The sequence below is a fragment of the Sphingomonas sp. BT-65 genome (assembly GCF_026107375.2).
In the GTDB taxonomy this organism is placed as follows: Bacteria; Pseudomonadota; Alphaproteobacteria; order Sphingomonadales; family Sphingomonadaceae; genus Sphingomonas.
On record NZ_JAPCIA010000001.1, the window covers coordinates 281,397 to 391,201 of the forward strand.

The following is a 109,805-nucleotide window of genomic DNA, read 5'->3' on the forward strand; positions in this document are numbered from 1 at the left end:
CGGCGCACAGGTGATCTACGATCCCGTCGGCGGCGACTATGCCGAGCCCGCCTTGCGCTCGATCGGCTGGGAGGGGCGCTATCTCGTCGTCGGCTTCCCCGCGGGAATCCCGAAGCTCCCGCTCAACCTCACCTTGCTCAAGAGCTGCGACGTGTGCGGCGTGTTCTGGGGCGCCTTCGCCGCGCGCGACCCCAAGGCCAACGCCGCGCATGTCGAGCATCTCTTCCGCCTGTGGGAAGCGGGCAGGATCAACCCGCATGTCAGCGAGACCTTCGCCTTCGAGGACGGCGGCAAGGCGATCGCGAAGCTCGCCGGCCGCGGCGCGATCGGCAAACTGGTGGTGAAGGTCGCGGATTGAGCGCGCAGCGTGCTTCAAACAGGCTTGAAATGTTGGATTTCAGCTGCTCGGATCAATTTCGCTCTTTGAAATGTCGATCCGGACATAGTTGACATCTTCGCGATCGAATCGCTCAACATTGTCAACTTCGCGCTGTCCGCCCTCGTGCCGCACCAGCGACACCAGCACGAACGAGATGATCATCAGCAGGTACCAGGCGCCGAGCTTGCCGGGGTGGACCATCGCCCAGCCATTCTCCTGCCCGGGATAAAGCCAGGCGCGCGAGAAGGTGCCGATATTCTCCGCGAACCAGATGAACAGCGCGACCAGCAGCCAGCCGGCCAGCAGCGGCATCCAGCGTTCGGTGCGGAACGGCGTGAACCAGATCTTCGTCCGCCAGAACAGCAACCCGGTCGCCGCGAACAGCGCGAGGCGGATGTCGGGCAGCCAATGATGCGCGAAGAAGTTGGTATAGATCGCCGCGGCCAACGCCCAGGTCGTCCAGCGCGGCGGGTAATGTTCGAAGCGGAAGTGGAAGATGCGCCAGACGCGCGCGATATAGCTGCCCACCGCCGCGTACATGAATCCCGAGAACAGGGGCACCTCGCCGATCCGCAACAGGCTCGGCTCGGGATAGAGCCACGAGCCATGCGCGGTCTTGAACAGCTCCATCACCGTGCCGACGATGTGGAAGGCGAGGATCACCTTGGCCTCGTTCCAACTCTCCAGCCGGAAGCCCAGCATGCCGAGCTGGATCGCCACCGCCCCGATCGTCAGGAAATCATAGCGCGCGAGCGGCGCATCGGCGGGGTAGAACAGATGCGTCGCCAGCAGCAGGGCGAGCATCAGCGCCCCGAACAGGCACGCCCAGCCCTGCTTGAAGCCGAACAGCAGGAATTCGTAGAGCGCCCCCCGCCACCCCGAGACCGGCTGCGCCGCCTCCAGCCGTGCACGGATCCGGGCGAAGCGCGTGGCGCCGGCGGTCGCTTCGTATTCAGGCAACGGGCGGGATCTGTGCGGGATACTGTGGAAGCTGTGGGTCCAGGCACGCCCATTCGGGTGCCGCGCTGGTCCAGATCACCGCCTCGGGCGCACGCAGATTCGGATCGTCGAGCGCGCCCGCGCGGATGAAGGTGAGGTGCGGGCGGCTCTCGGCCAGGCTGAAGATCGGCGTGCCGCAGGTGGGGCAGAAGCCGCGGCGCATGCGGTTGCCGCTGTCCGCGATGCTCTCGTGCCAGCGGATCTCGCCGGTCGTGGTCACCGCTTCGCTCGGGAAGCAGACGTTCACCGTCGCGGTGCCGCCCCCCAGATACTGGCACAGCCGGCACCAGCATTGCCGCGCGGCAAGCGGTTCGCCCTCGATCGCGATGCGGACCTGGCCGCACAGGCATCCCGCGCTATGGGTCACTTCGCCTGCCTTCTTGCCATGAACGCCAGCCGCTCGAACAGCATCACGTCCTGCTCGTTCTTGAGCAGCGCGCCGTGCAGCGGGGGGATCGCCTTGCTCGGGTCGCGCGACTGGAGGACGTCGAGCGGCATGTCCTCATGCAGCAGCAGCTTGAGCCAGTCGAGCAGCTCGCTGGTGCTCGGCTTCTTCTTGAGCCCCGGCACCTCGCGGATGTCGTAGAAGATGTCCATCGCCTTGCTCACCAGCAGCTTCTGGATGCCGGGGAAGTGGACGTCGATGATCGCCTGCATCGTCTCGCGGTCAGGGAATTTGATGTAGTGGAAGAAGCAGCGGCGCAGGAACGCGTCGGGCAGTTCCTTCTCATTGTTGGAGGTGATCACCACGATCGGCCGCTCGGCGGCGCGCACCGTCTCGCCGGTCTCGTAGACATGGAATTCCATGCGATCGAGTTCCTGGAGCAGGTCGTTGGGGAATTCGATATCGGCCTTGTCGATCTCGTCGATCAGCAGCACGGGCAGGGTGGGGGAGGTGAACGCCTCCCACAATTTGCCCTTGCGGATGTAGTTGGAGATGTCGTGGACGCGTTCCTCGCCGAGTTGCCCGTCACGCAGCCGCGCCACCGCGTCATATTCATACAGGCCCTGATGCGCCTTGGTCGTCGACTTGACGTTCCACTCGATCAGCGGCGCGCTCACCGCCTTGGCGATCTCGTACGCCAGCACGGTCTTGCCCGTCCCCGGCTCGCCCTTGACCAGCAGGGGGCGACGCAGTGTGACCGCGGCGTTGACCGCGACCTTGAGGTCTTCGGTCGCGACGTAACTTTGCGTGCCTTCGAAGCGCATTCCAGTCTCCGCCGGATTGGAAGATCGGGTATGCGGGTAGCGGGATTGCGCCCGGCGACGCAAGCGGTTTGCCTGTCACCTTCCGCTTTCATACAGTCCGCGTGCGGTTTCGACTCGACGCCGCGCATGCAGAGAGAGGAACGTTCGATGCCGAAACTGTCTACCGGATCCCTGCTTCTCAGTGCCCCTCTGATGGGCCTCGCGCTTCTCGCCGGATGCGGCCAGCAGCCCGCAACCCCAGCCAACGGGACGACCGAAAACACGACGGCCGTCAACGAGACCGCGGCGGCGCCGACTGCCGCCGCACCGCAGACCGTGGCCTATGACTGCATGCCCGCGCTGCTGCTCAGTGCGACCTATGACAACGCCACCACGCCTGCCAAGGCGCGGCTGACGATCGGCGACCAGAGCTACGACCTGACCGGCGTGCAGGCGGCGAGCGGCGCCAAATACGCCACCGACCAGGGTCGCTCGGCCGGCAAGACGCTGGTGTGGTGGACCAAGGGCGAGGAAGGCACGCTGTTCGAGGGCAAGGTCGGCGGCACCGAGGCCGACGAGAAGAAGGTCTCGAGCTGCAGTCCGCGTCGCGGCTGATGTAGGGACGGCGGGGTGCGGCGATCGCGCCCCGCCTTTCCGACGTATCGCCTACTGCGCGTCGCGGGCCGAAGCGCGCGCTTCGAGCACGTCCCACAGGCCGCGATGCTGGGCCAGCATCTGCTGCGCGCCGAACAGCATCGCGCGCTCCACCGGCAGGGTCGCGGCGAGCGCGTCGATCACCGTCGCGGTTTCGAACGGCGGGGGCAGGGCGGAGGCGGGCGGATCGATCCCCAGCCGCTCCCCGGCGATGTCGAGCAGCGCGCGGATCGCGGGCCAGTCGAGCACCAGCGCGAGCACGGTGCCGTCGGCGCAGCCCGTGCGGTCGGACTGGGCGAGCATGTCGAGCGCATGACGCTGCGCGGCGATCGCCGCTTCGGACTGGGCCTGGCCCGGCGTGCTCGGCAGCGGGCCTGCCGCGGCGACGAGGCGGACGATATAGGCGCGCTCGGCGGCGAAGCCAGCGGATGCCTCGGCGATCCATGCGGCGGTCGCGCCTTCGTTTGAATGGCCGAGTGCCTGTTCGATCACGTCGGGGTGGCGGGCGTGGAGCAGGCAGAACTGGTGCACAGCGTCGGCAAGGTCACGCATCGGGGCGATGCCGGTGGTGAGGCGCGCGAGGAAGCGATGGCTCGCGCTGCCGTCGGCGGCAACCAGTGCCGTCAACGTGCCCGAAGCTCCGCCAAGTCCCGCCGTCTGCACCGACTCCACCGCCATAGGTCCCCACGCTCCTTGCGCGCCGGCCGCTCCGGCGCGTGTGAATCCCCTGTGGTCCACAGGTCTATACCGAAGCACGTAAAGACGTGGTTGATGCGCGGTTTACCGCGTCGAAGGGTGTGGAAAAGTCGATGGACGCACCACCGGGTCGAGTTGACGAGAAGCGCGCCTGCGGCGCCACTAGCTGAGCCAACCGCTTGGTCGATATGGCTTTTACGCCGGAATTCAGCCTGTGTTCGCGTTGCGGAAGCGGGGCAGAGCAGCGGTTAAGGGGGCACAAAACGATGTGGCCTCGGCGTCGGCGAATATGGGCGATGGCCGAAAGACGGGCGTTTTTGAAGGAAGAGTAACCACGTAAGGGCTTTTCAATAACTGACGCGTCAGTTATTTATTCGCCATGCCCCGCCGCACGCCGCCCGATCGCCGCGAGTCGATTCTCACCGCCGCGCGGACCGAATTCGCCGCGCGCGGCTATGCCGGGACGCGGATGGAGGATGTCGCCGCGCGGGTCGGCATCTCCAAGGCCGCACTTTACCTGCAGTTCGCGGACAAGGCGGCGCTGTTCCGCGAGCTGGTCGACTGGATGCTCGAGACGCGGCTTCCCTCGGCGCTTCCACCCGCGATGGAGTCGGCGCCGCCCGCTGCGCAGCTCGAGGCGCTGGTGCGCTTCGGGGCGAGCCAGCTCGGTCAGCCCGAGATCGCCTTCTTGCCCCGCCTCGTGATCGGCGAGGGGGGCAACTTCCCGGAAATGGCACGCACCTATCACGATCGTGCCGTCAACCGGATCCTGACCCTGGTCGAGACGATCATCGCGCGCGGCGTCGCGTCCGGGGAATTCCGGGCAGTCGATCCACATCTCGCGGCGCGCAGCGTGGCAGGTGCGCTGCTGCTCGGCGCGTTGTGGAAGACGGTGTTCGAGCCGGTCGGCGCCGAGCCGGTGGCGATGGAGGAGCTCGCCGCCTCGCACCTCGATATCGTGCTGAACGGGCTTCTTGCGGGAGTGCGCGGATGAAACGGATACTGCCCCTCGTCGTGATCGGGATTGCCGTGCTCGCCGGCCTGATCTGGTTCGCCTTCGGGCGCGATGACGGGCCCGAACCGTGGCTCGGCTATGTCGAGGGCGAGGCGATCGAGGTCGCGGCGCCGGTTTCGGGACAGCTCGCGTCGCTCAACGTCCAGCGCGGCGGGCAGGTGACGGCGGGGCAGGCACTGTTCGCGCTCAACCCGGAGACGACCGCGGCGGAGTTGCGCCGGCTCGAAGCCCAGCTCGCCACCGCGCGCGCCCAGCGCGACGATCTGACCAAGGCGCGCCAGCGGCCCGCCGAACTCGATATCGCCCGCGCCCAGCAGGCGGCGGCGCGCGCCGAGGTCACCCGCACCGCGCGCGACTATCAGCGCATCGCGACGCTCGCCCAGCGGGGTTTCGCGACCAAGGTGCAGCTCGACGCAGCGCGTGCAGCCGCCGAAAGTGCGCGCGCTGCGCTCAGCCAGGCACAGGCGAGCGAGGCCTCGGGCGAGCTTGCCGGCCGCACCGACCAGATCGCCGCCGCCGACGCCCAGATCACAGCGGCCGAGGCGGCGATCGCGGCGCAGCAGCGGCGCGGCGCGGAGATCGCCCCGGCGGCGCCCATCGCCGCACTGGTCGAGCAGACCTATTTCAACCCCGGCGAATGGGTGCCCGCCAACACACCAGTGGTGCGGCTGCTGCCCCCCGGCCGCGTCAAGATCCGCTTCTATGCGCCGCAGGACGCGATCTCCGGCCTCAAGCCGGGGTCGAAGGTGCGCGTCAGCTGCGACGGATGTGGCGATCCGGTCGCCGCGACCGTCCGCTATGTCGCGCCCCAGGCCGAGTTCACGCCACCGGTGATCTATTCGGAGCGCGCGCGCGCAAAATTGGTCTTCCTGGTCGAGGCCTATCCCGATGCCGGGGTCGAGCGGCTGCGTCCCGGCCTCCCGGTCGAGGTCCACCCGCAATGAGCGACGCGCCCGCGATCGACGTCAACGGGCTGACCAAGAGGTTCGGCAATCGCACCGTGGTCGACAAGTTCAGCCTCGAGGTCGCGCGCGGCCGCATCTGCGGCTTCCTCGGCCCCAACGGCTCGGGCAAGACCACCACGTTGCGCATGATCTGCGGCCTGCTCATCCCCGATGGCGGCGAGGGCACAGTGCTCGGTCTCAACCTGCGCACCCAGCGCGAGCTGATCAAGCTCAAGATCGGCTACATGACCCAGCGCTTCGGCCTGTTCGAGGACCTGACGATCCGCGAGAACCTCGCCTTCGTCGCCGACGCCTATGGTCTCGACGCCAAGACGCAGCGGGTGACCGCCGCGCTCGAACGTCTCGGGCTCGAAACGCGCGCCGATCAGCTCGCCGGCACGCTCTCGGGCGGGTGGAAACAGCGGCTCGCGCTCGCCGCCTGCGTATTGCACGATCCCGAGATATTGCTGCTCGACGAGCCCACCGCGGGCGTCGACCCGCTCGCCCGGCGCGAATTCTGGGACCAGGTCCATATGCTCTCGGCGGAGGGTACCACCGTGCTCGTTTCGACCCATTATATGGACGAGGCCGAGCGCTGCCACGACATCGCCTATATCGCCTATGGCGTGCTGCTCGCGCGCGGCACAGCAGAGGAGATCGTCGCCGGCTCGGGCCTCGTCGCGCTGGCGGGGGAGGGACCGGGCGCCGACCGCCTCGCCCCGCAGCTCGAGAACAAGCCCGGCGTCGACATGGCCGCCGCCTTCGGCCCCACATTGCACGTCTGCGGCCGCGACATGGCCGCGCTGCGCGCCGCGGTCGCCGATGTCGCACCCGGGATCAACTGGCGCGAGACCGAACCGACGCTGGAGGACGTGTTCATCCATCTGATGCGCGGCGCGACCGACAACAGCACCGGGCCGGCCGAATGACCCAGGGTCTCATCCTCGCCTGGCGCCGCATCTGGGCGGTCCTCGTCAAGGAGGTCCACCAGCTCCGCCGCGACCCGCTCACCTTCGGCATGGTCGTCGGCCTGCCGCTGGTCCAGCTCATCCTGTTCGGCTTCGCGATCAACAACGATCCCCGCCACCTGCGCGCCGCGCTCGAGATGAACGACCATTCGTCGATCACTCGCACGGTCGAGAATTCGCTGCGCGCCAGTTCCTATTTCGAGCTGGTACCGGTGACGAAGCCGGGGGAAGGCGAGGCGATGCTGCGCCGTGGCTCGGTCCAGTTCCTGATCGTCGTGCCGAGTGACTTCACCCGCGATCTCGTCCGCGGCGAGCGCCCCCAGCTCCTCGTCCTCGCCGACGCGACCGATCCCGCCGCGACCGGCAATGCCACCTTCGCGGTCGAGCAGGCGGTGCTCTCAGGCCTGCGCCACGACCTGATCGGACCGCTCTCGGCGCGTGCGGGCACCCCGTCTCCAGTCGATGTGGTCATCCAGCGCCGCTACAATCCCGAGGGAATCACCAGCCACAACATCGTCCCCGGCCTGCTCGCCGTCGTCCTCTCGATGACGATGGTGATGATGACGTCGATCGCCGTCGCGCGCGAGCGCGAGCGCGGCACGATGGAGAACCTTCTCGCCATGCCGCTGCGCCCGATGGAGGTGATGGCGGGCAAGATCCTGCCCTATGTGCTGATCGGCGCGGCACAGACGGTGATCATCGTCGTCCTCGCCGGCCTGATCTTCTCCGTGCCCTTCGCCGGCGCCGCCTGGCTGCTCGCGCTCGCCACCTTGGTCTTCATCACCGTCAGCCTGTTGCTCGGCTTCACGCTCTCGACCTTCGCCAAGACGCAGATGCAGGCGATGCAGATGAGCTTCTTCTACATCCTGCCCTCGATCCTGCTCTCGGGCTTCGCCTTCCCCTATGCCGGCATGCCGCGCTGGGCGCAGTGGCTGGGCGAGTTGCTTCCGGTCACCCACTATCTCCGCGTGGTGCGCGGGGTAATGCTCAAGGGCTGGGTGGCGAGCGAGGCGCTCACCCAGCTTCTCATCCTCGCCGTGCTGGGCGGGGTGTTCGCGGTGATCGCGATCCGCCGTTACGGGGATACGCTGGAGTAGAGCGCGGCTCTCGAAGAAAGTCCTGTCTGACAGGTTGCGTGGAGCGGTGGCTGGAACTACCACCGTCGTGCACCCGGAAGAATCACGACAGACGGAGAGAGAATATGCTCGGAAGGGCCCTCATATCGGGCATGGCGGCGCTTCTGGCGCTGCCCGCGGCGGCGCAGGATTACGGGCTCGACCGGCGCGACGACAATTTCCGCGAACGGCTGGTGCTGACCGAGGAGGCTCAGGCACCGGTGGTCGGCCCGGATCATCCGGGACTCGCGGGCAACAAGTCCGGGTTCGAGAACGGCTTCACGCTGAAGCTTGGCGGCATCTATCACATGTTCATCTCGGAGATGTTCGAGCGGCCGCACCTCGACCTGCGCATCGCGCACTGGACGAGCAGCGACGCGATCCACTGGACCCGCAAGGGCACGATCATGGAGAGCAAGCCCGGCCGGTCGCCGGAAAACCCCTTGTCCGAAGTGTGGATGCAGACGGTGATTTTCGACAAGAAGACCGACCGCTGGACCCTGTTCTACATCGCCTATCGCGGCGGCAACAGCAGCCGGGGCGAAGCGCTCAACATGGACCATGAAGGCGTCGCGCGCCGCGCCGTCTCGCAGACGGCGGGGATCGACGGGGTCGGCGGGCCCTACAAGGACGCCGGGGTGGCGATGGCGCCCGGCGGCAAGGACGCGGCGCTGTGGGAAGGACAGCAGGGGCTCGATTCCTTCTTCCCCTATCCGGTGGGCGACAAATGGGTGGCGCTGCACGGCAGCCACAACCACTTCCCGGTCTCGCCCTGGCAGGTCGGCGTCGCAACCGCCAAGAGCATGGACGCGAGCGTCTGGACCCGCGTGCCGAGCGAGCAGCCCTCGCCGATCGAGGGCCTGTTCATCGAGAACCCGATCGTGACCCGGCTGCGCAATGGCCATTACATCGCGGTCTACGACAACAACCATTTCGCGCCGAACCAGCCGGACATCGCGGCCAAGCCATTTAACTCAGTGGGCTACAGCATCTCGACGGACGGCATCCGCTGGCACCAGGGGCGCTCGCTGGTGGTGCAGGCGTCGCCAGCGAGCAACTGGGCGTCCGACCTGCGCACCCCGCTGGGGCTGGTCCCTGAGGAGGATGGCACGTTCACCTTGCTCTACACCGCGCGCATGAAAGACCGCCCATTCTGGGCGATCGGGCGTGTGCGGGTGAAACTGACGGAGGCGCAGGGCGGCACTGAATGAAAAAGGGCGGGAGTGAACCCCGCCCTTTTTGTTTGTCCGTAGTTCCCGGCCTTACTGATCGAGGAACGAGCGCATCTTGCGCGACCGGCTCGGGTGCTTGAGCTTGCGCAGCGCCTTCGCCTCGATCTGACGGATGCGCTCGCGGGTCACGCTGAACTGCTGGCCGACTTCCTCGAGTGTATGGTCGGTGTTCATGCCGATGCCGAAGCGCATGCGCAGCACGCGCTCCTCGCGCGGGGTGAGGCTGGCGAGGACGCGGGTGACCGTTTCCTTGAGGTTCGCCTGGATAGCGGCATCCACCGGGATGATCGCGTTCTTGTCCTCGATGAAGTCGCCGAGGTGGCTGTCTTCCTCGTCGCCGATCGGCGTTTCGAGGCTGATCGGCTCCTTGGCGATCTTCATCACCTTGCGCACCTTCTCGAGCGGCATGCTCAGGCGCTCGGCCATTTCCTCGGGCGTGGGTTCGCGGCCCTGCTCGTGGAGGAACTGGCGGCTGGTGCGGACCAGCTTGTTGATCGTCTCGATCATATGGACCGGGATGCGGATGGTGCGCGCCTGGTCGGCGATCGAGCGGGTGATCGCCTGGCGGATCCACCACGTCGCATAGGTCGAGAACTTGTAGCCGCGGCGATACTCGAACTTGTCCACCGCCTTCATCAGGCCGATGTTTCCTTCCTGGATCAGGTCCAGGAACTGCAGCCCGCGGTTGGTGTATTTCTTGGCGATCGAGATCACGAGGCGCAGGTTTGCCTCGACCATCTCCTTCTTGGCGATGCGCGCCTCACGCTCGCCCTTCTGCACCATGTTGACGATGCGGCGGAACTCGGTGAGCGCCATGCCGGTCTGCTGACTGATCTCGCTCACCTCGACGCGGATGCGGTCGACCGCCGCGGCCTCGTTCGTGGCGAAAGCTGCCCACTTCTTGTCCAGTCCGCCGACCGCGCCGAGCCACTGCTCGTCGAGCTCATGGCCCATATAGCGGTCGAGAAAGTCCTTGCGGTTGACCTTGTGCCGCTCGGCGAGGCGCAGCATCTGGCCGCCCAGCGCGGTGAGGCGACGGTTGAAGCTGTAGAGCTGGTCGACGAGATATTCGATCTTCGCCTGGTGGAACTGGACGCTCTCGACCTCGGCGGTGAGGTCCTCGCGCAGCTTCTGGTACTTCTTCTCGTCCGCGGCCGACAGCTCGCCACCCGCTGCCATCGCGTCGAGCCGCTGCTGCTGGACCTTGCTGAACTTCTTGTAGATCGCGGTGATGCTCGCGAACCGCTCCAGCGCCTGCGGCTTGAGCGTCTCCTCCATCTGCGCGAGGCTGAGGGTGTTGTCCTCCTCGTCGTCGTCGGAGGGACGCGGCGCGCGGCGCTCGGTAAGCTCGTCGTCCTCGTCGTCGGCGGGAGCCTCCTCGGGCTCCTCCTCTTCCTTGAACGAGGCGCCGGCGGTCTTCTCGCTGATCTCGCCCGAATCGTCGTCCTCAGCGCCCTCGACCTGCTCGGCCGACGGCCCCTTGGAGAGCATCGCGTCGAGATCGAGGATCTCGCGCAGCTGCATCGTGCCCTCGTTGAGGGCGTCCGACCAGCCGATGATCGCGTTGAAGGTGATCGGGGACTCGCAAAGCCCCAGGATCATCGTGTCGCGGCCGGCCTCGATACGCTTGGCGATCGCGATCTCGCCCTCGCGGCTGAGCAGCTCGACGGCGCCCATCTCGCGCAGGTACATGCGCACCGGATCGTCGGTGCGATCGACGGTTTCCTTCTTCTTCGCCGTTTCGAACGCAGGGGCGCTATCGTCCTGCCCGTCGCCGCCATCGATCTCGTCGGGCGTGTCGTCCTCGGGCTGCTCGTCCTCGCCGACATCTTCATTCTCGACGACGTTGACGCCCATGTCGCTGAGCGCGGACATCACGTCCTCGATCTGGTCGGTCGTGAACTGATCCTGCGGGAGCATTTCGTTGAGCTGGTCAACGGTGATGTAGCCGCGCTTCTTGGCGCGGGCGACGAGCTTCTTGATGGAGCCTTCGTTGAGATCGATCAGCGGCGCATCGCCGGTCTCGGTCGTATCCCCGTCGTCTGCCATGATTGCCTTTGCCATCGAGTGCCTTTGTATCGGATGGCGGCTATTATACGCCGCCCTATTCGCTGAATTAGTCTTCGTCCGCAAGCATCAGATTCGCGAGCCGCGCCTCGAGCTCCGCCTTGCGCCGCACGAGCGCCACCTGACGCTCGAACGCCTCGTCGCTGAAACGCGCCTGAACCGCCGCCGTTGCCTCGGCCAGGGCGGCATCGACCTGCGGCCTCGCCACGAGCACCGCGATCGCTTCACCCAGATCGAGCGCAGCCCGCCCCACGTCCCAGCCTTTCTGCGTGAAAGTGAAGGGAAGCGTGTCGGCGCGCAGCAGCTCGGCTGCTTGTCTGTCGAAACCGGACGACGCCAATATGGTACGCAAGCGATCGGTATCAAGCGCCTGATCTTCCAGCGCGACATCGACCACGGCCTCGAACAGCCGGCCGAGCGCGCCGTCGGCGAGACGCAGGCTGGACAGCGTCTCCATGTGGCGGGCGATCTCGGCCGGGTGGCGGATCAGTCCGGCCAGCACTGCCTTGGCGAGGACGCGATCGATGCCCGTCGCGCCGAGCGCCTGGACCGTGGGGCTGGGCGGCGGCTCGGGCGGCTGCCAGCGCTGGCCGGGGCGGCCCGGCATGCGGTTGGGCGCCCGCGGCGTGAAGCTGCGCGGTGCTGGTGCGAAATGCGCGTCGCAGCGGTTGCGGAACTCGGTGACATATTCGTGGCGGACATTGCCGTCCTGGATCGTCGCGGCGAGATCGGACAGGCGGCGCTTGAGGCTGGCGCGCCCCTCGGGCGTCTCCAGCGGTTCGGCGGCGAGCTCGTGATGCCAGATGCGGTCGGCGAGCGGCTGCGCGGCTTGAAGCAGCGCCTCGAACGCGTGCGGGCCGGCGGACCGGACGAGATCATCGGGATCCTGCCCGTTGGGCAGCGTGACGAAAGCGAGGCTGCGGCCCGGACCGAGATGGGGCAGGGCGCGGTGCGCGGCGCGGATCGCTGCCTTCTGCCCTGCAGCGTCGCCGTCGAAGGCGAGCAGCGGGATATCGGCCATCCGCCACAGCCGCTCGAGCTGATGCTCGGTCAGCGCGGTGCCGAGCGGCGCGACCGCCTCGCCGAACCCGGCCTGGGCGAGCGCGATCACGTCCATATACCCCTCGACCGCGATCACGCGGCCGGTCTTGCGCGAGGCGGCCTGGGCGCGATCGAGATTGTAGAGCGTGCGGCCCTTGTCGAAGAGCGGGGTCTCGGGGGAGTTGAGGTACTTCGGCTCGCCCTCGCCGATGATGCGCCCGCCGAACGCGATCACGCGGCCCCGCGCATCCTTGATCGGGATCATCAGGCGACCGCGGAAGCGATCGTAAGGCTCCTTGTTCTCGACCTGGATCAGCATCCCGGCCTCGACCAGCATCGGATCGCCATAGGATTTGAGCGTCTCGCGCAGCTTGGTGCGTGAGTCCGGCGCGAACCCCATGCCGAAGGCGCGCGCCGTGTCAGTGGTGATGCGGCGGCGTTCGAGCAGCGCGCGGGCCTCCGCGCCGGCGAGCCCGTGGAGCTGATCGACGTAGAATTTGGCGGCGTCGGCCATCGCCTCGTGCAGCCCCTTGGCCTTCTCCGCCTTCTCGGCGGCGCGCGGATCGGCCTGCGGCACATCCATTCCCGCCGCCGCGGCAAGTTCCTTCACCGCGTCCATGAAGGGCAAACCCTGCTGGTCGGTGAGCCAGCGGATCGCATCGCCATGCGCACCGCAACCGAAGCAATGGTAGAAGCCCTTGTCGTCGTTGATCGTGAACGACGGCGTCTTCTCGTTATGGAACGGGCAGCACGCCTTCCACTCGCGCCCCGCACGCGTGATCTTCACGCTGCGACCGATCAGGGCGGAAAGTGTCGTCCGCGCGCGCAGTTCGTCGAGGAAGGCGGGCGTCAGCGCCACTTACGAGAGAGCCGCCTTCACCAGCCCCGACGCCTTGCTCATGTCGAGCTGGCTCGCGTGGCGCGCCTTGAGCTCGGCCATTACCCGGCCCATGTCCTTCATGCCGCTGGTGCCCAGCTCGGCCTTGATCGCCTCGATCGCCGCCGTCGTCTCGGCTTCGCTCATCTGTGCAGGGAGGAAGCGTTCGATCACCGCCACCTCGGCCTTCTCGGCATCGGCGAGCTCCTGGCGGTTGCCCTTCTCGTACATCTCGATCGATTCGCGGCGCTGCTTGACCATCTTCTGCAGCACTTCCACCACCAGCGCGTCGTCGTCGGCGACCGGTGCCTGGGTCCGTGCCTCGATGTCGCGGTTCTTGATCGCGCTCTGGATCAGGCGGATGGCGGCGGTCCCTTCCTTGTCGCCGCCCTTCATGGCGGTGACGAGAGCGGCCTTGATGTCGTCGCGGATCATGTTGTTCTACCCACAGGTGAATCGGAAATAACCGCCATTAGACCCCCCGCGCGCCCGATGCGAGGGTTGACGGGAGGGGGGGAGGGGGTTAGCGGGCGGGCCTTAGCACACATTGCCGGAAACCCTGTAGGAGCGCCCTCTCATAATGGCCGACGCGACGCCTTTTGCCATGCCTGACGGAGCTACAGGTGTTCTTGTTCTTGCGACGGGCGAAGTGATCTGGGGGCGTGGTTTCGGCGCGGAGGGAAATGCGGCGGGCGAGGTGTGCTTCCACACCGCGATGACCGGCTATCAGGAGATCATGACCGACCCGTCCTTCGCGGGCCAGATGATCTGTTTCACCTTCCCGCATATCGGCAATGTCGGCGCCAACCCCGACGATGTCGAGGCCGACGCCCCTCACGCGCTCGGCATGATCGTGCGCGAGGACGTGACCGAGCCCTCCAACTTCCGCAGCGTCGAGCGGCTCGACGACTGGATGAAGAAGCATGAGCGGATCGGCCTTGCCGGGATCGACACCCGCGCGCTGACCCGCCGTATCCGCGGGCAGGGTGCGCCCAACGGCGTGATCGCGCATTCGGCGGAGGGCAAGTTCGACATTCCCTGGCTGCTGGAGCGCGCGAAGGCGTGGCCGGGGCTGGAGGGTATGGACCTTGCCATCACCGTTACCACCGAGACGCATTTCGGCTGGGAAGGCGGCGTATGGCGGCTTGGCTTCGGCTATGGCACCGAGGGTGCAGAGGATGGCCGCCCGCATGTCGTGGCGATCGATTACGGCTCGAAGCACAATATCTTCCGCAATCTGGTGAAGGCCGGCGCCAAGGTGACGGTGCTGCCCGCCACGGCGACTGCCGAACAGGTGCTGAGCTTCGATCCCGACGGTATCTTCCTGTCGAACGGCCCGGGCGATCCGGCGGCGACGGGTGAATATGCGGTGCCGGTGATCCGCGAGCTGCTGGAGACCAGGAAGCCCCTGTTCGGCATCTGCCTCGGCCATCAGCTGCTCGGCCTCGCGGTGGGCGCGCAGACCACCAAGATGTTCCAGGGGCATCGCGGCGCCAACCACCCGGTCAAGCGGCTGAGCGACGGCGCGGTCGAGATCACGTCGATGAACCACGGCTTCGCGGTGGATCGCGATACGCTGCCCGCAGGCGTGACCGAGACGCATGTGTCGCTGTTCGACGGCAGCAACTGCGGGATCGAGATCGACGGCGGCCGCGCGTTCAGCGTGCAGTATCACCCCGAGGCGTCGCCTGGGCCGCAGGACAGCTTCTATCTGTTCGAGCGGTTTGTGGGGATGCTGACTTGAACAGGATCTTCGCCGTGACGTTAGCCGCGGCGACTCTTAGTTTTTCAGGCTGCGGAGACGCAGCAGCACCGGTGGAGAATTCGCACATGGCCGGGCAACCATATGAAGAGTGTATCCGAAAAGTCGTTCAGCCCAGTTTCGCGATCATGGATCGGATGAAGGCCAACGGTCTCGATATCGAAAAGCCGCGACCGGTCACACATCTATTAGTGGGCGCTGACGAGAATGTTGAAAAGGCAGCGAGTTACGCGCGCGAGAAGGGGTTTTCGGTCCTTGAAGCGGGGAACGGTCGCCTTCTGATCGGCGAGGACGCACCAATCATCGAAGATTGGCTGAAGCATACACTTCCAATGTTCTGCTCGTTCGCGAGTGAGTTCGGCCTGACCTACGACGGTTGGGACGTAGATATTTCAAAAGATGGCTTGAAGCGGAAATAATGCCCAAACGCACCGACATCTCCTCCATCCTCGTCATCGGCGCCGGTCCCATCGTGATCGGTCAGGCGTGCGAGTTCGACTATTCGGGCACGCAGGCGATCAAGGCGCTCAAGGAAGAGGGCTATCGCATCGTCCTGGTCAATTCGAACCCGGCGACGATCATGACCGATCCCGAGCTGGCCGACGCCACCTATGTCGAGCCGATCACCCCCGCGATCGTCGCCAAGATCATCGAGAAGGAGCGGCCCGACGCCGTCCTGCCGACCATGGGCGGACAGACTGCGCTCAATACCGCGCTGGCGCTGGCGCAGGACGGCACGCTGGAGAAGTTCGGCTGCATCATGATCGGCGCCGATGCCGAGGCGATCGACAAGGCCGAGGACCGGCTCAAGTTCCGCGAGGCGATGGACAGGATCGGCCTCGACAGCGCGCGCTCGGCGATCGCGCATAGCGAGGCCGAGGCGCTCGAAGGGCTGGCGAAGGTCGGCTTGCCCGCGATCATCCGCCCGAGCTTCACGCTGGGCGGCACCGGCGGCGGCATCGCTTACAACAAGGAAGAGTTCGTCGAGATCGTCCGCAAGGGCCTTGATGCGTCGCCGACCACCGAGGTGCTGATCGAGGAATCGCTGCTCGGCTGGAAGGAATATGAGATGGAGGTCGTGCGGGACCGCAACGACAACGCCATCATCATCTGCTCGATCGAGAATGTCGATGCGATGGGGACGCATACGGGCGATTCCATCACGGTCGCGCCCGCGCTGACGCTGACCGACAAGGAATATCAGATCATGCGCAACGCCAGCATCGCGGTGCTGCGCGAGATCGGCGTCGAGACCGGCGGGTCGAACGTGCAGTTCGCGGTCAATCCCAAGGACGGCCGCCTGATCGTGATCGAGATGAACCCGCGCGTGTCACGTTCGTCGGCGTTGGCGTCGAAGGCGACCGGCTTCCCGATCGCCAAGGTCGCCGCCAAGCTGGCGGTCGGCTACACGCTCGACGAGATCGAGAACGACATCACCGGCGCGACCCCGGCGAGCTTCGAGCCGACGATCGACTATGTCGTGACCAAGATCCCGCGCTTCGCGTTCGAGAAATTCAAGGGCGCCGAGGCGGTGCTGGGCACGGCGATGAAGTCGGTCGGCGAGGTGATGGCGATCGGCCGCAACATCCATGAATCGATGCAGAAGGCGCTGCGCGGGCTCGAAACGGGCCTCAGCGGCTTCAACAATGTCGAACATCTGCAGGGCGCGCCGCGCGATGTGATCGAGGCGGCGCTGGCCGTCCGCTCGCCCGACCGGCTGCTGATCGCGGCGCAGGCGCTGCGGGAGGGTTTTACTGTCGCCGAGGTGCATACGCTCGCGCAGTACGACCCGTGGTTCCTCGAGCGGATCGCGGAGATCCTGCGCGCAGAGGCCGGGGTCGTGGCGAACGGCCTGCCGCGTGACGTAGCGGGGATGCGCAAGCTCAAGTCGATGGGCTTTTCCGACAAAAGGCTCGCTTGGCTGGCGCTGCAGTCGGCCAATCTGCGCGAGGGCGCGGGGCCGATGGCGCGCTCGTCGGGGCTGATCGGCGAGGTCGTCAAGGCGATGACCGGCGGCGTGACCGAGGCCGATGTGCGCGCGCTGCGCCACAAGCTCGGCGTGCGCCCGGTGTTCAAGCGGATCGACACCTGCGCTGCCGAGTTCGACGCGAAGACGCCGTATATGTACTCGACCTATGAGGCGCCGAGCTTCGGCGAGCCCGAGTGCGAGAGCCAGCCTTCCGAGCGCCGCAAGATCGTGATCCTGGGCGGTGGTCCCAACCGCATCGGGCAGGGGATCGAGTTCGATTATTGCTGCTGCCACGCCTGTTTCGCGCTGGCGGATGCGGGCTTCGAGACGATCATGATCAACTGCAACCCGGAGACGGTGAGCACCGACTATGACACCTCCGACCGCCTCTATTTCGAGCCGCTGACCGCCGAGGACGTTCTGGAAATCCTCGAGGTCGAAAAGTCGAAAGGCGAACTTGTCGGCGTCATTGTCCAGTTTGGCGGGCAGACCCCGCTCAATCTGGCGCGCGCGTTGGAGAGTGCGGGGATTCCCATCCTCGGCACCTCGCCCGACGCGATCGACCTGGCCGAGGATCGCGAGCAGTTTGCCGATCTGGTCGCGCGGCTCGGCCTCAAGCAGCCCGCCAACGGCATCGCGCGCAGCCGCGAGGAGGCGATCGCGGTGGCGGAGCGCATCGGCTATCCGGTGCTCACGCGGCCGTCCTTCGTGCTCGGCGGGCGGGCGATGGAGATCGTCGACACGCCCGAGCAGCTCGATCACTATATCCAGACCGCGGTCCAGGTCTCGGGCGACGCGCCGGTGCTGATCGACCAGTATCTGCGCGACGCGGTCGAGGTCGACGTGGACGCGATCGCCGATGGCGACGATGTCGTGGTCGCGGGCGTGCTCCAGCATATCGAGGAAGCCGGCGTCCATTCGGGCGACAGCGCCTGCTCGATCCCGCCCTATAGCCTCCCCGCCGAGGTGATCGCCGAGATCGAGCGCCAGACCGACGCGCTGGCGCGGGCGCTCAAGGTCAAGGGCCTGATGAACATCCAGTTCGCGGTCAAGGACGGCGCGGTCTATCTGATCGAAGTGAATCCGCGCGCCTCGCGCACCGTGCCGTTCGTCGCAAAGGCGATCGGCATCCCGATCGCCAAGATCGCGAGCCGGGTGATGGCGGGCGAGAAGCTCAAGGACCTGCCCAGGATCGATCGCGACATCGACTATATCGCGGTCAAGGAAGCGGTGTTCCCGTTCAACCGCTTCCCGGGCGTCGATCCAGTGCTGTCACCGGAAATGAAGTCAACCGGAGAAGTCATGGGAATCGATAATGATTTTCCCATCGCTTTCGCCAAGTCGCAGCTTGGCGCCGGCATGACTTTGCCCTCGGAAGGCCGTGTCTTTGTGAGCGTCAAGGACAGCGACAAGCCGGTGGTGCTGCCCGGCGTGCAGATCCTTGTCGAGCAGGGTTTCAGCATCGTCGCGACCGGGGGCACGGCGGACTATCTGGAAGCCAATGGCGTACCGGTCGAGCGCGTCAACAAGGTGGCGCAGGGCCGGCCGCACATCGTCGACCGCATCCGCGACGGCGATATCGCGCTAATCTTCAACACCACCGAGGGCTGGCAGTCCTTGAAGGATTCCGAATCGATCCGCGCCTCGGCATTGTCGCTCAAGATACCGTCTTTCACGACCGCTCCGGCGAGCGTGGCGGCGGCGCGGGCGATCGCGGCGTTGGCAGGCCAGTCTCTTGAAGTCCGTCCCCTGCAGTCCTACTATTCGCATTCGCACAATTGATCCCCACAGCATGAGGTAGGTGTGCGGGCGGTCTGGGAGGGCCGCTTGGGGAAGGGGTTTTGACGAAGGACGAATACGATGGCGACGGTCGAAAAGATGCCGATGCTGGCAGAGGGCTATGAGAAGCTCAACGCGCAGCTCAAGGCGCTGAAAGCCGAGCGTCCGCTGATCGTAGACGCGATCGAGGAAGCGCGCGCGCATGGCGATCTTTCGGAAAATGCCGAATATCATGCCGCCAAGGAGCGCCAGGGCCAGATCGAGGCGTCGATCGCCGATATCGAAGACAAGCTGTCGCGCGCGCAGATCATCGATCCGCGCGAGCTGTCGGGCGACCGCATCGTGTTCGGCGCGACCGTCACGCTGCTCGACGAGGACAGCAAGTCGGTGAAGTACCAGATCGTCGGCCAGGCCGAGGCGGACGCCAAGACCGGCCGGATCAGCTACAATTCGCCGCTCGGCCGCGCGCTGATCGGCAAGAGCAAGGGCGATGAGGTCGAGGTGACCGTGCCGGCGGGCGACCGCTGGTACGAGGTCAACAAGATCGAATTTATCTGAGGATTTCGGCGGCTGCGCCCGCATTCTTGACCGTCATCTCGGCCTTGTGCCGGGATCCACGGTGCCGCGCGGATTGCGCTTGAGCCTTCAAGACATTGTTCGCCGCTCGGTGGACCCCGGCACGAGGCCGGGGTGACGGCGTAACAGGCTTTAAGCGTTACGCCTCCAGGTCCGGCTCGAGCAGCCGGTGGAGGTGGACCACCACATATTTCATCTCGGCATCGTCGACGGTGCGCTGCGCTGCGCCGCGCCATGCCTTCTCGGCGCTGGCATAGTCCGCGAAGATGCCGACCACGTCGAGTTGGGTCGGATCCTGGAATTCGAGCGTCATCGGGTCCTTCACGCGGCCGCCGAAGACGAGGTGCAGCTTGCTCATGGAAACTCCTGGGGATGAGGTATCCCCGCCGCCTTAGCGCGCGCGCTGCATCGCGCTCAAGATAAGATCAGGCAGGACCGCAAGCTCAGGCGTCGGTCTTGGGGCGGCTCGCGTCCTTGGCCGCGGTGAAGGCGGTGCCGATGATCTTGCTGATCTGCTCCTTGGCGGCGTCGCGCTGGGGCAGGATCGCGTCGATCTCGGCCTTGCCGGCATCGCGCGCCGCAGCTGCGGCGGCGCCGGCGCCCTCGGCGATGCGCTTGCCGACCGGGGCGAGCAGTTCCTTCTCCTTGGCGAGGCGCGGCAGCAGCGCGCCGATCACCACGCCCAGCGCCACCCCGCCCGCGACCAGCGCCAGCGGGTTGTTCTCGATCGACGCGCTCGCCCGCTCGCGGCGGCTGCGGGTCCCGTTGGTCTCGGTCATTTGCTCGATCCTTTCTTCGAATGCTTCAAACTCTTGGTCCCCGCCGCGGTTGCATGCTTCGCGCCGCGCCACAGAAGTTTGGCGAGCGGCTTGCGCGCCAGGAACAGCACGGCGAGCCCCGCCGCCGCCGCGATGGCCTTGGGCCGCTTACGGATGGTCTCGACCCCATCGCGCACCAGGCCGCTCGCCACCGTCTCGACCGCGTCCTGCGCGAGCGTCACTGGGTTGAGCCGCGTCTGCATCTCGTCGAGCGTGCCGAACAACCGCTGGCGGGCGCTCTGGGACCGCGCGCGCGCGTCGAGGAGGGGTACGGGAAGCTGGTCGTCGCTCATGGCGCATCCTTGGGGCGTGTCGCACGGCGAAAGCGGCGCAGTGCCGCGCGCGCGAACAGTGCAGCGGCGACAGCCGCGACCAGCACGACGATCAGCGTTGCGAAGCCGGGGCCGACATAGGGGGTGAGGATCATCACCAGCCCGACGATCAGCGCGATCGCCGCGGCCTGGGCGAGCAGCAGCACGACGATCCCCAGCACCGCGGCCGCGCGCGCATCAGCGAGCCGGTCGAGCGCCAGCGCGCGCCAGTAGGCGATCTCCGCCTCGGCATAGGCGCGGCTGTCTGCGACGGCGCGCCCGATCAGCGTGCCGATGCCTTCTTCGTCGTCCGGCTCGTGGCGTTCGTCCACCTGATCCCCCCGAAGCGGCGGTTACGCCCTGGGCTTGCCGTCGCCGGCCCCTTTGTCGGCAAGATCGCCGGCGGCGTCCAATCCCGACTTGAGCAGCCGCGCCAGCACGAACCCGACGCCGGCGGCAATGCCCACCGCGACGGCGGGGCTCTTGCGCACGAAATCGCGCGCATCGTCGATCAGGTCGTCGACCTGCTTGCCGCGCAGCGATTCGGCGAAGCCCGAAAGCTGGTCGGCGGCGGAGCGCGCATATTGGCCATATTGCTCGCCAAGCCGCTCGTCGACCGAGCCCGCGGCGTCGCGCATCATGTTCGAGAATTCGTCGAGCGCGCCGGTCGCCTTCTCCTTGCCGGTGTCGGCAAAGGCGCGGGCCTTGTCGCCGGCCTGGCTGGCGATCTTGCCGGCCTCGGTGCGCACCTTCTCGGCCGCGCCGCGCTTGCCTTCCTCGCCGGCGGCGCCGGTGGTCTTGAGGGGATCGGCGGCGACCAGCGCGTCACCGGCCTCGTTCATGCTCTCGTCCTTGGGGAACGTTTCGTCAGCCATCGCTCTGAACCTCTTCCAGCCTTTCCCGGAACAACCACGGCGCGCGGGGAGGGTTCCCTTTACGTCACGAATTGCCCGGCGGCGGCGAACGGGATAGAGGCCCGCGCGACACCGTTGCGCCCAAGGTAGGGAGACCATTTCGTGACCGCAATCATCGACATCCATGCGCGCCAGATTCTCGACAGCCGCGGCAACCCGACGGTGGAGGTCGATGTGCTGCTGGAGGACGGCAGCTTCGGCCGCGCCGCGGTGCCTTCGGGTGCCTCGACCGGCGCGCACGAGGCGGTCGAGAAGCGCGACGGCGACAAGAGCGTCTATCTCGGCAAGGGCGTGCTCGAGGCGGTCGAGGGCGTCAACGGCGAGATCGCCGAGGAGATCGTCGGCCTCGACGCCGAGGACCAGGCCGACATCGATCATGCGATGATCGAGCTCGACGGGACCGAGAACAAAGGCCGCCTCGGTGCCAATGCGATCCTCGGCGTGTCGCTCGCGGTGGCGAAGGCGGCGGCGGATGCGCGCGGGCTGCCGCTCTACCGCTATGTCGGCGGCGTCTCGGCGCATGTGCTCCCGGTGCCGATGATGAACATCATCAACGGTGGCGAGCATGCCGACAACCCGATCGACTTCCAGGAATTCATGATTGTGCCGGTCGGCGCCGAGAGCCTGGCCGAGGCGGTGCGCTGCGGCGCCGAGATCTTCCACACGCTCAAGAAGAAGCTGCACGACAAGGGGCTGGCGACCGGCGTAGGCGACGAGGGCGGCTTCGCGCCCAACATCGCGAGCACGACCGAAGCGCTCGACTTCATCGTCGCGAGCATCGAGGCGGCGGGCTACAAGCCAGGCGAGAACGTGATGCTGGCGCTCGATTGCGCCGCGACCGAATATTATCGCGACGGCGCGTACAAGATGGTGGGCGAGGGCAAGACCTTCTCGTCGGCCGAGAATGCCGATTTCCTCGGCGGCCTGTGCGCCAGCTACCCGATCTTCTCGATCGAGGATGGCATGGCCGAGGACGATTGGGACGGCTGGAAGCTGCTGACTGAGAAGCTGGGCGGAAAGGTTCAGCTGGTGGGCGACGATCTGTTCGTGACCAATCCAGTTCGCCTGAAGCGCGGCATCGACGGGGGCTATGCCAACTCGCTGCTGGTCAAGGTCAACCAGATCGGCACGCTGACCGAGACGCTGGAAGCGGTCAGCTTGGCGCAGCGCTCGTCCTACACCGCGGTGATGTCACACCGTTCGGGCGAGACCGAGGACGCGACGATCGCCGACCTCGCGGTGGCGACCAATTGCGGGCAGATCAAGACCGGCAGCCTCGCGCGCTCTGACCGGCTCGCCAAGTACAACCAGCTGATCCGCATCGAGGAAGAGCTGGGCGACGCGGCGGTCTATGCCGGGCGATCGATTCTTCGGGCCTGATCGGGCCTTCGGGCTTGATCGGCGATTCGAGATGGGCGACAATTAACCATGGCACGTGCGACCCCGTTCAAGGCGATCCTCACCCGCGCAGGGCTTCCTGCCGTGGCGATCATCTTCATGGGCTTCTTCGCCTATTCGGCGGTGCTGGGCCCCAACGGGATGCTCACCTATGGCGACTATAAGCGCCAGCTCGCCGTGAAGCATGCCGAACTCGCCAAGCTCGAGAAGGCGCGGGCGGAGTTGCGCAATCGAGTCAAGCTGCTCGACCAGAAGGGCGCCGATCCCGACATGGTCGACGAGCTGACGCGCAAGAAACTCAACGTCGTCCACCCCGACGAGGTGATCGTTCCGCTCGATTGAGGCCGGGCGGCAACCGCCTCCGTGCCTTACGCGCGCGTCATCATTGCGCCTGGGCCGCGAACCGGCCTATAGGGCCGCTTCCATCTCTCCCAGGATGAGGGTCATCGTGGCAAAAGCGCCGGCAAAGAGCCGTAAAGTAGAACCAGCTGTAACTAATCGCGAACGTCCAAACGAACCGGAGCGGTACAAAGCCTCGAAAGAGCAATTGCTGGAATTCTACCGCCAGATGCTGCTCATCCGCCGGTTCGAGGAGAAGGCGGGACAGCTCTACGGCCTCGGCTTCATCGGCGGTTTCTGCCACCTCTATATCGGCCAGGAAGCGGTCGCGGTCGGCCTGCAGTCGGCGCTCGACGGCGACAAGGACTCGGTGATCACCGGCTATCGCGACCATGGCCACATGCTCGCCTATGGCATCGATCCCAAGGAGATCATGGCCGAGCTGACCGGCCGTGCCGCCGGCATTTCGCGCGGCAAGGGCGGGTCGATGCACATGTTCTCGACCGAGAAGAAGTTCTACGGCGGCCACGGCATCGTCGGCGCGCAGGTCTCGCTCGGCACCGGCCTCGCCTTCGCGCACAAGTATAACGAGGATGGCGGCGTCGCGATGGCCTATTTCGGCGACGGCGCGGCCAACCAGGGCCAGGTGTACGAGAGCTTCAACATGGCCGAGCTGTGGAAGCTCCCGATCATCTATGTGATCGAGAACAACCAGTACGCCATGGGCACCAGCGTCAACCGATCCTCGGCGGAGGATCAGCTGTTCAAGCGCGGCGAGAGCTTCCGCATTCCGGGCATCCAGGTCGACGGCATGGACGTGCTCGCCTGCCGCGGCGCGGCCGAGGAGGCACTGGAGTGGGTGCGCGCGGGCAAGGGGCCGATCATCCTCGAGATGAAGACCTATCGCTATCGCGGCCACTCGATGTCGGATCCCGCCAAATACCGTTCGCGCGACGAGGTGCAGGCGGTGCGTGACAACAGCGACCCGATCGAGGGCGTGAAGAAGGAGCTCGAAGCCGCTGGCGTCAAGGAAGACGAGCTCAAGGCGATCGAGGCCGAGATCCGCAAGGCGGTGAACGAAGCCGCCGATTTCGCCGAGCAGACGCCGGAGCCCGATCCGGCAGAACTTTATACCGACGTGCTGGTGGGGACCTACTGAGATGGCGATTGAGCTCAAGATGCCGGCGCTGTCGCCCACGATGGAAGAGGGCACCCTCGCCAAGTGGCTGGTCAAGGAAGGCGACACCGTGAAGTCCGGCGACATCCTCGCCGAGATCGAGACCGACAAGGCGACGATGGAGTTCGAAGCGGTCGACGAAGGCACAATCGCGTCGATCCTGGTCGCCGAGGGCACCGATGGGGTGAAGGTCGGCACCGTGATCGCGACGATCGCCGGTGAGGGTGAGGACGCCTCGCCCCCGGCGCCTGCGCCTGTCGCCAAAGCCGAAGCGCCTGCCGCCGAGCAGAAGGCCGCGGAATCCGAGGCCGGCGAGGATGGCGGCCCCAAGAAGGCCGACAGCGGCACCAAGCAGCTCGCCAGCGACAAGGCGGCGACCGTGGCCGACCCCGAAGTGCCGGCGGGCACCGAGATGGTGAAGACCACCGTCCGCGACGCGCTGCGCGACGCGATGGCCGAGGAGATGCGCGCCGACGCCCGCGTGTTCGTGATGGGCGAGGAAGTCGCCGAGTATCAGGGCGCCTACAAGGTGACCCAGGGCCTGCTCGACGAGTTCGGCGCCAAGCGCGTGATCGACACGCCGATCACCGAATATGGCTTTGCCGGCGTCGGCACTGGCGCGGCGATGGGCGGCCTCAAGCCGGTCATCGAGTTCATGACGTTCAACTTCGCGATGCAGGCGATCGATCACATCGTGAACTCGGCCGCCAAGACCAACTATATGTCCGGCGGCCAGATGCGCTGCCCGGTGGTGTTTCGCGGTCCCAACGGCGCGGCGAGCCGCGTCGCGGCGCAACACTCGCAGAATTACGGCCCCTGGTATGCCAGCGTGCCGGGCCTGATCGTGATCGCGCCCTATGACGCGGCAGATGCCAAAGGCCTGCTCAAGGCGGCGATCCGCAGCGAGGACCCCGTCGTATTCCTCGAGAACGAACTGATGTACGGCCGCACCTTCGAGGTGCCCAAGCTCGACGACTGGGTGCTGCCGATCGGCAAGGCGCGCATCGTGCGGCCGGGCAAGGACGTGACGATCGTCAGCTATTCGATCGGCGTCGGCGTCGCGCTCGAAGCCGCCGAGGCGTTGGCGGGCGAGGGGATCGACGCCGAGGTGATCGATCTGCGCACGCTGCGCCCGCTCGACAAGGCGACGGTGCTGGAGAGCCTCAAGAAGACCAACCGCATGGTCGTGGTCGAGGAAGGCTGGCCGGTCTGCTCGATCTCGTCGGAGATCGTGGCGATCGCGATGGAAGAGGGCTTCGACGATCTCGATGCGCCGGTAATCCGCGTGACCAACGAGGATGTGCCGCTGCCCTATGCCGCGAACCTCGAGAAGCTGGCGCTGATCACTGCGGACAAGGTCATCGCGGGCGTGAAGAAGGTGACCTACCGTTTTTCGAGATAGTTCTGCTCCTGACCCGCACATAGCGATGGCGCTACCCCCGCAACCTTGTTGATGCCGCGCGGATGGGTAGCGCTTGCGCCGCTGGTACTGTCGTCGCTGGTATTGCGGGAATCGCGGACCATCATCGACGCGATCTCATTGATTTCGCTCGATGGTGAGAGCGACGTCTTGACCAGGGGCTGATACCGGTAGCGGACCTCGACGAACATCGTAACGCCGTTCGTTGGCGCTATGACCTGGCGGCCGGTCGGACCGACACCCGTGACGCCCGCGCCGATGACGGTCGCGCTGTCGGTCTGTGAGCCGAAGGTGGAGGTCAGGTTTGTCTGGCTGCCTTTGCACCGCTGCCAGCGGATACGATAGCGGCCGGCCGTGGTCGCATGCGGCTCGACGCTTGAGATCGTGATATAGCCGTTGGCCAGCAGCGCCAGCTCGCCCGATTGCAGGTTCGCGCCGGTGAGCAGGTCGTTGATGTCGCTTTCGTAGATCTTCTTGGATTCGAGCTGGCTGCCCGAGCCCATCCGCGCCGCGTTGTCGGCCAGCTGCAACGCGATCTGGCTGACGCGCATCTTGGTGATGATGTAATTGGTGAGTTCGGCACCCGTGAGGCTCATCACCAGCACGACGGGCAGGCCAAAGGCGAACTCGAGCAGCGCCAGTCCGCTCGTGTCGCGGCCGAGTCGGCGCCCGCAATTTCCGATGAGGGACAGGAGCTGCTTCACGGGCAATTCCTCACGGTCGCCACGCCCTGGTCGCCATAAGGCTGGTTGCGCAGGATCGTCGATGCGGTGACCTTGGTCGTGTTCGAGCCCCCGATCACATTGTAGACAGGGAAGAAACGGGGATAGCTGACCGTCGCCGTGTATAGCACGGCGTCTTTCGCGCCGCCTTGGCTGAGATTGCCGCCGGTGGCGTCCCAGCGATTGTTGCCGTTGGTGTCCTCATAGGGCTCGCCCGGCGTGCCGCCCTGCGGGCCATCGCAGGTTCCGTTGCTGTTGGTGTCGGTCCACGGCTCGAACTGCGATGCCGCCGCATGTTCGTACCTGCGGTACCATTGCCGCGAAATCGTCACCGTGCCGTTGTTGGCCAGCGCCTTCACCTGTTTCCGCACCTTTTCGTCGAGCAGATCCTGCGTCGCGGTGACGAGTCCGGATTCGAGCGTCAGATCGCGTGCCGCCTTCTGCACCACGCCCTGTAGCGCGGCCCGCACGTACAGCGTGTGCGCCACGTCGAATGCGGCGAGCAGCATGAAACCCAACACCGGCGCCACGATCGCGAACTCGACGAGCGTGGCGCCGCGTTCGTGGCGGGCGAGCAGGCGAAGCCGGTGCGCGCCCTGGCTCACTTGGTAAGCCTCAGCTGCGAGATCTGGTCGGCGATCGACTTGAACGTCGTCTGGAGCGCACTGCCATCAGAGGCCGAGAAATAGCGGCCTTCCGAGGCGCATGCCTCGAGCCGATCCTGCGTTTCCTGGCTCTGCCCTTCGCCGAAGTTGATCACCCACAAGGTGATGTTCTTGTTCCGCACCCACTGGCAGATCGCGAGGAAGCGCAGGTTCACCTGCTCCTGCAGTTGCGCCTTGGTGGGGTTCTCAGGGGTCTGGCGGTGATCGAAGAAGGGCAGGCCATAAGCGGCGTAATCATAGGTATTTGCGTTGGTGTCACCGTCGGTCATGAAGATCATGTGCCGCTCGATCTCGCCGCCGTTCGGCGTGGCGAGGTTCTCGCTGCCGAAGATGCCGGTCGGCGACATCAGGCGTGCACCCCAGATGATGCCGATGTCGTGATAGGTATTGCCGTCCGGATCGAGCGAGTTGACATAGCCCTGGAACGTCGTCGGGTCGGTCCAGCTCTGGAGCTTGCGCGCCTCGGTGGGGCAGAAGAAGGTCGAGCGGTTGCCGTAGTCCGCGGTTGACGGCGAGATCGGGTCGACGGACCAGCCGCTGATATCCCCCTGCCCCCAACCATCCCAGCTAGTGGCGTCGTAGTTGGCGCCGTTGGTGTTGCCGCGCGTGAAGATCAGACGCGGCAGCGCGGGTTTCCAGCGCGATTCGTCGCTGTTGGGCACCATGTCGATGTCGAGGTCGATAGCCTCCGACGGAATCGGGTCGTAATCGGTGGTGGGAGTCGTCTCGCGCTCCTCGATGCACCCGGCCCAGGTGATCGTCGCCGCCGGAATATCTTTGCCACCCATGCCGGTCACCGGGTCGGCGATCGAAGTCGTATTAAGATCAGTCAACGAGCTTGGCATGGTGAAGCTGTTGTTCCAGCTGCTGCCACCGGCCTTAAGTCCTCTGACGTCGATTTCGAACTGGCCATAGTCCCAGGACGCGAACTTTTCTTCATAATAGGTGGTGGTGGTCGTCTTCTTGCGGCGGCAGCTCTTCCTGTCGTCGCCGCCGCCGGTCGACCGGTCGGGCGCGTTGCCCCAGCTCTCGGTCGAGTTCGATCCCCGCGACCAGCCCCATTCACCGTGGTCGCCACCATTGGTGGCGGTGCCGTCGCTCGGGAAGCTCGCCTCGACCGTAGGCGCAGGGACGGGACCGCCCGAACTGGCTGGCGTGGGGGTGAAGGAACCGAAGGCCTGGTTGTTCATGAACAGGAGGCAGTCGCTCTGGGTAAGCGAGCCGCCGCCATAGCTTTCCCAGCGTGTCTCGGTCTTCTGGGGCGGTACGGCCATGTCGGGCCTGCGCGTCTGATACGTCCACCGGTCCACCAGATAGTCGTTGGGCAGGAGCTTGCCCACGTTCACGGTGGTCGAATAGGGTACGAAACCGAACCGGATTTGCACCTGGCTGCCCGTGCCGCCGCTGGGTTCGTCGCCGTCGCAATCGGCATCCGGCACGTCGAGCCGCGCCACGATCTGATAGAAGCACTTCACCGCCTTGCGCAGCGCGGCGATGCGCGAATTCGCGTTGCCGTTGCAGCTCGTGTCGCCGTTCGGGCAAAAATCCATCGATCCGGTGGTATCGAGCACGAACATCACGTCGGTGTTCGGCAACCGCATCTCGGCGTCGCAGGTGACGGTGAGCGTTTCGTCGGCCCGGCCGAAAATGCGCATCAGCGTCATCGGCACTACCGCACGGGCATTCCCGGTCACCTTGCCTGCGGTCTCCGTGAAGCTGCGCCGCGTCGCCGGTTCCTCGAGCCTGGTCCCGTACGCATTGGCATTGAAATTCGCGTCGAAGAAACGTTCGGCCTCGCCGCGCGCGGCATAGGTGTTCGCGGACCAGCTGCCGCCGCCCATCATCTTGCGGCCCGCGAGCGCGCCGGCGTCGCAGGCATGTTGCAGGCGCGTCTTGACGATGTACATGCGGCTGATGTCCACGCCGCCGCCCACCATGCCCGCCAGCGGAATGATCGACGCCGCGATGATCGCGAGCGTGTTGCCGCGCGTGTCGCGGGCAAGTGATGTCAGCCAGGTTTGTGCGCTTCCCGCCGCTGCGCGCATGTTCATCGGTCCACCATCCCCCGTTCAATCGCGCGCTATGGAGCGGGTGCGGCTAACGCGCGCTGAAAGCGCATGGTTAACGCCGCGTCTACGCTGGCTCCGTTATGGAGAAGGCCGGTGATTTCCGATCCGGAACGGAGGATGATCCTCTCCTATGCGCCGACCGCTACGGCGCGCGGCGGGCTGGCCGCGCTGCTCGCGCTGGACGACAAGCTGGCGGAGACGGTGCGCACCACCAGCGAGCCGGCGCTGGGGCAGATCCGGCTGCAATGGTGGCATGACGCCCTGCTCGCGCTCGACACCGCGCCGGCGCCGCCCGAGCCGGTGCTGCAGGGGGTCGCGCGCGACGTGCTGCGGATGGGGCTGGCGGGGGCGATGGTGGCGGGGATCGCGCAGGCTTGGCAGGCGCTGATGCAGGCGGAGCTCGATGACCTCGCGCTGCGCACCTATGGCGCGCGGGGCCGGCGGATTTTCGAGCTGGCGGGCATATTGGCGGGCGCGTCGCCGGCCGATCCGCTGACGCTGGCCGGGGAGGGCTGGGCGCTGGCCGATCTGGCGACCGGGCTGAGCGATCCCGGCGAGGCGGCGGCGGCGCGGGCGATCGCCGAGAGCTCGCTGGCGCAGGCGACGGCGGCGCGCTGGAGCCGGAACGGGCGGGCGATGGGGGCGATGGCGCACCTGGCGCGGCTTGACCTGGAGGGCGTGGCCCAGGGATCGCCACGGCGCACGGCGCGCGCGCTATGGCATCGCATGACCGGCAAGTGACGTCTTGCTGCCGCCTGTGGAGACGCTAGCTTGCTGCCGTCCTGAGGGGGAGAGTCGGGCATGTGGCGCTATTTCGTGGGCGGTATCGCGGCGTTGCTGATGGCGGGGGCCGGGATTTTCCTGTTCAAGGGGAGCGCGACTCCCGAACCGGTGCCGCCGGCGCCCAAGGCCGCGCAGACCGCGGCAGCCGAAAGCGAAACGCAACCCGTGGCGGAGGTGCCGCGGGCGGATCGCAGCCGCGAGGAGAAGCGCTTCGATCGCGGCGACAAGGACCGGAACGGCACGATCACGCTCGCTGAGCTGCAGCAGCCGCGGCGCAAGGCCTTCGCCAAGCTCGACAAGGACGGCGACGGCAAGCTGTCGTTCGAGGAATGGACCGTGCGCACCACGACCAAATTCGCCGAGGCCGACAAGGACAAATCGGGCGGGCTGACCCGCGCCGAATTCGCCACCACCGCGCCCAAGCGGCGCCCCTCGGGTCCGCGCTGCGACTGCCGCGCCGAGGTGGCCAAGGCGCTGGCCGACGCGGCGGACGAGTAGGTCACGCTGCCTTGAGCCACGCGTCGAACGCGGCGCGGGCGCGGGCGGTGTACATGAGCTTGCGATCGGCCTTCTTGGTGCGGCCCTCGATCGGCGGCATCAGGCCGAAATTGACGTTCATCGGCTGGTAGGTCTCGACCTCCGCGCCGCCGGTGATGTGGCCGAGCAGCGCGCCGAGCGCGGTCTCAACCGGGGGCGGTGCGAGCGTATGGCCGAGGATCTCGGCCGCGGCGAAGCGGCCCGCGAGCAGGCCGATGGCCGAGCTTTCGACATAGCCCTCGCACCCCGTGACCTGGCCGGCGAAGCGGATATGCGGGCGCGATTTCAGGCGCAGCGTCGGATCGAGCAGTTCGGGCGAGCGGATAAAGGTGTTGCGGTGGAGGCCGCCGAGGCGCGCGAACTCGGCATTTTCGAGTCCCGGGATCGTCCGGAACAGCTCGACCTGCGCGCCATGCTTGAGCTTGGTCTGGAAGCCGACCATGTTCCACAACGTGCCGGTCGCGTTATCCTGGCGCAGCTGCACGCAGGCATAGGGCCAGCGGCCGGTGCTCGGTTGATCGAGTCCGACGCCCTTCATCGGGCCGTAGCGCAGCGTATCGACGCCGCGCTCGGCCATCACCTCGATCGGCATGCAGCCTTCGAAATAGGGAACATTCTCCCATTGCTTGAACTCGGACTTCTCGCCGTCGAGCAGGCCCTGGTGGAAGGCGAGATATTGCTCCTTCGTCATCGGGCAGTTGATGTAATCCTTGCCCGTGCCGCCGGGGCCGACCTTGTTCCAGCGTGACTGGAACCAGGCGACGTCCATGTCGATGCTGTCGCGATGGACGATCGGGGCGATGGCGTCGAAGAAGGCCAGGCTGTCCTTGCCGGTCGCCGCGCCGATGCTCTCGGCAAGGCCGGGCGCGGTGAGCGGGCCGGTGGCGACGATAGTGAGGCCCTCGCCAGGGAGCTGGTCCACCCGCTCGCGCACGATGGTGATGTTGGGATGCGCTTCGAGTGCCGCGGTGACGCCGTTCGAGAAATGGTCGCGATCGACCGCCAGCGCCGAGCCGGCGGGCACCTTGTGGACGTCGCCCTGCGCCATGATGATCGAGCCAAGGTCGCGCATCTCCTGATGCAGCAGGCCGACGGCGTTGCGCTCGGCATCGTCGGAGCGGAAGCTGTTCGAGCAGACCAGCTCGGCGAGGCCGTCGGTCTGGTGCGCGGGCGTCGTGCCGCCGCCGCCGCGCATTTCGGACAGCTTCACGCGGATGCCGGCATTGGCGAGCTGCCAGGCGGCTTCGGACCCGGCGAGGCCGCCGCCGATGATGTGGACCTGATGACTAGCGCTGGACACGGCTTGGTTGACACGCCTCTCTGGGCAAGTTGACAGAATCGAAGGGTGTCATGCGCGAACTTGACACGTGTCAGGCAGTGCCGGACGCCCCTGTCCAAGCCCTTACGCCAGGGTGGGGGTTGTAGGAAAAGGGAAAGTGCATGCGGGGGCTGTTCTGGATCGCGGTGCTGGCGGGGGCGAGTTACTCGCTGACCGCATGGGGCATGGTCGACGCGGGCGCGTGGCAGGCGGCGTGGAAGACGAGCGGCGTGGCGCTGCTCGCGGCCTGGGCGGCGAGCCGGGCGCGGAGCACCGATGGCTGGCTGATCGCGGGCGTGTTGGCGCTCGGTGCGCTGGGCGACCTGCTGCTCGAGATCGTCGACGGCTTCACTGCGGGCGGCGCGGCGTTCGCGGCGGGGCATGCGGTGGCGATCGCGCTCTATTTGCGCAACCGGCGGGCCAACCCTTCATCGAGCCAGAAGCTGCTGGGCTATGTAATCGCGCCGGCGACGGTGGGGATTTCCGCACTGCTCGCCGCACCGGCGGGGCAGGCGCTGCCGGTGGGCGCCTATGCCGCGTTCCTCGGCGTCATGGCGGCAACCGCGTGGACGAGCCGCTTTCCGCGTTATCGCGTCGGGATCGGCGCGGTGCTGTTCGTGGTGTCGGACCTGCTGATCTTCTCGCGGTTCGGGCTGCTCGAGGATTCGTTCGTGCCGAGCCTGCTGATCTGGCCGGCCTATTTCGCGGCGCAGGCGCTGATCGCGTGGGGTGTGGTTCAGACGCTGTCGTCGGACCAGCGGGTGCCGTAGCGGACGATCAGGGCGCAGGCGGAGCCAACGAAGAAGAAGAGGGCGATTATCTGCCATCCGCTATCCAGGTGCAGTAGGACAGGCATTGGCAACGCCATCAAGCCGCCGGCGATCGCCCAGAACAACGGGTGGCGGCTAGCCGGCCATTGGGCACCCAGGTTTCCCATGACGAAACCGCCGAGCAATATCGGGATAGCTCCAAGGATCACTCCGAACGGGATCGCGATTATTGCAGCTGGAATTATTCCGAGCAGTATTCCAACGACTTCGCCATCCTGTGGTCCGATGACGACCATCGCAATCAGCAGCGTCGTCAAAAAGATTGGGCCGGCGCTTAGCAGGGCGATTGCGGACCCGCGGGCATAACGGAAAGTCTTCATCCGAATTATCCTTCTGTCAGCTACGCGGGAGGGGCACCACCATCCGCATCCGCGCCGCCAGTTTGGGCGCGGCAGCATCCAGCCGGGCGGCGAGGCGGGGGAGGCGGCTGACGGGCACCGCGGGGTAGAGGTGGTGCTCGAGATGGAAGAACATGTTGTAGCTGACGAGGTTGAGCAGCCGTCCGCGCTGGGTGCGGGCGATGAGGCCGTCCTCGCAGCCATGATGCGTGATCCACACCGCGAAGAAGGCGGTGAAGCACTGCGCCGCCAGCATCGCGGCGATATGGTAGAGCAGCGGCGTCCACTGGCTGGCGAGCGCGGCGCCGATCACGAGGGCGTTGAGCGCGAGGTCGATCGCCATGCGCCGGCGCAGCTGCGGGCCACCGTGCCGCCAGCCATAGAGATGGGTCTCGACCGGGAAGCGCGGGCCGTAGAGCAATACCTGCCACAGCTTCATGTCGCCGCACTTGCCCTCGATATCGTCGGCGGTGCCGATCTTCGCATGGTGGTGGAGATGGTTGAATGCGACCGAGCTGTTGGAGCCGAGCATCAGCGCGCTGAGCCCATGCAGCACGCGGCGGTGGCCGCGCGGGCCGAAGCCGAGATTGTGGTGGATCGCCTCATGGTTGAGCCGCAGCGCGGTGAGGAAGAACATGAAGGTGGCGGGGACGGCGAGCAGCCAGAGGCCGAATTGCGCGAGGGTCAGCGACAGCGCCAGCCAGGGCAGGGGATGAAGGCACTCGACCACCCCGTCGCGCGGGCGCATCGTCACCAGATCGCGCCACGCGACACGGCGGAGCGCGGGATCGGCGGCGGCGGGATGATGTCGAGCCATCTTGTTTCTCCATTACTGGTATTTCTGTAGTTTCAGAAATTGATTGGCATGCGAGATGGGCCGTCGAGACGGGCGTGCGGGATCAGTCCTTGTTGCGGGAAGCGGGGATGAAGCGGGCGACCTTGCCGCCGAGCTTCATCAGCGTGACGAGCGTGGGCTTGGGCAGCACGCGGACCTGATCGTACCAGCCGCCGAGCGTGCCGATGAACTCATGCATCCGGCCGACGCGCTCGCGCACCTGGGGCGGGGCGGTCTCGTCGGCGGCCAGACGCGCGGCGAGCTCGCCGAGCAGCTGGATGGTGGGATCGACCTCGCGCCGCTTGCGCTCGGCGACGATGCGCATGAGCATCTCCCACAGGTCGGTCTCGGCGACGAAATGGTCGCGGCGGTCGCCCTCGACATGGACGCGGCGGACGATGCCGTAGCCCTGAAGCTCCTTGAGCGCAGTCGAGACGTTGGAGCGGGCGAGGCCGAGCGCCTCGACGATCTCCTCGGCATGGAGCGGGCGGTCGGCGAGATAGAGCAGCGCATGCACCTGTGCGACGGAGCGATTGACGCCCCATTGCGTTCCCATCTCACCCCAGTGGAGGATGAACGCCTTGGCGTCGGGATGTTCGGCGAAGCGGGTCATGTTGGTAATTTCTGTAATTTCAGAAATTGAAGGAGTCAACCATGATCGATCATCTCGGGATTCCAGTGGGCGATATCGCGGCGTCGCGGCGCTTCTACGAGGCGGCATTGGCGCCGCTCGGTTACAAGGTGATGGGCGAGGAGACCAACGGGCTCGGCAACAATGTCGTGCTGATGGGCGTGGACGAGGTGGATTTCGTGATCGCCGATGGCGAGCCGGTGAGCGACGGGGTGCATCATGCCTTTCGCGCGGAGAGCCGGGCGGCGGTGGATGCGTTCCACGCGGCGGCGCTGGCGACAGGGGGGCGGGACAATGGTGCGCCGGGGATACGCGAAGACTATCATCCGAATTACTATGCGGCGTTCGCGATCGATCCCGACGGGATGAACGTCGAGGCGGTGTGCCACAAAGCGGAGTGAGGGATGAAGGTCTTCACCATCGGCTATGAGGGCGCGACGATGGACTCGTTCCTCGCCGCGCTGGAGGGGGCGGGGGTGCGCCAGGTGATCGACGTGCGGCAATTGCCGCTGTCGCGCCGGCCGGGCTTCTCCAAGGCACCGCTCACCGCCGCGCTGAAGGAGCGCGGGATCGGCTATGTGCATCTGAAGGCGCTGGGCACGCCCAAGCCGGGGCGCGATGCCGCCAAGAAGGGCGACCGGGCGACGCTGAGGACGGTCTATGCCGGGCAGCTCGAATTGCCCGAGGCGCAGGCGCAGGCGGCGAAGATGCGCGAGCTGATCGCCGAGACGCCGAGCGCGCTGCTGTGCTTCGAGCGCGATCCGGGGATGTGTCACCGCACGCTGCTGATCGCCGCCGAAGGCCAGGGGATCGAGGTGGAAGACCTGTTCGCCGATGCGTGAGGTCTGCGGCATCCATGGCCTCGGCGCGCCGCTCGAGGATTTCGGGGTGCCGGGCGAGGTGCGGGTGCGGATCGGGGTGCGGGCGCCATCGGCCCCGCGTGACGGCGGAGGCTGAGATGGACCGGTTCACTGGCGGATGCCTGTGCGGCGACGTTCGCCTCGTGGCGACGGAGCGTCCCTATCGTGTCGGGATTTGCCACTGCCTCGACTGCCGCAAGCATCACGGGGCACTGTTCGAGGCGTCTGCGATCTTCCCGCGGGACGCGGTGACGATCGAGGGCGAAACGCGCGACTATGCCGGCCGCTTCTTCTGTCCCCGCTGCGGCTCATCGGTGTTTGGGCGTAGCGGCGACGAAGTGGAAGTGTCGCTGGGCGCGCTGGATGCGCCCGATCAGTTGACGCCGACCTACGAAAGCTGGGTCGTTCGCCGCGAGACCTGGCTCCCGCCATTTCCGCTCAGCCGGCACTATCAGCGGGATCGCGAGGGAACGGAGCGCTTCGAGGACTAGCCGGTCACCGGCAATTTGACCGCGCCGTCCGCGTCGCGTTCCAGCGGCGAGTAGGCGATCACGGCGTCGAGCGGGAGCGCGGCGTAGAGGTGCGGGAACTCGGCGCCGCCGCGCGAGACCTCCCACTTCACCGCCTCGCCCAGCGCGTCGAGGTCGACCGCGGCGACCCACAAATCCTCCTGTCCGGCGAAATGCTTGTCCACCGTCTCAGTGAGCTGGGCGTGCGCGGACATGTGGATATAGCCGTCGGCAAGGTCGACCGGCGCGCCGGCGAAGCTGCCGTCATGCTCGAGCGCATGCATCTGCGCGGCGGTCAGCACCTTGTAGGCGGTGGTCGGCTTCATTCGCCTCCTTCAGGCCCCTCGGCCAGGTCCTCGCCGGGCGTCGCGTCGGGCGTCGGCTCTCCAACGTCCGGACCGTCGGCGAGGTTCACTTCCGCCTCGTCCTCGGTCTCCTCGATCCGCGCGGCGGAGACGACATGCTCGTCGTCGGCGACGTTGAACAGGCGGACGCCGGCCGAGCCGCGGCCGATCACGCGCAGGTCGCCCAAGGACATGCGGATCATCTTGGCCTGATCGGTGACCAGCATCAGCTGGTGCCCCTTGGTCGCCGGGAAGCTCGCGACGACCAGGCCGTTGCGGGCGATGTTGTCGATGTTGGTGATGCCCTGGCCGCCGCGGCCGGTGCGGCGATACTCATAGGCCGACGAGAGCTTGCCATAGCCATTGGCGCAGACGGTGAGGATGAACTGCTCGCGGTCCTTGAGCTCTTCATAGCGCGCGTCGTCCATCCGCCGTGGCTGGCGGGTGCCCTCGGTATCCTCGCCCTTCCACGGCGCGTGGCGGAGGTAGTCCTCGCGCTCGTCCTGGTCGGTGATGCCGGCGCGGTGGAGGATCGAGAGCGAGATGACCTCATCGTCCTTTCCGAGGCGCATGCCGCGCACGCCGGTGGAGTTGCGGCTCTGGAATTCGCGCACATCGTCGCCCGGGAAGCGGATCGCCTTGCCCTGGCGCGTGGCGAGCAGCACGTCGTCGGCCTCGTCGAGCAGCGCCACGCCGATCAGCCGGTCGTCCTCGTCCTCGCCTTCGAACTTCATCGCGATCTTGCCGTTCGAGGGGACGTTGGTGAACGCATCCATCGAGTTGCGGCGCACCGAGCCTCTGGCGGTCGCGAACATGACGTGGAGCTTGCCCCATTCCGCCTCGTCCTCGGGCAGCGGGAGCACGGTCGAGATCGTCTCGCCCGCGGCGAGCGGGAGCAGGTTGATCATCGGGCGGCCGCGGGTGTTGGCGCCGCCCTCGGGCAGGCGCCACACCTTCATGCGATAGACCTTGCCCAGCGTCGAGAAGAACAGCACCGGCGTGTGGGTCGAGGTCACGAACAGCTCGGTGACCGCATCCTCGTCCTTGGTCGCCATGCCGGCGCGGCCCTTGCCGCCGCGGCCCTGCGCGCGGAAGGTGTCGAGGCTGGTGCGTTTGATATAGCCCTGGACCGTGACGGTCACGACCATGTCCTCGCGCTCGATCAGGTCTTCGTCCTCGATCCCGTCGGCGGCGGCGGCGATCTCGGTGCGGCGCGGGGTGGCGTATTGGTCGCGGACGGCGACCAGCTCCTCGCGCAGCACTTCGTAGAGCTTGGCGCGGTTGGCGAGGATCTCGAGCAGATCGGCGATCGAATCGGCCAGCTCGCGCAGCTCGTCGCCGATCTCGTCGCGGCCGAGCGCGGTGAGGCGGTGCAGGCGCAGGTCGAGGATCGCGCGGACCTGGAGGTCGGAGAGGCGATAGCTGTCGCCCGACACCTCGGTCTCGACCGCTTCGACGAGGCGGATGTACGGCGCAATCTCGGCGATCGGCCATTCGCGCATGAGGAGCGCCTCGCGCGCCGCCACCGGGCTCGACGAGCTGCGGATGATGCGCACCACCTCGTCGAGGTTGGTCACCGCGATGACCAGGCCGAGCAAGATGTGCGCACGGTCGCGCGCCTTGGCGAGCTCGAACTTCGAGCGGCGGGTGATGACCTGTTCGCGGAACTTGACGAACGCCTCGACGATGTCGCGCAGGTTGAGCAGCTCGGGGCGGCCGCCGCGGATCGCGAGCATGTTGGCGGGGAAGCTCGACTGCGCCGGGGTGTTGCGCCAGATCTGGTTGAGCACGACCTCAGGGGTTGCGTCGCGCTTCAGGTCGATGACGATGCGCACGCCCTCGCGGCTCGACTCGTCGCGGATGTCACTGACGCCGTCGACTCGCTTCTCCTTGGCGGCTTCGGCGATCTTCTCGACCAGCGCGTTCTTGCCCTGCTGATAGGGAATCTCGGTGAGCACGATCGAGCGGCGCTCGCCACGCTGCTCGAAGCTGTGGCGGCTGCGCACGATGATCGAGCCGCGCCCGGTCTGATAGGCGCTGCGGCAGCCCGAACGGCCGAGAATCAGCGCGCCGGTGGGGAAATCCGGCCCCGGCACGATCTCCATCAGCTCCTCGACCGTGACCGCGCCATTGTCCATGTACGCGAGACATGCGTCGATCACTTCGCCGAGATTGTGCGGCGGGATGTTGGTCGCCATGCCGACCGCGATGCCGCCGGCGCCGTTGACCAGCAAATTGGGGTAGCGCGCGGGGAGGACGGTGGGCTCGCTCTCGGAGCCGTCGTAATTGTCCTGGAAGTCGACCGTGTCCTTGTCGATGTCGTCGAGCAGCGACATCGCGACCTTGGCGAGGCGCGCCTCGGTATAGCGCATCGCCGCGGGCGGATCGGGATCCATCGAACCGAAATTGCCTTGGCCGTCGATCAGCGGCACCCGCATCGCCCAATCCTGGGCCATGCGCGCCATCGCGTCATAGATCGAGCTGTCGCCGTGCGGGTGATATTTACCCATCACGTCACCGACCAGGCGGGCCGACTTGCGATAGGCGCGGCCGGGAAGATAGCCGCCCTCCTGCGCCGCATAGAGGATTCGGCGGTGAACCGGCTTCAGGCCGTCGCGGACGTCGGGCAGGGCGCGCGCCACGATCACGCTCATCGCGTAATCGAGGTACGAGGTCTTCATCTCGTCGACGATCGAGATGGGGGTGATATCGGAAGGGTCCGCGAGGACGGTCTCGTCGGTCAAGTGCTGGTGCTTTCGAAGGGTTGTTTCAGAGTTGTGACCGCTCTAGCGGGGCGGGGACCACCTGCCAACCCCGCGCGCATGCACACGCGCGTACGCGTGCGCGCGTGGGTGGCGTGACGTGCTCCGATGGAGCCAAGACGTTCAATATGCGTTCAGCGAGCCGATGCGAGGGGCAAAACGACGCACTGCGCCTTGACCCGGCGAGGCGGATTACTAGAGCGGTTGCGCCCCTTTTTGCTACGCTGACCCCCTGCGTAAGGAGAGTCCTGAATGAAGTCTGTCTCGAAAGTCGCGCTGTCCGCGGCGATCGTTCTCGGCATGCCCGTCCTCTTCGCCACCGCCCCGGCCGCGGCGCAGAAGAAGGAAAAGGAAGAAGCCGCGCAGCTCAAGATGAGCGCCAACTACCGCAAGGCCGCGGTCGAGGCACAGGAGGCCGCCAAAGGCACCGACCTGGCGCTTGAGGAAACGAAGCTCGCCGCGCTCGAGGCGCTCGCCGTCAATCCTGACGAGAAATTCCTCGCGGCGCGGATGCGCTACGATCTCGAAACCAAGAAGAAGAGCAACACCGGCCGCGGCGCCGCGCTCGACACGCTGATCGCGAGCGGCAAGATCGCCGGCCCGGACCTCGGCAACCTCCACTTCCTGCGCGGCCAGCTGCTGGCGCAGGACAAGAAATATGCCGAGGCGCTGCCGCACTATGCCAAGGCGCGCGAACTCGGCTCCAACCAGCCCGATCTGCCGCTGCAGCGTGCGGTGGCGCAGCTCCAGACCAAGGATGTGAACGGCGGCGTCGCCTCGCTCGACGAAGCGATCAAGGCGCGCGAAGCGGCCGGCCAGAAGGCGCCGGAGAACTGGTACAAGATTGCGGTGTCCGAGCTCTACCGCTCGGGCAACAAGGATGCCGCTGCGCTCTGGATCAACAAGCAGATCGCCGCCTATCCCGGCCCCGACGCTTGGCGCTCGTCGCTGCTCATCTATCTCGAGCAGATCCAGGCCAAGGGCGTCACGCTCGATCCCGACCAGCGGCTCGACGTGCTGCGCCTGATGCGCGCGGCCAAGGCGATGGGCGGTGAGAACGATTATCTCCAGTACGCCGATGTCGCGCAGCGCCGCGGGCTGCCGGGCGAGGTCAAGTCGGTGATCGAGGAGGGTCGCGCGAGCGGCAAGGTCACCAAGACCAACACCCAGATCAACCAGCTCTATACGACCGCAGACAAGCAGGAAAAGGCGGAAGTCTCGCTGGCCGGCGAGGAGAAGAAGGCAGCGGCTGCGGCCAACGGCAGCGTCGCGATGCAGACGGCCGACGCGTATCTCGGCCAGCGCAACTATCCCAAGGCGATCGAGCTGTACCGGCTGGCGCTGCAGAAGGGCAGCGTGGACGCCAATGTGGTGAACACGCGCCTCGGCATCGCGCTGGCGCTGTCGGGCCAGAAGGCCGAGGCGAAGACGGCATTCGGCGCCGTCACCGGCACCCCGCGCGCCGACATCGCGCGCTTCTGGTCGACCTGGATGGATCTGCCCGCGGCCTGAGACCTGGCCGCGCGGAAACGAAGAGGGGCGGCCGGCGCGCCGCCCCTTTTTGCGTCAGGGCTCGACCGGGACCCCGGGGAGCGACTTGGACGAGCGGATCGTGAGCGAGGTGCGGACGTGCGCCACGTTGGGCGCGGTCGTCAGCCGCGTCGTCAGGAACTGCTGGAAGCTGGAGAGATCCCTGGCGACGATCTTGAGGATGAAGTCGATGTCGCCGTTGAGCATATAGCATTCGCGGATCTCGGGGATCTCGGCGACATGCGCCTCGAACGCCTCGAGGTCGGTCTCGGCCTGGCTCTTGAGACTGACCATTGCGAAGACGGTGATGGTGTAGCCCAGCCACACCGGATCGAGATCGGCGTGATACCCGCGAATCGCGCCCTTCTCCTCGAGCGTGCGGACGCGGCGCAGGCAGGGCGGCGCGGTCAGGCCGACCCGGTCGGCCAGATCGACGTTGGTCATCCGGCCATCGGCCTGTAGATGCGCCATGATCTGCCGGTCGATCTCGTCAAACGCCATTCGTCTTCCCCTTTTGCACGACAGCAATTGATCGCATTGTGTCTCGTATACATAAGATAATTACGCGCAAGCGCAATTGTCCCACAATGCGACGGCGCAAAATCGGCAGTTTCCTGCCGGGATTTCACCAGTTAAGGCTTTCTTACCGCGCGGCTTCTCGGCGGGTGGGACGACAGATCGGTGCGGTTCGACGATACCCTGGAAACGGTGCTGGCAGCGGACGTCTCGACGGCGTTCGGCAAGGCCTCGGCCTGGCGCCAGCTCATCGACCTGATCGGCCGCCGCCGCATTCCCGACGATTTCCGCGCGATCGCGCTGCTCGAATCGATTCGCGGTGAAGTGCCGCGCGCGGTGCGAATCACCAGCGCCCGCGCGCTCGAGCTGGCCGAGCCGCCCGCAGCGCTGGTCCAACTATGCGCGGTGGACGAGATCGCTGTCGCCGCGCCGATCCTGCGCACTGCCCAGCTGAGCGCGGATGAGTGGATCGAACTGCTGCCACGGCTCTCGCCGGCCGGCCGCGGCGTGCTGCGCGGACGCCGCGACCTGCCGCCGGGCGTGAATGAGGCGCTGGACGGCTATCGCGCCGCGGATTTCGTGATCCCGGCGGACGCCGCGGCGATCGAATCGGCCCAGGCGGATGCGCAGGAGCCGGTCGCGCAAGTTGTGGCAGGATCCTCGACCTTCGTGCCCGTGGGTGTCGCGGCGCTGGGTATTCCGGTCGTCGCGGCGGCGCTTCAATCGACGCAAAGCGGGACGCCTCAAAACGGAACGGGCGAAGAACCGACCGTCGCAACACCGGTTGCCACGGAGTCCGCCGAAGCGCAGACCCAGCCCATGCCGAGCGAAGACGCGATCGCTGCAAGGCCGCAGGACGATGTCGGCGGGCCGTTCGAGATCGCCGATGTCGTCGCGCGGATCGACGCCTTCTACACCCGCCAGCCAGACCAGCCGGTAGCGCCGAGCATGCCGGCGCCCGCCGCGGGCTTCCGGTTCGAGACCGATGCGCAGGGGATCATCACCTGGGTCGCCGGGGTGTCGCGCGCGCCGCTGATCGGGCTGTCGCTTGAGATTACCGCGCCGGGCGGCGGATCGCGCGTCGATGGCGTGGTGGCTGGCGCGTTCCGCCATCGCGCGAGTTTTGCCGGCGCGCGATTGTTCGTCGCGGGGGAGAGCGATGCGGCGGGCGACTGGCGGATCTCCGGTAGCGCCGCCTTCGACCCGGCGACCGGGCGCTTTTCGGGCTATCGCGGCACCGCCCGGCGTCCGCGCCGCGACGAGACCGCCGCCGCTGCGGGAAGCGGGAGCAGGAAGGCCGATTCGCTGCGCCAATTGATGCACGAGCTGCGCACTCCGACCAACGCCATCGCGGGCTTTGCCGAGCTGATCGAGCGCGAGATTCTGGGCGAGGCGCCGCTGGTCTATCGCGAACGGGCGCGCACGATCCGCGACCACGCGCGCGCGCTGCTCGCGGCGATCGACGATCTCGACATCGCGGCGCGGATCGACGCCCTGGCGCTGCGCCTCTATCCGGGCGAGGTCGCGCTGCAGCCGCTGCTCGCGCGGATCGGCGAGGAGCTGGCGGGGCTTGCCGCGCTGCGCGGTGCTTTGCTGGCGCTGCCCGATGGCGATCCGGTGGTGCGCGGGGATGCGCGGGCGATCGAGCGATTGCTCTCACGTATGCTCGCGACGTTGCTCTCGGCTGCCGGAGAGGGCGAGGGGATCGGCGTCGCCTTTGCCGAAACCGGCGATTCGGTCGCGATCGCCTTCGATCGTCCGCGCGCGTTCGCGGCCTATCCCGGCGAGGCGATCTTCACGATCGACGACGAGGGGGACGAGGCGGCGCTGCTCGGCACCGGCTTCGCGCTGCGCCTGATCCGCAACCTCGCGCGCGAGCTGTCGGGCGCACTGATCGTCGAGGCGGAGACGCTGACGATCCGGCTACCTGCGGCGGTAACCAAGTCTTTGGAGCAAGTGCGCTAGGCCATTCCGATGGGGATGGAACAACAGATCATGCCGCCGGTGGGATATCGCCTGCCCGCGCCCGCGCGCGAGGCCGAGATCGCGTGGCCCGAGGACTTCGGCACGCGCTTCACCGTGTTCGTCGATACCGAGGAGGAATTCGACTGGACGCAACCGCTGCGGCGCGAGAATCGCGCGACGCAGGCGATGCGCGCCCTGCCCGAGGTGCACCGGCTGTTCGCAGCGCATGACGTGCCGGCGAGCTATATGGTCGACCACCCGGTCGTGACCTGCCCGATGTCAGTCGACATCCTGCGCGAGCTGCTCGCCGACGGGCGATCGGCGATCGGCACACAGCTCCATCCGTGGGTCAATCCGCCGTTCGAGGAGATCGTGACCCCGCGCAACAGCTTCGTCGGCAATCTGCCGCGCGAGCTGGAGGCGGCGAAGCTCGCGATGCTGACCGGCGCGATCGCGGCAGCATTCGGCCGGCGCCCGGTGATGTTCCGCGCCGGCCGCTACGGGATCGGGCCGAGCTCGCTGTCGCTGCTGGCGGCGGAGGGTTATCGCGTCGATACATCGATGCGCTCGGGCTATGATTATTCGGCCGAGGGCGGGCCGGACTTCACCGCGGTGGGCAATCATGGCTTCTGGACGGGGGAGGGCGGGCTCGCCGAGCTTCCGCTTACCACCGTCTATACCGGCGCGGCGCGGAGCGGCGGCGTCGGGCTGTACGGCGCGCTGGGGCACTTGCCCAAGGGGCGCGGGATCGCGGCGCGGCTCGGGCTGCTCGCGCGCGTGGCTCTGACCCCGGAGGAGATGCCGCTGGAGCTGGCGCTGGAGGCGATCCGTGTGGCGGCGGGGGAGGGGGTGCGGATGCTCCTCTTCTCCTATCACTCGCCCTCGGCCGCGCCGGGCTACACCCCCTATGTCCGCGATGCGGCGGATCTGCGCGCGTTCCACCACTGGTGGGAGGCGGCGTTCGGGCTGCTCGCCAGGCTCGGCATCGCGCCGGCGTCGCATGACGAGATCCTGGCGGCGCTCGATCGCGCGGCGCTTGCCCGGGGCGGCGTTCGCCCCTAATCGCGGGAACCGCTGGGGGCCTGTAGCTCAATTGGTTAGAGCTGGCCGCTCATAACGGCTAGGTTGCGGGTTCAAGTCCTGCCGGGCCCACCAGCGGCGCGCCGGCGCCGCGATAGCGTAGCTATCGCCAGCTTCGGGCGCGCCCGGCCAGCGGCGCGGCGAGCGCCGACTGACGACGCGGTTCTGCCGCGGCGGGGCCTTGTGCAGTGAGGCTGAAACGCCTAACCGCACCCGCGTCGGGGAGTAGCGCAGCCTGGTAGCGCATCTGCTTTGGGAGCAGAGGGTCGCAGGTTCGAATCCTGTCTCCCCGACCATCTTTCGATGCCGGCTTTCGACAAGCGTGCGATGGCGGTCGATCAATGGCATGAAGGCACATGGTTTCTTCAGCAACCATTGCGTTACGGTCTCAAATGCCCAGCGCGAACAATTTACAGTCCGCCCCGTTCACGGTGCCGCCGCGCGTCGCGATGCTGTCGATCCTCGGATTCTGGATCTTCTATTACGTCAGCATCACGCTGCGCTCGTGGATCATGGACTATCCGGGCGCTTGGCACATGCTCGACAACCGGGCCTGGGTGTCGCTGTTCGGCATTGGCTTCACCTATCTGCTCTACCGCGCGCTGCGGCTGCTCTGCCTTCATACGCTGCGCGTCCGCGTCGTGGCCGCATTCCTGTTTTCCGCCATCACCGCGACCGCCTATTCGACGGTCAACTATCTGTCCTTCTATGTCGTCGACCCCAAGCCCGCGGAGATGGAGCGGGCGGCCCGGGAGCAGGAGGATGAAAAGAAACAGGACGGACCCGCGCACCTGATCGCGGAGAATGCGCTCAGCTGGTATTTCTTCTTCCTCTCCTGGTCGGTCTTCTACCTCGCTTTGTCCTATGCCGGGGCGGTACGCGCGTCGGAGCGCGAGGCTGCGCGGCTGCGCGCCGCGACACAGACGGCGGAGATCCGGGCGCTGCGCTACCAGGTCAATCCGCATTTCCTGTTCAACACGCTGAACTCGATCTCCTCGCTGGTCATGTCGGGCAAACGCGAGGACGCCGAAGCGATGATCCTCAACCTCTCCACCTTCTTCCGCACCAGTCTGGCCGCCGAGCCGACCGAGGACGTGCCGCTGGCCGACGAGATCGCGGTGCAGAAACTCTATCTGGAGATCGAGGCGGTGCGCTTTCCCGAGCGCCTGAAGCCGTCGTTCGAGATCGATCCCGCCGCGGCCAATGCCTGTGTGCCTGGCCTGATCCTGCAGCCGCTGATCGAGAATGCGATCAAATATGGCGTGGCGCCCGCGCGGCGGCCGGTGCAGATTTGCGTCTCTGCGAAGGTGGTCGGCGAGATGCTCGAGGTGACGGTCAGCGACGATGGCGACGGCGCGAAGGCGCAGAACGGCACCGGCGTCGGGCTGCGCAACGTGCGCGACCGGCTGACCGCCCGGTTCGGGGAGGCCGCGACGCTGACCGCCGGCAAGCGCCCGGAGGGCGGCTTCGCGGCGACGCTCAGGCTGCCGCTGGTGTACAATGGCTGCTGAGCGGCTGCGTACGCTGATCGTCGACGACGAGCCGCTCGCGGTCGAGCGGATGCAGATTCTGTGCGCGGGCATTCCCGAGATCGACCTGATCGGCACGGCGAGCGACGGCGAGGCGGCGTTGCGCCTGATCGAGGCGCTGAAACCCGATCTGGTGCTGCTCGATATCGCGATGCCGCATCGCGACGGGATCGCCGTGGCCGCCGCGCTCGGCGCCGCCGCGTGCCACCCGGCGGTGATCTTCTGCACCGCGTTCGAGCAGCATGCCGTTGCCGCGTTCGACGTCGCGGCGGTGGACTATGTGCTGAAGCCGGTGAGCGCCGAGCGGCTGGTCCGCGCGGTCGGCCGCGCGCTGGAGGCCGCCGGACGTCCGCGCACCGAGCCGCACGCGGCGAGCTCGCGCTGGATCGAGGAATTCTGGGTGCCGCACCGCTCGGAGATGGTGCGCGTGAGCGCCGACGACATCGAGCGGATCGATGCCGAGCGCGACTATATGCGCCTGAGTGTGGGCGGCCGAAGCTATCTGATCCACCAGACGATCAGCGAGCTCGAGCGGCGGCTGGACCCTGACCGGTTCCTGCGGCTGCATCGTTCGACGATCGTGCGCAAGGACCGCATCGTGAAACTGCGCCACGATGGCCTCGGCGTCTGGCACGCCGAGCTCGGCGACGGCGAACTGGTGCGGATCGGCCGCACCTATCAGGCCGCGGCCAAGGCCATCATGGCGAAATGACCCCGCCCGCCGGTCCCTCCGGCGGGCGGGGCAGTGAGGATGAGCGTCAGGGTGCTACAGTGACACTCATGTCCCGCGCCGCGAGCTGCCGGTTGGCGGCGTTGCGGTGGGCGAGTTCGATGGCGGGAGCGATCGATTCGAGCGTGGCGGTGACGCAGCGGTTGTTGGCGGCGATCCGCACCACCTCCATCTGCGGAGCCGGACCGCACACGCGCTGCGCGGCCTGCTTGAGGCGGCGATCGAACGTGGCCTTGCCGTGCGCGCTGGCAAGATTGAGATCGGCGTAGGAGACCTGGACGGCCTTCTCACCGCCGGCGAATGCCGGGACTGCGGCGAGGAGCGCAGCGGCGATTGCGGCCGCGCGGGCGAGATTGGACAACATGGTTCACTCCGGGGTTGCGGGGTGCGTCGTCTAGCGAACGCACTCTTCCGCTACGCCCCGGCGGCGGCGCCAGCTATCGGCGCTCGACCAGCGCGTTCGCCGCTTCCACCGGAACCGTTCGGCTCGACCAACGACCGATCGTCGACGACGAACGATCGGTCCGGCGCGAGGGAGCGAACATCGCGCCACGAAAAAAGGGCGCCCCGGAGGGACGCCCTTTCGATTCGACCGGACCCGATCGGGTCCAGGAAGAACGGGTCCGATTACTCGGCGATGTTCGCAGCCGCGTTGTCGAGCGTGTCGGCAGCGTTCTCGAGGGCGCCCTCGGCGACTTCGTTGGTCGCGTTGTCGGCGGCCAGCTCGAGGTTGTCGGCGGTGTCTTCGAGCGCCTCGGCGACGTTCTCGGCAGTGTTGTTGGCGGCGGGCGTGCTCTCGCAGGCGGCGAGCGACATCAGGCCGGTCGCGGCAGCGACGATGAGGACCTTCTTCATTCGTTTGCTCCCAAGCAAAATTATTCGGTTCGCCCCGGCCCGATTGCCGTGCGAGTTAGTCGGAATAACGCCCGTTACGCCGCCGTCAATGGGAATTCATCTGACAGCAAGGTTGTCGGCGCACCGAAATGATGCGCCGCGTCATTGCGCCGGACCGATCTCTTCGGGCGCATTTGCCACCTCGGCGAGCATCGCCGTCCACGCCGCAACGTTCTGGCGAAGCTGCGCGGGATCGATCTTGTCGAGCGTGTCATCGGGCGTGTGGTGCAGGTCGAAATAGCGCGTGCCGTCCTGCTGCAGGTCGATTCCGGCAACGCCCGAGGCGATCAGGTCGGACACGTCGGCGCCGCCCGAGGCGCGCTGCTGGCCGCGGCTGACGCCGAGTGGCGCGAGGGCGGCGGCCACGCGGTCGCCGAGCGGCTTGGCGCTGTCGGGAAGCTTGAAGTCGACCCGCCAGATGCGGTCGGCGCCGAAGTCCGATTCGGCGGCGAGCGCGTGCTTCTCGGCCTTGTGCGCCTTGAAATAGGCGCTGCCGCCGAACACGCCGACTTCCTCCGCCCCGGCCCACAGGACGCGGATCGTGCGGCGCGGCCGGCCGGCGTCCATGATTCGCTTGGCAGCGGCGGCAACGATGCCGCAGCCCGCGCCGTCATCGAACGCGCCGGTGCCGAGATCCCAGCTGTCGAGGTGGCAGGCGACGACCACCAGGCCCGCGGCGGGATCGCTGCCGGGCACTTCGGCGATGACATTGCCCGATTCGGTGGTGCCGATCTGGCGCGGGGTGAGGGTGAGCTTGACCTTCACCGGCTGGCCGCGCTTGAGGATGCGCTCGAGCTGCTCGGCGTCGGGGAGCGACAGCGCGGCGGCCGGGATCGCCGCGACTCCCTCGGGGAAGTTGGTGCCGCCAGCGTGCGGATTGCGGTGATAGTCGGTGCCGACCGAGCGGATCAGGATCGCCGCCGCGCCCTTGCGCGACGCGGTGGCCGGGCCCGAGCGGCGCACCGCGCCGAACGCGCCATATTGCGAGCCATCCTGGGTGCGCGTCATGCTGTGGCTGACGAACGCGATCTTGCCCTTGAGGCTGCCGTCGGGTGCGGCCTGCAACGCGGCGAGGGTCGGGAAATAGACGATCTCCGCCTCAAGCCCCTTGGCAGCGGTCGCACCCGAATTGCCCAGCGCGGTGAGGCGCAGCGGTTGCGGGAAGGGCGCGAGGACCTCGAGCGTCTCCTCGCCGCGCACCCAGGTCTTCATCTGGAACGGCTCGTTGCGGACGTTGCTGAAGCCCAGCGCCGCGAGCTTCTTCACCGCCCAGGCGCGTGCGCGCGCTTCGGCCTCGGTGCCGGCGAGGCGCGGGCCGATCTCGGTGGTCAAGCCTTCGGTGATGTCCCAGGCGATGTCGTCCTTGAGCGCGGCGTCGCGGAGAGCGGCGGTGTCGGCCTGGGCGAGGGCGGGGAGGGCGAGGCTGAGGCAGGTGGCCAGGGCAAGGGTCTTCACGCGCATTCACGTCCTCCGCTGAAAGATTGTTGCGGGGAGGCGTAACGGAATGGCGGGGCTCGCGGCAACCCGGCGTTGCGCGCTTTTCGACGAGCGGCATGTTTGCCATTCGCCATGGCCATCGCTACATGCGCGGCCAAACTTCCTGACCTCAAAGCTATCGCAACGGAGACCCGCACGTGGCCGCCCAATACGCCTTCGTGATGAAGGACATGACCAAAACCTTCCCCGGCGCGCCCAAGCCGGTGCTGAGCAACATCAACCTGCAATTCTATCAGGGCGCCAAGATCGGCATCGTCGGCCCCAACGGCGCCGGCAAGTCGACCCTGATCAAGATCATGGCCGGGATCGACAAGGATTTCTCTGGCGAGGCGTGGCCCGGCGAGAACATCACCGTCGGCTATCTCGAGCAGGAGCCGCAGCTCGATCCGACCAAGACGGTTCTGGAGAACGTCAAGGACGGCGCGCGCGAGACTGCCGATCTGGTCGAGCGGTTCAACGCGATCTCGGCCGAAATGGGCGATCCCAAGGACGACACCGACTTCGACGCGCTGATGGAGGAGATGGGCGAGCTCCAGGCCAAGATCGATGCGGTTGACGGCTGGAGCCTCGACAACCAGCTCGAGATCGCGATGGAAGCGCTGCGCTGCCCGCCGGGCGACTGGAGCGTCGACAACCTCTCGGGCGGTGAGAAGCGCCGCGTCGCGCTGACCCGGCTGCTGATCCAGAAGCCGTCGATCCTGCTGCTCGACGAGCCGACCAACCACCTCGACGCCGAGAGCGTCGAATGGCTCGAAAACCACCTCAAGGAATATGCCGGCGCGGTGCTGATGATCACCCACGATCGCTATTTCCTCGATAATGTCGTGGGCTGGATCCTCGAGCTCGATCGGGGGAAGTATTTCCCGTACGAGGGCAACTATTCGACCTATCTCGAGAAGAAGGCCAAGCGCCTCGAGCAGGAGGACCGCGAGGCGACCGGCCGCCAGAAGGCGATCAGGGACGAGCTCGAGTGGATCCGCGCCGGCACCAAGGGCCGCCAGACCAAGTCCAAGGCGCGTATCGCCAAGTTCGACCAGCTCGTCGCCGCGCAGGAGAACCGCACCCCGGGCAAGGCGCAGATCGTGATCCAGGTGCCCGAGCGCCTGGGCGGCAAGGTGATCGAGGTCGACAACATCTCGAAGGCCTATGGCGACAAGCTGCTGTTCGAGAATCTGTCCTTCACGCTGCCGGCCGGCGGCATCGTCGGCGTGATCGGGCCCAACGGCGCGGGTAAGTCGACGCTGTTCAAGCTGATCACCGGGCAGGAAACGCCCGACAGCGGCACGATCGAGATGGGGACGACGGTCCGCCTCGGCTATGTCGACCAGAGCCGCGATCACCTGGACAGCTCGAAGAACGTCTGGGAGGAGATCTCGGACGGGCTCGACTATATGAAGGTCAACGGCCACGACCAGTCGACGCGCGCTTATGTCGGCGCGTTCAACTTCAAGGGCCAGGACCAGCAGAAGAACGTTGGCAAGCTGTCAGGCGGCGAGCGCAACCGCGTCAACATCGCCAAGATGCTCAAGCGCGGCGGCAACGTCCTGCTGCTCGACGAGCCGACCAATGACCTCGATGTCGAGACGCTCGGCGCGCTCGAAGAGGCGATCGAGAATTTCGCGGGCTGCGCCGTAGTGATCAGCCACGATCGCTTCTTCCTCGATCGTTTGGCGACGCACATCCTGGCATTCGAGGGCAACAGCCATGTCGAATGGTTCGAAGGGAATTTCGAGGCCTATGAGGAGGACAAGCGCCGCCGCCTCGGCGATGCGGCGGATCGGCCTACGCGGTTGGCGTACAAGAAGCTGACTCGGTGATCGAAAGAAGGCCCGGCCGGCCAGCCGGGCCCTTTTCGTTTCAGCCCTTCTTCATCGCCTGATCGGCGCTCCACGCGCCACCGCCGGCTGCGGCGAGGTAGAGGAAGATGAAGCAGAACAGCAGGATCGCCTCGCCGCCATTGGCTGCGGGGAAGAAGCCCTTCGACCCGTGGGCGATGAAATAGCCGACCGCGCACATGCCCGATGCGATGAAGGCGACCGGGCGCGTGAACAAGCCGAGCACCAGCAACGCGCCGCCGACGAGCTCGATCGTGCCCGCGGTGATCAGCATCGGGGGCAGCGGACCCTCCATCGGGAAGGGCGGCAGGCCGAAGAATTTCGACGTGCCGTGCTGCAGGAACGAGAGCCCGGCGACGATGCGCAGGACGCTCAGCAGCTTGTCGGACCAGCTTGCAGGGATCGGCATGGTATTTCTCCTCGCGCGGCAAAGGGCTCAGCGCCGTTGCACAAGTGAAACCTTCCACTCCGGCAGTCGAAGATCAATCCCGCCGGTTCGAAACCAATCGTTTCGGTCTAGTCGCCAGTGACCCGCAGCGGGCCGAGGTCGCCAAGGCCGACCGTGCCGCTCGCCATCGCCATCATGCGGTCGAGGCTCTTCTTGGCCTTGAGGCGAATCTCCTCCTCGATCTCGATGCGCGGCTCGAGGTCGCGCAACGCGACGTAGAGCTTCTCGATCGTGTTGAGCGCCATGTACGGGCAGATGTTGCAGTTGCAGTTGCCGTCCGCGCCGGGCGCGCCGATGAAGGTCTTCTCCGGCACCGCCTTTTCCATCTGGTGGATGATGTGCGGCTCGGTCGCGACGATCATGGTGTCGCCGTCGAAATCCTTGGCGAAGGCGAGGATGCCGCTGGTCGAGCCGACATAATCGGCATGGTCGAGCACGTGCGGCGGGCATTCGGGGTGCGCGGCGACCGGTGCGTTCGGGTGCTGCGCCTTGAGCTTGAGGAGCTCGGTCTCGCTGAACGCCTCGTGCACGATGCACACGCCCGGCCACAACAGCATGTCGCGGCCGGTCTTGCGGTTGATATAGCCGCCGAGATGCTTGTCGGGACCGAAGATGATCTTCTGGTCCTTGGGAATCTGGCTCAGGATCTTCTCGGCCGACGAGCTGGTGACGATGATGTCGCTGAGCGCCTTCACCTCGACCGAGCAGTTGATGTAGGTCAGCGCGATGTGATCGGGATGCTGCGCGCGGAACGCGGCGAACTGCTCGGGCGGGCAGCTGTCCTCGAGGCTGCATCCGGCGTTCATGTCGGGCAGCACCACGATCTTCTGCGGCGAAAGGATCTTGGCGGTCTCGGCCATGAAGCGCACGCCACAAAAGGCGATCACCTCGGCGTCTGTCTCCGCTGCCTTGCGCGAGAGCTCGAGGCTGTCACCGACGAAATCGGCGAGGTCCTGGATCTCGGGCTTCTGGTAGTAATGGGCGAGGATCACCGCGTTGCGCTCCTTGCGCAGACGGTCGATCTCGGCGTGGACGTCGACGCCGGACAGGGTGGTCGGTGCGTTCATTGTGTGACCCTCGATCTTTGGCCCCACATGGCCTTCTCAGGGTCCGCGTTCAACCCATTGGCGGCGGTGGAGGCGCGAAATCGAGCGGGGCGACCGCCGCGCCAGGCGAGCCCGCGGTCACCGCCTGGTAGATTGCGGTGCCGAGCGGCGAATAGACGATCAGTTCGGACAGGATCATCCACCCCAGGAACGCGCCCAGGCCCCACCACCAGGCAGGATGCACCCGGCCGTCGCGGCGATAGTCGGCGATCATCCCCGCGGCGATGAATGCGAGGCCGGGCAGGTTGGCGATCTGATACGCCCAGGGCATCATCAACGGCATCGGCAGCAGCCGGCCGAAGCCGGGGCCGAGCAGGGCCACCATCGCGCTCATGTGCAGCCGGCGGTGCCAGTCGGTGCGGCGGCGCATGCTGACCGCGGCCGCTGTGAGTCCCGCGAACACCAGCACGATCAGCGAATTGGCGACAAGGAAATGCTGGGGGAGGAAGAAGAAGGGGGCCTGCCCGGCGCGAATCTTGAGCGCGATGATCGCCAAGCCGGCGATCACCATCGCCACGACCCAGCCGACCGCGACCCAGCCAAGCATGCGGTGCAGCCGGAGCGGACCGCGCGTCGCGAAGACGGTCTGCGCAACGTAGATCGTGACCCAGCCGAAGAAGATCACGGCATGCGCGTGGATATACCAGGGCGCGCCGAAGCTCGAGCGGCCCGCTGCGAGCTGGAGCGAGAAGCCGGCGACCAGCACCAGCGCCATCAGGAACGCGGACCAGAGAAAGAATCCGCCGTCGCGCCGCTCGGCGCCCACCGTGTCCGCAACCGTCGCCATCGTGTCAGCCCCCACGATCATGTCCGGGGCGCGAAGCTACCATCTTTCGGCGGACGGTCGAACTAGTTCTTCTCGCGTACCTCGCGTTCGCGCATCACCTGATCGACCGGCTTGGACATGTCCCAACGCTCGCGGCTCTGCGCGTTGCGTTCGGGCGGGAAGGTGACGACGACGCGCACGTCGCCGAGCCCCGCGGCGGCGAGCGGCTGGGCGAGCAGGCGGGCGACCGCCTTTCGGCCCATCTCGCGCGCCTGCGCCATGCGCTCGGGGCTGGTTGCTTCCTTCTGCGCCACCGCTGCGGCGCGTATCGAGGTGCGCTGGCTGAGCGCCTCGGCCGCGCTGCGCGTGACGAAGATGCCGCTCGTCTCGACCAATGTCCGGCGGCCTTCGTCGGTGTTGGGCGGCGCGGCGGTGACGTCGGCCGCGTCGACGATCAGCGTGCGGCTCTGCGCATCCCATTGCAGGTCGCGGCGCGCGAGCTTCGACAGATCGACGAAATAGCCGACCGAATAGGGCATCTTGACCACCTGGTCGCTGCGCAGCCAGCCGAGGCCGCGAATGTCCGACGCCGTCGCCTGGACGATGCCGGAGAGCTCGGCGACCTTGAGCGTGCCCGTACCGGTCAGCCGCGCGGTGACGATCTGCGTGACCGGCGCGCCGCCCTCCTCAGGCAGCGTCTCCAGCCGCGTCTTGGCATAGCGGTCCCAGGAGAGCCATGCCGCTGCGGCGATCACCACCAGCGCCGCGACCGCGACGAGGATGCGCAGCGGCCGGTCCGTCGTCACGCCAGCCGCCACGCGCCATCCTCTTGCCCTGCAACGATCCCGCGCCGCCGCAGGTCGATCAGGTGCGCGAGCACCGAGCGGCCGGCCGCACCATGAAGCCGCGGATCGAGCCCGACATACATCTGCTCGACCATCGCCGGGATCTCGCCGGCCTCCTGCTTGAGCAGGCGCAGGATCTGGCCCTCGCGCTGCTTGCGGTGGCCCATCATGCCGCGCACCAGCCGCTGCGGCTTGTCCACCGCATCGCCATGCGCCGGGTAGTAGATGCGGTCGTCGCGCGCGAGCAGCTTGTCGAGGCTCGCCATATAGGCGGCCATGTCGCCGTCAGGCGGCGCGACCACGCTGGTCGACCAGCCCATCACGTGATCCCCGGTGAACAGCGCGCCGCTTTCCGCCAGCGCGTAGCAGAGATGGTTGGAGGTATGGCCGGGCGTGGCGACCGCGGTCAGCGTCCAGCCGTCGCCCTTCACCTGCTCGCCATCGGCGAGGACGCGGTCGGGCCGATAGTCGCGGTCGAACGCGGCGTCAGCGCGCGGGCCCTCGTCATCGAGCGCGAGCGGCGCGCAGCCGATGATCGGCGCGCCCGTCGCGGCCTGGACCGCGCGGCTCGCCGGGCTGTGGTCGCGGTGCGTGTGGGTGCACAGGATCGCACGCACCGGGCGCCTGCCGATCGCACGCAGCAGCGCGTCGACATGGCTCGGCAGGTCCGGTCCCGGATCGATCACCGCGAGATCGGTGGTGCCGACCAGATAGGTCTCGGTACCGGTATAGGTGAAAGGCGAGGGATTCGCGGCGAGGATCCGCACCACCAGCGGTTCCAGCTGGATCGCTTCGCCGGTTGCAGGATCGGTCATGTGGCCGAGATGGCGGCTCGCATTGCATGAGGCAAGAGCGCAAACGAAAAGGGCCGGCCGCCATAGGGGTAGCGGCCGGCCCGGTTGGAGCATTCCCCGCGGCGATGGGCATCAGACCGCGGGCCTCCTCCTCCCTCTCGTCAAACGCCGGGCGTCAATCCTCGTCGTCGGCGGTCTTGAGCTCGCGGATCGCCTCGTCGATGCCCTTGAGCGCGGCGGCCTTCTGCTCGGCGCTGAGCGCGTCCTGCGCCTCGATCGAACGGCGCGCCATCTTGAGCCCCATCATCGCCTGGCGCTTGCCCATCTCGGCGCTGGCGATCGCGATGGCCTTGCCACGCTCGGCCCGTGCGCGGGCGATCGCGGCGCGATGGGTCGCTGCATCGACGCGCGCCTCGATCCGGTCTGCGCAGATCACAATCTTGTGCTTGTCGCCGTCCTTGCTCTCGATCTTGATGTCGCCATCCTTGGGCGCCCCGCACTTGATCGAGGAGATGGCGGGGACGCGGGCGAGCTTGTGCATGTCGCCGTTCCACACGAAAGACTTGTCGCCCGACCAGACGAAGGACTTGCCGTCGCCGGGTGCATGGATCACGCGAACCTCGCGCTTCTTGCCGTCCTTGTCCTTTTCGATGATCATCACACGGCGCTCGACCTTCTTGGCCTTGGGTGCCTCCGGGGCATCGGGCGCTTCGACCGCGGCAGGCGCGTCGAGTGCCTCGGGTGCGTCTGGCGCTTCGGGCGCAGTGGGCGCGGCTGGCGCATCCTGCAGATCGACGCCGATCGCGTCGCCGACATCGGCGCGCAGGTTCGCCGCCGCCTGGGTGCCCGATGCGGTGAGCGCCAGGCCGGCCAGCGTCAGCGCCGCCGCGCCCGTCACGCCGGCGGTGATCCGCGCGCGTGACTTCCGGTCATGCTTCGAAAGCATTCTCAACCTCCCTTTGAGTTCATTGATGGTATGCAAGTGGCAAGCTGCCGAGACCGCACCCCCATGCGCGGACTTGACGATGGCGCGGCCGTAAGCGTGGCGCAGCGCCGGGGCGCGGCCTGAGAGCACCAGGGCATCGCAGGCCATCTCCTGGTCGGCACGGAAGGCGCGGAACGCCCGCCATGCGACCGGGTTGAACCAATGGAGCGCGAGCACGACCAGCGCGATCCAGTTGGCAATCAGGTCACCACGCAGATGGTGCCCGAGTTCGTGGGCGAGCGCGAGGTTGCGCTCGAGCGGATCGTAGCGCTCGGAGAAGTCGCGCGGGAAGGCGACGTACTTGCGCCAGATGCCGAAGGCGAGGGGGCCGGTGGCCGCGTCGGTCTCGATCACGTGCACCCGCCCCTCGGCGACGGTGCGCTCGATCCGCGCGCGGCGCAGCAGCCGGGCGCAGAAGCGGTTGTGCGCGATCAGGTGCCAGGCGAGAAACGCGATCGCGCCGGCCACCCAGATGCCGATGATCAGCAGTACGATGCCGGGGCCATCCGGCGTGAGCGTCGGCGGGACTGCCGCGACATTGGCTGGGCCGCTCGCCAGCTCGACATGGGCCTGAAGCACGGCGTTGTCGATGATCGCCTGCGGCGTCTTGTCGGCGTTGAGCACGCCCATCACCACGCCCGGCGATTCCTCGGCGCCGCGCGTGAGCGGCGCGATCAGGTCGGTGAATTGCCACGCGCCGGGCAGAGGCGGCATGAACATCCGCAGCACTGGCAGCGCCCACAGCGCATAGGCGATGTTGGGGCCGAAATGGCGGCCGACCGGCTTGCGGATCACAAGCACCAGCAGCATCAGCAGCGTCGTCGCGACGAACGTCTCGATTACCCAGGCGATCATTGCTTGATCTCCCTCAGCAGTGCTTCGATTTCGGCGATGTCCTGGTCAGTGAGCGCGTCGCGCTCGGCGAGATGGGCAACCAGCGGGGTCAGCTTGCCGCCGAACAGCCGGTCGATCAGGCGACGCGATTCGCCTTCGACATAGTCGCCGCGCTCGACCAGCGGGCGATAGAGATAGCGCCGGCCATCTTCGTCCGCGGCGATGATGTTCTTGGCGAGCAGGCGGCCGAGGAGGGTCTTGACCGTGTTGGCGCTCCAGCCGCGCGCGGGAGCGACTCGCTCGGAGACATCGGTGGCGGTGAGGGGCGACTCGTCCCACAGCACCTCCATCACGGCGTGCTCGGCGTCGCTGATCCGTTCGCTCATCTCACTCCCCTTCGATTACGCCTGTAATCGTTTCGACCACATCTGTAGTCAAGTGGCTGAACGCTGTCTGAACGGCGTCCGGCGAAGAAGGGGTAGGGGAGTGTCGGAAGTTCTTACAGGTCGCCGAGCGCGGCGATTTCATTAACCATGAAAATGGCAGATTTCCGCGGCTTGCGAATTCTGGCACGCGGGCTGCAACCGTTCAGGCACACGACTGTTCACAAGCCGTGTAACGCTTCAGGGGCGGGCAGCATTTACCGGATGCTGCCCGCCCCGCCCGTTTTGGGGCGAGCGACTCGGATCCCCGCCATATCCTGTACGATTCAGCCGGGAAGGGCTCCTGCCTTCGCGGGCCTGACGAAGGTCGGGAACGATTCCTTTCCGGCATTGGTCGCATAGCTCACCGGCGAGCCGTCGCGGCGACGGCGCCTGCGCGATAGCTTCGCGCCATCCTCCTCGAGTCGTTCCGCGGCGCGCGCCAGCGCCTTGGGATAGATCTCGTCGAACAGCCGCTCGAAGGTGCGCTGCCAGCCGAACTTCTCGACCACCATCGCCCGCGCCCGGGCACCGATCAGCTCGGGACCCTGGTTCCACAGCTTGACGACGTTGGCGGCCATCGCCCCGGTATCGTCGACCCGGCCGAGCAGGCCGAGTCCCTCGGGCACGCGATCGGGCATCGCGCCACTCGCGACGCCGACCACGGGCAGGCCGCACGATTGCGCTTCGAGCACCGAGATGCCGAACGTCTCGTCCGCCATCGCCGAGACATAGATGTCCGAGGAGGCAAGGGCGCGGGCGAGCTCGATCCGGTCTTTCTCGAAGCCCGGAAAGGCGATCGGGAGGCCCTGCGCGCGCGCCATCAGCTTCTCGCGCAGCTTGCCGTCACCCATCAGCACCATGGCGGCGCCGAGGTCCGCGGGCAGCTTGCGGAACATCTCGACCAGCTTGTCGGTGCGCTTCTCGTTGTCGATGCGTCCGGCATAGATGAGCAGCGGCCCGTCGCCGGCCAGGCCCAGCGATGCGCGATAGCCGGGATCGCGCTGCGACGGCGCGAACATCGCCGTGTCGACGCCGAGCGGCATCACGTCGGTGCGCGTGATCGTTTTGCGCGCCAGGATGCGCTGTGCGTCCTCGCTCAGCGTGTAGACGCGGTCGAACTCGCGATAGGTGATCTCGGCATAGCCATAAGCGAGCATGCGCATGAACCGCGCCGCCAGCTTGCCCGCCTTCGCCTCGACCACGCGATACACGTGCGCGTTAGGGAAATCGGTGCGGTAGCCCGCGACCAATGCCGTCTCGGGAAAGTCGCGCCGATGCTCGATCGCGGTCCAGGGCAGCACCCAGGGGCAGAGCGATTCGATGATGTCGGGCCGGTAATGCGCCAGCAGGTCGCGCACTACGTCGGTCCGCAGGATGAAGCGGTAATTGGGGCTCCCGCGGACCGGCTCCGCGCCGACCTCGGCGAAGATGTGTCGGCCGTTGATCGTCACCCGGTCCTCGGGCCCGGGCACGATCTGCAGCAGCTGGTGCGGCGTGTGGTTGAGCACATAATCGCGCTTCTCGCGCAGGTAAGTGCTGATGCCGCCGCCTCCGGCCGGCGAATAGCTCTGCGTCAGATCGCAGATCGTCAGGGACGCACTGTCCCTAGCCGCCGCGCCGAGCGCGGCAGCGAGAGGTTGCACGAACATGGTACGCTACCTTTTACAAAACCACGCAAACACCCGCGGTTGTTACGCGGCTGAAACGCCCTTCTCCTCGAGAAGTTGCGCCAGCTCGCCCGACTCGTACATCTCCATCATGATGTCCGAACCGCCGATGAACTCGCCCTTCACGTACAGTTGAGGAATGGTCGGCCAGTCCGAGAATTCCTTGATTCCCTGGCGCACGGCCTGGTCCTGAAGCACGTCGACGCTCTCGAACTCGACGCCGAGATGGTTGAGGATCGAGACCGCGCGGTTGGAGAAGCCGCACTGCGGGAACAGCGGGGTTCCCTTCATGAACAGCAGCACGTTGTTGCTGTCGACGATGCTCTGGATGTGGGCCTGGGTTTCGTCGGTCATGTCACTCGCTCCGGGTCATTCGTTACTGGCTGGCACGGCGGTGGTGAGCTGGAGCGCGTGGAGCACGCCTCCCATGCGCCCGCCGAGCGCGGCATAGACAGCCTGATGCTGCTTGATGCGGGGAATCCCCCGAAACGTCTCGCTCACGACGCGAGCGGCATAGTGATCGCCGTCGCCGGCCAGGTCGGTGATCTCGACCCGGGCATCGGGGATGCCCTGGCGGATCAGCGCCTCGATCTCGTCCGCCGCCATCGCCATCGTTACTTGGCTTCCATGAGCTGGCGGCGCGCCTCGACCATCTGGTCCTCCACCGCCTGGCGGACCGCCGCGTCGTCGATCTCGATGCCCGCAGCGGTGAGGTCGCCGAGCAGCTTGCGGATCACGTCCTCGTCGCCCGATTCCTCGAAATCGGCCTGGACCACCGCCTTGGCATAGGCGTCGGTCTCCTCGGGGGTGAGGTTCATCTTCGCCGCCGCCCAGTGGCCGAGCAGGCGGTTGCGCCGCGCGATCACGCGGAACGCCATGTCCTCGTCCATCGCAAACTTGGCCTCGAACGCGCGTTCGCGATCGTCGAAGGTCGTCATCCTCAATCACCCCATGATTGTTTCGGGTGGGAGATAGGTGGGGGAAGGGGGCATGGCAACGGGTCTGCCGACAATCGCGCGCGGGGCTTCGCGTGGCGGCCCTATCGGCTATAGCCGCCGCACCAGCGTCAGGGGACTTCGCGCATGACCGTATTCCAGCTCGACGGTTTCGATCTCGCGGCGTTCGTCGCCGCCACGCTCGCCGAGGATGTGGGGGCGGGGGACGTCACCTCCGCTGCGGTGATCCCCGCCGACGCGCTGTTCACCGGGGTGATGGACAGCCGCGACGCGATCGTGGCCGCCGGGTTGCCGATCGCCGCCGCCTTTTTCCGCGCGCTCGACCCGGCGGTCGAGATCGAGCTGCTCGCGGAGGAGGGTGTGCGCGTGCCGGCGGGCAGCGACCTCATGCGGCTGCGCGGCAATGCCCGCGCGCTGCTCACCGCCGAGCGCGCCGCGCTCAACACCGTCCAGCACCTTTCCGGCATCGCGACGATGACGCGGTCCTATGTCGACAAGATCGCCGGCACCGGCGCCATCCTGCTCGACACGCGCAAGACCATCCCGGGCCTGCGCCGGCTGGAGAAATACGCCACGCGCATGGGTGGCGCGCAGAATCACCGCATGGGGCTGTGGGATGCCGCGATGATCAAGGACAATCACGTCGCCGTCGCCGGATCGGTGGGCGAGGCAGTGCGCCGCGCGGTCGATGCGGGGATCGAGCGGATCATCGTCGAGGTCGACCGCATCGACCAGATCGAGCAGGCGCTCGCCGCGGGGGCGACGCATCTGCTGCTCGACAATATGGACCCGCCGACGCTGCGCGGCGCGGTGACCCTGGTCGGCGGGCGTGTCCCGACCGAGGCGTCCGGAGGCGTCCGGCTCGACACGATCCGCGCGATCGCGGAGACCGGCGTCAGCTATGTCAGTGTCGGCCGCCTCACTCAGTCGGCGCCGGCGGTGGATATCGGACTGGACTTCGCCCCCGCTTGAGCCTTAGCTGGCTGCAAAGGGGAGAAAAGATCCATGCGACCGGTTTCGATCGTCCGTTTCGAGCAGGCCTATGGGGCCTCAATCCTGGTGTGGCTGGTGAACCTGGCGCTCGGCTGGAAGGCGCGGCTCGCCAGCCTCGAGAACAACCCCGCCTTCGCCGGCAATCCGCAGATGGGGGAGCTGGCGCAGACCATGATGATCGGCACGACGGTGTTCATGCTGATCCTGTGGCTGCTGCTGTGGTATTTCACCGCGCGCCGCGCGAGCGAGGTCGCCAAATGGGTGGCGGTCGCGCTGTTCGGCCTGTCGGTGGTCGGCCTGCCCTTCACGCTGATGAGCTATCCGATCGTCGGCATGCTCAGCGTCGTGCTGAGCCTCGTCGCGTTCGTGCTGACCGCCTATGCGGTGTGGATGCTGTTCCGCCCCGATGCGCGGGCGTGGTTTGCGGGAACCCAGCCCGAATCGGAGGCGGCGCCGTTCGAATGACGGGGCGGGTGCGGCGCGCCGCGTCGCTCGTCCTCGCGCCCTTGCTGCTGGCCGCCGGACCCGCGCTCGCGCAAGCCGAGCGCTGCGCGGTTCCCGACCGGCTCCCGCAAGCCGGCGGCGCGGAGCGAGGAGGGCCGCGCCGCGTCGTGCCGGTCGGCGGCTACACGCTGGCGCTGACCTGGAACCCGGGCTTCTGCCGCCAGGCGGCCAATCGCGACGAGTTCCAATGCGAGCCGGTCAACCGCTTCGGTTTCGTGCTCCACGGGCTGTGGCCTGACGGACGCGGCGCGACCTGGCCGCAATATTGCGCGCCGCCGCCGCGCCTCCCCGAGGCCGAGATCCGCCGCAATCTCTGCGTCATGCCCTCGGCGGCGCTCCAGCGGCACCAATATGCCAAGCATGGCAGCTGCTCGGGCCTCGCACCCGCCGCCTATTTCGCGCGGGCGCGCAGCCTCTATGCGGCGATTCGCTATCCCGACATGGATGCGCTGTCGCGCCGCGCGGGGCTGACGGCAGGGCAGTTCGCCACCGCCTTCGCTCGCGCCAATCCGGGGATGACGCCGGCGATGCTGCGCGTGCGCGCCGGGCGCGACCGCTGGCTCGACGAGGTCTGGGTCTGCCTCGATACGCGCTTCCGTCCGCGCGCCTGTCCGGTGCATCAAAGCGGCCTCGCGGCGCACACGGCGCTCAGGGTCTGGCGCGGACGCTAGCCGTCGACCGTCGCGGTACCCGGGTGATGGCGGTCGAGATGCTTCCGGATGATCCGAAGGTTGCGCGTGTTCGAGCGGAAGAAGAAGTCCGCCGCATCGCCCACGCCGGGGATCAGGCCGATCGCCCAGTCGAACCCCACATTGCCCGCCATGCGCAGCATCGCACCCTTGGGCATGCCGAGGTTGCGCGCTTCCCAGAGCATATAGGCGCCCATCACCGCGGCAATCACGTCGCCGCCGACCGGGATCAGGCCGATCAGCGCATCGAGGCCGACGGTCTGGCGCGTGCCGGGGATGGTGAGCGTGCGTTCGAGCAGCTTCTCCATCGCCTCGACCCGCTTGCGCACCGCGGCCGCGTCGCGGCCCAGCGACAGCCCTGCGCGGGGTCCTTCGTTCATCGGTGTGGCCTTGGCCATTCGCGTCCTCTCACTGTCCCGCCTCGCGCAGATGCGTGAGCGGGTGCCAGGCGCGGGCGTTGGGCTGCCAGGCACGCAGGCGGAGCGCGACCAGCGACCAGCGCAGCGGCTGTGCGATCGGAATATAGGCGGCGTCCGCAGTGAGCGCCATGTCGGCGTCCGCGATGCGCTGGGCGCGATCGGTGAGGGTGGGGGCATCGCGCGCCGCCTCGATCTGCTCCATCAGGGGCTCCGGGCACAGGCGGCAGGCAGTGACCAGATACCAGCGCCCGCTGTCATAGGGCGCGACCGCATCGATCAGCCGCAGGTCGGCGTCCTCGTCCTCCTGTACCCACACCGGCCGGAGCCCCATGTCCATCAGGTCGCGCGCGATCCGGCTCCACAGCAACGTCGCGCCGGGGCTGCGCGCAAGCGCGACGCGGATCGTGCGTGGCGCGTCGGGGTTGGCCGCGTGCCAGGCGGCGACGCGGTTGCGCGCCGTGAGCCGTCGGCTCTCCAGTGGCAGCACCGCCCATTCCGGCACCGCCGGATCGGCGGCGGAATCGAGCCGGGCGGGAAGCAGCGTTTCGACGGGCTGCCATTCGGGCCGGAACGCGGCGGTCAGCGCCGCCCGGTCGAACGCCATCGCGATCGCTGCGCGATTCTCGGGCGTCGCGAGGAAGCCTTCGCGTGAGACGATCGCGAACCCGAACAGGCCCGCCGCTGGATCGACCTTGATGTTGGCCGGCGCGATCTCGATCCGCGCCAGCAACGGCCAGTCGCGATAGGTGCCGCCGAGCACCAGATCCGATTCGCGTTCGACGAAGCGGACGATCGCACGCGCGGCCCGCTCGCCGCGCAGGTGCACATCGTCGGCAGGATCGGGTTCCACCGTCTCGCCGCCGACGCGCGACGGATCGAAGCCGGGGCGCAACAGCAAGGGCGCCTGGCCGCGCTCGGTGCGGAACGGCCCGGTTCCGGCCAGCGCCGGGCGGCGCAGGATGGCGAGCTCGGGCTGGGCGAACAGCTTGAGCAGGTCGGGCCGCGGGCGTTTCAGGCGCACCTCGACGATCCGCGGCGTCATCTCGACGATCTCGTCGATCACTGCGACGAACGGTGCGATGGCGACGCGGCTCTTGGGGTCGATCGTGCGCTTGAGGCTCTGCACGACATCGGCCGCGTCGACCGGAGTCCCGTCGGGCCACTCGGCCTCGCGCAGGCGGAAGATGTAGCTGCGCCCGCCGTCGATCACGATCCAGCGCTCGGCGAGGCCCGGTTCGATGCCGCCGCTGCCGTCGAAGCGCACCAGCCCCTGCGCGGTCGAATCGAGCATCACGCGCGAGGCGAAGTCCAGCTCGCCCCGCGCCGGATCGGCGAGCTTGGCCTCGCCGCCGATCGCGCTGACTACCACCGCGACATCGTCGGGCCGCTGCTCGCACCCTGCCGCGAACAGCGCGAGCGCGGCGGCCAGGGGCAGGGCGGGGCGGAACATGCCCCCCGGTCTATGTGGCCGGGGCGGGGAATCCAACCCCGCCCCGGCATCCTCTCCGTATTCTTTTTGGGGACTTAGTTCTTTTCCTTGTCCACCAGCTGGTTCGCCTTGATCCACGGCATCATCGCGCGCAGCTCGGCGCCGGTCTTCTCGATCGGGTGCGCCGCGGCCGCCTTGCGGCTGGCCTTGAGCTCGGGCTGGCCGGCGCGGTTGTCGAGCACGAAGTCCTTGACGAAGCGGCCCGACTGGATGTCGGCGAGCACGCGCTTCATCTCCTTCTTGGTCTCGTCGGTGATGATGCGCGGGCCGGTCTTGATGTCACCATATTCGGCGGTGTTCGAGATCGAGTAGCGCATGTTGGCGATGCCGCCCTCATAAAGCAGGTCGACGATCAGCTTGGTCTCGTGCAGGCACTCGAAATAGGCCATTTCGGGGGCATAGCCCGCCTCGACCAGCGTCTCGAACCCGGCCTGGATCAGGTGGGTGATGCCGCCGCACAGCACCGCCTGCTCGCCGAACAGGTCGGTCTCGCACTCTTCCTTGAAGTTGGTCTCGATGATGCCCGAGCGGCCGCCGCCGACGCCCGAGGCATAGGCCAGCACGACGTCATGCGCGTTGCCGGTCGCGTCCTGGTGGATCGCGATCAGGCAGGGGACGCCGCCGCCGCGGACATATTCGCTGCGCACGGTGTGGCCCGGCCCCTTGGGCGCGATCATGATCACGTCGATGTCCGCGGGCGGCTCGATCAGGCCGAAATGGACATTGAGGCCGTGCGCGAAGGCGAGCGCCGCGCCGGGCTTCATATGGCCCTTGATGTCATTGTCCCAGATTGCGGCCTGATGCTCGTCGGGCGCGAGGATCATCAGGATGTCGGCCCATTGCGCGGCTTCGGTGGTCGACATCACCTTGAAGCCGGCGCCCTCGGCCTTCTTCGCCGTCGCCGATCCGGCGCGCAGCGCGACCGCGACTTCCTTGACGCCGCTGTCACGCAGGTTCTGCGCGTGGGCATGGCCCTGCGAGCCGTAACCCACGATGGCGATCTTCTTGCCCGTGATCAGGTTCAGGTCGGCATCACGATCGTAATAGACACGCATTTCGAAAATTCCCTTTCGTCATTCCCTGCGCACGGCGTTCCGCCGCGCCATAATCGATCCGTGCCCGCAAGGGGCGACAGTTAATCTGTAGAGCGGTCAGGCCGCCTCTTTGCCGCGCGAGATGGCGACGATGCCGGTGCGCGCGACCTCGATCAGCCCGACTTCGCCCATCAGCTCGATGAACTTGTCGATCTTCTCGGTCGATCCGGTCACCTCGAACACGAAGCTCGCGGTCGTCGCATCAACCACGCGGGCGCGATAGACGTCGGCGAGCCGCAGCGCCTCGATCCGGTGATCACCGGTGCCGGCGACCTTCACCAGCGCGAGTTCACGCTCGACATGGTCCCCCTCAGCGGTGAGGTCGTGCACCTTGTGCACCGGCACCAGCCGGTCGAGCTGCGCGACGATCTGCTCGAGCACGTGCGGGCTGGCCGAGGTGACGATCGTGATGCGGCTGACGGCCTTGTCGTGGGTGATCTCGCTCACCGTCAGGCTCTCGATATTATAGCCGCGCGCGGTGAACAGGCCGGCGATCCGGGCGAGGATGCCCGGTTCGTTGTCGACGATCACGGCAAGCGTATGCCGCTCGGCTTTCTCTTCCTTGATGTGCATGGGTTCAGACCAGCGCCTTGGCTTCGTCGTCCATTTCGCCGGAGACTTCGGCGGCCTGGAGCAGCATTTCGGTATGGGCGGCGCCCGACGGGATCATCGGGAAGCAGTTGGCGAGCTTGGCCACGCGGCAATCGACGATCACCGGCCCGTCATGCGCCAGCATCGCGGCGATGCCGTCGTCGAGCTGGTCCAGCCCCTCGATGCGGATGCCCTTCCAGCCATAGGCCTCGCCGAGCTTCACAAAGTCTGGCAAGGCATCGCTGTAACTCTCCGAATAGCGGCTGGAATAGGTCAGCTCCTGCCACTGGCGGACCATCCCCATATATTCGTTGTTGAGGATGAAGATCTTGACCGGCAGGCGGTACTGGGTCGCGGTCGCCAGCTCCTGGATGTTCATCTGGATCGATGCCTCGCCCGCGATGTCGATCACCAGCGCGCCCGGATTGCCGAGCTGCGCGCCGATCGCCGCGGGCAGGCCATAGCCCATCGTGCCGAGCCCGCCGCTCGTCAGCCACTTGTTGGGCGCCTCGAAGTGGAAGTGCTGCGCGGCCCACATCTGGTGCTGGCCGACCTCGGTGGTGATGATCGGCGCCTGGTCGCGTGTCGCCTCCCACAGCGCGCGGATCGCGCGTTGCGGCATGATCTCGTTCGAATCTTCGGGGAAGTCGAGGCAGCGCACCGCGCGCCAGCCCTCGATCCGCCGCCACCATTCGGAAAGGTCGGGCTTGGGATGCTGCCGCGCCTTCCAGATGCGGATCATGTCCTCGAGCGCATGGCCGACATCGGCGACGATCGGCAGGTCGACCCGCACCGTCTTGTTCATCGACGAGCGGTCGATATCGATGTGGATCTTCCGCGCATGCGGGGCGAAGGCGTCCAGCCGGCCTGTCACGCGATCGTCGAAGCGCGCGCCCAGCGCGACGATCAGGTCGGCCTGGTTCATCGCGTAATTGGCTTCGTAGGTGCCGTGCATGCCGAGCATGCCGAGCCACTGGTCGGACGAGGCGGGAAAGGCGCCGAGGCCCATCAGCGTCGAGGTGACCGGCGCGCCGGTGATCTTCGCCAGCTCGCGCAGCAGTTGCGCCGCCTGCGGACCCGAGTTGATGACCCCGCCGCCGGTGTAGAAGATCGGGCGCTCGGCCGCGGCCAGCATCTCGACCGCGGACTCGATCAGCGTCTTGTCCGCCTTCACCTGCGGGCGATAGGTCTTGTGCTGGATCGGGCCGGGCTTGGCGTAGCGCGCCGTCGCGATCTGGACGTCCTTGGGGATGTCGATCACCACCGGACCGGGGCGGCCCGAGGTGGCGATGTGGAACGCCTCGTGGACGATGCTGCCGAGCTGCGCCGGATCCTTCACCAGATAATTATGCTTGGTGCAGTGGCGGGTGATGCCGACCGTGTCGGCCTCCTGGAAGGCGTCCGATCCGATCAGGTGCGTCGGCACCTGGCCGGTGATGACGACCATCGGGATCGAATCCATCAGTGCGTCGGTGATGCCAGTGACCGCATTGGTCGCGCCGGGGCCGGAGGTGACGAGCACCACGCCGGGCTTGCCGGTCGAGCGCGCATATCCCTCCGCCGCATGCGTCGCCGCCTGCTCGTGGCGGACGAGGATGTGGCGGATTTTCTTCTGCTGAAAGATCGCGTCGTAAATCGGGAGCACCGCGCCGCCGGGATAGCCGAACACGACCTCCACACCGAGGTCGCTCAACGCCTCGATCAGGATGTCTGCTCCGCTCTTCTCGGTCACTGCTCGTCTCCCATGGGTTTGCCGCACTGCAATAGCAGCAGGGGAAGCGCGCTGCTATGCGTATGAAAACTACGTGTCAAGCGTAAAGATTATAAGAATCGTGCAAAATATGACATCTGATTGGAAATATCTGTCGAGTCAGTTCGCGGCCATACGGCGGGAGGCTGATGCCTAAGCCAGGTATATTGCCGCTTGGCATATTGCCGCGTCGCCGCCTGCGCACGTTCCAGCGCTTCGTCCCGCGTGATCGAACTCTCTAGAAACGCGCCGATTTCCGCGACCCCGATGGCCCGGCGCACCGGTGCATTGGTGGGAATGTCGTCCCGGGCGAGCAGGTCGCGAACCTCGTCAATCGCGCCTTCGTCGAACATCGCGACCAGCCGCCGGTCGCAACGCTCGGCGAGCCAGGCGCGGTCGGGCAGCAGGATCAGCGGCGCGAGGTCGATCGCCTCGCCGATCCCGCCGACGCGCTCGGTCTGCCAGGCGGCGAGGGGGCGTCCGGTCGAGCGCACCACCTCCAGCGCGCGCGCGACGCGCGTGGTATCGGAGGGGTTGAGCCGGGCGGCGGTTCCGGGATCCACTTCCCGCAGCAACGCATATGTCTCCGCCACCGGCAGCGCGCGGACCTCGGCGCGGATCGCCGGATCGATCTCGGGCACCGGCGCGATCCCGTCGAGCAAGGTGCGGATGTACATGCCCGTCCCGCCCGCCAGTACCGGGAGGCTGCCGCGCGCGTGCGCCGCCGCGATCTCCGCCTTCGCTTCCTCGGCCCAGCGCGCGGCGGAATAGTCCTCAGTGCCCGCGACATGCCCGAACAGCCGATGCGGCACGCGTGCCTCGTCTGCCGCGGAGGGCCGCGCGCTGAGCACATGCAGTTCGGCATAGACCTGCGCCGAATCCGCATTGATCACCGTGCCGCCGGTGCGCTCGGCGAGCTCGATCGCCAATGCGGACTTGCCGCTGGCGGTCGGCCCTGCAATTAGCGCCACCCTTGGCTTACGGGAGTGCGGCATGTTCATCGCGACGCTGATAGCAGCGGATCGGCTTGAGGCGGGCGATATTTCCTCCGCGCAGGACAAGCTGCGCGATGCTGGCTGCATGCCCGGCGAGGTGACCGGGCTCGAAGCGGGCAGGGCGGTGGACATCGCGTTCGCGCAGAGCCCTGACCAGGCCCGCGCTGCGCTGGAAGGCGCGTTCGATCGCGTCGACATCGTCGTCCAGCCTGCACAGGGCCGCCGCAAGCGCCTGCTCGTCGCCGACATGGACTCGACCATGATCACCGTCGAGTGCATCGACGAACTCGCCGATTATGCCGGGATCAAGCCGCAGATCGCCGAGGTCACCGAAGCCGCGATGCGCGGCGAGCTCGACTTCGCCGAGGCGCTCGACGCACGCGTCGCGCTGCTCAAGGGGCTCGGCGCCGACGCGATCGACCGCTGCCTCGCCGAGCGCGTCCAGCTGATGCCCGGCGCGCGCGCGCTGGTGCAGACGATGAAGGCCAATAGCGCCACCACGATCCTCGTCTCGGGCGGCTTCACCCGCTTCGCGCAGCCGGTGGGCGAGCAGATCGGCTTCGACCGCGTGATCGCCAACGAGTTGCTGATAGAGGCCGCGGCGCTGACCGGCGCTGTGACCAAGCCGATCGTCGATTCCGCGACCAAGGAGACGACGTTGCTGGGCGCGATGGCAGAGCTCGGCCTCGATGCGAGCGCGACGATGGCGGTCGGCGACGGCGCCAACGACCTCGCGATGATCAAGCAGGCGGGGCTCGGCGTCGCCTATCACGCCAAGCCGATCGCCGCCGCCGCCGCGGGCGCGCGAATCGACCATAACGACCTGACGGCGTTGCTCTACGCCCAGGGCATCCCGCGCGCCGAGTGGGTCGACTAGGCCCTAGTTTCGCACCGGCACGCAGGGGCTGACCCCGCGGCATGCACTGCTCGCCTCGCCGCTCGACGCGAACGGGCCGACCAGCACGCGGGTGAGCTTGCCGGATTTGACATAGGAGACCTGCCTTCCCGGGAAACGGCTGCTCATCTGGGCGCCAAGCTTGCGCGCATTGCCGGGGTCGCCGAACGCGCCGAGCTGGAGCCGCCAGCCGCCATCGCGCACCGGTGCGGGCTGTGCCGCTACGGGCTTGGGCTGTGCAGGGCGTGGAGTCTGGCGCTGCGCCGGGCGCACCATCGGCGGCACAGGCTTCGTTTCGACGCCCGGATCGGCCGGGATCGGCCGCGGATAGGCGGTCGAGGGCGGGATCTCGGTCGGTGTGATCCGGCCGCTCGGCCGGGTCGCGGGCGGCGGCGCGGTCGAAGCCAGCTGCGGCCGGCTCGCGTCGCGCTCATATTGGCGCGCCAGCTCGAGCCCCTTCTGCCGGTCCTGCAGCGTGATGTAGCGGTCCATCTGCGCCTGCGCGCTCGATGCCTGGGCCAGACCCTGCGCGGAAGCGCGTGCGGTCAGCGCATAGGCGCGGACCCAGTCCTTCTCGACCCCGTCGCCGTTGAAGTACATCGTACCCAGCACATATTGCGAGCGCGGCTCGCCGCGCGACGCGGCGCGTTGCAGCCATTCGGCCGCCTGCATCCGCTTGTTATTCTCGAACAAGGTCAGGCCGTAATTCTCCTCGGCCTGCGGATGGCCCTGCAGCGCCGCCTTGCGATACCATTCCTCGGCTTGCGCCAAATCGGCGGGCACGCCGCGGCCGAGCTTGTAAGCCTGGCCCATGTTGAACTGCGCGTCGGCATCGCCTGCTACCGCGGGGCCGCGCCATTCGGCGAGCGCCTTCTTGTAGTCGCCTCGCTGCCAGGCATCGACGCCGGCCTTGACGTCCGCCAGCGCGGGCGCCGCCGGAAGCACGGCCGCCGCGAGCAGCATCGCCCATGAAATCTTACGCATACCGCCAGTCCCCCGGTCGCCTCGGCACTGCCTGGATAATGCCAGTTAACCATCGTCTGGCCAAGAAATGCTTGCGCAAGCGTTAAGCACGCGCCGAGCCGAAGTCCGGTTCGTCGCCGCACCATTAACCGCTTCTTAGCTTCCCACTGGCATCCCAGCATCGGGCAACCGGGATTTTCAGAGGGGTAGATGCGCGTACTCGCGATGGCATCACAAAAGGGTGGTTCGGGCAAGACCACGCTGAGCGGGCACCTGGCGGTGCAAGCGCAGCGCGCGGGTCATGGTCCCGTCGTCCTCATCGACATCGATCCGCAGGGGTCGCTTTCGGACTGGTGGAACGAGCGCGAGACGGATTTCCCCGCCTTCGCCCAGACCACGGTCGCACGGCTCGCGGCGGACCTCGAAGTCCTTCGCCAGCAGGGCTTCCGCCTCGCCGTGATCGACACGCCGCCCGCCATCACCATGGCGATCCAGAGCGTGATCCAGGTCGCCGAGCTGATCGTCATCCCGACGCGTCCCTCGCCGCACGACCTGCGCGCGGTCGGCGCCACGGTCGACCTGTGCGACCGCGCCGGCAAGCCGCTGCTGTTCGTCGTCAACGCGGCGACGCCCAAGGCGAAGATCACCAGCGAGGCCGCGGTCGCGCTGTCCCAGCACGGCACGGTCGCGCCGGTGACGCTGCATCAGCGCACCGATTTCGCATCGTCGATGATCGACGGGCGTACCGTGATGGAGATCGATCCCAATGGCCGCTCGGCGGGCGAGGTGATCGCGCTCTGGTCGTACATCAACGACCGGCTCGAGAAGAATTTCCGCCGCACCGTGTTCACTGCGCCCGCCGCGACTCATGTCGCGTTCACCGGCCGTCCGCAGGGTGGCTTCGGCCGCCGGGTGGTGAGCTGATGCTCGGCTCCGCCAAGCCCGCCGCGTCGCTGTCCTCGGGCCTGCTCGCCCGCAAGGGTCAGGCGCGCCCCGCGATGCGCCCGCAGGGGTTCATCGGTCTCGATCCGGGCACCTCGCTCGATGATCTCGGCTGGAACGACATGGGACAGGAAGTGCATGAGGCCGCGGCCGTGCCGCCCGTGCTCGCCCAGCGCCAGGCGCTGGCCGAAGAGTTCACGCCGCCGGCCGCGCCGCTGGTCGAGATGGCGGCGCCTGTCGCGCCGATCTCGGTCCCCGCGCCGCAGCCGGAGCTCGACGCGTCCTCGGGCCGCCCGGTCTCGACCGCCACCGCCGCCCGCATCGGGCGCGAGGTCGCGGCGAAGAAGGGCAAAGCCGCCTTCACGCTGCGCCTCGACACCGACCGTCATCTCAAGCTGCGGCTCGCCTCGGCGCTGTCGGGCCGTTCGGCTCAACTGCTCGTGACCGAGGCGCTTGACGCGTTTCTCGAAACTCTGCCCGAAGTCGGCGTGCTGGCGAACCAGCTCCCGGCGGGCAAGGCTCGCTGACCAGGGGGAACTGGAGCCATGAACGCACGTCGCATTCTCACCATCACCGTCTCGGGGCTGGTGCTCGGCGCGCCGGTCGTCGGCGGACCGACGCTGATCGGCGCCTTCACCGTCGTCGCCAACGGCAAGCTCGTCACGCAGGACAGCCGCGCCGCCGCGAAGGAAGCCAAGGCGGCGCGCAACGCGCTCAAGGGCGGCAACCCGCAAATGGCGGTGACTCACGCCGAAGCCGCGGTGACCTTCGATCCCAAGAATGGCGAATATCGCCAGCTGCTCGGCGAGACCTATCTGTTCGCCGGCCGCTTCATCTCGGCGGCGCAGGCGCTCAATGAGGCGCTGTCGCTCGATCCGGCCAATGGCCGCGTCGCGCTCAACCTCGCGCTCGCGCAGATCGCGACGGGCGAGTGGACCACCGCGCGCCAGACGCTCGAGACCCATGCCGCGCACATCCCGGCGAGCGACCGTGGCCTCGCCATCGCGCTGGCCGGCGATCCCGGCTCGGCGATCGCGCTGCTCACCGATGCCGCGCGCCAGCCCGGCGCAGACGCCAAGACCCGCCAGAACCTCGCGCTCGCGCTCGCGCTCGCCGGCAACTGGCAGCAGGCGCGCGCCGTAGCGGGGATCGATCTCTCGCCCGACCAGCTCGACGGCCGCATCATGCAATGGGCGAGCTTCTCGCGCCCGCAGAACGCCTATGACCAGGTCGCGGCGCTGCTCGGCGTCACGCCGATTGCGGACGGCGGCCAGCCCCAGCAGCTCGCGCTCGCCAACTCGATGTCGACCGCGGTCGCCGCGCAGCAGGTCGCCGATCCGGTCGAGACCTATATGCCCGACACCGGCGTCGCTGCTGCTGCGGTTGCCCCTGCGCCCGCCACGGCCGTGGACGTCGCGATGACTGGCGAGACCGCCGCGCCCGCGATCACCGCGCCCAGCGGCCAGCAGATCGTCTTCGCGCCGCGCCAGGAGGTCGTCCAGGCGATCCCCGCCGCGGTGGTGAAGCCGGCGCTTGCCAAGGTGGAGGCAGGCGCGCGCAAGCCGCTGCAGGTTCCCGTCAGGGCCGAGGTCGCCGAGTTCAAGCCGGGCAAGGGCGGCTGGTTCGTCCAGCTCGGCGCCTATGACAGCGTCGGTGTGGCGCAGGACGCCTGGGGCCGCTCGACGAAGCGCATCCCGGTGCTCAAGGGGATGACCCCGACAAGCGCCAGCATCTCGACCGGCGCCGGCACCTTCCACCGCCTCGCGGTGGGCGGCTTCGACCGCGCCGGGGCCGACACGCTGTGCCGCAAGGTGCGTGCGAGCGGCGGCAACTGCTTCGTGCGCACCGGCGCCGGCGACAAGACAGCGAGCTGGGCCAAGCCTGCGCGCGTGCAGGTCGCCTCGCGCTGAGCCCACATCTCACGAGAAAAGGGGGAAGGCCGGGTGGATCGCCCGGCCTTTTCCGTTTCAGGCGATCTCCGCGCCGCCCTTGAACAGTCGCACGGCCTTGCCCTGCACCGGCAGCCCGTCGAACGGGGTATTGCCGGCCTTGCCCGCCATACGGTCCGAATCGATCTGCCACGGCGCCTCGGGATCGACGAGCACGAGGTCCGCGGGCATACCGGGCGCCAGCGTTCCAGCTTCGATCCCAAGCAGTTTCGCGGGATTACTCGCAACCAGTGCGAAGAACTGGTCGAGCCCGATGCGTCCGTCGCGCACCAGCCCCAGGCCCAGCGCCAGCAGCGTCTCGGCGCCCGCCATGCCGGGCATCGAATCGGCGAAGGGCAGGCGCTTCTCCTCGGGACCGCGCGGATCATGGCTCGAGCAGAGCAGGTCGATCGTCCCGTCGGCGAGCGCCGCCAGCGCCGCTTGCCGGTCGGCTTCGTCGCGCAGCGGCGGGGAGAGCCGCGCGAAGGTGCGGAAGTCGGTGACGTTGATGTCCGACAGCAGCAGATGCGCCGGGGTGATTCCGCAGGTCACGCTAAGTCCACGTGCCTTGGCCTTGCGGACCAGCTCGAAGCCCGCCGCCGTCGTCACCTGGCGGAAATGGATCGCCGCGCCGGTTTCCTCAACGAGCATCAGATCACGCGCGATCGCCAGCGCCTCGGCGATCGCCGGGGCGGCGGGCAGGCCCAGCCGCGTCGCGGTCTCGCCCTCGGTCGCCACCGCCTGGCTGGCAAGCCCGCCATCCTCGGCATGCGCGATCACCGTCAGCCCGCAGTCGCGCGCATAGGCGAGCACACGGCGCATCACGCCCGAATCGGCGATCCAGCCGCGCCCGGTGGCGATCGCCCGCGCCCCAGCCTCGGCGTTGATCGCGAACTCAGCGAGGTCCTTGCCCTCCAGTCCGCGCGTCGCGGCTGCGATCGGGTGGACCCACAATTCGGGTTTGCCCATGTCGGCGGCGCGCTGGACGATGCCGGGTCCGTCGAGCACCGGCGACTGGTCGGGCATCAGGCCGATGCGCGCGATGCCGCCCGCGCGGCACGCCGCCTTGTCCATCGCGAACACGCCGAGATCGGTGAGCGCAGGGGCAAGCAGTCTGCCCCCGCAGTCGATCACCTCTGCACCTTCGGGCGCCTGCGCGGCGATCTCGTGATTGGCGACGTAGAGCTCGCCGTCGCTTTCGCCGCGCTCGGGGCACACCAGCCGGGCGTTGCGGAAGATCAGGTTCATGCCCAGCCCTCCACGCCGCGTGCGCGCCGGGTGAGCACGTCGAGGCACGCCATGCGCACCGCCACGCCCATCTCGACCTGCTCGGTGATCGCCGAGCGGCCGGGCATGTCGGCGACCGAAGAGGTGATCTCGACCCCGCGGTTCATCGGCCCGGGGTGCATCACCAGCGCATCGGGCTTGGCGCGCTCGAGCCGCTCCTCGGTCAGCCCGTAGTTGAGGTGATATTCGCGGGTCGAGGGGATGTACGCGCCCGACATCCGCTCATTCTGCAGCCGCAGCATCATCACAACGTCCGCGCCGTCGAGCGCCGCATCGAAATCGGTGAAGGGCGTCACGCCCATCTTCTCGATCGCCGCCGGCATCAGCGTCGAGGGCGCGACCACGCGCACTTCGGCGGCGAGGGCGGTGAGCGCGAGGATGTTCGAGCGCGCGACGCGGCTGTGCAATATGTCGCCGCAGATCACCACGCGCTGGTGCGCGATGGCACCGCGCCGCCGCCGGATCGTGAGCGCATCGAGCAGCGCCTGCGTCGGATGCTCGTGGCTGCCGTCGCCGGCGTTGAGCACCGGGCAGTCGACCTTGTCGGCGATCAGCTGCACCGCGCCCGAGCTCATGTGCCGGATCACAATCACGTCGGCGCGCATCGCGTTGAGCGTCACCGCGGTGTCGATCAGCGTCTCGCCCTTCTTCACGCTCGACTGCGCCGCGTGCATGTTGACGACATCGGCGCCGAGCCGCTTCCCCGCGATCTCGAACGAGAGCAAGGTCCGCGTCGAATTCTCGAAAAAGGCGTTGATCTGGGTGAGCCCATCGAGCCGGTGGTCGCTCTTGGCGCGGGTCCGGTTCGCCTCGATCCATTGCTCCGCCTCGTCGAGCAGGAACAATATCTCGTGCGGCTGAAGGCCCGAAATGCCCGTCAGGTGCGCGTGCGGGAACACGGCGCGCCCCTGGATCTGGGCGCCGGGGCGATGATCGATCGGCGGCTGCATTAAAGCCTGCGGTTAGCGAGGCGGGGGCGAGGGCGCAAGCCGCTTGACCCCTCATCGCGCTTGCGGGACGCTGGCGCCCCATGAAGAGCTATCTCGCGATCCTGCGCCATCACCTGACCAGCCTCCACCGCTTCTCGGGCCGTGACACGGCGGATCGCTTCTGGGCCTGGGCAATCACCGTCCTGGTCCTACTTCTAGTCGGGTTCGGCATGGCCGCCCAGCCGCTCATGGCCGGATGGTTCGCGCGGATCGACCGTTTTGCGCGCGAGCATCCCGAGCTGGCGACGCGCACCGTGGGGCCGGGCGGTTATTCGGTTCAGATCCAGGGCCATCATCCCGAGCTGATGCCCGATTTCGGCCCGTTCATCGGCCTGACCGCGGCGGTCGCGGTGATCGCCTTCGTGCTGCTCGCCGCGTCGCTCACCCGCCGGCTGCACGATACCGGGCGGAGCGGTGCCTGGGGACTGCTCCCGTTCCCCTTCCTGATCACCGGCTTCTGGTACATGAGCGCGATGTTCCAGGACCGCGCCGCGCCGCCCGACATCCGCACCTTCGCGCTGCTGTTCGCCAACAACATCGTCTATCTCGGCACGATCGCGCTGCTCATCTTCTTCACGATCCAGCGCGGCACGCCGGGTGCGAACCGCTACGGCCCGCCGCCGGTCAGTCGTTAAGGCTGCGTTCCTGGACGCGGCGCGGGGCGGGCAGGGGCCTCGAGCACCTTGTCGTACCAGCGCGAAAGGTCGCCGTGCATCTTCGCCAGCTCGTCGGGGTTGAGGTACACCATGTGCCCCGCCTCATAGTAGGTGAAGTCGATGTTCCGTTGCAGCGCCTCGTCGAGCAGCATGTGCGAGGCATCGAACTCCGCGCCGAAAAAGGCGGTGGCGAAGTCGTAATAGCCGTTGACGAACATCACCTTGAGATAGGGGTTGGTGCGCATCGTCCAGGCGAGATCGAGCCCTGAGTTGGGGGTGGTCTGCGGCTGCGTCGCATTGGGCGGGCTATGCTTCCAGTCCCAGCTCCAGCCTGGCCCGCGCGCGGTCATGCGATAGGGCATCTCGGTCTTGTAGCCGAGCACGCGCGTCGCATAGTCCTGGAACGTCGCGACGAACGCGCCCGACACCGCGGTCGAGGACGGGTCGTCGCCCGGGCTGTCGGCGTTCGCGTCGGTCATGTTGAGCGTGTAGCGCGAATCGAGCCGCCCCACCGCGAGCCGCCGCTCGCGCAACAGTTCGGTCTGGAAGTGCGCCAGGTCGATGCGCAGGTCGGCGCGCAGGATGAACGCTTCGCTGAGGCCGATATAGGCGGCCATCTGCTTCGCTACCGCTTGCTTCTCGATCGCCGGAATATTCGACCCCTTGGCCAGCGCCGCGGCGTAGGCGCCGGTGGTGAAGCCGCGCACCTCGTCGACGAACGCACGCAGGTCTGCCGGGCGATTGGGCAGGCGGTTGTGATACCACGCCGTCACCGCCATCGTCGGGAGCAGCGTCAGGTAGTTCTGGTCATAGCCCGACTGGCGCACGCCATAGTTCATGATCGTCGAGAACTGGACCATGCCGTTGAAGCTGATCCCGTCCTCCTCCAGCTTCGCCGCGACCACTGGATTGCGCAGCGTGCCATAGCTTTCGCCGAACAGGATCTTGGGGCTGCGCCAGCGATTGTTCTTGGCGATGTAGCGCGTGATCGCCCGTGCGAAGCCGTCGGCATCCTGGTCGACGCCCCAGAAATCCTTGCCGGTCTTGTCGCCCAGCGGCCGCGACCAGCCCGCGCCGATCGCGTCGATGAAGACGAGGTCGCTCTTGTCGATCAGCGAATAGGGGTTGGGTCCGAAGCCATAGGGGGCGGGGCGGATATATTCGGGGTTGGCGGTGGTCACCCGCACCGGGGCGAAGCTGCCCATGTGTAGCCAGATCGTCGGCGACCCCGGCCCGCCATTGTAGAAGAAGGTGACCGGGCGGTTCGCCCCGCCGCCGTCGCTTGTATAGGCGGTGTAGAAATAGCTCGCGGTCGGCTTGGCCTCGTCGTCGCGCACCGTCAGCGTACCGGCGGTCGCGGTATAGGCGATGCGCTGCCCGCCCACCGTGACGCTGCCCTTGCTGACCGCGCTCTGCTCCTCGACCGGCGGGCGCGCCTGCGCCGCCTCGGCCTCGGCCTTCATCGCTTCCTTGGCGTCCTTGGGCGGCGCGGCGGGCTTGTCCTGGGCGAGCGCAGGAAGCGCGAGGAAGGTGGCGGCGAGAAGCAATTGGCGCATGAAAACCCCCGAGTCTGGATGCGGCGCGACGCTGCCCGTTCCGGCGCGCTTATGCAACATTGTCACATGGACAGCGGCTTCAACCCGCCGCCAGCGCGTCGATCGCCCCTTGCAGGATGTAGCTCGCCGCGAGCTTGTCGACTCGCTCGGCGCGCTTGGCGCGCGAGAGGTCCTCGGCGATCATCTGGCGTTCGACCGCCGCGGTCGACCAGCGCTCGTCCCACAGCAGCACCGGCAGGCCGAGATCCTCGACATTGCGGGCGAAGGCGCGCGTCGATTGCGTGCGCGGGCTGTCGGTGCCGTCGAGGTTCAGCGGTAAGCCGATCACCAGCCCCTTGACCTGCTGCCCGGCGACCAGCGCGGCGAGCGCGGCCTTGTCCGCGGTGAACTTGGTGCGCTTGATCAGCAGCGCGGGGCTGGCGAACGACCAGCCCGCGTCACAAAGGGCAGTCCCGATCGTCTTGGTCCCTACGTCGAGCCCCAGCAGCCGCCCGCCGCCGGGCAGAGCCTCGCGGAATACGGCGCGGTCGGTGGTGATCATCCCGCCCGGCTCAGGCCGAACAGGCGCGACAGCCGCTGCTTGCGATACGCCGCCAGCCGCCGCTCGGCATCGGCGCGGACATTCGCCCAGAACAGCGAATAGTCGAACACGTGATAGTTGTTGCCGGGCAGCACATATTGCCCGCCCAGCCCCTCGGGCGGATTGCCGATCATCAGCACGCCGCGCCCCTCGCAGCGCGCCGCCACCACGCCCTTCTGGAGCGCAGCGGTCGAGAAATCGGCGGAGGGGACGAGGCTGCCGAGGTTGGCGCCAGCTTCCGCGCCTGCACCGGGCGTGCCGGTGATCGGGTTGGTGCAGATCATCGGGGTGCCCGCGCGCGGCGCGCCGGTGAACCCAGCAGTGGCGTCGAACGTGTCGAGCAGCAGCGACGGATCGGCGGGCTCGGCGAAGCTCTGCCACGAGAGGATGCACCCGGTCTGGTCGGCGCGCACGCATTCGGCGAGGCCGAGCCGCGGCAGGTCCGCTGTCTTGGACACCGGCCAGCCGACGACATAGGCCGCGACAACGCGCTTCGCGACCGGCTTGCCCGCCACGCGCTCGTGCAGCAGCCGGGTGAGGTGCAGCGCGCCCTGGCTGTGCCCGCCGAGCAGGATCGGCCGGTCACCCGCTTCCTTGAGGAACTGGTCGAACGCCGCCGAGATGTCGCGATAGGCGAGGTCGAGCGCCTTCTGCGCATCGTCCTTGCTCGTCAGGAACGCGCCGAACGTCGCCTGGCGATAGCGCGGCGCCCACACCGCGCCCGCGCCGTTGAACGCGCTCGCCTGGCCTCGCAGGAACAAAGCGGCGCGATCATTGGCTTCCTTGTCGTCGAGCGGCGCGTTCCAGTGCGCGCGGTTGAGGTACGAGGTCGGGTGGATGAAGAAGACCGCGGCAACGGGCTCCTTTGCAGCCGCATAGCCCTCGGGCGTCCACAATGCAGGATTACCCGGCTGGTCGGGCCGCGCCAGCCACATCTCGGCGCGGGCATAGCTGTCCGCCGGCAGCGCGGCCTGCGATTCGAAGCGCGCGCCCGGCACCATCGCCTGCCGGAGCAGTTCGGCGCCCCAAATGCGATAGGCAAAGGTTGCTGCAAGTGCGAGCACGATAAGCACCGCCACGATGTAGAGGAATTTGCGTGCCACTCAGGGCTCTCCATTGTGCAATGCAGCATAACTGGCCGCGCGGCAATCGCATTCCGTTGCGCGATGGTTGCGAAGGATGCAACCTGGAAACACGACACCGGACGGGGAGGGTGGAATGACGTCGCGCATCGAAGAGCAGGACGAACGCTGGCCGCTCCTGCCGGTCCTGCTCGCAGGGCTGGGCCTTGCCACTGGCCTCATCACGCACTGGATCATCGGCAGCGACCATCAGCCCCAGATCAGCGCGCTCCGCCTCGCGCTGCTGAGCTTCGTCAGCGTCTCGGCGCTGATCTTCGGCTTCGTCGTGGAGCGCAGCGACCTGCGCCGCTCGATCCTCTTCGCGCTCGGCTGCGGTTTGGTCGCCGCGTTGATCCTCTATTTCAACGGCGCCACCTCGGGCTGGAGCGAGACCGAGGGTTGGCGCGTGTTCAGCCTGGCGCTCGCGATCGGCATCGCCGCGCCCTTGTTCCAGGCCGGGCGCGAATCGGGCTTCCGGCCGATTTCCTATCCCGCCGCGCACGACCATACCTGGACCAACGCGGTGCTGTGGTGCCTCAGCTGGGCGTTCGTCGCTGTGACCATGCTGCTGTCGTTCCTGCTCGCCGCCCTGTTCCAGCTCATCGGCATCGATTTCCTGCGCGACCTGCTCGAGAAAGAATGGTTCTGGCGCGCGCTGGTGGGGCTCGCCTTCGGTCTCGGCCTCGCATTGCTGCGCGAGCACAGCCGGATCGTCGCGCTGCTCCGGAATGTCGCGATGCTGGTGCTCGGTGTGCTCGCGCCGGTGCTGGCGATCGGGCTCGGCCTGTTCCTGCTGGCTTTGCCCTTCACCGGTCTCCAACCGTTGTGGGAGGCGACTAAGTCGACCACCCCGATCCTGCTCGGCTGCGTCGTCGGCGCGCTGCTGCTGGTCAATGCGGTGATCGGCAACGGCGCCGATGACGCGCCGCGCAACCGCGTGCTGCGCTGGGCGGCTTTGGTGCTGGCGCTGGTGATCTTCCCGCTCGCGGTCATCGCCCAGCTCGCGACCGGGCTGCGGATCGGCCAATATGGCTACACGCCCGAGCGGCTGTGGGCGCTGACCTTCGTGATCCTCGCCACCGTCGTTGCCGTCGCCTATCTCGTCAGCGTGGTCCGCGGCCGCGGCGCCTGGGCGGAGCGGGTGCGCCCGGTCAACCTCAACCTCGCCATCCTCACCTGCGCCGTCGCATTACTGCTCGCCACGCCGATCCTGAGCTTCAACGCCATCTCGACCCGCGATCAGGTCGCGCGGCTCGAATCGGGTCAGGTGGCGCCCGACAAGTTCGACTGGGCGGCGCTCGCCTTCGACTTCGGCGAGCCGGGCAGGGCGGCGCTCGCGAAGCTCGCCGCCTCGAACAACCCCGCCTTCCGTCGGATCGCCGCCGACATCGCGAAGAAGAAATCCCGCTGGCAGATCGAGCGGACGGCGCCCGATCCCGCGTCCCGGCTCGCCGCGCTCGACAAGCGGCTGCGCATCCTCCCGCGCGCGGTCGCGCTGCCGCCGGCGCTGCGCGAGGCGTTGCTCGGTCCCGAGGCGTGCGGAAGCGGCGACGACCGGCCCTGTACCCTCATCTACGAAGCGGGCGCCCGGCGCGGATGGCGTTCAACGACTATTGCTATCGCGATCTTCCCGAACCGGATCCCACTTCCAAGGGCTTCGTCGCGCTTCAGGGGCGTTGCACCGATCCGGTGCATCTCCGGTTCGACGGCGGAAGCTGGGATGCGTTCGCGCCCAACGATGTGCTCGTCCGTACGCCCGCCCAGCGCAAGGCGATCGAGGACGGCTATCGCGAGGGCGAGCTCGAAGTCCGCCCGGTCGAGCGCCGCCAGCTCTTCGTCGGCGGGGTGCCGGTCGGCGACCCGTTCGAATAACCGCGCTTGATGGCAGGGGGGCGTCGCTGCTAGGCGCGCCCTCATGTCCGTAGACACCGCAACCGTGAAGAAGGTGGCGAGCCTCGCGCGCATCGCGATCAGCGATACCGATGCCGAGCGCCTCGCGCCCGAGCTCAACAACATCCTCGGCTGGATCGAGCAGCTCGGCGAGGTCGACACCTCGTCGGTCGAGCCGATGACCGCCGTCATCCCCAACAAGCTGCGCCTGCGCGACGATGTCGTCACCGACGGCGGCATCCGCGACGACGTGCTCGCCAACGCGCCGCTCGCCGAGCATGGCTTCTTCACCGTGCCGAAGGTGATTGAATGATGACGGTACGACATCATTCAATCATCCCGGACAGCGGCGTAGCCGCGACCGATCCGGGATCCAGGAACAAAGAATCATGAGCGACCTCACCACCCTCGGCGTCGCCGCGCTGCGCGACGGCATCCGCACCGGCGAATTCTCGGCGCGCGAAGTCGCCGATGCGTTCATCGTCAAGGTGAGCAAGGCCAAGCAGCTCAACGCCTTCATCGTTGAGACCCCTGATCACGCGATCGCCGCGGCCAAGGAAGCCGACGCCGCGCGCGCCGCGGGCGAGACGCTCAAGCCGCTCGCCGGCGTGCCGATCGGCATGAAGGACCTGTTCTGCACCAAGGGCGTGCAGACCACAGCGGCCAGCCACATGCTGGAGGGGTTCAAGCCGGTCTATGAATCCACTGTCTCGCAGAAGCTGTGGGACGCAGGCGCGGGCATGCTAGGCAAGCTCAATCTCGACCAGTTCGCGATGGGCTCGTCGAACGAGACCAGCTATTTCGGCAACGTCATCTCGCCGTGGCGGCGCCAGGACGGCGGCAACGCCGCGCTCGCGCCGGGCGGCTCGTCGGGCGGCTCGTCCGCGGCGATCAGTGCGCGGCTCGTCCCCGCGGCAACGGGCACCGACACCGGCGGCTCGATCCGTCAGCCCGCCGCCTTCACCGGTATTTCGGGCATCAAGCCGACCTATGGCCGCTGCTCACGCTGGGGCGTGGTCGCCTTTGCCTCGTCGCTCGACCAGGCCGGGCCGATGGCGCGCGACGTGCGCGACTGCGCGATCATGCTCGAGGCGATGGCCGGTTTCGACCCCAAGGACGCGACCTCGCTCGACATGGCAGTGCCCAATTGGGAAGCCGCGCTCTCGGCCGACCTGCGCGGCAAGAAGGTCGGCATCCCCAAGGAATATCGCGTCGACGGCATGCCGAGCGAGATCGAGGCGCTGTGGCAGCAGGGCATCGACTGGCTCAAGGATGCGGGCGCAGAGATCGTCGAGGTCTCGCTGCCCCACACCAAATACGCCCTGCCGGCCTATTACATCATCGCCCCGGCCGAGGCGTCGTCGAACCTCGCGCGCTATGACGGCGTGCGCTACGGCCAGCGCGACTTGCCCGACGGCGCGAATTTGCAGGACATGTACGCCGCGACCCGCGCCGCAGGCTTCGGACCGGAGGTGCAGCGCCGCATCCTGATCGGCACCTATGTGCTCTCGGCGGGCTTCTACGACGCCTATTACACCCAGGCGCAGAAGGTGCGGACCCTGATCGCGCAGGATTTCGAGAAGGCCTGGACGCAGTGCGACCTGCTGCTCACCCCCACCGCACCCTCAGCGGCGTTCGCGCTGGGCGAGAAGTCGGCCGATCCGCTGGCGATGTATTTGAACGACGTCTTCACCGTGCCCTCGTCGCTCGCGGGCATCCCGGCGATGTCGGTCCCCGGCGGGCTGGACAAGGACGGGCTCCCGCTCGGCCTGCAGATTATCGGCAAGCCGTTCGACGAGCAGGGCGTGCTCGACGCGAGCCTCGCGATCGAGCAGCGGGCGGGATTCACGGCGAAGCCGGAGCAATGGTGGTAAGATGGGGTTGCTGGTCGAGTTCGTTGTGGCGCGATCGGCGAATTCTTCGGCTGGCTTTTCTACGACCTCTGGAAGGAACGTCGCGAGGAACGCCGGCTCAAGCGCGAACAGAAGCGCACGAAACGGAACGGACCAATCGATTATGGCTGAGAGCAGCTACCGCATCAAAGGCGCAACCGGCGAGTGGGAGGTCGTGATCGGCCTCGAGGTCCACGCTCAGGTCACGTCCAACGCCAAGCTCTTCTCGGGCGCCGCGACCGAGTTCGGCGCCGAGCCGAACACGCAGGTGTCGCTGGTCGACGCGGCGATGCCCGGCATGCTCCCGGTCCCGAACCGCGAGTGCATCCGCCAGGCCGTCCGCACCGGCATGGCGATTGACGCGCAAATCAACAAATGGTCGCGGTTCGACCGCAAGAATTACTTCTACGCCGATCTGCCGCAGGGCTACCAGATCAGCCAGCTCTACCACCCGCTGGTGGGCGAGGGCGAGGTCGAGATCGAGGTCGAAGGCGCGACCAAGACGATCGGCGTCGAGCGCATCCATGTCGAGCAGGACGCCGGCAAGCTGATGCACGACCAGCATCCGCGCCTCTCCTATGTCGACCTCAACCGCTCGGGCGTTGCGCTGATGGAGATCGTCTCCAAGCCCGACATGCGTTCGCCCGCCGAAGCAGGGGCTTATCTGTCGAAGCTGCGGTCGATCCTGCGCTATGTCGGCTCGTGCGACGGCAATATGGACCAGGGCTCGATGCGCGCCGACGTCAACGTCTCGGTCCGCAAGCCCGGCGAGCCGTTCGGTACCCGCACCGAGACCAAGAACGTCAACTCGGTCCGCTTCGTCATGCAGACGGTCGAGATCGAGGCGCTGCGCCAGATCGACGTGATCGAGAACGGCGGCAAGATCGTCCAAGAGACCCGCCTGTTCGATCCCGACAAGGGCGAGACGCGGTCGATGCGCTCCAAGGAGGACGCGCACGACTATCGCTATTTCCCCGATCCCGACCTGCTCCCGCTCGAGCTCGACGACGCGTTCCTCGACGATTGCCGCGCCTCGCTCCCCGAGCTGCCCGACGCCAAGCGCGCGCGCTACCTCGCGCTCGGCATCACGCCCTATAATGCCGGCGTGCTCACCGCCGAGGTCGAATCCGCGCGCTATTTCGACGCGCTGCTCGAAGCAGGCGCCAAGGGCCCGGCGGCCGCTAACTGGGTGACCTCGGAGCTGTTCGGCGCGCTCAATCGCCTGGACAAGGATATCGAGCACAGCCCGGTCTCGCCCACCCAGGCGGCGGAGCTGCTCGGCCTCGTCGCCGAGGGCACGCTGTCCAATACGCTGGCCAAGCAGGTGTTCGAGATCATGCTCGAAACCGGCGACGATCCTGCGAAGATCGTCGAGGAACGCGGCCTCAAGCAGACCTCGGACACCGGCGCGATCGAGGCGGAGATCGCCAAGGTCCTCGAAGCCAATGCCGACAAGGTCGCCGAATACCGCTCGGGCAAGGACAAATTGTTCGGCTTCTTCGTCGGCCAGACGATGAAGGCGATGGCCGGTAAGGCCAACCCCAGCGTGGTCAACGACCTGCTCAAGAAGGCGCTCGACGGCTAGGGCGCGCGCGGCATCATTTCGCCGTGTCTTCCTGGTTCTTGGTGACCCCGCCGGTGCCGCCGACGGCGCCGTCCACGCCTTCCGCCGCGTAGTCGGCTTCGCCTTCACCTTCGGCCTCGACGACATTCTCGATGTCGCGGTTGCCGGCGGTCGCCTGCTCCAGGTCGCCACGCCGTTCGTGATTGTCCTGCGGCATACTGTCAGGGTGGGGGTCGCGGTTGCGGTCGGTCATCGCGGATTCTCCTTCATTTTCCAGACGCTTGGCTGCCTGATCCGCTCCGCGAAATCCTGTCTTGCAAGCGGCTGAAGTCAGGCTAACCATTTCACCTGCACCGATGGGGGTTGATTCGGCGCAATGGGGGAATGGATGCTCAGGAAAATCACGCTTGGCGTCGCTGCGGCGGCGCTGGTTTGCTCGCCTGCGGTTGCGGGTCCCAAGGATTTCACCGCGCAAGGCTATGCGCTCCCGGCGGACAAGCCGGTCACCATCGTGCTGATGCGCCCCGACATGCAGGTCGGTGAGCTGCAGGCGGGCGGGATGGTCGAGCCCAATGCCGACTGGACCACCGCCGCGCGCGGTCACCTCGCCAAGGCGCTCGAAACCGCGCACAAGTCGCGCGGGATCGAGTTCAAGCTGCTCGACGAGGGGCAGGAGGCCAACGCCCAGCTGGTCGCCGATTATGAATCGCTCCACCGCGCCGTCGCCGACGCGATCGTCACCTACAAATATTACGGCGCCAAGCTGCCGACCAAGAAGGACCGGTTCGACTGGACGCTCGGCCCGGGCGCGCAAAAGCTGGGCGAGGCCTCGGGCGCGAACTACGCACTGTTCTTCTTCGGCCGCGACAATTTCGCGAGCGCGGGGCGCAAGGCGGTGCAGGTCGCGGGTTTCCTCGGCTGCCTGATCGGCGTGTGCGTGATCACCAGCGGCGGGCAGCACGTCTACTACGCCTCGCTGGTCGAGCTCTCCACCGGCAACGTCGTGTGGTTCAACGTGCTGCGCGGGTCGAAGGGTGACGTGCGCGAGGCCGAGGGCGCGCAGGGCATGGTCGACGCGATCATGGCCTCGATGCCGACTCGCCCGGGCGAGGGCGGCGCGCCGGTCGCCACGGCGGCGAAGAAGCGCTGAGCGCCATGCGCCTGACCGCGATCCTCGCGGCGTCGCTCCTGGCATCCGCTGCGCCGGCCCTTGCCGCGCAAGCGGATCCGGCTACTGCGCAGGCGGACCCGGCCGCCGTGCAGCACGGGCCGCAGGACGCCGACGAACGTGGCCTGTGGATGCAGGTCGAGGACGCCGAACGCCGCCTCAAGGGATCGAACTTCGTGATCCGCGATCCCGCGCTCAACGCCTATGTCCGCGGCGTGTTCTGCCGCGCGGTGGGCGAGGCGGAGTGTGCGGGGGTGCGCATCTACATCACCCGCACGCCGTTCTTCAACGCGAACATGGCGCCCAACGGGATGATGCAGATCTGGTCGGGCCTGTTCCTGCGCGCGCGCGACGAGGCGCAGCTCGCGGCGGTGCTCGCGCACGAATACACCCACTATCGCAACCGCCACTCGCTGCGCCTGTTCCGCAACATCAAGGACAAGACCAACGCGATCGCCTGGCTCAGCTTCGTGCCCTTCGGGGCGATCGCGCAGCTCGGCCTGATCGGATCGGTGTTCGGCTTCTCGCGCGAGATGGAGCGCGAGGCGGATACGGGGTCGGTCAAGGCGCTCGCCGCCAGCGGCTACGACCCTGCCGCGGCGTCGCAGATCTGGGGGCAGATGCTTGCCGAGTTCGACGCCACTGCGGCCGAGCGCAAGCGCAAGCGGCGCAAGGAAGGCGGCATGTTCGCCACGCACCCGCCCAGCATCGAGCGAATGCAGGAGTTGAAGGCGCAGGCCGCGGCTCTGCCGGCGGGCGGTGAACGGCGCGCCGGCCGCGCCGAGTATCGCGCCGCGCTCGCGCCGTTCTGGGCGGACTTCATCGACGACCAGATCAAGCTCAACGATTTCGGCGCGACCGAGCTGCTGCTCGGCCAGCTCGCCAGCGAGGGCTGGACCGGCGAGCTGCTGTTCGCGCGCGGCGAGCTCTACCGCTCGCGCGGCGCCGCGGGCGATTTCGAGAAGGCGGCGGGCTTCTATCGCGACGCCATCGCTGCGGGCGCGGTGCCGCCCGAGGCGCATCGCGGGCTCGGCATGGCGTTGCTCCGTGCGGGCGCGGCGAGCGAGGGGCAGGCGGCGCTCCAGGAATATCTGCGGCTGCGGCCCGATGCGCGGGACAAGGCGATGATCGCAACATTGGCAGGGGGACAATCGTGAAACTTGGCGTGAAACATGGCGCGAAACGCGCAACGCTCATCCTTGGGGCGGCCGCGCTGCTCACCGCGGCGCCGGCGATGGCGGGCTTCAAGCTGATGCAGAAGGGCCAGCCGCAGCTGCTGCGCAAATCCTCGCTCACCGTGACGCCGACGATCCCGTGGAACCGCCTCGGTGCGCGGCTCGGCCGCAATGCCGAGGCGTGGACGCTCGACGGCCATTCGCTCAACGACCTGATCTTCTACACCGCGATCCCCGCCGGCAAGACGCTGTTCCGCGAGGTCGACAAGAAGAACAAGCCGCTGCCCAAGTTCGATTCGAAGATGCTCGCGCCCGACATCGCGGCGCTGTTCGAATCGAGCTACCGCATCGCCGGCTCGACCTCGCTGTTCTCGATCGACTCGATCGAGCCGGCGACCTTCGCTGGCAAGCCGGGCTTCCGTTTCGCCTACAGCTTCACCGTCCAGAACGAGGAAGTCCGCCGCGCGGGTGAAGCGACCGGCGCGGTGATCAACGGCCAGCTCTACATGATCACCTTCGAGGCGCCGAAGATCCATTATTTCGACCGCAACGTCGAAGACTATCGCGCGCTGGTCGCGACCGCCAAGGTCGGCTGACGCTCACGCCACCGGCTGCACCGGCGTCGCGGGCGGGTCGCCGTCCGGTTGCGGGGCCGGCACATCGATATCGGGCGCGGGTGGGTGGATCTCGGGCCCGCCCGGAGTCGGCTGCCCGGGAAGCGGGGCAGGGGGCGCCTCGGGCGGCGGGATGCTCGGCTTGGCCGGTTCGGGCTGGCCGGGGATCGGGGGTTCGACGGGCAAATCGGGTCTCCTTTTGCTGCCTCAACGCGCCGCCCGGGCGCCCGGTTGCTTCGCGCTTGCCCCCGCCCCATGCCTTGCTATAGAGCCCGCCGACCTGCGGTGTCCCTGAATGCGGGCGTGGCGGAACTGGTAGACGCGCTGGATTTAGGTTCCAGTATCGCAAGATGTGGGGGTTCGAGTCCCTTCGCCCGCACCAGTCCGCCGCCCGGCGCTCGGGCGGACGCCGCAAAACCGATTCCACTTCCAGAGCAGGAAGCCTGATTGAAATGCAGACTGTCGAGACGTTGAACGAGGGCCTGAAGCGCGCCTACACCCTGAAGATCACCGCGAAGGACATCGACTCGCGCGTCGATGCCGAGGTGAAGCGCGTGGCGCCCCAGATCCGCATGCCCGGCTTCCGCCCCGGCAAGGTCCCCACCAACCTCGTCCGCAAGATGCATGGCGAGGCGCTGACCCAGGACGCGCTCAACACCACGATCCAGGAAGGTGTGCAGAAGCTGATCGCCGACCACAAGCTGCGCCCCGCGATGCAGCCCTCGGTCAGCCTCGAAGGCGACTTCGCCCCGGGCAAGGACGCCGAGGTCAAGGTCGAGCTCGAAGTGCTGCCCGACGTGCCCGCGCCCTCGATCGAGGGCCTCAAGCTCGAGCGCTTGCTCGTCCCCGTCGACGAGAGCGCGATCGACGCGCAGCTCCAGCAGATCGCCGGCCAGCAGAAGGCGTGGGAAGACGCCAAGCCCAGCTACAAGGCCAAGCAGGGTGACCAGGTCACGATGGACTTCCTCGGCAAGGTCGACGGCGTCGCGTTCGAGGGCGGCACCGGCGAGGCGATGGCGGTCGAGATCGGCTCGGGCCGCCTGATCCCGGGCTTCGAGGACCAGATCGTCGGCGTCAAGGCGGGCGACGAGAAGCAGATCGAGGTGACCTTCCCCGCGGACTATGGCGTCGACACGCTCGCCGGCAAGCCCGCGACCTTCGACCTCAAGATCACCGCGGTGAAAACCGCCGGCGAGACCAAGGTCGACGAGGATTTCGCGAAGAATCTCGGCCTCGAGAGTCTCGACCAGCTGCGCACCATCCTCAAGAGCCAGCTCGAGAGCGAGACCGGCGGTCTGACGCGCACCTATATGAAGCGTAAGCTGCTCGACCAGCTCGCCGCGGGCCACGATTTCCCGGTCCCGCCGTCGATGGTCGAGGCCGAGTTCAACCAGATCTGGGCACAGCTCGAGCATGAGGCGAGCCACGAGGAAGACCCCGAGGCCGCGCGCAAGGAGCTGGAGAGCGAGAAGGACGATTACCACGCGATCGCCGAGCGCCGCGTGCGCCTCGGCCTGCTTCTCTCGGAGATCGGCCAGGCGAACGGCATCGAGGTGAGCCAGGCCGAGATGAACCGCCTGATCGCTCAGGCCGCGCAGCAGTATCGCCCCGAGGACCAGCAGCGCTTCGTCCAGTATATCCAGCAGGAGCCGATGGCGGCCGCCCAGCTGCGCGCGCCGCTCTATGAGGACAAGGTCGTCGACTTCCTGTTCGAGAAGGCCGAGGTCACCGAGCGCGAAGTGACCCGCGAGGAGCTGGAAGCCGCGATCGAGAGCGAGGAGGGCGCCGTCCCCCACGTCCACGGCCCGGGCTGCGGTCACGACCACGACCATGACCACGACCACAAGCCGGCGAAAAAGGCCAAGGCCAAGAAGGCCGACGAGGCTCCCGCCGCTGAAGCCGCCGAAGAAGTGAAGCCGGCCAAGAAGGCGGCCGCCAAGAAGGAAGCCAAGGCTGAGGAGGCTCCGGCCGCCGAGAAGGCCGAGGCCCCCGCCAAGAAGGCCCCGGCCAAGAAGGCCGCTGCCAAGGCCGACGACGCGGCTGCGGAAGCGCCCAAGAAGAAGGCCCCGGCCAAGAAGAAGGCGGACTGATCCCAATTCCCTCTCCCATTGGGAGAGGGAGGGAGCCGCGAAGCGGCGGACGGGTAAGGGCAGGGGTGGTTGCGAAACCGCGCACCCTCATCCAAGCTACGCTAAGCGCCTGCGGCGCCAAGCTGCGCTATCCTTCTCCCACCGGGAGAAGGTAGGGGGAAAGAATGGCGACCGAACCGCGCATTGCAGTGATCCTGCCCTGCTACAATGAGGAGGCCGCGATCGGGCAGACCGTCGCGGCCTTTCGCGCGTCGCTTCCCGGTGCCGCGATCCACGTCTACGACAACAACAGCAGCGACCGCACCGCCGATGTCGCGCGTGAAGCCGGCGCGATCGTCCGCGGCGAGCGGATGCAGGGCAAGGGTAATGTCGTGCGCCGCATGTTCGCCGATGTCGATGCCGACATCTACGTCATGGCCGATGGCGACGCGACCTATGACGCCGCCGCCGCGCCCGCGATGATCGCGAAGGTGCTGGACGAGGGCCTCGACATGGTCGTCGGCACGCGCATGCACGAGGCGGCGGACGCCTATCGCCGCGGCCATGTGCTCGGCAACCGCGCGATGACCGGGCTGCTCGCGCGCCTGTTCGGGCGCAGCTTCACCGATATCTTCTCGGGCTATCGCGTCTTCTCGCGCCGTTTCGTCAAGAGCTTCCCGGTGCTCTCCGCCGGGTTCGAGATCGAGACCGAGATCAGCGTCCACGCGCTCGAGCTCAAGATGCCGGTGGGGGAGGTGGAGACCCGCTATCTCGCCCGGCCCGATGGCTCGGCATCGAAGCTCTCGACCTACAGCGACGGCTTCCGTATCGCGCGCACGATCCTCACCCTCTACCGGATCGAGAAGCCGATGCTGTTCTTCGGCTGGATTGGCGCGCTGCTCGCGCTCATCGCGCTCATTCTCGCGGTGCCGCTGGTGATCACCTATGCGCAGACCGGCCTGGTGCCGCGCTTCCCGACTGCGATTCTCGCCACCGGCCTCGTAATCCTCTCGGCGCTCAGCCTGTTCGCCGGGCTGATCCTCGACACGGTGGTGCGCGGCCGGCGCGAGATGCGCCGGCTCGCCTATCTCGCCCAGCCGGGGCCGCTGCGCTGAGCGAGGCTGGGCTCAGTCAACGCCATCACGAACAACGCAAAGCCCGCCGCCATCGGCCAAGCGAGAATGCGGTCCATGAACCAGGCGTGCTGGGCGGTGTGCTGCCAGAACACCACCATCCATAGCGGGATGACGATCGCCGAACCGGCCATCGCCACTGCGCGAAACCGCGCCGCCGGGCACGCCGTGGCGCGCAGCCGGCCATAGCCCCACCCGCCCAGCGCGAGCGCGAGCAGCAATGCGCCGAGCGCGAGCCAGTGCATCCCGGGCGCCATCGCTTCGACCCCGGCCCAGACGCGGCCGAAGAACTCGGGCCAGCCCGCGGTGCCGTCGGGATTGTCCGCGTGGCTCATCCCGGTGCGGAACAGGAGCTGTCCTCCCGCTCCGGCGAGCGGGCCGGGTCCAAAGGTCGTCACGATCAGCACCAGCTTGGCCGCGGCCATCGTGACCGCTCCCACGACGAAGGCGAGCGCGCACTCGCCGGTCGTGGCAATGATCCGCCGGTCGCCCGCGAGCGTCAGCGGCACGCAGCCGATCGTCACTGCGAGACCCAGCGGCAATCCGCCGGTGATGAACTCGAACGCCATTGTCAGCGCGCCGAACACCGCGCAGCCGATCAGCGCGGTCGCGGGGGCGAGCGGGCGGCTCGCCGATGCCCGGCACAGGAATAGCAGGAACAGCAGCAGCACCAGATCGGCGGGGCCGTGACCGAGCGACTGACCGAAGGATTCGAGCCCGAACCATCGCGCGAACGTGGCGAACACCACCAGCCACACGGCGTTCGTCCCGGGCCGACGGCCTTGTGCCAGCCCGAGCGCGGCGAAGGCGAACCCGGCCAGCAGCGCAAGCGAGAGCGCGAGCTTGTAGAAACCGCGCAGGCCCTCGACCCCGAATGCGGGGAGCAGGAGGCGCGTGACGCTCGTATGGGCATGGAGATAGTTGTGATAGAAACGCGGCACGTCGCGCGCTCGATCGTCGGCGAGCGCCTTTAGCGCGCCGCACAGATTAGCGGTGCCGATCGGTGCCGACAGAGGCGTGACCGCCAGCTGCGCGGCCGGCGCGCGGTTGTCGATCGCCTGATATAGGATCAGGCAATCGAGGAACTGGTGCGCACCGATCTCGACGTCGCCCAGCCGCCATCCGGTCTGCAGCTCGAGCGTACCGGCGCCAAAGCTCGCCTGGATCGCGCGCTTGCCGGCATCGCGGTCGCTGCGCAGGCTGGCATTGGCCAGCGCGAAGAGCACCAGGAAGACGGCAAGCCCCGTTGCCACGGCGACCGCCGCCGCGCGCAGGAGCGCGAGCCTGGGCTGCGCGGATGCGCGCGCCATAACCGGCGTCGCTTCCACGGTCTCGTGAATCGTGTCGATACGGCTGCGGTCAAACATGCCGCTTCTTGGCGCAAAACCTCCTTCGCGGTGGTTAAGGGCGCGCATCCGCTCTGCGCGCCCGTGTCACGCCCGCCCTAGAAACGGTAAGCCAGGAACAGTCCGCCCTGCCACTGGTCGGGCGAGCCGCGCTCGGTGACCAGCGGTGCGTCGGCGGCGTCGCCGAGCAGGCGCGAATAGCCGCCCACCGCGGTCAGCATCCAGCGCGAGCCCAGCTGGTAGTTGAGGCTGAGCCCCGCGCCCACATCCTTGATCCCGCTCCCGGCGTCGAACACCGGGAGCCCGCTGGCGACGGACTGCGCCGGGGTGACGCTGAAATAGGTGCTCATATAGTCGCCGTCGGCCCAGCTCGCGCTGGCGCTGGCCGATGCGCTGAGCCGATCGGCCAGGTCGAAGCGGATCCCTGCCTCGCCTTCGCCGACCAGGCCATCATGGCCGCCCGCCACGTCCTTGACCAGCGAGGCGCGGAAGAAGGCCTGGCGGTACTCAACCGCCAGCGCGCCGCCGAGCTCGATCGCGAGGTCGACATCGCCGAGGCCGCGAAGGTCGCTGTTGCGATCCTCGGGCCGGTCGCGGCGATAGCGCGCGATCGGCCCCGCCTTGATCTGCAGGTCGTCGGACGGCTTCAGGCGCAGGATATTGATCCCGATCTCGGGTCCGCGGACATAGGCGAGATCGCGATAGGCGACTGAGATGAACGGGAAGGGCCGGACCTCGTGATCGTTCGATCCCTCATAGTCGTGGACGTACATCGCACCGGCGCCGATCATGACCTGCCAGTCGTCGCCCCCTTCCTCTTCGCGCTCCTGCGCGTGCGTCCGCGACATGGGCAAAGCGGCGAGGGGAATGGCGAGGATCAGCAGGGCGTGGCGCCAGGCGGGGAGGGAGCCGGCAAGGGTGAGGGACACGCGAAACAGGGGCATGGGCAGCACTCCAGGGGGGTGACGGGCTTATAGGTCTGCTCAGGCCTTCGCGGATTTCGCGCCCGTGACGGTGTGTTGCAGAGTGTTACGGCTGCAGACTCGATTCCGCCACCGGGCTAAGACGCCGCCCATGACGAGGAAGGAAAGCCCGCACATCCTGGTGGTGGACGACGATCGTCAGATCCGCACGATGCTCGCGCGCTATCTCAGCGACAACGGCCTGCGCGTCAGCGTCGCAGACGGCGGTCGCCAGATGGCCGAGCTCACTGGCAAATTCCGTTTCGACGTGGTCGTGCTCGACGTGATGATGCCGGGCGACGACGGGTTCACCTTGTGCCAGCGGTTGCGCGCGTCCAGCACGGTGCCGATCATCCTGCTTACCGCGCGCGGCGACGACACCGACCGCGTAATCGGGCTCGAGCTTGGCGCGGACGACTATGTCGCCAAGCCGTTCAATCCGCGCGAGCTGCTGGCCCGCATCCGCGCCGCGCTGCGCCGCGCTGCGATGTCCGCCGCCCCGCCGCCCGAGCCGTTCGCCGATCGCTTCCGCTTCGCCGGCTGGATGCTCGACACCAGCCGCCGCACGCTCGTCTCGCCCGCGGGCTCGCTGGTCGAACTCACCACTGGCGAGTTCGATCTGCTCGTCGCACTGGTCCAGCATCCGCAGCAGGTGCTGAGCCGCGACCAGTTGCTCGACTATGTCCATGGCCGCTCCAGCCTCAACATCGATCGCAGCGTCGACGTCCAGGTGAGCCGCCTGCGCCGCAAGATCGAGGCCGACCCGCAGGCGCCCGAGCTGGTCAAGACCGTGCGCAACGGCGGCTATTTCTTCTCCGTCACAGTCGAGCCGGTGACGGACGCATGAAACTCCGCTTGCCGCGGCTCAAGCTCGCCGCGCGGCTGGCGATCGCGATCGTCCTCGTCGCGGTGTCGTCCTTCTTGCTCGATCAGGCGCTGAGAACGATGATCCCGCCGCCGCCGTTCCTGGTCGCGCAGCGTTCCTGGCTGGTGGAGACGATCGTTCACGCGGCCCGCACTGACTGGGACGGAACGGAGCGACGAGCGGTTGGGCGCTTCCTCGATCTCCAGGTGCAGCCCGAGCCGGGCTTTTCCCAGGGCGGCGGGTCCGCCGACTTCGCCCGCGGTCTGCAGGCCTCGCTTGCCGAGGCGCTCGGAAGGCCGGCGGCCGATGTGCGTGTCCGGGCGGACACCTTCAGCGACAATTTCTGGGAGCGCTCGGCGACCACCTCGGTCGTGGTCATTCCCCGGCTGCCGATGCTGCTGAGCCCGCGGGAAGCGGCCAGCGATCGCTGGGAGCCGGAGCGCTTCGATCGCCTTCGGGGCCCGCTCGCCATGAAGGAAATCGCGGCGGGCCGCACCAGCGTGCTCGGCCGTCTCGACATCGCCGTGCGCCGGGGCGACGGCCGCTGGCTCGTGATGAATCCGCGTCAGATGGGGGATGCGCGCTGGCACTATATGCGCAATCTGCTGGCGATCGCAGGCAATCTGCTCATCCTCGCGATCTTCTCCTTCTGGATGGCGCGCAGCATCGTCGCGCCGCTGGGCCGGCTCGCCGGGGCGGCGGAGCGGCTCGGCCGGGATCGTGAGCCGACGCTGATCGGCGACATGCGCCTGCCCGAGTTTGCGGCGATCGCCGAGACGTTCGACGCGATGCAGCTTCGCCTCAAGCGCTTTGTCGACGAGCGCGTGCAGATGCTCGCCGCGATCTCGCACGACTTGCGCACCCCGCTCACCCGGCTCCGGCTGCTCGCCGAATATGTCGAGGACCCCGATCAGCGTGCCCAGCTCCAGTCCAACGTCGCCGAGATGGAGACGATGGTCGCCGATGCGCTCGCCTTCATGCGCGAGGAGGCGAGCCGCGAACCGATGGAGACGGTCGATCTCGCCACGCTGCTGATCAGCCTCGCCGATGCCTATCACGATCTTGGCGAGGACGTCGTCTACGAAGGCCCCGATCATCTCGACCTGCGCTGCCGCGCGGTGGCGATGCGGCGCGCCTTCGCCAACCTCATCGCCAATGGCTGCAAATATGGCGAGGCCGTCCACATACTCCTCGTGGACGGCGAGGAGGAGGTCTCGATCGCGTTCCGCGATCGCGGGCCCGGCATCCCGCCCGAGGATGCCGAGCGCGCGTTCGCCCCGTTCGTGCGGCTCGAAAGCTCGCGCGGGCGCGAGACCGGCGGCACCGGGCTCGGTCTCACGATCAGCCGCGACGTGATCCGCAGCCATGGCGGAGAGATCGGTTTCGAACGCGACCAATGCGGCTTCACCGTCCGGGTGCGGCTCCCGCGCCGCGCCGACTGAGCGGCGATCGGGCGCGCCGTTCACCGTCTTCCCCCCTTGCGCCGCGCAACCCGAGCGCCGATGTAGGCTGCGGGCAAAAACAACACGCACGAGATTCCCGCACATGCATCCCCTTATCGGTCAGATGACCGCCGATCCCGTCACCGGCGCGCTGGTTCCCATCGTCATCGAACAGTCGAGCCGCGGCGAGCGCAGCTTCGACATCTTCTCGCGGCTGCTGCGTGAGCGCATCATCTTCATCACCGGGCCGATCGAGGACCATATGGCCTCGCTGATCACCGCCCAGCTGCTTTTCCTCGAGTCCGAGAACCCGAAGAAGGACATCTGGATGTACATCAACTCGCCGGGCGGCGTGGTCACTGCCGGCATGGCGATCCACGACACCATGCAGTATATCCGCCCGCGCGTCGGCACGGTGTGCATCGGCCAGGCGGCGTCGATGGGCAGCTTCCTGCTCGCGGCCGGCGAGCCGGGCCTGCGCGTCGCGCTGACCAACGCCCGCATCATGGTGCATCAGCCCTCGGGCGGCGCGCAGGGCATGGCTTCGGACATCGAGATCCAGGCCAAGGAGATCCTGCGCATCAAGAAGCGCATGAACGACCTCTATGTGAAGTATACCGGCCAGCCGATCGAGAAGATCGAGACTGCGATGGACCGCGACACCTTCCTCGAGGCGGACGAGGCCAAGGCGTTCGGTCTGGTCGACGAAGTGTACGAAAAACGCCCGCAGCCCACTGACAGCGAGGGCGGGGCCGCTTAATCTCCCGCTCACCCTTGTTGGGGTAGAAGGCAAATTTGGATTGCCGGGGATGATCCCGGGTGTAGGATGCCGGGCTGCGTAAAGTGCCCGGCACGCGAAGGAAGACTGAATGACGAAGCTTAGCGGCGGCGATTCGAAGAGCACGCTCTACTGCTCGTTCTGCGGGAAGTCGCAGCACGAGGTGCGCAAGCTCATCGCCGGACCGACCGTGTTCATCTGCGACGAGTGCGTCGAGCTGTGCAACGACATCATCCGGGAGGAGACCAAATCGGCGCTCGTCTCGAAGAAGGATGGTGGCGTGCCCACGCCGCAGGAAATCTGCGACGTCCTCGACGATTACGTCATCGGCCAGTTCCGCGCGAAGCGCGTGCTGTCGGTCGCGGTGCACAATCACTACAAGCGGCTCAACCACGGCGCCAAGGGCGCCGATGTCGAGCTGAGCAAGTCCAACATCCTGCTCGTCGGCCCCACCGGCTGCGGCAAGACCTTGCTCGCCCAGACGCTGGCGCGCATCCTCGACGTGCCCTTCACCATGGCCGATGCGACCACGCTGACCGAGGCGGGTTATGTCGGCGAGGATGTCGAGAACATCATCCTCAAGCTGCTCCAGGCCTCCGACTATAATGTCGAGCGGGCGCAGCGCGGCATCGTCTATATCGACGAGATCGACAAGATCAGCCGCAAGGCCGAGAATCCGTCGATCACCCGCGACGTCTCGGGCGAGGGCGTGCAGCAGGCGCTGCTCAAGCTGATGGAGGGCACCACCGCGAGCGTCCCGCCGCAGGGCGGCCGCAAGCATCCGCAGCAGGAGTTCCTGCAGGTCGACACGACCAACATCCTGTTCATCTGCGGCGGCGCCTTCTCGGGCCTCGAGAAGATCATCGGCGACCGCCTGCAGGGCAAGTCGATCGGCTTCGGCGCCTATGTCGCCGCGCCCGAGGAGCGCCGCACCGGCGAGGTGCTGCGCCAGACCGAGCCCGAGGATCTGCTCAAGTTCGGCCTGATCCCCGAATTCGTCGGCCGTCTGCCGGTCGTCGCGACGCTCGAGGACCTCGACATCGAGGCGCTGGTCAAGATCCTGACCGAGCCCAAGAACGCGCTGGTCAAGCAGTATCAGAAACTGTTCGAGATGGAGAACGTCAAGCTCAGTTTCACCGACGACGCGCTCGTCTCGGTCTCCAAGAAGGCGATCGAGCGCAAGACCGGTGCGCGTGGCCTGCGCTCGATCCTCGAAGGCATCCTGCTCGACACGATGTTCGACCTGCCCAGCATGGACGGCGTCGACGAGGTTATGATCGACAAGGACGTGGTCGAGGGCCGCAAGGAGCCGATCCGCGTCTATGCCGAGAAGAAGAAGGCGGGTACCGGCGACGCGGCCTGATCCTGCCGGACATCGACGGAACGCGAGCGGGCGCCGGGCAACCGGCGCCCGCTTTGTTTCGTGATCATTTTGCATGTAGCTTAAGTCCTCCCCCGAAGGCGGTGGAGGGGTAGAACGCACGAGCGTGGCGATCGGCCTGAGCGTGACGCGGCTCGTGATGCGTGGGTATTGCGGCAGGGCGTCGCACCTTGCGGATTCCGGCGGCGGAAATCCTGCGCGACGTGGAACCGGTCGTCCGGCACATCATCGTCGTCGCGCGCGGAGAATACCCCTCCCCCTTCGGGGGAGGACTGACAACCTAGACTCAAGCTTCCCCGTTCCGCCCATTCCAGGCTATGCGAATTACCGCCTATCCCGGCGCGCATTCATCCGTAATCGAAGGACCCTCCATGCCGTCAGGTCTCGCCGCGCTTCTCGACGATGTCGCCGCCATCACCAAGCTCGCCGCTGCCTCGCTCGACGATGTCGGTGCCGCGGCGGGGAAGGCGGGGACCAAGGCCGCGGGCGTGGTGATCGACGATACCGCGGTCACCCCGCGCTACGTCACCGGCCTGACGCCCGATCGCGAGCTTCCGATCATCTGGAAGATCGCGCTCGGCTCGCTGCGCAACAAGCTGTTGCTGCTGCTCCCTGGCGCGTTGCTGCTCAGCTGGCTTCTGCCCTGGGCGATCACCCCGTTGCTCATGCTCGGTGGCGCGTTCCTGTGCTTCGAAGGGGCCGAGAAGGTGATCGAGGCGTTCGGTGCCGGCGATCATGGCGCCGAGGATGAGGCCGTCGGCGATCCCGCGCATCTCGAGGCCAGCAAGGTCGCCGGCGCGATCCGCACCGACCTCATCCTCTCGGCCGAGATCATGGCGATCGCGCTTGCCGACGTCGCGGACGAGCCCTTCCTCACCCGTGCCGCGGTGCTCGCGCTGGTCGGCCTTGCGATCACCGTCGGCGTCTATGGCGTGGTCGCGCTGATCGTGAAGATGGACGATATCGGCCTGCACCTTGCCCAGCGCGCCTCGCGCCTCGTTCAGATGGTCGGCCGCGGGTTGGTCAAGGGCATGCCGGTGGTGATGCAGGCGCTCTCGATCATCGGCACCGCGGCGATGATCTGGGTCGGCGGCGGCATCCTCGTCCATGGCGCCGCGCAACTCGGCTGGCACGCGCCGGAGGAGCTGATCCACCACGCCGCGGAGGCGGTGGGCCATGGGAACGGGCTCATCGGCTGGGTCGTTACGGCAATCGGATCGGGCATCGTCGGCCTCGTGCTCGGCGCGGCGATCGCGTTCGTCGTAGGGAAGCTGTTCCATGGGAAAGCCGACGCCCATTGAAGTCCGCGAGGCGACGCCGGCCGATCAGCCGCGCGTCGTCGCGACGTTGACCCGTGCCTTCGCCGAGGATCCCGTGGTCGCCTGGATCTTCCCCGACCCGCCAGTACGCGCCCGGCGCATGCCACGGGTGTTCGACATGTTCTTCGCGGGCACCGCGCCGCCCGGCATGCGCCTCGTCACGCCGGACTGCACCGCTGCGACGCTGTGGCACGCGCCAAACACGCCCGAGCAGGGCGGGTTGCGTGCGGCGTGGCGCATCTGGCGCGCGGCTGGCAGCGCCTTTTTCCGCTTCAAGCGCATCGGCGATGCGGTCGAGGCGCATTTCCCGCCGCAGCCCTTCTGGTATCTCCACATCGCCGGCGCCGACCCGGCGCATCAGGGCGAGGGGCTGGGCGCAGCGGTGGTGCAGGCCGGGCTCGACCGGATCGGCAATGCGACGGCCTATCTCGAGACCGCCAACCCGGCCAACCCCGGCTTCTACGCGAAGCTCGGCTTCCGTGTCCGCGACGAATGGGACGTTCCAGGCGGCGGACCGCATTTCTGGTCGATGATTCGCCCACAGAATTAACCAATTGGATTGGGGCGCAGTTTACCAATCACGCCGAAGCCTGACCCTCGCCGGGGGACGGCATGCGGAGGTGATCTTGCGATTCGACCGGGCGAGGCGCCCCATCTTCCCGCGCAGTCTCAGGCCGCGGATCTTCGCGCTGTGCTGCGTCAGCGCCTGCCTCCCGCTGTTCGCGCTCGCCATCTGGCAGGCCGCGCGCGACGCGATGGACTGGTCCACGCTCGGCATCGTGCTCGGCGCGACATTGATCGGCATCGCCTTCATCCTGCTCGCGATCGACAGCTTGCTCATCATGGTGCGGTCCGCGACCGAGGCGATCGCCTCGACCAATCGCCGCCAGCTCTCCGCGATCCGCGCGGTACGCCGGAACGAGATGTTCGGCGAGCTCATCGCCGGCATCGATCGCGTCGCAGAGGCGGCGCGGGCGCGCGTGGTCTCGCTCGACAGCGCCGCCTATCGCGATCCGCTGACCGGCCTGTGGAACCGCCGCGGCTTCCTCTCGCAGACCGCGGTGGCGGGGGAGGGGGCGGTCGCGCTGCTCGATCTCGACCAGTTCAAGGCGATCAACGAGCAATATGGCCGCGACGCCGGCGATCAGGTGTTGCGCGACTTCGCTGGCTTCCTGTCGCGCGTGCTGCGCAGCGGCGACATCGTCGCGCGCTGGGGCGGCGTGTCGTTCGCGGTGTTCTTCCCCGCCACAACCGAGCACGAGGCGGGGGTGATCCTCCACCGCCTGACCCGCCGCCTCGCCGCGGGCGCGGTCGAGGGGCCGGACACGATCCCGGTGTCCTTCTCGGGCGGCGTGGTCGATCTCGAGGGCGACCCGTTCGACCAGGCCGTCACCCGCGCCAGCGAAGCGCTCTCCGCCGCCAAGCGCAACGGCCGCGACCAGGTGCGGGTGGGGCGCAAGCATCTGCGGGCGGTGTAGGCCTCTTAGCCCTCTCCCGCTTGCGGGAGAGGATTGGGTGAGGGCCTTCTTCTTTGACCTATCGCCGCTGCATCGCCTCGATCGCCTCGCTCCGCCGCAGCACGCGCGCCATCGGGTCGACCACCACATGCGCGTCCGCAGGCGCGTCGATCGTCTCGCTCCCGCCCGCCATCGCGAGCTTACGCACCACGCCGTCCACCGCGACCTCGACCGGCAACGGGAAGGGGGCGCCCTTCGCCGTCTTCCAGCTCAGCGTCAGCTTGCCGCCCGCGCGCGCCTCGACCAGCTCGGGCAGCGCCGCCTCGCGCAGATAGACGTCGAAGAACCAGCTGAGATCACGCCCCGCCGCCGCGTTCATCAGCGTCTCGAACTCCGCCGTCGAGGCGAAGCGCGGTGCGAAATTGCCCGGCTTGGGATCGGGCCGACCATAGACCAGCCGCCGCGTCGCGTCGAAGAAAGCCTCGTCCCCGATCAGGTAGCGCAGCGTGTGCAGCACCCAGGCGCCTTTGTAGTAGATGTCCTGACCGGGTCCGCCCTGCTCCTCCTGATAGACCTGCTCGGAGGTCTTGACCTTGCCCGACACCAAGGGCTGGCGATTGAGGACGGACTTGCGCTGGTGCGCCATCATCGCGGCGTAGCGCGCCTCGCCCTCGCGCCACTGGCCGTAGAGCGGCTGCATGTACTGGCCATAGCCCTCGTGCAGCCAGAAATCGTCCCAGTTGGCCGCGGTCATCTGGTTGCCGAACCATTCGTGCGCCAGCTCGTGCTGGAACAGCCAGTCGAACCCGGTCTCATCCTTGCGATAGTCGTTGCCATAGGCGTTCACCGTCTGGTGCTCCATGCCCATATGCGGCGTCTCGACCACGCCCAGTTTCTCGTCGGCGAAGGGGAAGGGGCCGATCACGCTCTCGAAGAAATCGAGCGTCGGTGCGAACTCGGCGAACAGTCCTTGCGCCTGGCGTTCCTTGCCCGTCAGGTGCCACAGGTGCAGCGGCACCTTGTTGCCGAACTTGCTGTCATACGTTCCCTTGATCTCGCCATAGGGACCGATATTGATCGCGACGAGATAGGGGTTGATGTTCTTCGCCAGCCAGGTCCAGCGCGACATGCCGCCCGCGGCCGGCTCCACCGAGATGAGCTTGCCATTGGCGATCGCCTGGGTACCGGCGGGGGCGGTGATTGCGAGCTTGATCTCGGGCACCTCGCCCGCCGGAAAGTCGAGGCACGGCCAGTAGAGGTCGCAGCCATAGCCCTGCGCGGTGGTCGCGACCCATGGCTTGCCCTGCCAGCTCGACCACACGATGCCGTCGTCCCATGGCGCGTTGACCGCCTCGTGCGGCCGCCCGGCATAGCTGATCTTCGCCACGACCTTGCCGCCCGCCGGAACCGGCTTGGGCAGGTCGATCACCAGCCCCCCGTCGGGATTGCGCCATGCACCGGATTTGAGCGCCGCGCCGTCGATCAGGATTCCCGAAACCGCATAATTCTTGTCGAGGTCGATCAGCAGCCGGGTCTGCGCGATGCGTGTCGATAGCGCCAGTTCCGCCACCCCGGAGAGGAATCGCTTTTCGGGCTCGATCCGAACATCGACCACGACATGTTCCACTTTCAGCGCCGCGCGCTCCGGCTCGATCTCGCCGCCCGAGCGCATCGTCACGGGCGTGATCGGCGGTTCGCCCTTCTGCGCAAGTGCCGGGGAACAAAGCAGAAATGCGGCTGTCCACAGCCCCCGATTGATGCCACGCCCCCACACCCCATATAGATAGGCGACTCCGCTCCCTGCGGCGGACCCTGGAGTACACATGAAGTCCACCTATCCCGTCCTCCCGCTCCGCGACATCGTCGTCTTCCCGCACATGATCGTGCCGCTGTTCGTCGGCCGCGACAAGTCGGTCGCCGCGCTCGAAGCGGCGATGAACGACGACAAGGAGATCTTCCTCGTCGCGCAGCTCGATCCGGCGCAGGACGATCCCGGCCGCGAGGATCTCTACGACATCGGCGTGTCGGCCGAGGTGATGCAGCTGCTCAAGCTTCCCGACGGTACCGTGCGCGTGCTGGTCGCGGGCAAGGAGCGCGGCAAGCTCGAGATGGTGGAGGAAAAGGGCGGGTTCCTCACGGCCACTGTCGCGCCGGTCGAGGAGAAGGAGGTCGAGGGTACCGAACTCCAGGCGCTGATGCGCTCGGTGGTCGACCAGTTCGAGAATTACGCCAAGCTCAACCGCAAGCTGCCCGCCGAAACCGCGGTCCAGCTCGGTGAGATCGAGGAGGCCTCGCGCCTCGCCGACGCGATCGCCGGCAACATCGCGGTCAAGGTCGCCGACAAGCAGTCGCTGCTGGTCGAGACCGATCCGCACAAGCGGCTCGAGATGGTGTTCGCTTTCATGGAGGGCGAACTCGGCGTGCTTCAGGTCGAGAAGAAGATCCGCTCGCGCGTCAAGCGCCAGATGGAGAAGACCCAGCGCGAATATTATCTCAACGAGCAGCTGAAGGCGATCCAGCGCGAGCTGGGCAATGAGGGCGAGGAAGGCGAGGGCGACGAGATCGCCGAGCTGACCCAGAAGATCGCCACGCTCAAGCTGTCGAAGGAAGCGCGCGCCAAGGCACAGGGCGAGCTCAAGAAGCTCAAGACCATGGCGCCGATGAGCGCCGAGGCGACCGTCGTGCGCAACTATCTCGACGTGCTGCTCGGCCTGCCCTGGGGCAAGAAGTCGAAGCTCAAAAAGGACCTGGTCGAGGCCGAGGCGGTGCTCGACGCGGATCACTATGGCCTGGAGAAGGTCAAGGACCGCATCGTCGAGTATCTCGCGGTGCAGGCGCGCACCAACAAGCTCAAGGGCCCGATCCTGTGCCTCGTCGGCCCGCCGGGCGTAGGTAAGACCTCGCTGGGCAAGAGCATCGCCAAGGCAACGGGCCGCGAGTTCATCCGCCAGTCGCTCGGCGGCGTGCGCGACGAGGCCGAGATCCGCGGCCACCGCCGCACCTATATCGGCTCGCTGCCGGGCAAGATCGTGTCGAACCTCAAAAAGGCCGGCACCTCCAATCCACTGTTCCTGCTCGACGAGATCGACAAGCTCGGCCAGGATTTCCGCGGCGATCCCGCCTCGGCGCTGCTCGAAGTGCTTGATCCGGAGCAGAACAGCAAGTTCAACGATCATTATCTGGAGATTGATGTCGATCTTTCAGACGTGATGTTCGTGACGACCGCCAACTCGTTGAATTTGCCGCAACCTTTGCTCGACCGAATGGAGATCATCCGGCTCGAAGGCTATACCGAGGACGAGAAGGTCGAGATCGCGACCCGCCACCTGGTCGAGAAGCAGATCGACGCCCATGGCCTCAAGGCCGAGGAGTTCGAGCTCACCCAGGAGGGTCTGCGCGACCTGATCCGCTACTATACCCGCGAGGCCGGCGTCCGTACGCTGGAGCGCGAGATCGCCAAGCTCGCGCGCAAGGCGCTGCGCCGCATCCTGGAGGGCAAGGCGGAGAGCGTCGTGGTGACGCCCGAGAACCTCCACGAGTTCGCCGGCGTGCGGAAATACCGCTTCGGCATCGGCGAGGAGGAGCACCAGATCGGCGCCGTCACCGGCCTCGCCTGGACCGAGGTGGGCGGCGAGCTGCTGACGATCGAGAGCGTGACCGTGCCCGGCAAGGGCGCGATCAAGACCACTGGCAAGCTCGGCGACGTGATGAAGGAGTCGGTCGAGGCCGCGTTCAGCTTCATCAAGGCGCGTGCGCCCGCCTATGGCATCAAGCCGAGCATCTTCGCGCGCAAGGACATCCATATCCACTTGCCCGAGGGCGCGGTGCCCAAGGACGGGCCCTCGGCGGGCATCGGCATCGTCACCGCGATCGTCTCGACGCTCACCGGCGTGCCGGTGCGCAAGGACGTGGCGATGACCGGCGAGGTCACGCTGCGCGGTCGCGCGCTGCCGATCGGCGGGCTCAAGGAGAAGCTGCTCGCGGCGATGCGCGGCGGGATCACCACGGTGCTCATCCCGCAGGAGAATGAGAAGGATCTCGCCGAGATCCCGACCAACATCCGCGAGGGGCTCAAGATCGTTCCGGTGGCGCATGTCGACGAGGTGCTCAAGCTCGCGCTGACCGAGCCGCTTGCCGCGATCGACTGGACCGAGGCGGATGAGCTCGCGGCGCAGCCGCCCGCGCCAGTGACGGGGGCAGAGGCGCTCCGTCACTAGGTTGACGGCGCCTAAGGGCAGATTCTCGTGTGGTTTTGGCGCATTTTGCGCGCTTTCCGCTTTACAGCGACGGGTCAAGTCTGTTTGCTGCCCCACCGGCGTTTCGGCGCCGCGAGTCTTCTCATCACAAAAGCCACAGAAGAGCAGGGGTTCTAAGGGCATGAACAAGCAGGAACTGATCGCGACGGTCGCCGACACCGCTGGCCTCAGCAAGGGTGATGCGAGCAAGGCTGTGGAAGCCGTCTTCGACGCGGTCACCACCGCGCTCAAGAAGGGCGATGAAGTCCGTCTCGTCGGCTTCGGCACGTTCTCGGTCTCGAAGCGCAAGGCGTCGACCGGCCGCAACCCGCGCACGGGCGAGCCGATGGCGATCAAGGCCTCGTCGCAGCCCAAGTTCAAGGCCGGCAAGGGCCTCAAGGACGCGGTCAACTGACCACCATGAATTGAATTGGGCGACGGGGCTGGACAAGCCCGCTCCGTCCCCCTAGAGGCTCCGCTCCCCGGCCGGGCTCGCTTTGGCAGGGGTGCTTTGGTTCGCCGGAGCTTGGGCGCGTAGCTCAGTGGTAGAGCACTGTGTTCACACCGCAGGGGTCGCAAGTTCAATCCTTGCCGCGCCCACCATCCGCAAAGACCCGCCGGGCGCCGCCTGGCGGGTTTTTCTTTGCCCGCGCCGCATGCGTGCTCCGCCATTTCCCACCGCTGCGACGATCGTCACTAATCCGTCACAATTGAGTCACCGAACTTTCTCCGAAATCCCATCCGGGAGTCACGTGACATGCCTAGCGCGGCCCTGCGATCGGCAGGGGGATGTTCCGAGTCGATCCGGGGCCATGCGCCCGCACCCAGATAGACCGGGTCACCGGAACGGAGATTTTCATGGCCGACTTCAAGCGTTTCAGCCTCATTCTGATGACCAGCGTCGCCGCAACGACCCTCGCTTCGTGCGATGGCGCGACCAGCATCGCGACGCCCGGCGGCGGCAACGTGATCGTCAATCCGCCCGCGCCCGCGCCCTCGCCGAGCCCGTCGCCGACGCCCACGCCGATCACCGCCGCGCAGTTTGCCGGTACGGGTGGTCAGGTCGATGCGGCCTTCACGATCACGGCCGACGAGCAGCTCGCGCTCGCCACGACCGCGCCCGGCACCAACAACAATGTCAACGGCACGCGCGTCTATGCCGCGGGCTCGGGGCCTGTCGTCGCCTCGCCGACCATCTCGCCGCTGACGACCACCCCGACCGTGACCGATCCGACAACGCTGAACACCGGCGGCTCGACCTTCTTCACCGCCGGCTCGTTCCTCGGCGCGTTCAGCGGCCCCGCCGATACCGCTTTCCAGCAGTGGACCTGCAACTCACCGTCGGCGAACTTCGGTGCGGGCAGCGCCTCGTGCAACGCGCCGCCGCTCGTCGTCGCGGCCGGTGCCACGCCCGCGGCCAGCGCTTGCCCCACCGGCACCACCGACGGTGGCACCAACACCAACGTCCGCCTCTGCCGCCTGCCGAACAGCATCACAGCCAACCTGACGCTGCCGCGCATCACGGGCGTCGCCTATCTCCTCGACGGCAACGTTGAGGTCGGCACCGACGTGGGCACGACTGGTGCCGCCACGGGCCCGACGCTGACGATCGAGCCCGGCGTGACGATCGTCGCCAACCCGGCGGACGCTGCGAACGACGTGCTGCTCGTCAATCGCGGCGCGAAGATCGATGCCGTCGGCACCGCGGCGCTGCCGATCATCTTCACCTCGCGTCAGAACCTGTCGGCAACGGGCACCTCGGACTCGACCCAGGGTCAGTGGGGCGGCGTCATCCTGCTCGGCCAGGCGCCGACCGGCGTGTGCCGCACTGGCACGGGCCCGAACAACGCCGACGGCACCAGCACGACTTGCGACAACACTGCCGAGGGCCTGGCCACGACGCGCCTCTATGGCGGTCCGGACAAGGCCAGCAACAGCGGTCGCATGGCCTATGTCCAGATCCGCTTCACCGGCATCGACATTTCGGCCGGCGGCGGCAACGAGCTTCAGGGCCTGACGCTCGGTGGCGTGGGCTCGGGCACGCAGCTCGATCACATCCAGTCGCACAACTCGGCCGATGACGGCATCGAGGTGTTCGGCGGTACGACCAACCTCAAGTACGTCGCGATCACCGGCGCCGACGATGACGGCTTCGACTATGACAATGGCTATCGCGGCCTGGTCCAGTTCCTGCTCGTCGCGCAGAAGCCGGGCGGCGCCACCAGCGACTCGTTCATGCTCGAGGTCGACTCGAACGGTAACGAGGATCTGCTGCCGCGCACCTATGCGCAGATCGCGAACTTCACCTTCATCCACACCGCCGCCACCACCGGTACGCTGCGCATCCGCGGCGGCGCCGATGGCCGCTTCGTCAACGGCCTGGTGCAGAGCTCGGTGCCCTGCCTCAACGTGATCGCCGGTACGGCCGACCGGTCGACCTTCCGCGCGGCCGGCCAGGGCCCGACCATCAATGGCGGCCCGCAGGAGAATGGCCCGCCGATCTTCACGTCGGTCTACTTCGCCTGCAGCAATCGCTGACCGGCAGGCTTGTGACGATACCCGCCGGGACGACAGGAACTCCGTCGTCCCGGCGGTTCGCGGTTCTAGGAATATCGAGCGGGGCAGAAAGCTCATGAAGAAGCCATTCGCGTTCGGAGCCATGCTCCTGTTTACCAGCAACCTCGTCGCGCCGGCGGCGTTCGCGCAGGCGGGTGCGCCCGATCCGGCGACGCCTCCCGCCGGCCAGGAGACGCCTCCTGCGAGTCAGGACGTACCGGCGCCGGCTGACGCGCCGCAGGAAGAGGTGGAGGTCTCCACCCCGGGCGCGGACGAGGATGTCGGCGAAATCGTCGTCGTCGGCCGGAACATCCCGAACGTCATCCGGACCACCCCGCAGGTGGTGTCCGTCCTCACGCCGGAGGACATCGCCCGCACCGGTGAAGGCGACATCGCGGGCGCGCTGCAGCGCGTGACCGGCCTCTCGGTCGTCGGCAACGGTTTCGTGTTCGTGCGCGGTCTCGGCGATCGTTATTCCTCGGCGCTGCTCAACGGTTCGCCGCTGCCGTCGCCGGAGCCGCTTCGCCGCACCGTGCCGCTCGATATCTTCCCGACCAGCGTGGTCGGCTCGGCGCTCGTGCAGAAGACCTATTCGGTCAACTACCCGGCCGAGTTCGGCGGCGGCGTCATCAACCTGACGACGCGCGCGATCCCGAAGGAGGGGTTCATCTCCCTCGGCGGCAACGTCACCTTCGATACGCGGACGACCAGCGAATACGGCTATGCCTATGAGGGCGGCGACCGCGACTGGCTCGGCTATGACGACGGCACGCGCGACGTTCCGGCCTTCATCAAGGAAGTCGGCCTCAACGGCTCGCAGATCCCGGCTGACCAGGTCGCGCAGCTGACCAACACGCCCACCACCATCATGCAGGGCAACTATCATATCCCCGCGAACTTCTCGGGCGAACTGAGCCTGGGCGAGCGCTTCAATGTGGGGAGCGTCCAGCTCGGCTTGATCGCGTCCGCCGGCCTCAGCAACACCTGGCGCACGCGCGACGCGATCCAGCAGGATACCAACGACCCCACCGGCATCCTGCGCAGCGACTATCGCGCGATCATCACCGACAACCGGATCGTCGCGAACGGCCTGCTCGGCCTCGGCGCCGAGTTCGGCGACCAGACGATCCGCTGGACCAACGTCTACATCCACGACACGGTGAAGCAGGCGCGCGGTGCGACCGCGACGCTCTACCCGAACACGTCGGGCTTCGAGCGTTTCAACCAGAGCACCTCCTGGTTCGAGCGCGAGCTCTTCGAATCGCAGATCGTCGGCGAGTTCAAGATCAGCGACCTGAGCCTCGACGTGCGCGGCGCCTACGCCAAGACCCGCCGCGACTCGCCCTATGAGCGGACCTTCGTGTCGCGCTTCGATCCGAGCGTCGGCGGTTGGGTGAACGCGCTCAACGCGTCGAACGAGCAGGCGCAGATCGCCTTCAGCGAACTCGACGAGGAGCTGTGGAGCGGCCAGGCCGACCTGTCGTATAAGATGCCCACCGACTTCTTCTTCCGCTTGTCGGCCGGCTATTTCTACAGCGATCAGCAGCGCAGCTCGAGCCGCTTCACCTTCGCCTACCGTTACGGGCCCGGCGGCGGTCTGCCGCTCGCCTACCGCTATCTGCGGCCGGATCTGCTGCTGTCGCCCGAGGTGCTGGCCAAGATCGACGACCAGCTGGGCGGATGTCCGGATGGCCTCTGCATCGTGCTCGACAACGTGTCGGGCGGGCAGGGGGCGTCGGTCTACGATGCCGGTCTGACGGTCCATGCCGGCTACCTGCAGGCGGAGATCGAGCCGGTGAACGGTGTGCGCGCCACGTTCGGCGTGCGCTACGAGACGGCCGATGAATCGGTGGTCACGAATGATCCGGCGTCGGGTACGTCGCTCAACAACGACTATTGGCTGCCCGCGGCGACCGTGACGTGGAACTTCGCGGACAATATGCAGCTGCGCGTCCACGGGTCGAAGACCATCGCCCGTCCGCAGTTCCGCGAGCTGGCGCCGCAATTCTACCAGGACTTCGACAGCGACCGGCTCTTCTTCGGTAACCCGGCGCTGGTCGATTCGCAGCTCTACAATGCCGAAGCGCGCTACGAATGGTTCTTCGGCCGTAACGAGCGCCTGACCGCGGCGGGCTTCTACAAGAAGATCAAGAACCCGATCGAGCAGGTTTCGGCGTTCCCGACGCTCGACTCGCGCATCACCACCGGCTTCTCCTACGTTCCGGAAGCACAGCTCTATGGCGGTGAGATCGAGCTCCAGAAATACTTCCCGCTCGATGTCCTCGGCGGCGATTTCTGGTCGACGCGGCGGCTGCTGCTGATCGCCAACTATACCTATACGCATTCGGAGATCACCGCCGACGACACGCTGGTGCCGGACATCAACGCCGGACCGGGCGGCATCGTGCTACGGCCGGCCAACCTGCTGTATCGCGACGGCGCGCCGCTGACGGGCCAGTCGGATCACCTCGTCAACTTCCAGTTCGGCATCGAGGATACGGAAAAAACCTCGGCGATCACCTTGCTGGTCAATTATGCCAGCGAGCGTGTGACCGCGCGCGGCGCCTCGAACGCTTCGGGCGTCGGGTTCCTGCCGGACGTCTACGAGAAGCCCGGTATCCGCCTGGATGTCGTCGCGCGTCAGGCGATCGAGGTCTTCGGCGGCGAGATCGAGCTCAAGTTCGAGGCGCGCAACCTGACCGGTACCCGCTTCGAGGAGTTCCAGGAGTTCGAGACCAAGAAGGTCTATGTGAACCGCTACAATGTCGGCCGCACGTTCAGCATGGGCGCCACCGTCAAATTCTGACCGTCAGCGGTCAGGACAAAAGGGGGAAAGTCCCGGTCGCCACCCGCGGCCGGGACTTCTTTTTTATCCCCAGGGGCGTTCGCGAAACCATTTGGTGATGACGTATTTGAGCCCCGCACGCACCTTCATCGCATGGTGCAGGGTCGTCGGGTTTGGCGTGCCGTCGGGGCGTAGATTGCTCCAGGCGAGCAGCTTGCCCGTCTCGGGTTGGACGATCTTGTCGATCGCCTTGAACCGTGTCGCGCCCCCGGCCTCGACCTCGTTGAGATAGACCATCACGGTCCAGGTGCGCTGGCCGGCGACTGAGCAGAATTTCTCGAAGTCCACGCCGGTCGGCTCGAAATAATCGGTATGCGCCTTGAACTCCTGCCCGACGGCGTAGCGCTGGCCCTGCAGCGGCTCGCCATGCGCGGGCGAGAGACCGGTCAGCGCGGCGATCCGCCGGTCGACTTCCTGCGTCGCGGCAAGG

At 67.3% G+C, this 109,805-nt stretch carries 110 protein-coding genes and 4 tRNA genes (2 of these 114 cut by a window edge); 60 read left to right on the forward strand and 54 right to left on the reverse strand.

All coding sequences use genetic code 11. The annotated features are described in order from the left end of the window. On the forward strand, positions 1 to 358 hold the final stretch of the coding sequence (locus OK349_RS01365; protein WP_265116040.1) for an NADPH:quinone oxidoreductase family protein. 644 nt of this gene lie to the left of the window's left edge; 358 of the gene's 1,002 nt are visible here — the last part of the coding sequence; its start codon lies off the left edge, out of view; the stop codon is at positions 356 to 358. Between the two features lie 39 nt (positions 359 to 397). Here the strand turns inward: OK349_RS01365 and OK349_RS01370 are convergent, their stop codons facing one another. From OK349_RS01370 to OK349_RS01380, 3 genes are read right to left on the reverse strand one after another with little or no spacing between them, the layout of a single operon-like run. Then, positions 398 to 1,339, reverse strand: coding sequence for a DUF817 domain-containing protein (locus OK349_RS01370; RefSeq protein WP_265116041.1), 942 nt, complete (start codon positions 1,337 to 1,339; stop codon positions 398 to 400). Continuing rightward, complete coding sequence (locus OK349_RS01375) at positions 1,332 to 1,745, reverse strand: GFA family protein (protein ID WP_265116042.1); 414 nt, start codon at positions 1,743 to 1,745, stop codon at positions 1,332 to 1,334. The genes OK349_RS01370 and OK349_RS01375 overlap by 8 nt, the downstream gene beginning before the upstream one ends. Continuing rightward, on the reverse strand, positions 1,742 to 2,587 hold the full coding sequence (locus OK349_RS01380) for an AAA family ATPase (RefSeq protein WP_265116043.1): 846 nt from the start codon (positions 2,585 to 2,587) through the stop codon (positions 1,742 to 1,744). Before OK349_RS01380 ends, OK349_RS01375 begins: the two co-directional genes overlap by 4 nt. Positions 2,588 to 2,779: 192 nt before the next feature. Between OK349_RS01380 and OK349_RS01385 the strand changes: the two genes are divergently transcribed. Beyond that, positions 2,780 to 3,181: an MliC family protein gene (locus OK349_RS01385; RefSeq protein WP_265116044.1), complete on the forward strand. Its 402-nt coding sequence runs from the start codon at positions 2,780 to 2,782 to the stop codon at positions 3,179 to 3,181. A 51-nt stretch (positions 3,182 to 3,232) separates the two neighbouring features. On the opposite strand, the gene OK349_RS01390 is transcribed toward OK349_RS01385, so the two are convergent. Beyond that, a complete protein-coding gene (locus OK349_RS01390; RefSeq protein ID WP_265116045.1) occupies positions 3,233 to 3,898 on the reverse strand; it encodes a DUF6975 family protein in 666 nt (221 codons plus the stop codon). A 397-nt stretch (positions 3,899 to 4,295) separates the two neighbouring features. Here OK349_RS01390 and OK349_RS01395 point away from each other — a divergent pair, with 397 nt between their 5' ends. From OK349_RS01395 to OK349_RS01415, 5 genes are all read left to right on the forward strand, one after another. Continuing rightward, complete coding sequence (locus OK349_RS01395; RefSeq protein ID WP_265116046.1) at positions 4,296 to 4,910, forward strand: TetR/AcrR family transcriptional regulator; 615 nt, start codon at positions 4,296 to 4,298, stop codon at positions 4,908 to 4,910. Then, positions 4,907 to 5,875, forward strand: coding sequence for an HlyD family secretion protein (locus OK349_RS01400; RefSeq protein ID WP_265116047.1), 969 nt, complete (start codon positions 4,907 to 4,909; stop codon positions 5,873 to 5,875). Before OK349_RS01395 ends, OK349_RS01400 begins: the two co-directional genes overlap by 4 nt. Then, positions 5,872 to 6,804: an ABC transporter ATP-binding protein gene (locus OK349_RS01405; protein ID WP_265116048.1), complete on the forward strand. Its 933-nt coding sequence runs from the start codon at positions 5,872 to 5,874 to the stop codon at positions 6,802 to 6,804. The genes OK349_RS01400 and OK349_RS01405 overlap by 4 nt, the downstream gene beginning before the upstream one ends. Next, the gene (locus OK349_RS01410) at positions 6,801 to 7,940 is read left to right on the forward strand and encodes an ABC transporter permease (protein WP_265116049.1); all 1,140 of its coding nucleotides are present in this window, start codon (positions 6,801 to 6,803) and stop codon (positions 7,938 to 7,940) included. Before OK349_RS01405 ends, OK349_RS01410 begins: the two co-directional genes overlap by 4 nt. Before the next feature lie 131 nt (positions 7,941 to 8,071). Beyond that, entirely contained in the window at positions 8,072 to 9,169 is a 1,098-nt protein-coding gene (locus OK349_RS01415; protein ID WP_265116050.1) for a glycoside hydrolase family protein, read from the forward strand. A gap of 51 nt (positions 9,170 to 9,220) precedes the next feature. Here OK349_RS01415 and rpoD read toward each other — a convergent pair whose 3' ends face one another. From rpoD to OK349_RS01430, 3 genes are read right to left on the reverse strand one after another with little or no spacing between them, the layout of a single operon-like run. Continuing rightward, a complete protein-coding gene (rpoD, locus tag OK349_RS01420) occupies positions 9,221 to 11,254 on the reverse strand; it encodes an RNA polymerase sigma factor RpoD (RefSeq protein ID WP_265116051.1) in 2,034 nt (677 codons plus the stop codon). Between the two features lie 52 nt (positions 11,255 to 11,306). After that, positions 11,307 to 13,157 carry a DNA primase gene (gene dnaG, locus OK349_RS01425; protein WP_265116052.1) on the reverse strand — a complete coding sequence of 617 codons (1,851 nt, stop codon included), beginning with the start codon at positions 13,155 to 13,157 and terminating at the stop codon, positions 11,307 to 11,309. Next, entirely contained in the window at positions 13,158 to 13,610 is a 453-nt protein-coding gene (locus OK349_RS01430) for a GatB/YqeY domain-containing protein (RefSeq protein WP_265116053.1), read from the reverse strand. 145 nt (positions 13,611 to 13,755) lie between these two features. Here OK349_RS01430 and carA point away from each other — a divergent pair, with 145 nt between their 5' ends. From carA to greA, 4 genes are all read left to right on the forward strand, one after another. Beyond that, positions 13,756 to 14,919: a glutamine-hydrolyzing carbamoyl-phosphate synthase small subunit gene (gene carA, locus OK349_RS01435; RefSeq protein ID WP_265116054.1), complete on the forward strand. Its 1,164-nt coding sequence runs from the start codon at positions 13,756 to 13,758 to the stop codon at positions 14,917 to 14,919. Further along, positions 14,916 to 15,356 (forward strand): ribonuclease E inhibitor RraB, encoded by a 441-nt coding sequence (locus tag OK349_RS01440; protein ID WP_265116055.1) that lies wholly within the window; start codon positions 14,916 to 14,918, stop codon positions 15,354 to 15,356. The genes carA and OK349_RS01440 overlap by 4 nt, the downstream gene beginning before the upstream one ends. After that, positions 15,356 to 18,688, forward strand: coding sequence for a carbamoyl-phosphate synthase large subunit (gene carB / locus OK349_RS01445; protein WP_265116056.1), 3,333 nt, complete (start codon positions 15,356 to 15,358; stop codon positions 18,686 to 18,688). Before OK349_RS01440 ends, carB begins: the two co-directional genes overlap by 1 nt. Before the next feature lie 78 nt (positions 18,689 to 18,766). Next, complete coding sequence (greA, locus tag OK349_RS01450) at positions 18,767 to 19,243, forward strand: transcription elongation factor GreA (protein WP_265116057.1); 477 nt, start codon at positions 18,767 to 18,769, stop codon at positions 19,241 to 19,243. 157 nt (positions 19,244 to 19,400) lie between these two features. Here greA and OK349_RS01455 read toward each other — a convergent pair whose 3' ends face one another. The 5 genes from OK349_RS01455 to OK349_RS01475 all read right to left on the reverse strand — a co-directional run bounded on the left by OK349_RS01455 (position 19,401) and on the right by OK349_RS01475 (position 21,265). Beyond that, a complete protein-coding gene (locus OK349_RS01455) occupies positions 19,401 to 19,619 on the reverse strand; it encodes a DUF4170 domain-containing protein (RefSeq protein ID WP_265116058.1) in 219 nt (72 codons plus the stop codon). Between the two features lie 85 nt (positions 19,620 to 19,704). After that, positions 19,705 to 20,040, reverse strand: a complete 336-nt coding sequence (locus OK349_RS01460; protein WP_265116059.1) for a hypothetical protein — start codon at positions 20,038 to 20,040, stop codon at positions 19,705 to 19,707. Beyond that, positions 20,037 to 20,372: a hypothetical protein gene (locus tag OK349_RS01465; RefSeq protein ID WP_265116060.1), complete on the reverse strand. Its 336-nt coding sequence runs from the start codon at positions 20,370 to 20,372 to the stop codon at positions 20,037 to 20,039. The genes OK349_RS01460 and OK349_RS01465 overlap by 4 nt, the downstream gene beginning before the upstream one ends. Then, positions 20,369 to 20,722: a phage holin family protein gene (locus tag OK349_RS01470; RefSeq protein ID WP_265116061.1), complete on the reverse strand. Its 354-nt coding sequence runs from the start codon at positions 20,720 to 20,722 to the stop codon at positions 20,369 to 20,371. Before OK349_RS01470 ends, OK349_RS01465 begins: the two co-directional genes overlap by 4 nt. Before the next feature lie 21 nt (positions 20,723 to 20,743). Further along, complete coding sequence (locus tag OK349_RS01475; RefSeq protein WP_265116062.1) at positions 20,744 to 21,265, reverse strand: DUF883 C-terminal domain-containing protein; 522 nt, start codon at positions 21,263 to 21,265, stop codon at positions 20,744 to 20,746. 141 nt (positions 21,266 to 21,406) lie between these two features. On the opposite strand from OK349_RS01475, the gene eno reads away from it, so the two are divergent. The 4 genes from eno (at position 21,407) to OK349_RS01495 (ending at position 25,620) form a co-directional block, all read left to right on the forward strand. Continuing rightward, positions 21,407 to 22,684, forward strand: coding sequence for a phosphopyruvate hydratase (gene eno, locus OK349_RS01480; RefSeq protein ID WP_265116063.1), 1,278 nt, complete (start codon positions 21,407 to 21,409; stop codon positions 22,682 to 22,684). Positions 22,685 to 22,732: 48 nt separating this feature from the next. Continuing rightward, entirely contained in the window at positions 22,733 to 23,044 is a 312-nt protein-coding gene (locus OK349_RS01485) for an FtsB family cell division protein (RefSeq protein WP_265116064.1), read from the forward strand. Between the two features lie 94 nt (positions 23,045 to 23,138). Next, entirely contained in the window at positions 23,139 to 24,200 is a 1,062-nt protein-coding gene (gene pdhA, locus OK349_RS01490; RefSeq protein WP_372340529.1) for a pyruvate dehydrogenase (acetyl-transferring) E1 component subunit alpha, read from the forward strand. A gap of 1 nt (position 24,201) precedes the next feature. Next, the gene (locus tag OK349_RS01495) at positions 24,202 to 25,620 is read left to right on the forward strand and encodes a pyruvate dehydrogenase complex E1 component subunit beta (protein WP_265116066.1); all 1,419 of its coding nucleotides are present in this window, start codon (positions 24,202 to 24,204) and stop codon (positions 25,618 to 25,620) included. Here OK349_RS01495 and OK349_RS01500 read toward each other — a convergent pair. The 3 genes from OK349_RS01500 to OK349_RS01510 are packed head-to-tail and all read right to left on the reverse strand — an operon-like array spanning position 25,602 to position 29,076. After that, positions 25,602 to 26,342, reverse strand: a complete 741-nt coding sequence (locus tag OK349_RS01500) for a TadE/TadG family type IV pilus assembly protein (RefSeq protein WP_265116067.1) — start codon at positions 26,340 to 26,342, stop codon at positions 25,602 to 25,604. The two genes, OK349_RS01495 and OK349_RS01500, sit on opposite strands and share 19 nt — an antisense overlap. After that, positions 26,339 to 26,965, reverse strand: a complete 627-nt coding sequence (locus tag OK349_RS01505; protein WP_265116068.1) for a TadE/TadG family type IV pilus assembly protein — start codon at positions 26,963 to 26,965, stop codon at positions 26,339 to 26,341. Before OK349_RS01505 ends, OK349_RS01500 begins: the two co-directional genes overlap by 4 nt. After that, positions 26,962 to 29,076, reverse strand: a complete 2,115-nt coding sequence (locus OK349_RS01510) for a TadE/TadG family type IV pilus assembly protein (RefSeq protein ID WP_265116069.1) — start codon at positions 29,074 to 29,076, stop codon at positions 26,962 to 26,964. Before OK349_RS01510 ends, OK349_RS01505 begins: the two co-directional genes overlap by 4 nt. Before the next feature lie 135 nt (positions 29,077 to 29,211). Between OK349_RS01510 and OK349_RS01515 the strand changes: the two genes are divergently transcribed. After that, positions 29,212 to 29,835: a hypothetical protein gene (locus OK349_RS01515; protein WP_265116070.1), complete on the forward strand. Its 624-nt coding sequence runs from the start codon at positions 29,212 to 29,214 to the stop codon at positions 29,833 to 29,835. A gap of 60 nt (positions 29,836 to 29,895) precedes the next feature. Then, entirely contained in the window at positions 29,896 to 30,375 is a 480-nt protein-coding gene (locus tag OK349_RS01520; RefSeq protein ID WP_265116071.1) for an EF-hand domain-containing protein, read from the forward strand. A 1-nt stretch (position 30,376) separates the two neighbouring features. On the opposite strand, the gene trmFO is transcribed toward OK349_RS01520, so the two are convergent. After that, a complete protein-coding gene (trmFO, locus tag OK349_RS01525; protein ID WP_265116072.1) occupies positions 30,377 to 31,714 on the reverse strand; it encodes a methylenetetrahydrofolate--tRNA-(uracil(54)-C(5))-methyltransferase (FADH(2)-oxidizing) TrmFO in 1,338 nt (445 codons plus the stop codon). Between the two features lie 140 nt (positions 31,715 to 31,854). Between trmFO and OK349_RS01530 the strand changes: the two genes are divergently transcribed. After that, positions 31,855 to 32,502: a lysoplasmalogenase gene (locus tag OK349_RS01530; RefSeq protein ID WP_265116073.1), complete on the forward strand. Its 648-nt coding sequence runs from the start codon at positions 31,855 to 31,857 to the stop codon at positions 32,500 to 32,502. Here the strand turns inward: OK349_RS01530 and OK349_RS01535 are convergent. The 3 genes from OK349_RS01535 to OK349_RS01545 all read right to left on the reverse strand — a co-directional run bounded on the left by OK349_RS01535 (position 32,469) and on the right by OK349_RS01545 (position 34,348). After that, positions 32,469 to 32,882, reverse strand: coding sequence for a hypothetical protein (locus tag OK349_RS01535; RefSeq protein ID WP_265116074.1), 414 nt, complete (start codon positions 32,880 to 32,882; stop codon positions 32,469 to 32,471). The genes OK349_RS01530 and OK349_RS01535 overlap by 34 nt on opposite strands. A gap of 16 nt (positions 32,883 to 32,898) precedes the next feature. Further along, complete coding sequence (locus OK349_RS01540; RefSeq protein ID WP_265116075.1) at positions 32,899 to 33,717, reverse strand: fatty acid desaturase; 819 nt, start codon at positions 33,715 to 33,717, stop codon at positions 32,899 to 32,901. An 82-nt stretch (positions 33,718 to 33,799) separates the two neighbouring features. Further along, positions 33,800 to 34,348, reverse strand: coding sequence for a GbsR/MarR family transcriptional regulator (locus tag OK349_RS01545; RefSeq protein WP_265116076.1), 549 nt, complete (start codon positions 34,346 to 34,348; stop codon positions 33,800 to 33,802). Between the two features lie 41 nt (positions 34,349 to 34,389). Between OK349_RS01545 and OK349_RS01550 the strand changes: the two genes are divergently transcribed. The 4 genes from OK349_RS01550 to OK349_RS01565 are packed head-to-tail and all read left to right on the forward strand — an operon-like array spanning position 34,390 to position 35,717. Further along, positions 34,390 to 34,767, forward strand: a complete 378-nt coding sequence (locus tag OK349_RS01550) for a VOC family protein (RefSeq protein WP_265116077.1) — start codon at positions 34,390 to 34,392, stop codon at positions 34,765 to 34,767. Between the two features lie 3 nt (positions 34,768 to 34,770). Continuing rightward, positions 34,771 to 35,208, forward strand: a complete 438-nt coding sequence (locus tag OK349_RS01555) for a DUF488 domain-containing protein (RefSeq protein WP_265116078.1) — start codon at positions 34,771 to 34,773, stop codon at positions 35,206 to 35,208. Then, a complete protein-coding gene (locus OK349_RS01560) occupies positions 35,201 to 35,323 on the forward strand; it encodes a hypothetical protein (RefSeq protein ID WP_265116079.1) in 123 nt (40 codons plus the stop codon). Before OK349_RS01555 ends, OK349_RS01560 begins: the two co-directional genes overlap by 8 nt. Position 35,324: 1 nt before the next feature. Beyond that, positions 35,325 to 35,717: a GFA family protein gene (locus tag OK349_RS01565; protein ID WP_265116080.1), complete on the forward strand. Its 393-nt coding sequence runs from the start codon at positions 35,325 to 35,327 to the stop codon at positions 35,715 to 35,717. Here OK349_RS01565 and OK349_RS01570 read toward each other — a convergent pair. Then, positions 35,714 to 36,061, reverse strand: coding sequence for a DUF952 domain-containing protein (locus OK349_RS01570; RefSeq protein ID WP_265116081.1), 348 nt, complete (start codon positions 36,059 to 36,061; stop codon positions 35,714 to 35,716). The two genes, OK349_RS01565 and OK349_RS01570, sit on opposite strands and share 4 nt — an antisense overlap. Next, the gene (gene gyrA, locus OK349_RS01575) at positions 36,058 to 38,823 is read right to left on the reverse strand and encodes a DNA gyrase subunit A (protein WP_265116082.1); all 2,766 of its coding nucleotides are present in this window, start codon (positions 38,821 to 38,823) and stop codon (positions 36,058 to 36,060) included. Before gyrA ends, OK349_RS01570 begins: the two co-directional genes overlap by 4 nt. Before the next feature lie 270 nt (positions 38,824 to 39,093). Here gyrA and OK349_RS01580 point away from each other — a divergent pair, with 270 nt between their 5' ends. Continuing rightward, a complete protein-coding gene (locus OK349_RS01580) occupies positions 39,094 to 40,353 on the forward strand; it encodes a tetratricopeptide repeat protein (protein WP_265116083.1) in 1,260 nt (419 codons plus the stop codon). A gap of 54 nt (positions 40,354 to 40,407) precedes the next feature. Here OK349_RS01580 and OK349_RS01585 read toward each other — a convergent pair whose 3' ends face one another. Then, positions 40,408 to 40,872: an Lrp/AsnC family transcriptional regulator gene (locus OK349_RS01585; protein WP_265116084.1), complete on the reverse strand. Its 465-nt coding sequence runs from the start codon at positions 40,870 to 40,872 to the stop codon at positions 40,408 to 40,410. A 180-nt stretch (positions 40,873 to 41,052) separates the two neighbouring features. Here OK349_RS01585 and OK349_RS01590 point away from each other — a divergent pair, with 180 nt between their 5' ends. The 6 genes from OK349_RS01590 to OK349_RS01615 all read left to right on the forward strand — a co-directional run bounded on the left by OK349_RS01590 (position 41,053) and on the right by OK349_RS01615 (position 46,173). Further along, positions 41,053 to 42,852 (forward strand): sensor histidine kinase, encoded by a 1,800-nt coding sequence (locus OK349_RS01590; protein WP_265116085.1) that lies wholly within the window; start codon positions 41,053 to 41,055, stop codon positions 42,850 to 42,852. A 15-nt stretch (positions 42,853 to 42,867) separates the two neighbouring features. Next, a complete protein-coding gene (locus tag OK349_RS01595) occupies positions 42,868 to 43,914 on the forward strand; it encodes a polysaccharide deacetylase family protein (RefSeq protein ID WP_265116086.1) in 1,047 nt (348 codons plus the stop codon). A gap of 16 nt (positions 43,915 to 43,930) precedes the next feature. Beyond that, a tRNA-Ile gene (locus OK349_RS01600) sits at positions 43,931 to 44,007 on the forward strand. Between the two features lie 144 nt (positions 44,008 to 44,151). Next, positions 44,152 to 44,228 (forward strand) — tRNA-Pro (locus OK349_RS01605). Positions 44,229 to 44,324: 96 nt separating this feature from the next. Further along, positions 44,325 to 45,443 carry a sensor histidine kinase gene (locus OK349_RS01610; RefSeq protein WP_265116087.1) on the forward strand — a complete coding sequence of 373 codons (1,119 nt, stop codon included), beginning with the start codon at positions 44,325 to 44,327 and terminating at the stop codon, positions 45,441 to 45,443. Continuing rightward, on the forward strand, positions 45,433 to 46,173 hold the full coding sequence (locus OK349_RS01615) for a LytR/AlgR family response regulator transcription factor (protein WP_265116088.1): 741 nt from the start codon (positions 45,433 to 45,435) through the stop codon (positions 46,171 to 46,173). The genes OK349_RS01610 and OK349_RS01615 overlap by 11 nt, the downstream gene beginning before the upstream one ends. Positions 46,174 to 46,219: 46 nt before the next feature. Here the strand turns inward: OK349_RS01615 and OK349_RS01620 are convergent, their stop codons facing one another. The 3 genes from OK349_RS01620 to OK349_RS01630 all read right to left on the reverse strand — a co-directional run bounded on the left by OK349_RS01620 (position 46,220) and on the right by OK349_RS01630 (position 48,546). Beyond that, positions 46,220 to 46,555: a UrcA family protein gene (locus OK349_RS01620; protein WP_265116089.1), complete on the reverse strand. Its 336-nt coding sequence runs from the start codon at positions 46,553 to 46,555 to the stop codon at positions 46,220 to 46,222. Between the two features lie 263 nt (positions 46,556 to 46,818). Then, on the reverse strand, positions 46,819 to 47,046 hold the full coding sequence (locus OK349_RS01625; protein WP_265116090.1) for a hypothetical protein: 228 nt from the start codon (positions 47,044 to 47,046) through the stop codon (positions 46,819 to 46,821). Between the two features lie 141 nt (positions 47,047 to 47,187). Beyond that, positions 47,188 to 48,546: a M28 family peptidase gene (locus OK349_RS01630; RefSeq protein ID WP_265116091.1), complete on the reverse strand. Its 1,359-nt coding sequence runs from the start codon at positions 48,544 to 48,546 to the stop codon at positions 47,188 to 47,190. Between the two features lie 173 nt (positions 48,547 to 48,719). Here OK349_RS01630 and ettA point away from each other — a divergent pair, with 173 nt between their 5' ends. Further along, on the forward strand, positions 48,720 to 50,399 hold the full coding sequence (ettA, locus tag OK349_RS01635) for an energy-dependent translational throttle protein EttA (RefSeq protein ID WP_265116092.1): 1,680 nt from the start codon (positions 48,720 to 48,722) through the stop codon (positions 50,397 to 50,399). Positions 50,400 to 50,439: 40 nt separating this feature from the next. Here the strand turns inward: ettA and OK349_RS01640 are convergent, their stop codons facing one another. The 11 genes from OK349_RS01640 to OK349_RS01690 all read right to left on the reverse strand — a co-directional run bounded on the left by OK349_RS01640 (position 50,440) and on the right by OK349_RS01690 (position 59,225). After that, positions 50,440 to 50,826 (reverse strand): DoxX family protein, encoded by a 387-nt coding sequence (locus OK349_RS01640; RefSeq protein ID WP_265116093.1) that lies wholly within the window; start codon positions 50,824 to 50,826, stop codon positions 50,440 to 50,442. 107 nt (positions 50,827 to 50,933) lie between these two features. Beyond that, entirely contained in the window at positions 50,934 to 51,932 is a 999-nt protein-coding gene (nadA, locus tag OK349_RS01645) for a quinolinate synthase NadA (RefSeq protein ID WP_265116094.1), read from the reverse strand. A gap of 49 nt (positions 51,933 to 51,981) precedes the next feature. Further along, positions 51,982 to 52,779 (reverse strand): DUF2306 domain-containing protein, encoded by a 798-nt coding sequence (locus OK349_RS01650; RefSeq protein ID WP_265116095.1) that lies wholly within the window; start codon positions 52,777 to 52,779, stop codon positions 51,982 to 51,984. Between the two features lie 41 nt (positions 52,780 to 52,820). Next, the gene (locus OK349_RS01655) at positions 52,821 to 53,543 is read right to left on the reverse strand and encodes a hypothetical protein (RefSeq protein ID WP_265116096.1); all 723 of its coding nucleotides are present in this window, start codon (positions 53,541 to 53,543) and stop codon (positions 52,821 to 52,823) included. Further along, positions 53,540 to 54,397, reverse strand: a complete 858-nt coding sequence (locus OK349_RS01660) for an MBL fold metallo-hydrolase (protein ID WP_265116097.1) — start codon at positions 54,395 to 54,397, stop codon at positions 53,540 to 53,542. Before OK349_RS01660 ends, OK349_RS01655 begins: the two co-directional genes overlap by 4 nt. Positions 54,398 to 54,551: 154 nt before the next feature. Further along, complete coding sequence (locus OK349_RS01665) at positions 54,552 to 56,216, reverse strand: M56 family metallopeptidase (RefSeq protein WP_265116098.1); 1,665 nt, start codon at positions 56,214 to 56,216, stop codon at positions 54,552 to 54,554. After that, positions 56,213 to 56,581 (reverse strand): BlaI/MecI/CopY family transcriptional regulator, encoded by a 369-nt coding sequence (locus OK349_RS01670; RefSeq protein WP_265116099.1) that lies wholly within the window; start codon positions 56,579 to 56,581, stop codon positions 56,213 to 56,215. The genes OK349_RS01665 and OK349_RS01670 overlap by 4 nt, the downstream gene beginning before the upstream one ends. 323 nt (positions 56,582 to 56,904) lie before the next feature. Next, positions 56,905 to 58,269: a glycosyltransferase gene (locus tag OK349_RS01675; RefSeq protein ID WP_265116100.1), complete on the reverse strand. Its 1,365-nt coding sequence runs from the start codon at positions 58,267 to 58,269 to the stop codon at positions 56,905 to 56,907. Between the two features lie 42 nt (positions 58,270 to 58,311). Beyond that, complete coding sequence (grxD, locus tag OK349_RS01680; RefSeq protein WP_265116101.1) at positions 58,312 to 58,641, reverse strand: Grx4 family monothiol glutaredoxin; 330 nt, start codon at positions 58,639 to 58,641, stop codon at positions 58,312 to 58,314. 15 nt (positions 58,642 to 58,656) lie between these two features. Then, positions 58,657 to 58,899, reverse strand: a complete 243-nt coding sequence (locus OK349_RS01685; RefSeq protein ID WP_265116102.1) for a BolA family protein — start codon at positions 58,897 to 58,899, stop codon at positions 58,657 to 58,659. Positions 58,900 to 58,901: 2 nt separating this feature from the next. Beyond that, positions 58,902 to 59,225 (reverse strand): DUF1476 domain-containing protein, encoded by a 324-nt coding sequence (locus tag OK349_RS01690; protein ID WP_265116103.1) that lies wholly within the window; start codon positions 59,223 to 59,225, stop codon positions 58,902 to 58,904. A 144-nt stretch (positions 59,226 to 59,369) separates the two neighbouring features. Here OK349_RS01690 and nadC point away from each other — a divergent pair, with 144 nt between their 5' ends. Genes nadC through OK349_RS01705 form a run of 3 tightly spaced genes read left to right on the forward strand, consistent with a single transcriptional unit; the run spans position 59,370 to position 61,411 of the window. Then, on the forward strand, positions 59,370 to 60,215 hold the full coding sequence (gene nadC / locus OK349_RS01695) for a carboxylating nicotinate-nucleotide diphosphorylase (protein ID WP_265116104.1): 846 nt from the start codon (positions 59,370 to 59,372) through the stop codon (positions 60,213 to 60,215). Between the two features lie 33 nt (positions 60,216 to 60,248). Then, positions 60,249 to 60,701 carry a hypothetical protein gene (locus OK349_RS01700; RefSeq protein WP_265116105.1) on the forward strand — a complete coding sequence of 151 codons (453 nt, stop codon included), beginning with the start codon at positions 60,249 to 60,251 and terminating at the stop codon, positions 60,699 to 60,701. Continuing rightward, complete coding sequence (locus OK349_RS01705) at positions 60,698 to 61,411, forward strand: ribonuclease T2 family protein (RefSeq protein WP_265116106.1); 714 nt, start codon at positions 60,698 to 60,700, stop codon at positions 61,409 to 61,411. The genes OK349_RS01700 and OK349_RS01705 overlap by 4 nt, the downstream gene beginning before the upstream one ends. Here the strand turns inward: OK349_RS01705 and OK349_RS01710 are convergent. The 6 genes from OK349_RS01710 to miaA all read right to left on the reverse strand — a co-directional run bounded on the left by OK349_RS01710 (position 61,408) and on the right by miaA (position 67,773). After that, complete coding sequence (locus OK349_RS01710) at positions 61,408 to 61,809, reverse strand: DUF4112 domain-containing protein (RefSeq protein WP_265116107.1); 402 nt, start codon at positions 61,807 to 61,809, stop codon at positions 61,408 to 61,410. The genes OK349_RS01705 and OK349_RS01710 overlap by 4 nt on opposite strands. A gap of 28 nt (positions 61,810 to 61,837) precedes the next feature. After that, positions 61,838 to 63,298: an ABC transporter substrate-binding protein gene (locus OK349_RS01715; protein WP_265116108.1), complete on the reverse strand. Its 1,461-nt coding sequence runs from the start codon at positions 63,296 to 63,298 to the stop codon at positions 61,838 to 61,840. Between the two features lie 74 nt (positions 63,299 to 63,372). Continuing rightward, complete coding sequence (gene ilvC / locus OK349_RS01720; RefSeq protein WP_265116109.1) at positions 63,373 to 64,392, reverse strand: ketol-acid reductoisomerase; 1,020 nt, start codon at positions 64,390 to 64,392, stop codon at positions 63,373 to 63,375. Between the two features lie 96 nt (positions 64,393 to 64,488). Next, positions 64,489 to 65,004 carry an acetolactate synthase small subunit gene (gene ilvN / locus OK349_RS01725; protein WP_265116110.1) on the reverse strand — a complete coding sequence of 172 codons (516 nt, stop codon included), beginning with the start codon at positions 65,002 to 65,004 and terminating at the stop codon, positions 64,489 to 64,491. A 4-nt stretch (positions 65,005 to 65,008) separates the two neighbouring features. Beyond that, positions 65,009 to 66,754 carry an acetolactate synthase 3 large subunit gene (locus OK349_RS01730; RefSeq protein WP_265116111.1) on the reverse strand — a complete coding sequence of 582 codons (1,746 nt, stop codon included), beginning with the start codon at positions 66,752 to 66,754 and terminating at the stop codon, positions 65,009 to 65,011. A gap of 89 nt (positions 66,755 to 66,843) precedes the next feature. Beyond that, positions 66,844 to 67,773, reverse strand: coding sequence for a tRNA (adenosine(37)-N6)-dimethylallyltransferase MiaA (gene miaA / locus OK349_RS01735; protein WP_265116112.1), 930 nt, complete (start codon positions 67,771 to 67,773; stop codon positions 66,844 to 66,846). On the opposite strand from miaA, the gene serB reads away from it, so the two are divergent. Continuing rightward, positions 67,766 to 68,644 carry a phosphoserine phosphatase SerB gene (gene serB / locus OK349_RS01740; protein WP_265116113.1) on the forward strand — a complete coding sequence of 293 codons (879 nt, stop codon included), beginning with the start codon at positions 67,766 to 67,768 and terminating at the stop codon, positions 68,642 to 68,644. The genes miaA and serB overlap by 8 nt on opposite strands. Before the next feature lie 3 nt (positions 68,645 to 68,647). On the opposite strand, the gene OK349_RS01745 is transcribed toward serB, so the two are convergent. Next, on the reverse strand, positions 68,648 to 69,646 hold the full coding sequence (locus OK349_RS01745) for an SPOR domain-containing protein (protein ID WP_265116114.1): 999 nt from the start codon (positions 69,644 to 69,646) through the stop codon (positions 68,648 to 68,650). 189 nt (positions 69,647 to 69,835) lie between these two features. On the opposite strand from OK349_RS01745, the gene OK349_RS01750 reads away from it, so the two are divergent. Genes OK349_RS01750 through OK349_RS01760 form a run of 3 tightly spaced genes read left to right on the forward strand, consistent with a single transcriptional unit; the run spans position 69,836 to position 72,477 of the window. Beyond that, complete coding sequence (locus tag OK349_RS01750; RefSeq protein WP_265116115.1) at positions 69,836 to 70,549, forward strand: ParA family protein; 714 nt, start codon at positions 69,836 to 69,838, stop codon at positions 70,547 to 70,549. Further along, positions 70,549 to 71,094 (forward strand): hypothetical protein, encoded by a 546-nt coding sequence (locus OK349_RS01755; RefSeq protein ID WP_265116116.1) that lies wholly within the window; start codon positions 70,549 to 70,551, stop codon positions 71,092 to 71,094. Before OK349_RS01750 ends, OK349_RS01755 begins: the two co-directional genes overlap by 1 nt. Positions 71,095 to 71,112: 18 nt before the next feature. Next, positions 71,113 to 72,477 carry an SPOR domain-containing protein gene (locus OK349_RS01760; RefSeq protein ID WP_265116117.1) on the forward strand — a complete coding sequence of 455 codons (1,365 nt, stop codon included), beginning with the start codon at positions 71,113 to 71,115 and terminating at the stop codon, positions 72,475 to 72,477. A 57-nt stretch (positions 72,478 to 72,534) separates the two neighbouring features. Here OK349_RS01760 and OK349_RS01765 read toward each other — a convergent pair whose 3' ends face one another. Together OK349_RS01765 and OK349_RS01770 are read right to left on the reverse strand one after the other, a co-directional pair. After that, positions 72,535 to 73,743 carry a dihydroorotase gene (locus OK349_RS01765; protein WP_265116118.1) on the reverse strand — a complete coding sequence of 403 codons (1,209 nt, stop codon included), beginning with the start codon at positions 73,741 to 73,743 and terminating at the stop codon, positions 72,535 to 72,537. Further along, positions 73,740 to 74,732, reverse strand: a complete 993-nt coding sequence (locus OK349_RS01770; protein WP_265116119.1) for an aspartate carbamoyltransferase catalytic subunit — start codon at positions 74,730 to 74,732, stop codon at positions 73,740 to 73,742. The genes OK349_RS01765 and OK349_RS01770 overlap by 4 nt, the downstream gene beginning before the upstream one ends. A gap of 80 nt (positions 74,733 to 74,812) precedes the next feature. Between OK349_RS01770 and OK349_RS01775 the strand changes: the two genes are divergently transcribed. Beyond that, positions 74,813 to 75,406 (forward strand): DUF805 domain-containing protein, encoded by a 594-nt coding sequence (locus tag OK349_RS01775; protein WP_265116120.1) that lies wholly within the window; start codon positions 74,813 to 74,815, stop codon positions 75,404 to 75,406. On the opposite strand, the gene OK349_RS01780 is transcribed toward OK349_RS01775, so the two are convergent. The 3 genes from OK349_RS01780 to OK349_RS01790 form a co-directional block, all read right to left on the reverse strand. Beyond that, on the reverse strand, positions 75,403 to 76,983 hold the full coding sequence (locus OK349_RS01780) for a S10 family peptidase (protein WP_265116121.1): 1,581 nt from the start codon (positions 76,981 to 76,983) through the stop codon (positions 75,403 to 75,405). The genes OK349_RS01775 and OK349_RS01780 overlap by 4 nt on opposite strands. Before the next feature lie 79 nt (positions 76,984 to 77,062). Then, positions 77,063 to 77,524, reverse strand: coding sequence for a Holliday junction resolvase RuvX (gene ruvX, locus OK349_RS01785; protein WP_265116122.1), 462 nt, complete (start codon positions 77,522 to 77,524; stop codon positions 77,063 to 77,065). Beyond that, positions 77,521 to 78,666 carry a DUF3089 domain-containing protein gene (locus tag OK349_RS01790; protein ID WP_265116123.1) on the reverse strand — a complete coding sequence of 382 codons (1,146 nt, stop codon included), beginning with the start codon at positions 78,664 to 78,666 and terminating at the stop codon, positions 77,521 to 77,523. Before OK349_RS01790 ends, ruvX begins: the two co-directional genes overlap by 4 nt. Positions 78,667 to 78,781: 115 nt before the next feature. Between OK349_RS01790 and OK349_RS01795 the strand changes: the two genes are divergently transcribed. From OK349_RS01795 to gatB, 4 genes are all read left to right on the forward strand, one after another. Next, a complete protein-coding gene (locus tag OK349_RS01795; protein ID WP_265116124.1) occupies positions 78,782 to 80,566 on the forward strand; it encodes a DUF4153 domain-containing protein in 1,785 nt (594 codons plus the stop codon). Positions 80,567 to 80,599: 33 nt separating this feature from the next. Continuing rightward, positions 80,600 to 80,887, forward strand: coding sequence for an Asp-tRNA(Asn)/Glu-tRNA(Gln) amidotransferase subunit GatC (gene gatC, locus OK349_RS01800; protein WP_265116125.1), 288 nt, complete (start codon positions 80,600 to 80,602; stop codon positions 80,885 to 80,887). A 76-nt stretch (positions 80,888 to 80,963) separates the two neighbouring features. Then, positions 80,964 to 82,448 (forward strand): Asp-tRNA(Asn)/Glu-tRNA(Gln) amidotransferase subunit GatA, encoded by a 1,485-nt coding sequence (gene gatA, locus OK349_RS01805; protein WP_265116126.1) that lies wholly within the window; start codon positions 80,964 to 80,966, stop codon positions 82,446 to 82,448. A 142-nt stretch (positions 82,449 to 82,590) separates the two neighbouring features. Beyond that, the gene (gatB, locus tag OK349_RS01810; RefSeq protein WP_265116127.1) at positions 82,591 to 84,051 is read left to right on the forward strand and encodes an Asp-tRNA(Asn)/Glu-tRNA(Gln) amidotransferase subunit GatB; all 1,461 of its coding nucleotides are present in this window, start codon (positions 82,591 to 82,593) and stop codon (positions 84,049 to 84,051) included. A 13-nt stretch (positions 84,052 to 84,064) separates the two neighbouring features. On the opposite strand, the gene OK349_RS01815 is transcribed toward gatB, so the two are convergent. After that, the gene (locus OK349_RS01815) at positions 84,065 to 84,283 is read right to left on the reverse strand and encodes a hypothetical protein (protein ID WP_265116128.1); all 219 of its coding nucleotides are present in this window, start codon (positions 84,281 to 84,283) and stop codon (positions 84,065 to 84,067) included. A gap of 135 nt (positions 84,284 to 84,418) precedes the next feature. Here OK349_RS01815 and OK349_RS01820 point away from each other — a divergent pair, with 135 nt between their 5' ends. The 3 genes from OK349_RS01820 to OK349_RS01830 are packed head-to-tail and all read left to right on the forward strand — an operon-like array spanning position 84,419 to position 86,969. Beyond that, a complete protein-coding gene (locus OK349_RS01820; protein ID WP_265116129.1) occupies positions 84,419 to 85,180 on the forward strand; it encodes a hypothetical protein in 762 nt (253 codons plus the stop codon). 5 nt (positions 85,181 to 85,185) lie between these two features. Then, on the forward strand, positions 85,186 to 86,355 hold the full coding sequence (locus OK349_RS01825) for a M48 family metallopeptidase (RefSeq protein ID WP_265116130.1): 1,170 nt from the start codon (positions 85,186 to 85,188) through the stop codon (positions 86,353 to 86,355). Continuing rightward, positions 86,352 to 86,969: a hypothetical protein gene (locus OK349_RS01830; RefSeq protein WP_265116131.1), complete on the forward strand. Its 618-nt coding sequence runs from the start codon at positions 86,352 to 86,354 to the stop codon at positions 86,967 to 86,969. Before OK349_RS01825 ends, OK349_RS01830 begins: the two co-directional genes overlap by 4 nt. Before the next feature lie 3 nt (positions 86,970 to 86,972). Here the strand turns inward: OK349_RS01830 and OK349_RS01835 are convergent, their stop codons facing one another. Further along, positions 86,973 to 87,173: a hypothetical protein gene (locus tag OK349_RS01835; RefSeq protein ID WP_265116132.1), complete on the reverse strand. Its 201-nt coding sequence runs from the start codon at positions 87,171 to 87,173 to the stop codon at positions 86,973 to 86,975. Between the two features lie 111 nt (positions 87,174 to 87,284). Here OK349_RS01835 and OK349_RS01840 point away from each other — a divergent pair. The 3 genes from OK349_RS01840 (at position 87,285) to OK349_RS01850 (ending at position 90,171) form a co-directional block, all read left to right on the forward strand. Next, positions 87,285 to 87,369 (forward strand) — tRNA-Leu (locus tag OK349_RS01840). 70 nt (positions 87,370 to 87,439) lie between these two features. Then, positions 87,440 to 89,077, forward strand: coding sequence for a trigger factor (gene tig, locus OK349_RS01845; protein ID WP_265116133.1), 1,638 nt, complete (start codon positions 87,440 to 87,442; stop codon positions 89,075 to 89,077). Between the two features lie 164 nt (positions 89,078 to 89,241). After that, positions 89,242 to 90,171, forward strand: coding sequence for a glycosyltransferase family 2 protein (locus OK349_RS01850; protein WP_265116134.1), 930 nt, complete (start codon positions 89,242 to 89,244; stop codon positions 90,169 to 90,171). Here OK349_RS01850 and OK349_RS01855 read toward each other — a convergent pair. Together OK349_RS01855 and OK349_RS01860 are read right to left on the reverse strand one after the other, a co-directional pair. Next, on the reverse strand, positions 90,141 to 91,556 hold the full coding sequence (locus OK349_RS01855) for a hypothetical protein (RefSeq protein WP_265116135.1): 1,416 nt from the start codon (positions 91,554 to 91,556) through the stop codon (positions 90,141 to 90,143). The two genes, OK349_RS01850 and OK349_RS01855, sit on opposite strands and share 31 nt — an antisense overlap. A 77-nt stretch (positions 91,557 to 91,633) precedes the next feature. Further along, positions 91,634 to 92,479 carry a MipA/OmpV family protein gene (locus tag OK349_RS01860; RefSeq protein WP_265116136.1) on the reverse strand — a complete coding sequence of 282 codons (846 nt, stop codon included), beginning with the start codon at positions 92,477 to 92,479 and terminating at the stop codon, positions 91,634 to 91,636. A 130-nt stretch (positions 92,480 to 92,609) separates the two neighbouring features. Here OK349_RS01860 and OK349_RS01865 point away from each other — a divergent pair, with 130 nt between their 5' ends. From OK349_RS01865 to OK349_RS01895, 7 genes are all read left to right on the forward strand, one after another. Next, the gene (locus OK349_RS01865) at positions 92,610 to 93,344 is read left to right on the forward strand and encodes a response regulator (RefSeq protein ID WP_265116137.1); all 735 of its coding nucleotides are present in this window, start codon (positions 92,610 to 92,612) and stop codon (positions 93,342 to 93,344) included. Continuing rightward, the gene (locus OK349_RS01870; RefSeq protein WP_265116138.1) at positions 93,341 to 94,804 is read left to right on the forward strand and encodes a sensor histidine kinase; all 1,464 of its coding nucleotides are present in this window, start codon (positions 93,341 to 93,343) and stop codon (positions 94,802 to 94,804) included. The genes OK349_RS01865 and OK349_RS01870 overlap by 4 nt, the downstream gene beginning before the upstream one ends. Positions 94,805 to 94,928: 124 nt before the next feature. Next, positions 94,929 to 95,564 (forward strand): ATP-dependent Clp protease proteolytic subunit, encoded by a 636-nt coding sequence (locus OK349_RS01875; protein ID WP_265116139.1) that lies wholly within the window; start codon positions 94,929 to 94,931, stop codon positions 95,562 to 95,564. Positions 95,565 to 95,673: 109 nt separating this feature from the next. After that, positions 95,674 to 96,945 (forward strand): ATP-dependent Clp protease ATP-binding subunit ClpX, encoded by a 1,272-nt coding sequence (gene clpX, locus OK349_RS01880; protein WP_265116140.1) that lies wholly within the window; start codon positions 95,674 to 95,676, stop codon positions 96,943 to 96,945. A 389-nt stretch (positions 96,946 to 97,334) separates the two neighbouring features. Then, the gene (locus OK349_RS01885; RefSeq protein ID WP_265116141.1) at positions 97,335 to 98,264 is read left to right on the forward strand and encodes a DUF808 domain-containing protein; all 930 of its coding nucleotides are present in this window, start codon (positions 97,335 to 97,337) and stop codon (positions 98,262 to 98,264) included. Continuing rightward, a complete protein-coding gene (locus tag OK349_RS01890) occupies positions 98,242 to 98,832 on the forward strand; it encodes a GNAT family N-acetyltransferase (RefSeq protein WP_265116142.1) in 591 nt (196 codons plus the stop codon). Before OK349_RS01885 ends, OK349_RS01890 begins: the two co-directional genes overlap by 23 nt. A 76-nt stretch (positions 98,833 to 98,908) precedes the next feature. After that, on the forward strand, positions 98,909 to 99,760 hold the full coding sequence (locus tag OK349_RS01895; protein WP_265116143.1) for a GGDEF domain-containing protein: 852 nt from the start codon (positions 98,909 to 98,911) through the stop codon (positions 99,758 to 99,760). A gap of 58 nt (positions 99,761 to 99,818) precedes the next feature. On the opposite strand, the gene OK349_RS01900 is transcribed toward OK349_RS01895, so the two are convergent. After that, on the reverse strand, positions 99,819 to 101,411 hold the full coding sequence (locus OK349_RS01900; protein ID WP_265118508.1) for a M1 family metallopeptidase: 1,593 nt from the start codon (positions 101,409 to 101,411) through the stop codon (positions 99,819 to 99,821). Positions 101,412 to 101,562: 151 nt separating this feature from the next. Here OK349_RS01900 and lon point away from each other — a divergent pair, with 151 nt between their 5' ends. From lon to OK349_RS01925, 5 genes are all read left to right on the forward strand, one after another. After that, a complete protein-coding gene (gene lon, locus OK349_RS01905) occupies positions 101,563 to 103,956 on the forward strand; it encodes an endopeptidase La (protein ID WP_265116144.1) in 2,394 nt (797 codons plus the stop codon). Positions 103,957 to 104,116: 160 nt separating this feature from the next. After that, positions 104,117 to 104,389 carry an HU family DNA-binding protein gene (locus OK349_RS01910; protein WP_265116145.1) on the forward strand — a complete coding sequence of 91 codons (273 nt, stop codon included), beginning with the start codon at positions 104,117 to 104,119 and terminating at the stop codon, positions 104,387 to 104,389. Positions 104,390 to 104,502: 113 nt separating this feature from the next. Next, positions 104,503 to 104,577 (forward strand) — tRNA-Val (locus OK349_RS01915). A 255-nt stretch (positions 104,578 to 104,832) separates the two neighbouring features. After that, positions 104,833 to 106,512: a hypothetical protein gene (locus tag OK349_RS01920; protein ID WP_265116146.1), complete on the forward strand. Its 1,680-nt coding sequence runs from the start codon at positions 104,833 to 104,835 to the stop codon at positions 106,510 to 106,512. 121 nt (positions 106,513 to 106,633) lie between these two features. After that, positions 106,634 to 109,336, forward strand: coding sequence for a TonB-dependent receptor domain-containing protein (locus OK349_RS01925; protein ID WP_265116147.1), 2,703 nt, complete (start codon positions 106,634 to 106,636; stop codon positions 109,334 to 109,336). A gap of 63 nt (positions 109,337 to 109,399) precedes the next feature. Here OK349_RS01925 and OK349_RS01930 read toward each other — a convergent pair whose 3' ends face one another. Then, positions 109,400 to 109,805 carry the 3' portion of a prolyl hydroxylase family protein gene (locus OK349_RS01930; RefSeq protein ID WP_265116148.1) on the reverse strand. It continues 239 nt past the right edge of the window, so the window shows 406 of its 645 coding nt (coding positions 240-645); its start codon lies off the right edge, out of view; the stop codon is at positions 109,400 to 109,402.

What these genes read in the sequence shown, in the direction of transcription:
- OK349_RS01380 (WP_265116043.1), bottom strand. Translation starts at nt 2,587, where the DNA reads ATGCGCTTCGAAGGCACGCAAAGTTACGTCGCGACCGAAGACCTCAAG.
- OK349_RS01385 (WP_265116044.1), top strand. Translation starts at nt 2,780, where the DNA reads ATGGGCCTCGCGCTTCTCGCCGGATGCGGCCAGCAGCCCGCAACCCCA.
- OK349_RS01390 (WP_265116045.1), bottom strand. Translation starts at nt 3,898, where the DNA reads ATGGCGGTGGAGTCGGTGCAGACGGCGGGACTTGGCGGAGCTTCGGGC.
- OK349_RS01395 (WP_265116046.1), top strand. Translation starts at nt 4,296, where the DNA reads ATGCCCCGCCGCACGCCGCCCGATCGCCGCGAGTCGATTCTCACCGCC.
- OK349_RS01400 (WP_265116047.1), top strand. Translation starts at nt 4,907, where the DNA reads ATGAAACGGATACTGCCCCTCGTCGTGATCGGGATTGCCGTGCTCGCC.
- OK349_RS01405 (WP_265116048.1), top strand. Translation starts at nt 5,872, where the DNA reads ATGAGCGACGCGCCCGCGATCGACGTCAACGGGCTGACCAAGAGGTTC.
- OK349_RS01410 (WP_265116049.1), top strand. Translation starts at nt 6,801, where the DNA reads ATGACCCAGGGTCTCATCCTCGCCTGGCGCCGCATCTGGGCGGTCCTC.
- OK349_RS01415 (WP_265116050.1), top strand. Translation starts at nt 8,072, where the DNA reads ATGGCGGCGCTTCTGGCGCTGCCCGCGGCGGCGCAGGATTACGGGCTC.
- rpoD (WP_265116051.1), bottom strand. Translation starts at nt 11,254, where the DNA reads ATGGCAAAGGCAATCATGGCAGACGACGGGGATACGACCGAGACCGGC.
- OK349_RS01430 (WP_265116053.1), bottom strand. Translation starts at nt 13,610, where the DNA reads ATGATCCGCGACGACATCAAGGCCGCTCTCGTCACCGCCATGAAGGGC.
- carA (WP_265116054.1), top strand. Translation starts at nt 13,756, where the DNA reads ATGGCCGACGCGACGCCTTTTGCCATGCCTGACGGAGCTACAGGTGTT.
- carB (WP_265116056.1), top strand. Translation starts at nt 15,356, where the DNA reads ATGCCCAAACGCACCGACATCTCCTCCATCCTCGTCATCGGCGCCGGT.
- greA (WP_265116057.1), top strand. Translation starts at nt 18,767, where the DNA reads ATGGCGACGGTCGAAAAGATGCCGATGCTGGCAGAGGGCTATGAGAAG.
- OK349_RS01455 (WP_265116058.1), bottom strand. Translation starts at nt 19,619, where the DNA reads ATGAGCAAGCTGCACCTCGTCTTCGGCGGCCGCGTGAAGGACCCGATG.
- OK349_RS01460 (WP_265116059.1), bottom strand. Translation starts at nt 20,040, where the DNA reads ATGACCGAGACCAACGGGACCCGCAGCCGCCGCGAGCGGGCGAGCGCG.
- OK349_RS01465 (WP_265116060.1), bottom strand. Translation starts at nt 20,372, where the DNA reads ATGAGCGACGACCAGCTTCCCGTACCCCTCCTCGACGCGCGCGCGCGG.
- OK349_RS01475 (WP_265116062.1), bottom strand. Translation starts at nt 21,265, where the DNA reads ATGGCTGACGAAACGTTCCCCAAGGACGAGAGCATGAACGAGGCCGGT.
- OK349_RS01485 (WP_265116064.1), top strand. Translation starts at nt 22,733, where the DNA reads ATGGCACGTGCGACCCCGTTCAAGGCGATCCTCACCCGCGCAGGGCTT.
- pdhA (WP_372340529.1), top strand. Translation starts at nt 23,139, where the DNA reads ATGAGGGTCATCGTGGCAAAAGCGCCGGCAAAGAGCCGTAAAGTAGAA.
- OK349_RS01495 (WP_265116066.1), top strand. Translation starts at nt 24,202, where the DNA reads ATGGCGATTGAGCTCAAGATGCCGGCGCTGTCGCCCACGATGGAAGAG.
- OK349_RS01510 (WP_265116069.1), bottom strand. Translation starts at nt 29,076, where the DNA reads ATGAACATGCGCGCAGCGGCGGGAAGCGCACAAACCTGGCTGACATCA.
- OK349_RS01515 (WP_265116070.1), top strand. Translation starts at nt 29,212, where the DNA reads ATGATCCTCTCCTATGCGCCGACCGCTACGGCGCGCGGCGGGCTGGCC.
- OK349_RS01520 (WP_265116071.1), top strand. Translation starts at nt 29,896, where the DNA reads ATGTGGCGCTATTTCGTGGGCGGTATCGCGGCGTTGCTGATGGCGGGG.
- OK349_RS01530 (WP_265116073.1), top strand. Translation starts at nt 31,855, where the DNA reads ATGCGGGGGCTGTTCTGGATCGCGGTGCTGGCGGGGGCGAGTTACTCG.
- OK349_RS01535 (WP_265116074.1), bottom strand. Translation starts at nt 32,882, where the DNA reads ATGAAGACTTTCCGTTATGCCCGCGGGTCCGCAATCGCCCTGCTAAGC.
- OK349_RS01540 (WP_265116075.1), bottom strand. Translation starts at nt 33,717, where the DNA reads ATGGCTCGACATCATCCCGCCGCCGCCGATCCCGCGCTCCGCCGTGTC.
- OK349_RS01545 (WP_265116076.1), bottom strand. Translation starts at nt 34,348, where the DNA reads ATGACCCGCTTCGCCGAACATCCCGACGCCAAGGCGTTCATCCTCCAC.
- OK349_RS01550 (WP_265116077.1), top strand. Translation starts at nt 34,390, where the DNA reads ATGATCGATCATCTCGGGATTCCAGTGGGCGATATCGCGGCGTCGCGG.
- OK349_RS01555 (WP_265116078.1), top strand. Translation starts at nt 34,771, where the DNA reads ATGAAGGTCTTCACCATCGGCTATGAGGGCGCGACGATGGACTCGTTC.
- OK349_RS01560 (WP_265116079.1), top strand. Translation starts at nt 35,201, where the DNA reads ATGCGTGAGGTCTGCGGCATCCATGGCCTCGGCGCGCCGCTCGAGGAT.
- OK349_RS01565 (WP_265116080.1), top strand. Translation starts at nt 35,325, where the DNA reads ATGGACCGGTTCACTGGCGGATGCCTGTGCGGCGACGTTCGCCTCGTG.
- OK349_RS01570 (WP_265116081.1), bottom strand. Translation starts at nt 36,061, where the DNA reads ATGAAGCCGACCACCGCCTACAAGGTGCTGACCGCCGCGCAGATGCAT.
- OK349_RS01580 (WP_265116083.1), top strand. Translation starts at nt 39,094, where the DNA reads ATGAAGTCTGTCTCGAAAGTCGCGCTGTCCGCGGCGATCGTTCTCGGC.
- OK349_RS01585 (WP_265116084.1), bottom strand. Translation starts at nt 40,872, where the DNA reads ATGGCGTTTGACGAGATCGACCGGCAGATCATGGCGCATCTACAGGCC.
- OK349_RS01595 (WP_265116086.1), top strand. Translation starts at nt 42,868, where the DNA reads ATGGAACAACAGATCATGCCGCCGGTGGGATATCGCCTGCCCGCGCCC.
- OK349_RS01610 (WP_265116087.1), top strand. Translation starts at nt 44,325, where the DNA reads ATGCCCAGCGCGAACAATTTACAGTCCGCCCCGTTCACGGTGCCGCCG.
- OK349_RS01615 (WP_265116088.1), top strand. Translation starts at nt 45,433, where the DNA reads ATGGCTGCTGAGCGGCTGCGTACGCTGATCGTCGACGACGAGCCGCTC.
- OK349_RS01620 (WP_265116089.1), bottom strand. Translation starts at nt 46,555, where the DNA reads ATGTTGTCCAATCTCGCCCGCGCGGCCGCAATCGCCGCTGCGCTCCTC.
- OK349_RS01625 (WP_265116090.1), bottom strand. Translation starts at nt 47,046, where the DNA reads ATGAAGAAGGTCCTCATCGTCGCTGCCGCGACCGGCCTGATGTCGCTC.
- OK349_RS01630 (WP_265116091.1), bottom strand. Translation starts at nt 48,546, where the DNA reads ATGCGCGTGAAGACCCTTGCCCTGGCCACCTGCCTCAGCCTCGCCCTC.
- OK349_RS01640 (WP_265116093.1), bottom strand. Translation starts at nt 50,826, where the DNA reads ATGCCGATCCCTGCAAGCTGGTCCGACAAGCTGCTGAGCGTCCTGCGC.
- nadA (WP_265116094.1), bottom strand. Translation starts at nt 51,932, where the DNA reads ATGAACGCACCGACCACCCTGTCCGGCGTCGACGTCCACGCCGAGATC.
- OK349_RS01650 (WP_265116095.1), bottom strand. Translation starts at nt 52,779, where the DNA reads ATGATCGTGGGGGCTGACACGATGGCGACGGTTGCGGACACGGTGGGC.
- OK349_RS01660 (WP_265116097.1), bottom strand. Translation starts at nt 54,397, where the DNA reads ATGACCGATCCTGCAACCGGCGAAGCGATCCAGCTGGAACCGCTGGTG.
- OK349_RS01665 (WP_265116098.1), bottom strand. Translation starts at nt 56,216, where the DNA reads ATGATCGCCTGGGTAATCGAGACGTTCGTCGCGACGACGCTGCTGATG.
- OK349_RS01670 (WP_265116099.1), bottom strand. Translation starts at nt 56,581, where the DNA reads ATGAGCGAACGGATCAGCGACGCCGAGCACGCCGTGATGGAGGTGCTG.
- OK349_RS01675 (WP_265116100.1), bottom strand. Translation starts at nt 58,269, where the DNA reads ATGTTCGTGCAACCTCTCGCTGCCGCGCTCGGCGCGGCGGCTAGGGAC.
- grxD (WP_265116101.1), bottom strand. Translation starts at nt 58,641, where the DNA reads ATGACCGACGAAACCCAGGCCCACATCCAGAGCATCGTCGACAGCAAC.
- OK349_RS01685 (WP_265116102.1), bottom strand. Translation starts at nt 58,899, where the DNA reads ATGGCGATGGCGGCGGACGAGATCGAGGCGCTGATCCGCCAGGGCATC.
- OK349_RS01690 (WP_265116103.1), bottom strand. Translation starts at nt 59,225, where the DNA reads ATGACGACCTTCGACGATCGCGAACGCGCGTTCGAGGCCAAGTTTGCG.
- nadC (WP_265116104.1), top strand. Translation starts at nt 59,370, where the DNA reads ATGACCGTATTCCAGCTCGACGGTTTCGATCTCGCGGCGTTCGTCGCC.
- OK349_RS01700 (WP_265116105.1), top strand. Translation starts at nt 60,249, where the DNA reads ATGCGACCGGTTTCGATCGTCCGTTTCGAGCAGGCCTATGGGGCCTCA.
- OK349_RS01705 (WP_265116106.1), top strand. Translation starts at nt 60,698, where the DNA reads ATGACGGGGCGGGTGCGGCGCGCCGCGTCGCTCGTCCTCGCGCCCTTG.
- OK349_RS01710 (WP_265116107.1), bottom strand. Translation starts at nt 61,809, where the DNA reads ATGAACGAAGGACCCCGCGCAGGGCTGTCGCTGGGCCGCGACGCGGCC.
- OK349_RS01715 (WP_265116108.1), bottom strand. Translation starts at nt 63,298, where the DNA reads ATGTTCCGCCCCGCCCTGCCCCTGGCCGCCGCGCTCGCGCTGTTCGCG.
- ilvC (WP_265116109.1), bottom strand. Translation starts at nt 64,392, where the DNA reads ATGCGTGTCTATTACGATCGTGATGCCGACCTGAACCTGATCACGGGC.
- ilvN (WP_265116110.1), bottom strand. Translation starts at nt 65,004, where the DNA reads ATGCACATCAAGGAAGAGAAAGCCGAGCGGCATACGCTTGCCGTGATC.
- serB (WP_265116113.1), top strand. Translation starts at nt 67,766, where the DNA reads ATGTTCATCGCGACGCTGATAGCAGCGGATCGGCTTGAGGCGGGCGAT.
- miaA (WP_265116112.1), bottom strand. Translation starts at nt 67,773, where the DNA reads ATGAACATGCCGCACTCCCGTAAGCCAAGGGTGGCGCTAATTGCAGGG.
- OK349_RS01745 (WP_265116114.1), bottom strand. Translation starts at nt 69,646, where the DNA reads ATGCGTAAGATTTCATGGGCGATGCTGCTCGCGGCGGCCGTGCTTCCG.
- OK349_RS01750 (WP_265116115.1), top strand. Translation starts at nt 69,836, where the DNA reads ATGCGCGTACTCGCGATGGCATCACAAAAGGGTGGTTCGGGCAAGACC.
- OK349_RS01755 (WP_265116116.1), top strand. Translation starts at nt 70,549, where the DNA reads ATGCTCGGCTCCGCCAAGCCCGCCGCGTCGCTGTCCTCGGGCCTGCTC.
- OK349_RS01760 (WP_265116117.1), top strand. Translation starts at nt 71,113, where the DNA reads ATGAACGCACGTCGCATTCTCACCATCACCGTCTCGGGGCTGGTGCTC.
- OK349_RS01765 (WP_265116118.1), bottom strand. Translation starts at nt 73,743, where the DNA reads ATGAACCTGATCTTCCGCAACGCCCGGCTGGTGTGCCCCGAGCGCGGC.
- OK349_RS01770 (WP_265116119.1), bottom strand. Translation starts at nt 74,732, where the DNA reads ATGCAGCCGCCGATCGATCATCGCCCCGGCGCCCAGATCCAGGGGCGC.
- OK349_RS01775 (WP_265116120.1), top strand. Translation starts at nt 74,813, where the DNA reads ATGAAGAGCTATCTCGCGATCCTGCGCCATCACCTGACCAGCCTCCAC.
- OK349_RS01780 (WP_265116121.1), bottom strand. Translation starts at nt 76,983, where the DNA reads ATGCGCCAATTGCTTCTCGCCGCCACCTTCCTCGCGCTTCCTGCGCTC.
- ruvX (WP_265116122.1), bottom strand. Translation starts at nt 77,524, where the DNA reads ATGATCACCACCGACCGCGCCGTATTCCGCGAGGCTCTGCCCGGCGGC.
- OK349_RS01795 (WP_265116124.1), top strand. Translation starts at nt 78,782, where the DNA reads ATGACGTCGCGCATCGAAGAGCAGGACGAACGCTGGCCGCTCCTGCCG.
- gatC (WP_265116125.1), top strand. Translation starts at nt 80,600, where the DNA reads ATGTCCGTAGACACCGCAACCGTGAAGAAGGTGGCGAGCCTCGCGCGC.
- gatA (WP_265116126.1), top strand. Translation starts at nt 80,964, where the DNA reads ATGAGCGACCTCACCACCCTCGGCGTCGCCGCGCTGCGCGACGGCATC.
- gatB (WP_265116127.1), top strand. Translation starts at nt 82,591, where the DNA reads ATGGCTGAGAGCAGCTACCGCATCAAAGGCGCAACCGGCGAGTGGGAG.
- OK349_RS01815 (WP_265116128.1), bottom strand. Translation starts at nt 84,283, where the DNA reads ATGACCGACCGCAACCGCGACCCCCACCCTGACAGTATGCCGCAGGAC.
- OK349_RS01820 (WP_265116129.1), top strand. Translation starts at nt 84,419, where the DNA reads ATGCTCAGGAAAATCACGCTTGGCGTCGCTGCGGCGGCGCTGGTTTGC.
- OK349_RS01825 (WP_265116130.1), top strand. Translation starts at nt 85,186, where the DNA reads ATGCGCCTGACCGCGATCCTCGCGGCGTCGCTCCTGGCATCCGCTGCG.
- tig (WP_265116133.1), top strand. Translation starts at nt 87,440, where the DNA reads ATGCAGACTGTCGAGACGTTGAACGAGGGCCTGAAGCGCGCCTACACC.
- OK349_RS01850 (WP_265116134.1), top strand. Translation starts at nt 89,242, where the DNA reads ATGGCGACCGAACCGCGCATTGCAGTGATCCTGCCCTGCTACAATGAG.
- OK349_RS01855 (WP_265116135.1), bottom strand. Translation starts at nt 91,556, where the DNA reads ATGTTTGACCGCAGCCGTATCGACACGATTCACGAGACCGTGGAAGCG.
- OK349_RS01860 (WP_265116136.1), bottom strand. Translation starts at nt 92,479, where the DNA reads ATGCCCCTGTTTCGCGTGTCCCTCACCCTTGCCGGCTCCCTCCCCGCC.
- OK349_RS01865 (WP_265116137.1), top strand. Translation starts at nt 92,610, where the DNA reads ATGACGAGGAAGGAAAGCCCGCACATCCTGGTGGTGGACGACGATCGT.
- OK349_RS01870 (WP_265116138.1), top strand. Translation starts at nt 93,341, where the DNA reads ATGAAACTCCGCTTGCCGCGGCTCAAGCTCGCCGCGCGGCTGGCGATC.
- OK349_RS01875 (WP_265116139.1), top strand. Translation starts at nt 94,929, where the DNA reads ATGACCGCCGATCCCGTCACCGGCGCGCTGGTTCCCATCGTCATCGAA.
- clpX (WP_265116140.1), top strand. Translation starts at nt 95,674, where the DNA reads ATGACGAAGCTTAGCGGCGGCGATTCGAAGAGCACGCTCTACTGCTCG.
- OK349_RS01885 (WP_265116141.1), top strand. Translation starts at nt 97,335, where the DNA reads ATGCCGTCAGGTCTCGCCGCGCTTCTCGACGATGTCGCCGCCATCACC.
- OK349_RS01890 (WP_265116142.1), top strand. Translation starts at nt 98,242, where the DNA reads ATGGGAAAGCCGACGCCCATTGAAGTCCGCGAGGCGACGCCGGCCGAT.
- OK349_RS01900 (WP_265118508.1), bottom strand. Translation starts at nt 101,411, where the DNA reads ATGCGCTCGGGCGGCGAGATCGAGCCGGAGCGCGCGGCGCTGAAAGTG.
- lon (WP_265116144.1), top strand. Translation starts at nt 101,563, where the DNA reads ATGAAGTCCACCTATCCCGTCCTCCCGCTCCGCGACATCGTCGTCTTC.
- OK349_RS01910 (WP_265116145.1), top strand. Translation starts at nt 104,117, where the DNA reads ATGAACAAGCAGGAACTGATCGCGACGGTCGCCGACACCGCTGGCCTC.
- OK349_RS01920 (WP_265116146.1), top strand. Translation starts at nt 104,833, where the DNA reads ATGGCCGACTTCAAGCGTTTCAGCCTCATTCTGATGACCAGCGTCGCC.
- OK349_RS01925 (WP_265116147.1), top strand. Translation starts at nt 106,634, where the DNA reads ATGCTCCTGTTTACCAGCAACCTCGTCGCGCCGGCGGCGTTCGCGCAG.